General features: G+C 53.6%; 110 protein-coding genes, 5 tRNA genes and 1 pseudogene (2 of these 116 only partly in view). 67 read left to right on the top strand and 49 right to left on the bottom strand.

The features are described from left to right. From msbA to kdsB, 5 genes and pseudogenes are all read left to right on the top strand, one after another. Nucleotides 1-196, top strand: partial view of a lipid A ABC transporter ATP-binding protein/permease MsbA gene (gene msbA, locus GC090_RS13690; RefSeq protein ID WP_033737638.1) — the 3' portion only. 1,553 nt of this gene lie to the left of the window's left edge; the window shows 196 of its 1,749 coding nt (coding positions 1,554-1,749); its start codon lies beyond the left edge, outside the window; its stop codon occupies nt 194-196. Next, nucleotides 193-1,193: pseudogene (gene lpxK, locus GC090_RS13685) on the top strand (tetraacyldisaccharide 4'-kinase). Before msbA ends, lpxK begins: the two are co-directional and overlap by 4 nt. A gap of 21 nt (nt 1,194-1,214) precedes the next feature. Continuing rightward, nucleotides 1,215-2,432, top strand: a complete 1,218-nt coding sequence (locus GC090_RS13680) for a winged helix-turn-helix domain-containing protein (RefSeq protein WP_324020098.1) — start codon at nt 1,215-1,217, stop codon at nt 2,430-2,432. A gap of 84 nt (nt 2,433-2,516) precedes the next feature. Further along, the gene (locus GC090_RS13675; RefSeq protein WP_006118631.1) at nt 2,517-2,699 is read left to right on the top strand and encodes a Trm112 family protein; all 183 of its coding nucleotides are present in this window, start codon (nt 2,517-2,519) and stop codon (nt 2,697-2,699) included. Then, nucleotides 2,696-3,445, top strand: a complete 750-nt coding sequence (kdsB, locus tag GC090_RS13670) for a 3-deoxy-manno-octulosonate cytidylyltransferase (protein ID WP_324020096.1) — start codon at nt 2,696-2,698, stop codon at nt 3,443-3,445. Before GC090_RS13675 ends, kdsB begins: the two co-directional genes overlap by 4 nt. A gap of 99 nt (nt 3,446-3,544) precedes the next feature. Here kdsB and elyC read toward each other — a convergent pair whose 3' ends face one another. Next, nucleotides 3,545-4,330 carry an envelope biogenesis factor ElyC gene (gene elyC, locus GC090_RS13665; RefSeq protein ID WP_006118633.1) on the bottom strand — a complete coding sequence of 262 codons (786 nt, stop codon included), beginning with the start codon at nt 4,328-4,330 and terminating at the stop codon, nt 3,545-3,547. 125 nt (nt 4,331-4,455) lie between these two features. Between elyC and cmoM the strand changes: the two genes are divergently transcribed. The 7 genes from cmoM (at nt 4,456) to GC090_RS13630 (ending at nt 15,124) form a co-directional block, all read left to right on the top strand. Beyond that, entirely contained in the window at nt 4,456-5,247 is a 792-nt protein-coding gene (cmoM, locus tag GC090_RS13660; protein WP_033737633.1) for a tRNA uridine 5-oxyacetic acid(34) methyltransferase CmoM, read from the top strand. Further along, nucleotides 5,244-6,566 (top strand): chromosome partition protein MukF, encoded by a 1,323-nt coding sequence (gene mukF / locus GC090_RS13655; RefSeq protein WP_033737632.1) that lies wholly within the window; start codon nt 5,244-5,246, stop codon nt 6,564-6,566. The genes cmoM and mukF overlap by 4 nt, the downstream gene beginning before the upstream one ends. Next, nucleotides 6,547-7,272, top strand: a complete 726-nt coding sequence (mukE, locus tag GC090_RS13650; protein WP_006118636.1) for a chromosome partition protein MukE — start codon at nt 6,547-6,549, stop codon at nt 7,270-7,272. The genes mukF and mukE overlap by 20 nt, the downstream gene beginning before the upstream one ends. Continuing rightward, nucleotides 7,269-11,735 (top strand): chromosome partition protein MukB, encoded by a 4,467-nt coding sequence (gene mukB / locus GC090_RS13645; protein WP_205949989.1) that lies wholly within the window; start codon nt 7,269-7,271, stop codon nt 11,733-11,735. The genes mukE and mukB overlap by 4 nt, the downstream gene beginning before the upstream one ends. A 169-nt stretch (nt 11,736-11,904) precedes the next feature. Continuing rightward, nucleotides 11,905-13,719, top strand: coding sequence for a L,D-transpeptidase LdtD (ldtD, locus tag GC090_RS13640; RefSeq protein WP_324020093.1), 1,815 nt, complete (start codon nt 11,905-11,907; stop codon nt 13,717-13,719). Between the two features lie 187 nt (nt 13,720-13,906). Then, nucleotides 13,907-14,458, top strand: a complete 552-nt coding sequence (locus tag GC090_RS13635; protein ID WP_033737630.1) for a peptidoglycan L,D-endopeptidase MepK — start codon at nt 13,907-13,909, stop codon at nt 14,456-14,458. 36 nt (nt 14,459-14,494) lie between these two features. Next, nucleotides 14,495-15,124, top strand: coding sequence for an MBL fold metallo-hydrolase (locus tag GC090_RS13630; protein WP_033737629.1), 630 nt, complete (start codon nt 14,495-14,497; stop codon nt 15,122-15,124). Between the two features lie 42 nt (nt 15,125-15,166). Here GC090_RS13630 and GC090_RS13625 read toward each other — a convergent pair whose 3' ends face one another. From GC090_RS13625 to pncB, 4 genes are all read right to left on the bottom strand, one after another. Next, nucleotides 15,167-16,357 (bottom strand): amino acid aminotransferase, encoded by a 1,191-nt coding sequence (locus GC090_RS13625; protein ID WP_033737628.1) that lies wholly within the window; start codon nt 16,355-16,357, stop codon nt 15,167-15,169. A 209-nt stretch (nt 16,358-16,566) separates the two neighbouring features. Further along, entirely contained in the window at nt 16,567-17,745 is a 1,179-nt protein-coding gene (locus tag GC090_RS13620) for a porin (RefSeq protein WP_039341288.1), read from the bottom strand. 300 nt (nt 17,746-18,045) lie between these two features. Continuing rightward, nucleotides 18,046-19,446 carry an asparagine--tRNA ligase gene (asnS, locus tag GC090_RS13615; RefSeq protein ID WP_039341285.1) on the bottom strand — a complete coding sequence of 467 codons (1,401 nt, stop codon included), beginning with the start codon at nt 19,444-19,446 and terminating at the stop codon, nt 18,046-18,048. Between the two features lie 157 nt (nt 19,447-19,603). Further along, a complete protein-coding gene (pncB, locus tag GC090_RS13610; RefSeq protein ID WP_039341282.1) occupies nt 19,604-20,809 on the bottom strand; it encodes a nicotinate phosphoribosyltransferase in 1,206 nt (401 codons plus the stop codon). Nucleotides 20,810-21,050: 241 nt separating this feature from the next. Between pncB and pepN the strand changes: the two genes are divergently transcribed. Further along, the gene (gene pepN / locus GC090_RS13605) at nt 21,051-23,666 is read left to right on the top strand and encodes an aminopeptidase N (protein ID WP_324020090.1); all 2,616 of its coding nucleotides are present in this window, start codon (nt 21,051-21,053) and stop codon (nt 23,664-23,666) included. Nucleotides 23,667-23,698: 32 nt separating this feature from the next. On the opposite strand, the gene ssuB is transcribed toward pepN, so the two are convergent. The 5 genes from ssuB to ssuE are packed head-to-tail and all read right to left on the bottom strand — an operon-like array spanning nt 23,699 to nt 27,965. Further along, a complete protein-coding gene (ssuB, locus tag GC090_RS13600; protein ID WP_058707595.1) occupies nt 23,699-24,487 on the bottom strand; it encodes an aliphatic sulfonates ABC transporter ATP-binding protein in 789 nt (262 codons plus the stop codon). Further along, the gene (ssuC, locus tag GC090_RS13595; protein WP_033737624.1) at nt 24,484-25,275 is read right to left on the bottom strand and encodes an aliphatic sulfonate ABC transporter permease SsuC; all 792 of its coding nucleotides are present in this window, start codon (nt 25,273-25,275) and stop codon (nt 24,484-24,486) included. Before ssuC ends, ssuB begins: the two co-directional genes overlap by 4 nt. Nucleotides 25,276-25,291: 16 nt before the next feature. Then, a complete protein-coding gene (ssuD, locus tag GC090_RS13590) occupies nt 25,292-26,440 on the bottom strand; it encodes an FMNH2-dependent alkanesulfonate monooxygenase (RefSeq protein WP_033737623.1) in 1,149 nt (382 codons plus the stop codon). A 10-nt stretch (nt 26,441-26,450) separates the two neighbouring features. Continuing rightward, nucleotides 26,451-27,404, bottom strand: coding sequence for a sulfonate ABC transporter substrate-binding protein (locus GC090_RS13585; RefSeq protein WP_006118649.1), 954 nt, complete (start codon nt 27,402-27,404; stop codon nt 26,451-26,453). 9 nt (nt 27,405-27,413) lie between these two features. Then, nucleotides 27,414-27,965 (bottom strand): NADPH-dependent FMN reductase, encoded by a 552-nt coding sequence (gene ssuE / locus GC090_RS13580; RefSeq protein WP_039341268.1) that lies wholly within the window; start codon nt 27,963-27,965, stop codon nt 27,414-27,416. Between the two features lie 756 nt (nt 27,966-28,721). Between ssuE and GC090_RS13575 the strand changes: the two genes are divergently transcribed. The 4 genes from GC090_RS13575 (at nt 28,722) to GC090_RS13560 (ending at nt 32,917) form a co-directional block, all read left to right on the top strand. Beyond that, on the top strand, nt 28,722-29,702 hold the full coding sequence (locus tag GC090_RS13575) for a glycosyltransferase family 2 protein (RefSeq protein ID WP_033737620.1): 981 nt from the start codon (nt 28,722-28,724) through the stop codon (nt 29,700-29,702). A gap of 83 nt (nt 29,703-29,785) precedes the next feature. Beyond that, nucleotides 29,786-31,087, top strand: coding sequence for a flippase (locus GC090_RS13570; RefSeq protein WP_039341264.1), 1,302 nt, complete (start codon nt 29,786-29,788; stop codon nt 31,085-31,087). Nucleotides 31,088-31,221: 134 nt separating this feature from the next. Beyond that, entirely contained in the window at nt 31,222-32,232 is a 1,011-nt protein-coding gene (pyrD, locus tag GC090_RS13565; protein ID WP_033737618.1) for a quinone-dependent dihydroorotate dehydrogenase, read from the top strand. Between the two features lie 142 nt (nt 32,233-32,374). Next, nucleotides 32,375-32,917: a cell division protein ZapC gene (locus GC090_RS13560; protein ID WP_006118654.1), complete on the top strand. Its 543-nt coding sequence runs from the start codon at nt 32,375-32,377 to the stop codon at nt 32,915-32,917. Between the two features lies 1 nt (nt 32,918). On the opposite strand, the gene GC090_RS13555 is transcribed toward GC090_RS13560, so the two are convergent. After that, nucleotides 32,919-34,028: a YcbX family protein gene (locus tag GC090_RS13555; RefSeq protein WP_324020086.1), complete on the bottom strand. Its 1,110-nt coding sequence runs from the start codon at nt 34,026-34,028 to the stop codon at nt 32,919-32,921. Nucleotides 34,029-34,136: 108 nt separating this feature from the next. On the opposite strand from GC090_RS13555, the gene rlmKL reads away from it, so the two are divergent. The 6 genes from rlmKL to rmf all read left to right on the top strand — a co-directional run bounded on the left by rlmKL (nt 34,137) and on the right by rmf (nt 42,104). After that, nucleotides 34,137-36,251 carry a bifunctional 23S rRNA (guanine(2069)-N(7))-methyltransferase RlmK/23S rRNA (guanine(2445)-N(2))-methyltransferase RlmL gene (gene rlmKL, locus GC090_RS13550; RefSeq protein WP_289366488.1) on the top strand — a complete coding sequence of 705 codons (2,115 nt, stop codon included), beginning with the start codon at nt 34,137-34,139 and terminating at the stop codon, nt 36,249-36,251. A 5-nt stretch (nt 36,252-36,256) separates the two neighbouring features. After that, nucleotides 36,257-38,182 carry an ABC transporter ATP-binding protein gene (locus GC090_RS13545; RefSeq protein ID WP_324020083.1) on the top strand — a complete coding sequence of 642 codons (1,926 nt, stop codon included), beginning with the start codon at nt 36,257-36,259 and terminating at the stop codon, nt 38,180-38,182. A gap of 16 nt (nt 38,183-38,198) precedes the next feature. After that, nucleotides 38,199-39,467, top strand: a complete 1,269-nt coding sequence (gene pqiA, locus GC090_RS13540) for a membrane integrity-associated transporter subunit PqiA (RefSeq protein WP_324020081.1) — start codon at nt 38,199-38,201, stop codon at nt 39,465-39,467. Next, nucleotides 39,454-41,097 carry an intermembrane transport protein PqiB gene (gene pqiB, locus GC090_RS13535; protein WP_033737613.1) on the top strand — a complete coding sequence of 548 codons (1,644 nt, stop codon included), beginning with the start codon at nt 39,454-39,456 and terminating at the stop codon, nt 41,095-41,097. Before pqiA ends, pqiB begins: the two co-directional genes overlap by 14 nt. Beyond that, the gene (gene pqiC, locus GC090_RS13530; protein ID WP_033737612.1) at nt 41,094-41,678 is read left to right on the top strand and encodes a membrane integrity-associated transporter subunit PqiC; all 585 of its coding nucleotides are present in this window, start codon (nt 41,094-41,096) and stop codon (nt 41,676-41,678) included. The genes pqiB and pqiC overlap by 4 nt, the downstream gene beginning before the upstream one ends. A 258-nt stretch (nt 41,679-41,936) precedes the next feature. Then, a complete protein-coding gene (gene rmf, locus GC090_RS13525; protein ID WP_006118662.1) occupies nt 41,937-42,104 on the top strand; it encodes a ribosome modulation factor in 168 nt (55 codons plus the stop codon). A 69-nt stretch (nt 42,105-42,173) separates the two neighbouring features. Here rmf and fabA read toward each other — a convergent pair whose 3' ends face one another. Both fabA and GC090_RS13515 read right to left on the bottom strand, forming a co-directional pair. Next, complete coding sequence (fabA, locus tag GC090_RS13520) at nt 42,174-42,692, bottom strand: bifunctional 3-hydroxydecanoyl-ACP dehydratase/trans-2-decenoyl-ACP isomerase (RefSeq protein WP_006118663.1); 519 nt, start codon at nt 42,690-42,692, stop codon at nt 42,174-42,176. Nucleotides 42,693-42,760: 68 nt separating this feature from the next. Continuing rightward, complete coding sequence (locus GC090_RS13515) at nt 42,761-44,587, bottom strand: AAA family ATPase (RefSeq protein ID WP_324020078.1); 1,827 nt, start codon at nt 44,585-44,587, stop codon at nt 42,761-42,763. Between the two features lie 95 nt (nt 44,588-44,682). Here GC090_RS13515 and matP point away from each other — a divergent pair, with 95 nt between their 5' ends. After that, the gene (gene matP, locus GC090_RS13510; RefSeq protein WP_146212551.1) at nt 44,683-45,150 is read left to right on the top strand and encodes a macrodomain Ter protein MatP; all 468 of its coding nucleotides are present in this window, start codon (nt 44,683-44,685) and stop codon (nt 45,148-45,150) included. An 82-nt stretch (nt 45,151-45,232) separates the two neighbouring features. Here matP and ompA read toward each other — a convergent pair whose 3' ends face one another. Then, nucleotides 45,233-46,306 (bottom strand): porin OmpA, encoded by a 1,074-nt coding sequence (gene ompA, locus GC090_RS13505; protein ID WP_058707592.1) that lies wholly within the window; start codon nt 46,304-46,306, stop codon nt 45,233-45,235. Nucleotides 46,307-46,657: 351 nt separating this feature from the next. Beyond that, nucleotides 46,658-47,149 carry an SOS-induced cell division inhibitor SulA gene (sulA, locus tag GC090_RS13500; protein ID WP_033737608.1) on the bottom strand — a complete coding sequence of 164 codons (492 nt, stop codon included), beginning with the start codon at nt 47,147-47,149 and terminating at the stop codon, nt 46,658-46,660. A 210-nt stretch (nt 47,150-47,359) separates the two neighbouring features. On the opposite strand from sulA, the gene GC090_RS13495 reads away from it, so the two are divergent. Next, nucleotides 47,360-47,986 (top strand): TfoX/Sxy family DNA transformation protein, encoded by a 627-nt coding sequence (locus GC090_RS13495; RefSeq protein ID WP_058707590.1) that lies wholly within the window; start codon nt 47,360-47,362, stop codon nt 47,984-47,986. On the opposite strand, the gene yccS is transcribed toward GC090_RS13495, so the two are convergent. Further along, on the bottom strand, nt 47,983-50,130 hold the full coding sequence (gene yccS / locus GC090_RS13490; protein WP_006118669.1) for a YccS family putative transporter: 2,148 nt from the start codon (nt 50,128-50,130) through the stop codon (nt 47,983-47,985). The two genes, GC090_RS13495 and yccS, sit on opposite strands and share 4 nt — an antisense overlap. Next, nucleotides 50,111-50,554, bottom strand: a complete 444-nt coding sequence (locus GC090_RS13485; RefSeq protein WP_054634211.1) for a YccF domain-containing protein — start codon at nt 50,552-50,554, stop codon at nt 50,111-50,113. Before GC090_RS13485 ends, yccS begins: the two co-directional genes overlap by 20 nt. A 123-nt stretch (nt 50,555-50,677) precedes the next feature. Here GC090_RS13485 and helD point away from each other — a divergent pair, with 123 nt between their 5' ends. Further along, entirely contained in the window at nt 50,678-52,732 is a 2,055-nt protein-coding gene (gene helD, locus GC090_RS13480) for a DNA helicase IV (protein ID WP_324020076.1), read from the top strand. 1 nt (nt 52,733) lies between these two features. Here helD and mgsA read toward each other — a convergent pair whose 3' ends face one another. Together mgsA and GC090_RS13470 are read right to left on the bottom strand one after the other, a co-directional pair. Next, on the bottom strand, nt 52,734-53,192 hold the full coding sequence (gene mgsA / locus GC090_RS13475; protein WP_039341234.1) for a methylglyoxal synthase: 459 nt from the start codon (nt 53,190-53,192) through the stop codon (nt 52,734-52,736). A gap of 68 nt (nt 53,193-53,260) precedes the next feature. Next, on the bottom strand, nt 53,261-53,899 hold the full coding sequence (locus GC090_RS13470) for a YccT family protein (RefSeq protein WP_006118673.1): 639 nt from the start codon (nt 53,897-53,899) through the stop codon (nt 53,261-53,263). A 167-nt stretch (nt 53,900-54,066) separates the two neighbouring features. Here GC090_RS13470 and GC090_RS13465 point away from each other — a divergent pair, with 167 nt between their 5' ends. Next, nucleotides 54,067-54,480: a CoA-binding protein gene (locus tag GC090_RS13465; RefSeq protein ID WP_033737602.1), complete on the top strand. Its 414-nt coding sequence runs from the start codon at nt 54,067-54,069 to the stop codon at nt 54,478-54,480. Between the two features lie 33 nt (nt 54,481-54,513). Here GC090_RS13465 and hspQ read toward each other — a convergent pair whose 3' ends face one another. Both hspQ and rlmI read right to left on the bottom strand, forming a co-directional pair. Continuing rightward, nucleotides 54,514-54,831: a heat shock protein HspQ gene (hspQ, locus tag GC090_RS13460; protein ID WP_006118675.1), complete on the bottom strand. Its 318-nt coding sequence runs from the start codon at nt 54,829-54,831 to the stop codon at nt 54,514-54,516. 60 nt (nt 54,832-54,891) lie between these two features. Further along, a complete protein-coding gene (gene rlmI, locus GC090_RS13455) occupies nt 54,892-56,082 on the bottom strand; it encodes a 23S rRNA (cytosine(1962)-C(5))-methyltransferase RlmI (protein WP_033737601.1) in 1,191 nt (396 codons plus the stop codon). An 81-nt stretch (nt 56,083-56,163) separates the two neighbouring features. On the opposite strand from rlmI, the gene yccX reads away from it, so the two are divergent. Continuing rightward, complete coding sequence (gene yccX, locus GC090_RS13450; RefSeq protein WP_205950001.1) at nt 56,164-56,442, top strand: acylphosphatase; 279 nt, start codon at nt 56,164-56,166, stop codon at nt 56,440-56,442. Here yccX and tusE read toward each other — a convergent pair whose 3' ends face one another. After that, nucleotides 56,443-56,769: a sulfurtransferase TusE gene (tusE, locus tag GC090_RS13445; RefSeq protein WP_006118678.1), complete on the bottom strand. Its 327-nt coding sequence runs from the start codon at nt 56,767-56,769 to the stop codon at nt 56,443-56,445. A gap of 101 nt (nt 56,770-56,870) precedes the next feature. Beyond that, nucleotides 56,871-57,527 carry an FtsH protease modulator YccA gene (gene yccA, locus GC090_RS13440; protein ID WP_133745120.1) on the bottom strand — a complete coding sequence of 219 codons (657 nt, stop codon included), beginning with the start codon at nt 57,525-57,527 and terminating at the stop codon, nt 56,871-56,873. A 222-nt stretch (nt 57,528-57,749) separates the two neighbouring features. Here yccA and GC090_RS13435 point away from each other — a divergent pair. The 3 genes from GC090_RS13435 (at nt 57,750) to agp (ending at nt 59,865) form a co-directional block, all read left to right on the top strand. Continuing rightward, nucleotides 57,750-57,837 (top strand) — tRNA-Ser (locus GC090_RS13435). Nucleotides 57,838-57,908: 71 nt separating this feature from the next. Next, nucleotides 57,909-57,996: transfer RNA gene (locus GC090_RS13430), tRNA-Ser, on the top strand. Between the two features lie 261 nt (nt 57,997-58,257). Next, complete coding sequence (gene agp, locus GC090_RS13425) at nt 58,258-59,865, top strand: bifunctional glucose-1-phosphatase/inositol phosphatase (RefSeq protein ID WP_324020071.1); 1,608 nt, start codon at nt 58,258-58,260, stop codon at nt 59,863-59,865. A gap of 67 nt (nt 59,866-59,932) precedes the next feature. On the opposite strand, the gene GC090_RS13420 is transcribed toward agp, so the two are convergent. Genes GC090_RS13420 through wrbA form a run of 3 tightly spaced genes read right to left on the bottom strand, consistent with a single transcriptional unit; the run spans nt 59,933 to nt 62,211 of the window. Further along, a complete protein-coding gene (locus GC090_RS13420; protein ID WP_110267822.1) occupies nt 59,933-61,306 on the bottom strand; it encodes an NAD-dependent succinate-semialdehyde dehydrogenase in 1,374 nt (457 codons plus the stop codon). Between the two features lie 54 nt (nt 61,307-61,360). After that, nucleotides 61,361-61,591 (bottom strand): YccJ family protein, encoded by a 231-nt coding sequence (locus GC090_RS13415; protein ID WP_006118682.1) that lies wholly within the window; start codon nt 61,589-61,591, stop codon nt 61,361-61,363. 20 nt (nt 61,592-61,611) lie between these two features. Beyond that, nucleotides 61,612-62,211 (bottom strand): NAD(P)H:quinone oxidoreductase, encoded by a 600-nt coding sequence (wrbA, locus tag GC090_RS13410; protein ID WP_006118683.1) that lies wholly within the window; start codon nt 62,209-62,211, stop codon nt 61,612-61,614. 469 nt (nt 62,212-62,680) lie between these two features. On the opposite strand from wrbA, the gene GC090_RS13405 reads away from it, so the two are divergent. From GC090_RS13405 to GC090_RS13395, 3 genes are all read left to right on the top strand, one after another. After that, nucleotides 62,681-63,586: a DMT family transporter gene (locus GC090_RS13405; protein WP_324020068.1), complete on the top strand. Its 906-nt coding sequence runs from the start codon at nt 62,681-62,683 to the stop codon at nt 63,584-63,586. A gap of 134 nt (nt 63,587-63,720) precedes the next feature. Next, on the top strand, nt 63,721-64,356 hold the full coding sequence (gene rutR / locus GC090_RS13400) for an HTH-type transcriptional regulator RutR (protein WP_033737596.1): 636 nt from the start codon (nt 63,721-63,723) through the stop codon (nt 64,354-64,356). Between the two features lie 47 nt (nt 64,357-64,403). Further along, nucleotides 64,404-65,378, top strand: a complete 975-nt coding sequence (locus tag GC090_RS13395; protein WP_172912329.1) for a metal-dependent hydrolase — start codon at nt 64,404-64,406, stop codon at nt 65,376-65,378. 39 nt (nt 65,379-65,417) lie between these two features. Here the strand turns inward: GC090_RS13395 and cycA are convergent, their stop codons facing one another. After that, nucleotides 65,418-66,812: a D-serine/D-alanine/glycine transporter gene (gene cycA / locus GC090_RS13390; RefSeq protein WP_039341206.1), complete on the bottom strand. Its 1,395-nt coding sequence runs from the start codon at nt 66,810-66,812 to the stop codon at nt 65,418-65,420. Nucleotides 66,813-67,097: 285 nt separating this feature from the next. Here cycA and GC090_RS13385 point away from each other — a divergent pair, with 285 nt between their 5' ends. The 3 genes from GC090_RS13385 (at nt 67,098) to GC090_RS13375 (ending at nt 70,157) form a co-directional block, all read left to right on the top strand. Next, nucleotides 67,098-67,793, top strand: coding sequence for an extensin-like domain-containing protein (locus tag GC090_RS13385; RefSeq protein WP_006118770.1), 696 nt, complete (start codon nt 67,098-67,100; stop codon nt 67,791-67,793). A 908-nt stretch (nt 67,794-68,701) separates the two neighbouring features. Continuing rightward, entirely contained in the window at nt 68,702-69,424 is a 723-nt protein-coding gene (sdiA, locus tag GC090_RS13380) for an autoinducer binding domain-containing protein (protein ID WP_033737592.1), read from the top strand. A gap of 121 nt (nt 69,425-69,545) precedes the next feature. Continuing rightward, complete coding sequence (locus tag GC090_RS13375) at nt 69,546-70,157, top strand: acyl-homoserine-lactone synthase (RefSeq protein ID WP_006118772.1); 612 nt, start codon at nt 69,546-69,548, stop codon at nt 70,155-70,157. Between the two features lie 33 nt (nt 70,158-70,190). On the opposite strand, the gene GC090_RS13370 is transcribed toward GC090_RS13375, so the two are convergent. Continuing rightward, nucleotides 70,191-70,415 (bottom strand): DUF2594 family protein, encoded by a 225-nt coding sequence (locus GC090_RS13370; protein WP_006118773.1) that lies wholly within the window; start codon nt 70,413-70,415, stop codon nt 70,191-70,193. 430 nt (nt 70,416-70,845) lie between these two features. Between GC090_RS13370 and uvrY the strand changes: the two genes are divergently transcribed. The 6 genes from uvrY (at nt 70,846) to GC090_RS13340 (ending at nt 74,424) form a co-directional block, all read left to right on the top strand. After that, nucleotides 70,846-71,505, top strand: a complete 660-nt coding sequence (uvrY, locus tag GC090_RS13365; protein WP_324020065.1) for a UvrY/SirA/GacA family response regulator transcription factor — start codon at nt 70,846-70,848, stop codon at nt 71,503-71,505. Further along, nucleotides 71,498-73,330: an excinuclease ABC subunit UvrC gene (gene uvrC / locus GC090_RS13360; RefSeq protein ID WP_058707584.1), complete on the top strand. Its 1,833-nt coding sequence runs from the start codon at nt 71,498-71,500 to the stop codon at nt 73,328-73,330. Before uvrY ends, uvrC begins: the two co-directional genes overlap by 8 nt. Before the next feature lie 68 nt (nt 73,331-73,398). Next, nucleotides 73,399-73,947 (top strand): CDP-diacylglycerol--glycerol-3-phosphate 3-phosphatidyltransferase, encoded by a 549-nt coding sequence (pgsA, locus tag GC090_RS13355; RefSeq protein WP_006118776.1) that lies wholly within the window; start codon nt 73,399-73,401, stop codon nt 73,945-73,947. Nucleotides 73,948-74,137: 190 nt separating this feature from the next. Beyond that, a tRNA-Gly gene (locus GC090_RS13350) sits at nt 74,138-74,213 on the top strand. 40 nt (nt 74,214-74,253) lie between these two features. After that, a tRNA-Cys gene (locus GC090_RS13345) sits at nt 74,254-74,327 on the top strand. Between the two features lie 10 nt (nt 74,328-74,337). Then, nucleotides 74,338-74,424: transfer RNA gene (locus GC090_RS13340), tRNA-Leu, on the top strand. 300 nt (nt 74,425-74,724) lie between these two features. Here the strand turns inward: GC090_RS13340 and GC090_RS13335 are convergent. Next, nucleotides 74,725-75,063 carry a hypothetical protein gene (locus tag GC090_RS13335; RefSeq protein ID WP_324020062.1) on the bottom strand — a complete coding sequence of 113 codons (339 nt, stop codon included), beginning with the start codon at nt 75,061-75,063 and terminating at the stop codon, nt 74,725-74,727. 571 nt (nt 75,064-75,634) lie between these two features. On the opposite strand from GC090_RS13335, the gene GC090_RS13330 reads away from it, so the two are divergent. Together GC090_RS13330 and GC090_RS13325 are read left to right on the top strand one after the other, a co-directional pair. Next, on the top strand, nt 75,635-75,940 hold the full coding sequence (locus tag GC090_RS13330) for a YrhK family protein (RefSeq protein ID WP_324020060.1): 306 nt from the start codon (nt 75,635-75,637) through the stop codon (nt 75,938-75,940). A 533-nt stretch (nt 75,941-76,473) separates the two neighbouring features. Then, entirely contained in the window at nt 76,474-76,671 is a 198-nt protein-coding gene (locus GC090_RS13325) for a DUF6404 family protein (protein ID WP_006118780.1), read from the top strand. Nucleotides 76,672-76,706: 35 nt separating this feature from the next. Here the strand turns inward: GC090_RS13325 and GC090_RS13320 are convergent, their stop codons facing one another. From GC090_RS13320 to GC090_RS13305, 4 genes are all read right to left on the bottom strand, one after another. Next, nucleotides 76,707-78,212: a SulP family inorganic anion transporter gene (locus GC090_RS13320; protein ID WP_162286212.1), complete on the bottom strand. Its 1,506-nt coding sequence runs from the start codon at nt 78,210-78,212 to the stop codon at nt 76,707-76,709. 133 nt (nt 78,213-78,345) lie between these two features. Then, complete coding sequence (locus GC090_RS13315) at nt 78,346-78,606, bottom strand: biofilm/acid-resistance regulator YmgB/AriR (RefSeq protein ID WP_033737586.1); 261 nt, start codon at nt 78,604-78,606, stop codon at nt 78,346-78,348. 372 nt (nt 78,607-78,978) lie between these two features. Then, nucleotides 78,979-79,386 (bottom strand): PTH2-like family protein, encoded by a 408-nt coding sequence (locus GC090_RS13310; protein ID WP_110267699.1) that lies wholly within the window; start codon nt 79,384-79,386, stop codon nt 78,979-78,981. A gap of 36 nt (nt 79,387-79,422) precedes the next feature. Further along, nucleotides 79,423-80,268, bottom strand: coding sequence for an AraC family transcriptional regulator (locus GC090_RS13305; protein WP_324020056.1), 846 nt, complete (start codon nt 80,266-80,268; stop codon nt 79,423-79,425). Nucleotides 80,269-80,430: 162 nt separating this feature from the next. Here GC090_RS13305 and GC090_RS13300 point away from each other — a divergent pair, with 162 nt between their 5' ends. From GC090_RS13300 to GC090_RS13275, 6 genes are all read left to right on the top strand, one after another. Further along, complete coding sequence (locus tag GC090_RS13300) at nt 80,431-80,859, top strand: MarR family winged helix-turn-helix transcriptional regulator (RefSeq protein ID WP_033737583.1); 429 nt, start codon at nt 80,431-80,433, stop codon at nt 80,857-80,859. Nucleotides 80,860-80,861: 2 nt separating this feature from the next. Then, the gene (locus GC090_RS13295) at nt 80,862-82,541 is read left to right on the top strand and encodes an MFS transporter (RefSeq protein WP_110267697.1); all 1,680 of its coding nucleotides are present in this window, start codon (nt 80,862-80,864) and stop codon (nt 82,539-82,541) included. Nucleotides 82,542-82,543: 2 nt separating this feature from the next. Then, on the top strand, nt 82,544-83,638 hold the full coding sequence (locus tag GC090_RS13290; RefSeq protein ID WP_033737581.1) for an HlyD family secretion protein: 1,095 nt from the start codon (nt 82,544-82,546) through the stop codon (nt 83,636-83,638). Next, entirely contained in the window at nt 83,635-85,053 is a 1,419-nt protein-coding gene (locus GC090_RS13285; protein ID WP_058701402.1) for an efflux transporter outer membrane subunit, read from the top strand. Before GC090_RS13290 ends, GC090_RS13285 begins: the two co-directional genes overlap by 4 nt. A gap of 115 nt (nt 85,054-85,168) precedes the next feature. Continuing rightward, nucleotides 85,169-85,312 (top strand): hypothetical protein, encoded by a 144-nt coding sequence (locus tag GC090_RS13280; RefSeq protein WP_006118788.1) that lies wholly within the window; start codon nt 85,169-85,171, stop codon nt 85,310-85,312. A 32-nt stretch (nt 85,313-85,344) separates the two neighbouring features. Next, nucleotides 85,345-85,518, top strand: a complete 174-nt coding sequence (locus GC090_RS13275; RefSeq protein ID WP_006118789.1) for a hypothetical protein — start codon at nt 85,345-85,347, stop codon at nt 85,516-85,518. Here the strand turns inward: GC090_RS13275 and GC090_RS13270 are convergent. Further along, nucleotides 85,509-86,669, bottom strand: a complete 1,161-nt coding sequence (locus GC090_RS13270; protein ID WP_324020052.1) for a glycoside hydrolase family 1 protein — start codon at nt 86,667-86,669, stop codon at nt 85,509-85,511. The genes GC090_RS13275 and GC090_RS13270 overlap by 10 nt on opposite strands. A 156-nt stretch (nt 86,670-86,825) precedes the next feature. Here GC090_RS13270 and GC090_RS13265 point away from each other — a divergent pair, with 156 nt between their 5' ends. After that, a complete protein-coding gene (locus tag GC090_RS13265) occupies nt 86,826-88,286 on the top strand; it encodes a phospholipase D family protein (RefSeq protein WP_033737579.1) in 1,461 nt (486 codons plus the stop codon). A 32-nt stretch (nt 88,287-88,318) separates the two neighbouring features. Here GC090_RS13265 and mdoC read toward each other — a convergent pair whose 3' ends face one another. Next, a complete protein-coding gene (gene mdoC / locus GC090_RS13260) occupies nt 88,319-89,443 on the bottom strand; it encodes a glucans biosynthesis protein MdoC (protein WP_033737578.1) in 1,125 nt (374 codons plus the stop codon). Nucleotides 89,444-89,723: 280 nt separating this feature from the next. Between mdoC and GC090_RS13255 the strand changes: the two genes are divergently transcribed. The 3 genes from GC090_RS13255 (at nt 89,724) to GC090_RS13245 (ending at nt 94,191) form a co-directional block, all read left to right on the top strand. Beyond that, on the top strand, nt 89,724-91,262 hold the full coding sequence (locus tag GC090_RS13255; RefSeq protein ID WP_172677658.1) for a glucan biosynthesis protein G: 1,539 nt from the start codon (nt 89,724-89,726) through the stop codon (nt 91,260-91,262). After that, nucleotides 91,255-93,807, top strand: coding sequence for a glucans biosynthesis glucosyltransferase MdoH (mdoH, locus tag GC090_RS13250; protein ID WP_039341160.1), 2,553 nt, complete (start codon nt 91,255-91,257; stop codon nt 93,805-93,807). Before GC090_RS13255 ends, mdoH begins: the two co-directional genes overlap by 8 nt. 159 nt (nt 93,808-93,966) lie before the next feature. After that, nucleotides 93,967-94,191 (top strand): YceK/YidQ family lipoprotein, encoded by a 225-nt coding sequence (locus tag GC090_RS13245; protein ID WP_044241856.1) that lies wholly within the window; start codon nt 93,967-93,969, stop codon nt 94,189-94,191. On the opposite strand, the gene GC090_RS13240 is transcribed toward GC090_RS13245, so the two are convergent. The 3 genes from GC090_RS13240 to GC090_RS13230 form a co-directional block, all read right to left on the bottom strand. Beyond that, the gene (locus GC090_RS13240) at nt 94,182-94,583 is read right to left on the bottom strand and encodes a MysB family protein (protein WP_033737574.1); all 402 of its coding nucleotides are present in this window, start codon (nt 94,581-94,583) and stop codon (nt 94,182-94,184) included. The genes GC090_RS13245 and GC090_RS13240 overlap by 10 nt on opposite strands. A gap of 166 nt (nt 94,584-94,749) precedes the next feature. Continuing rightward, a complete protein-coding gene (locus GC090_RS13235) occupies nt 94,750-95,100 on the bottom strand; it encodes a DUF3147 family protein (RefSeq protein WP_033737573.1) in 351 nt (116 codons plus the stop codon). Nucleotides 95,101-95,270: 170 nt separating this feature from the next. Beyond that, on the bottom strand, nt 95,271-96,194 hold the full coding sequence (locus GC090_RS13230; protein ID WP_006118797.1) for a Kdo(2)-lipid IV(A) acyltransferase: 924 nt from the start codon (nt 96,192-96,194) through the stop codon (nt 95,271-95,273). Nucleotides 96,195-96,454: 260 nt separating this feature from the next. Between GC090_RS13230 and GC090_RS13225 the strand changes: the two genes are divergently transcribed. Next, nucleotides 96,455-97,504: an oxygen-dependent tRNA uridine(34) hydroxylase TrhO gene (locus tag GC090_RS13225; RefSeq protein WP_058701398.1), complete on the top strand. Its 1,050-nt coding sequence runs from the start codon at nt 96,455-96,457 to the stop codon at nt 97,502-97,504. A 39-nt stretch (nt 97,505-97,543) separates the two neighbouring features. Here GC090_RS13225 and GC090_RS13220 read toward each other — a convergent pair whose 3' ends face one another. The 8 genes from GC090_RS13220 to GC090_RS13185 form a co-directional block, all read right to left on the bottom strand. Next, nucleotides 97,544-98,119, bottom strand: coding sequence for a YceI family protein (locus GC090_RS13220; RefSeq protein ID WP_162286204.1), 576 nt, complete (start codon nt 98,117-98,119; stop codon nt 97,544-97,546). A 1-nt stretch (nt 98,120) separates the two neighbouring features. Beyond that, complete coding sequence (locus GC090_RS13215) at nt 98,121-98,696, bottom strand: cytochrome b (RefSeq protein WP_058701397.1); 576 nt, start codon at nt 98,694-98,696, stop codon at nt 98,121-98,123. 291 nt (nt 98,697-98,987) lie between these two features. Then, entirely contained in the window at nt 98,988-100,106 is a 1,119-nt protein-coding gene (gene solA, locus GC090_RS13210; protein WP_324020049.1) for an N-methyl-L-tryptophan oxidase, read from the bottom strand. A 96-nt stretch (nt 100,107-100,202) separates the two neighbouring features. Next, nucleotides 100,203-100,457, bottom strand: coding sequence for a biofilm formation regulator BssS (bssS, locus tag GC090_RS13205; RefSeq protein ID WP_006118802.1), 255 nt, complete (start codon nt 100,455-100,457; stop codon nt 100,203-100,205). A gap of 245 nt (nt 100,458-100,702) precedes the next feature. Next, nucleotides 100,703-100,975, bottom strand: a complete 273-nt coding sequence (locus GC090_RS13200; protein WP_006118803.1) for a hypothetical protein — start codon at nt 100,973-100,975, stop codon at nt 100,703-100,705. Between the two features lie 142 nt (nt 100,976-101,117). Next, a complete protein-coding gene (dinI, locus tag GC090_RS13195; RefSeq protein WP_006118805.1) occupies nt 101,118-101,363 on the bottom strand; it encodes a DNA damage-inducible protein I in 246 nt (81 codons plus the stop codon). Between the two features lie 62 nt (nt 101,364-101,425). Continuing rightward, nucleotides 101,426-102,469: a dihydroorotase gene (gene pyrC / locus GC090_RS13190; RefSeq protein WP_006118806.1), complete on the bottom strand. Its 1,044-nt coding sequence runs from the start codon at nt 102,467-102,469 to the stop codon at nt 101,426-101,428. Between the two features lie 157 nt (nt 102,470-102,626). Continuing rightward, entirely contained in the window at nt 102,627-103,190 is a 564-nt protein-coding gene (locus GC090_RS13185) for a lipoprotein (RefSeq protein WP_006118807.1), read from the bottom strand. 408 nt (nt 103,191-103,598) lie between these two features. Between GC090_RS13185 and rimJ the strand changes: the two genes are divergently transcribed. The 5 genes from rimJ to GC090_RS13160 all read left to right on the top strand — a co-directional run bounded on the left by rimJ (nt 103,599) and on the right by GC090_RS13160 (nt 109,630). Then, nucleotides 103,599-104,189, top strand: coding sequence for a ribosomal protein S5-alanine N-acetyltransferase (rimJ, locus tag GC090_RS13180; RefSeq protein WP_033737566.1), 591 nt, complete (start codon nt 103,599-103,601; stop codon nt 104,187-104,189). 15 nt (nt 104,190-104,204) lie between these two features. Continuing rightward, complete coding sequence (locus GC090_RS13175) at nt 104,205-104,849, top strand: YceH family protein (protein ID WP_039341141.1); 645 nt, start codon at nt 104,205-104,207, stop codon at nt 104,847-104,849. Continuing rightward, on the top strand, nt 104,850-105,770 hold the full coding sequence (locus tag GC090_RS13170) for a Gfo/Idh/MocA family protein (RefSeq protein ID WP_039341138.1): 921 nt from the start codon (nt 104,850-104,852) through the stop codon (nt 105,768-105,770). 121 nt (nt 105,771-105,891) lie between these two features. Continuing rightward, entirely contained in the window at nt 105,892-107,430 is a 1,539-nt protein-coding gene (murJ, locus tag GC090_RS13165; RefSeq protein WP_039341137.1) for a murein biosynthesis integral membrane protein MurJ, read from the top strand. 505 nt (nt 107,431-107,935) lie between these two features. After that, on the top strand, nt 107,936-109,630 hold the full coding sequence (locus GC090_RS13160) for a methyl-accepting chemotaxis protein (protein WP_324020045.1): 1,695 nt from the start codon (nt 107,936-107,938) through the stop codon (nt 109,628-109,630). Nucleotides 109,631-109,905: 275 nt separating this feature from the next. Here GC090_RS13160 and GC090_RS13155 read toward each other — a convergent pair whose 3' ends face one another. From GC090_RS13155 to flgA, 3 genes are all read right to left on the bottom strand, one after another. Next, the gene (locus tag GC090_RS13155; RefSeq protein ID WP_006118813.1) at nt 109,906-110,337 is read right to left on the bottom strand and encodes a flagellar protein FlgN; all 432 of its coding nucleotides are present in this window, start codon (nt 110,335-110,337) and stop codon (nt 109,906-109,908) included. A 5-nt stretch (nt 110,338-110,342) separates the two neighbouring features. Next, on the bottom strand, nt 110,343-110,645 hold the full coding sequence (gene flgM, locus GC090_RS13150) for a flagellar biosynthesis anti-sigma factor FlgM (RefSeq protein WP_324020044.1): 303 nt from the start codon (nt 110,643-110,645) through the stop codon (nt 110,343-110,345). 102 nt (nt 110,646-110,747) lie between these two features. Further along, nucleotides 110,748-111,407, bottom strand: a complete 660-nt coding sequence (flgA, locus tag GC090_RS13145) for a flagellar basal body P-ring formation chaperone FlgA (RefSeq protein ID WP_033737561.1) — start codon at nt 111,405-111,407, stop codon at nt 110,748-110,750. Nucleotides 111,408-111,560: 153 nt separating this feature from the next. On the opposite strand from flgA, the gene flgB reads away from it, so the two are divergent. The 6 genes in view from flgB to flgG are tightly spaced (at most 26 nt apart) and all read left to right on the top strand, a layout consistent with a single transcriptional unit that may run on beyond the window. Further along, nucleotides 111,561-111,974 carry a flagellar basal body rod protein FlgB gene (gene flgB, locus GC090_RS13140; RefSeq protein WP_006118815.1) on the top strand — a complete coding sequence of 138 codons (414 nt, stop codon included), beginning with the start codon at nt 111,561-111,563 and terminating at the stop codon, nt 111,972-111,974. 2 nt (nt 111,975-111,976) lie between these two features. Continuing rightward, the gene (flgC, locus tag GC090_RS13135; RefSeq protein ID WP_006118816.1) at nt 111,977-112,381 is read left to right on the top strand and encodes a flagellar basal body rod protein FlgC; all 405 of its coding nucleotides are present in this window, start codon (nt 111,977-111,979) and stop codon (nt 112,379-112,381) included. 12 nt (nt 112,382-112,393) lie between these two features. Beyond that, nucleotides 112,394-113,065, top strand: a complete 672-nt coding sequence (gene flgD / locus GC090_RS13130; RefSeq protein WP_006118817.1) for a flagellar hook assembly protein FlgD — start codon at nt 112,394-112,396, stop codon at nt 113,063-113,065. A 26-nt stretch (nt 113,066-113,091) separates the two neighbouring features. Continuing rightward, the gene (gene flgE / locus GC090_RS13125; protein ID WP_039341129.1) at nt 113,092-114,339 is read left to right on the top strand and encodes a flagellar hook protein FlgE; all 1,248 of its coding nucleotides are present in this window, start codon (nt 113,092-113,094) and stop codon (nt 114,337-114,339) included. A 20-nt stretch (nt 114,340-114,359) separates the two neighbouring features. After that, nucleotides 114,360-115,118, top strand: a complete 759-nt coding sequence (locus GC090_RS13120) for a flagellar basal-body rod protein FlgF (RefSeq protein WP_324020042.1) — start codon at nt 114,360-114,362, stop codon at nt 115,116-115,118. A 17-nt stretch (nt 115,119-115,135) separates the two neighbouring features. Beyond that, on the top strand, nt 115,136-115,343 hold the beginning of the coding sequence (gene flgG / locus GC090_RS13115; RefSeq protein WP_006118820.1) for a flagellar basal-body rod protein FlgG. 575 nt of this gene lie beyond the right edge of the window; only the first 208 of its 783 coding nucleotides appear in the window; it begins with the start codon at nt 115,136-115,138; its stop codon lies off the right edge, out of view.

Below are 115,343 nucleotides of genomic sequence, written 5' to 3'. Positions count from 1 at the left end.
TATCCAGTCTGCCCTGGATGAGCTGCAGAAAAACCGCACCTCACTGGTGATTGCGCATCGCCTTTCTACTATTGAAAAAGCGGATGAAATTGTGGTGGTGGAAGAGGGCAATATCATCGAACGCGGTACGCACGCCGACCTGCTGGCGGAAAAAGGTGCTTATGCTCAACTCCATAAAATGCAGTTCGGCCAATGATTGAGCGCATCTGGAGTGGTCGATCGCCATTATGGTTAGTCCTGTGGCCACTCAGTGTGCTTTATGGCGCCATTACGGCGCTGATCCGCCTCAGTTTCCGGCGTGGCTGGCGTAAAAGCTGGCGTGCGCCCTTGCCTGTTGTCGTGGTGGGGAATCTGACCGCGGGCGGGAATGGTAAAACACCCGTGGTCATCTGGCTGGTTGACGCCCTGCAGCAACGAGGATTACGGGTAGGTGTGATTTCCCGCGGCTACGGGGGAAAGCAGACCGCTATCCGCTGCTTGTCACTGCGGAAACCGCCACCGATCAGGCGGGTGACGAGCCGGTGCTGATTGCGCAGCGCACAGCTGCGCCCGTGGCAGTGGCACCGCGACGCCGTGAGGCGATCGAAGCCCTTCTGCAACATCATTCACTGGATCTCATCGTGACTGATGATGGCCTGCAACATTATGCGCTCCAGCGCGATCGGGAAATTGTGGTGGTGGATGGCGTGCGACGTTTTGGCAACGGCTGGTGGTTACCTGCCGGCCCCATGCGGGAACGGGCATCCCGCCTTAAGACGGTAGACGCGGTGATCGTTAACGGTGGTGAAGCGCAACAGGGTGAAATTGCCATGCAACTGCAGGCGGGGATGGCAACCCATCTGCTCAGCGGTGAACAACGACCGCTCAACACGTTGCACGATGTCGTCGCCATGGCCGGCATTGGTCATCCGCCGCGCTTTTTTCATACCTTAAAACAGCACGGTCTGACGCCCGTTGCGGAGATCGCCTTTGCCGATCATCATGCTTACAGCGAAGAGGAACTGTCGCGTCTGGTCACGCCCGGCCAAACGCTGTTGATGACGGAGAAAGATGCCGTTAAATGCCGCGCATTCGCGCAATCCTCATGGTGGTATCTTCCAGTCGATGCCCATCTGCAGGCTGAGGCAGCGACGCTACTGTTAGACGATATACAACGCCTGTGTGGCACGTATTCATCACGGGAGCCGCACTAATTCCCACTGAGAAGGAAGAGAATGGGCACGCATTCACTTTCACGACAGCAGGCACGTAATATTCAGCTCGCGGCGCAGGGGTTATTGCGTCCGGTGAAACGTCGGGCACGTTTTCAGGATATTTCAGCCTGCATTAGCCGCATGTCGCTGTTGCAAATCGACACCATCAATGTGGTGGCCCGCAGTCCGTATCTTGTCTTATTCAGTCGCTTAGGCGACTACCCGCCCGTCTGGCTGGACGAGTCGCTGGCGCAGGGGGAGATTTTCGAATACTGGGCGCATGAAGCCTGTTTTATTCCCCGCGCAGATTACCGGTTACTGCGGCACCGCATGCTGTCGCCGGAGCGCCTGGGCTGGAAATACAGTGCAGACTGGGCAACGGAACATCAGCAGGAAATCGCTGATCTACTTACCTATATACGCGACAACGGGCCCGTCAGATCGGCTGATTTCGCCAGTGGTAAAAATCATAAGTCAGGATGGTGGGCATGGAAACCCCACAAGCGGCATCTCGAAAACCTGTTCAGTTCAGGGGAGCTAATGGTGTCGGCGCGCCATAATTTTCAGCGCGTCTATGATTTACGCTCACGTGTCATGCCTGACTGGCAGGATGCGCTGCATGCTATCAGTGAGGATGACGCTGTCCGCCTGATGTTAGTGAACAGCGCACGCAGCCTGGGCATTTTTCGCCGTGAGTGGCTGGCAGACTATTACCGGCTAAAGCGCGCGCCCGTTAAAGACTTTGTCTTATGGGCACAGGCGGCCGGCGAAATCATGCCGGTTGAGGTCGACGGCATGGGAGAGATGTGGCTGCATCGGGACGCTCAGGCCGCATTAGCCACGCCGTTGATCGCAACACATACCACGCTGTTATCCCCTTTCGATCCGCTGGTATGGGACAGGAAACGTGCGCTTGCGTTGTTTGACTTTGACTACCGCATTGAATGTTACACGCCTGCGGCCAAACGTAAATATGGATATTTTGTCTTACCGGTGCTGCATCGGGGCCAACTCAAAGTCCGCCTGGATGCACGGATGGTGCGCTCAACAGCCTTGCTGGAAATTAACAACATCTGGCTGGAACCTGACGTCGCGGTAACCGTTTCCTTTCTCAATGACGTGCAACGTGCTATTGAACGCTTCGCCCGTTGGCAGGGGGCCGAAACGGTCTTGCTAAAGAATGCGCCTTCGGCGTTACTGACACACTGGCCAACGCGCTGGCAGCTTAACAATTCCTGAAGCAGCGCGGGTGTGATTTACCCGCTCTCATCAGCGCTGTGATATGCTTTAGTCCTTACGCTCTCGGTCCGAGATGGAGGACATATGGATCACCGTTTACTCGAAATCGTTGCCTGCCCGGTTTGTAATGGCAAATTGTACTTTAACAAAGAACAGCAAGAGCTGATCTGCAAGCCCGACGCGCTGGCTTTCCCTGTGCGTGACGGTATTCCGGTACTGCTGGAAAACGAAGCCCGTACGTTATCGGTTGAAGAGATCCATCCATGAGTTTTATTGCCATCATTCCTGCGCGTTATGCTTCCACCCGTTTACCGGGTAAACCCCTGGTTGATATTCATGGCAAGCCAATGGTGGTGCATGTGATGGAGCGCGCCCGGGAATCGGGTGCCAGCCGTGTGATTGTCGCGACCGATCATCCTGAGGTGACCCGCGCTGTCGAGGCTGCCGGTGGCGAGGTGTGTATGACACGCGCCGATCATCATTCCGGTACGGAACGCCTTGCAGAAGTGATTGAAAAATATCAGTTCGCGGATGACCAGATCATCGTCAATGTTCAGGGCGACGAACCCATGATCCCCGCTGATATCGTCCATCAGGTGGCGACCAATCTGGCTCAGGCTGACGCCGGCATGGCGACGCTGGCGGTGCCGATTACGGATGCGGAAGAGGCGTTCAATCCCAACGCCGTCAAGGTGGTCATGGATGCCAGAGGCTACGCGTTGTATTTTTCACGCGCGACGATTCCCTGGGATCGTGAACGTTATGCGCAGTCCCGGGAACAGATCGGTGACACGCTGCTGCGCCATATCGGCATTTATGCTTATCGTGCCGGGTTTATTCGTCGCTATATCAGCTGGGAACCCTGTCCGCTTGAGCAGATCGAACTGCTGGAGCAGTTGCGCGTGCTGTGGTATGGCGAAAAGATCCACGTTGCGGTGGCAAAAACGATTCCGGGCGTTGGCGTGGATACGCCAGAGGATCTCACCCGGGTCCGCGCCGCGATGCTTCGCTGACCTGTTCCGCTTCTTGTGAGATGACCGTCTGCGCACGCGGCTGAGGCGCCGGGTTCCGGTCCACTCAGCCTGCGCCATGACGGATGTGCGCCTTTGCGTCTATCCATCAGATCGTGCGGCAGAGGGTGAGGCGGATGAGAAGCGTTGCAATGCGCTCCCCAGCGTTTCGTAGATCGCGCGTTCGCTGTGACTCATCCACAGCGGGGAAGGATAAAAACGTTCCCACCAGTTAAGTGGCGAAGTAATCGCCAGCTGATTGGCGGGCGCTGCAATCGGCTTGAGGCCTGCCTGATTGAAAAACCGCATCGCGCGCGGCATATGATTAGCTGAGGTAACCAGCAGGAAAGGGTGGTGCCCGATGAGCGTGCTGACAGCCTGCGCCTCCTGTGCGGTATCTTTTGGCTGATCCAGCAGACGAATGTGCGATGAAGGTACGCCCAGGCTTTCGGCAACCTGTGCGGCGACCCAGGCATTACTTTTGGGATTTTGCCCTGCCGCAGCACCGGTAAAGACCAGGGTAGCATCCGGATGGCGCTGCCACTGACGCACACCTTCTGTCACGCGAGGCAAACTGTTGTTCAGCAGGTTCGAGCTGGGCGCCCAGGCCGGGTTATAGGTATAGCCGCCCCCTAACACCACGATGTAATCGACTTTTTCAGTCCCATTCCACGTCGGGTAATGCGATTCGACGGGCAACAGTAAGCGATCGGCGACCGGCTGTAGGCTTATCAGTAATAACATCAGCCAACTCACTGAGATAAAGATTTTACCGCTTTTCTGCCAGCGGCTGAACCAAAGCAGCAAAATGCCGACAGCCATTAAAAGAAGCAGAAAAGGCAGGGGCAGTAACAGGTTGCCAAATGCCTTTTTCAGCATAAAAAACATGTAAAATCCCTCTTGTTGTCCGAAAAAACAGCAGCCAGAGCAGAAGAAGGGCATGAAAGCTTCATTCTTACGGCACCTGTGACAAAATAGCATACGTTTTACCGCAGCATACCGGAGTCCATGCCATGCAGGATCGTAACTTTGACGATCTCGCGGATAAATTTTCGCAAAATATTTACGGCACCACCAAAGGCCGGGTGCGTCAGGCAATCGTCTGGGATGAGCTTGAAGCCTTGCTTCCCAGCCTGACGTCCTCGTCTCCCTCACTGAACGTGCTGGATGCGGGCGGTGGCATTGGGCAAATTTCAAGTGGACTGGCCGCGCGGGGCCATCAGATTCTGCTGTGCGACCTCTCAGGTGAAATGTTGCGCCGTGCCCAGGAAAATGCGGATGCGCTGGGTGTGAGCCATAACATGCAATTCAAACAAATTAGCGCGCAGCAGGTCGGTGAACATTTGGATAAGCCGGTGGATCTGGTATTGTTTCACGCTGTGCTTGAATGGGTCGCTGAACCGGAAACTGTGCTGAAAGCCCTGTTTGATACATTGCGGCCGGGAGGCGTGCTGTCATTGATGTTTTATAACCTGCATGGGTTAACATTACGCACCCTGACGCTGGGCAATTTTGGTTACCTTCGTACCAACTTAACCAAGCGTAAGAAGCGCACGCTGTCACCGGACTATCCGCGCGATCCTGACGATGTGTCACGCTGGTTACAGGCCTGCGGTTTCCAGATTGAACAGCGTGCCGGGATTCGGGTGTTCAGCGACTATATGAAGCCGCCTAAAGGCGAGCCAAAAAGCGACGACGAAATCATTGAGATGGAGCGGCGTTTTTGCCGTCAGGAACCCTTTTTAAGCTTAGGGCGTTACATCCACGTGACCGCGCGCAAACCCGGGCAGAAGGACGAATTATGAGTGAATTTTCCCAGACGGTACCGGAGCTGGTATCCTGGGCGCGCAAGAACGATTTCTCCCTTGCGCTGCCCGTTGAACGTCTGGCTTTTTTGCTGGCCATCGCCACGCTGAATGGCGAGCGCATGGACGGAGAAATGAGTGAAGGTGACCTGGTCGATGCGTTTCGTCATGTCAGCAAAGCGTTTGAACAAACCAGCGAAACCGTACTGGTGCGGGCCAACAACGCCATCAATGATATGGTACGTCAGCGCCTGTTGAACCGTTTCACCAGTGAATTAACTGAAGGCAATGCAATTTATCGTCTGACGCCGCTGGCCATCGGCATCACGGATTACTATATCCGCCAGCGCGAGTTCTCCACGCTGCGGCTTTCCATGCAGCTTTCCATCGTTGCCGCTGAACTTAAGCGTGCCGCCGACGCGGCGCAGGAGAATGGCGATGAATTTCACTGGCATCGTAACGTATTCGCGCCGCTGAAATACTCCGTAGCCGAAATCTTCGACAGCATTGATATGACGCAACGCCTGATGGATGAGCAGCAGCAGGCGGTGAAAGCGGATATTGCGGAGCTACTGAATAAAGACTGGCGCGCCGCGATTTCAAGCTGTGAAATGTTACTGTCGGAAACTTCCGGTACGCTGCGTGAATTGCAGGATACGCTGGAAGCGGCCGGTGACAAACTCCAGGAAAATCTGCTGCGTATTCAGGATGCGACGCTGGACAGCCCGGATTTGGGCTTCGTCGATAAACTGGTGTTCGATCTGCAAAGTAAACTCGACCGCATCACCAGTTGGGGACAGCAGGCCATTGACCTGTGGATTGGTTATGACCGCCACGTACATAAATTTATCCGCACCGCTATCGACATGGACAAAAACCGTGTTTTTGCCCAGCGCCTGCGCGTATCCGTACAGAACTATTTTGACTCACCCTGGGCGCTGACTTATGCCAATGCCGAACGTCTTTACGATATGCGTGACGATGAGCTGACGCTGCGTAATGACGAAGTGATGGGCGAATTACCTGCTGAACTGGAGTTCGAAGAATTTAATGAAATTCGCGAGCAGCTGGCGGCCATGATCGAAGAAGCCTTAACGATTTATAAAACGCAGCAAAAACCGCTTAACCTCGCCGCCGTCATGCGCGACTATCTGGCCCAGTACCCGCGCGCGCGTCACTTCGACCTTGCGCGCATTGTCGTGGACCAGGCGGTGCGATTAGGTGTAGCGGAAGCCGATTTAGCCGGTTTGCCTGTGGAATGGCAAGCCATTAATGATTACGGAGCCAAGGTGCAGGCACATGTCATCGACAAATATTGAACAAGTGATGCCGGTTAAGCTGGCACAGGCACTGGCAAATCCGATTTTTCCGGCGCTGGACAGCCAGTTACGTGCCGGTCGCCATATTGGCATTGAAGAGCTGGATAACCACGCTTTTCTGATGGATTACCAGCAGTATCTGGAAGAGTTTTACACGCGCTACAACGTTGAGCTGATTCGTGCTCCAGAGGGCTTTTTCTATCTGCGTCCACGCTCAACCACGCTCATTCCCCGTTCCGTGCTTTCCGAACTGGACATGATGGTCGGGAAAATCCTCTGCTATCTGTATCTCAGCCCGGAACGCCTGGCGAATGAAGGCATTTTCACGCAACAGGAACTCTATGATGAACTGCTGTCCCTGGCGGACGAAAGCAAGCTGCTGAAGCTGGTTAACCAGCGTTCAACCGGGTCGGATCTCGATCGGGCTAAGTTACAGGAAAAAATGCGTGCGTCCTTAAGCCGCCTGCGCCGTCTGGGCATGGTGTGGTTTTTTGGCAACGACAGCAGCAAGTTTCGTATTACCGAGTCTGTCTTCCGCTTCGGTGCCGATGTCCGTAGCGGTGATGATGCGCGTGAAGCGCAACTGCGCCTGATCCGCGATGGAGAAGCGATGTTGCTGGACAACACGACGGCAGCCACAGAGGCTGATGACAGTGAAGAGAATGACAGCGATGCGGGTGATATCGCGGAGGAAGAGCAGGCATGATTGAACGCGGCAAATTTCGTTCGCTAACCCTGATCAACTGGAACGGGTTTTTTGCCCGAACCTTTGATCTGGATGAACTGGTCACCACGCTGTCGGGCGGAAACGGGGCAGGTAAGTCCACCACAATGGCGGCCTTTGTCACGGCGCTGATTCCTGACTTAACCCTGCTGCATTTCCGTAACACCACCGAAGCGGGCGCAACCTCAGGCTCACGCGATAAAGGCCTGCACGGTAAACTGCGGGCAGGCGTCTGCTACGCGATGCTGGACGTAGTGAACTCACGCCATCAACGTGTGGTGGTCGGGGTCCGGTTACAGCAGGTGGCAGGACGTGACAAAAAGGTTGATATCAAGCCCTTTAGTATCCATGGCCTGCCCACGGATACGCTGCCCACGGACATGCTCACGGAAATTCTGAACAGCCGTCAGGCGCGCGTGTTACCGCTTAACGAGGTCAAAGAACGCGTCGAGGCGCTGGAAGGTGTCCAGTATCGGCAGTACAGCTCGGTAACGGACTATCACGCGATGATGTTTGATCTGGGGATTGTGCCGCGTCGTCTGCGTACCGCCAGTGACCGCAGTAAGTTTTATCGCCTGATTGAAGCCTCTCTGTACGGCGGTATCTCCAGCGCCATCACCCGTTCTCTGCGCGATTATCTGTTGCCTGAAAACAGTGGCGTGCGTAAAGCGTTCCAGGACATGGAAGCTGCGCTGCGCGAAAACCGTATGACGCTGGAAGCGATCCGCGTAACCCAGTCTGATCGCGATCTGTTTAAGCACCTGATTTCTGAAGCCACCAGCTATGTATCGGCCGACTATATGCGTCATGCCAACGAACGACGCATCCACCTGGATAGCGCACTACAGCTGCGCAATGAACTGTTCACCAGCCGCAAGCAGCTGGCGTCGGAGCAGTATCGCCACGTGGAAATGGCACGAGAGCTGGCTGAACACAGCGGGGCAGAGAACGATCTTGAAATTGATTATCAGGCGGCCAGCGATCACCTGAATCTGGTGCAGACGGCAATGCGCCAGCAGGAAAAAATTACCCGTTATGACAGTGATATCGAGGATCTGACACTTCGCCTGGAAGAACAGAGTGAAGTCGTGGCCGAAGCGCGTGAAATCCAGGAAGAAAATGAAGCCCGTGCTGAAGCGGCCGAACTGGAAGTGGATGAGCTGAAAAGTCAGCTGGCCGATTTTCAGCAGGCGCTGGACGTGCAGCAAACCCGTGCCATTCAGTATCAGCAGGCGTTACAGGCTCTGGAACGTGCGCGTTCGCTGTGTGAATTGCCTGAGCTGAACATTGACAACGCGGCGGAATGGCAGGCCAGCTTCCAGGCCAAAGAAGAAGAAGCAACCGGGCAGTTGTTGCGCCTGGAGCAGAAACTGAGTGTGGCCGAAGCGGCGCACAGTCAGTTTGAACAGGCCTTATCGCTGGTGACCAGCATTGCCGGTGAGGTCAGCCGTAAAGAGGCCTGGCAAGTCGGGCGCGATCTCCTGCGTGATGCCAGCAATCAGCGTCACCACGCCGATCAGCTTGCTTCACTGCGCCTGCGTCTGAGCGAACTTGAACAGCGCCTGCGCGAGCAGCAGGAGGCAGAACGTCTGCTGGCGGAATTCTGCAAGCGTCAGGGGCAGCAATATGAGCCTGATGCGCTGGAAGGATTGCAGCGTGAACTGGAAGCCCAAATCGAGCAGCTGAACAGCAGCGTTGCCGATGCGGGCGAACAGCGTATGTTGATGCGTCAGGAGCTGGAACAGCTCCGTCAGCGCATCGCGACGTTGACCGCGCGTGCGCCGCACTGGCTGGCTGCGCAAGAAATCCTGACGCAGCTCAGCGAGCAAACCGGTCAGGCGCTGGCCAGCAGCCAGGACGTTACGGAATACATGCAGCAGCTGCTGGAGCGGGAACGTGAAACCACCGTTGAACGTGATGAAGTGGCCGCAAGGAAACGTGAAATTGAGCAGCAGATTGAGCGCTTGAGCCAGCCGGGCGGTGCGGAAGATCCGCGACTGAACCAGCTGGCCGAACGCTTTGGCGGTGTGCTGCTGTCTGAGATTTATGACGATGTCACGCTCGACGATGCGCCTTACTTCTCCGCCCTGTACGGCCCGTCACGTCACGCCATTGTGGTGCCCGATCTTTCGCTGGTGCGTGAGCAACTGGATGGCCTGGAAGAGTGCCCGGAAGATCTCTATTTGATCGAGGGCGATCCGCAATCCTTTGATGACAGCGTGTTCAGCGTCGACGAGTTACAAAATGCCGTCGTGGTCAAGGTGGCCGAGCGCCAGTGGCGCTATTCCCGCTTCCCTAAAATCCCGCTTTTCGGCCGGGCGGCACGCGAAAACCAGCTGGAGTTGCTCAATAACGAACGCGATCGTCTGGCGGAACGGTATGCCACCCTGTCGTTTGACGTTCAAAAGACGCAGCGGCTTCATCAGTCATTCAGCCGTTTTATCGGTAGCCATCTGGCGGTCGCCTTTGATGACGATCCCGAAGCGCAGATTCGTCAGCTCGGCGCCCGTCGGGGTGAGCTGGAACGTGCGCTCAACCAGCATGAAAGCAACAATCAGCAGCAACGTCAGCAGTTTGACCTGGCCAAAGAGGGCGTTGCGCAGCTTAACCGCCTGTTGCCGCGCGTGAATCTGTTACTGGACGACACGCTGGCAGACCGTTGTGAAGAGATCCGTGAGCAGGTGGAAGACGCGCAGGAAGCCGCACGCTTCCTCCATCAGCATGGGGCGAAGCTGGCCAAACTTGAACCGATGCTGGCGGTGCTGCAGAGCGATCCGGAACAGCACGACCAGTTGCAGGCAGATTACCAGCATGCACAGCAGCAGCAGCAGCGCGCGCGTCAGCAGGCTTTTGCGCTGACCGAGGTGGTACAGCGTCGCGCCCACTTCAGCTATGACGACTCGGCCAGTATGCTCGGTGGCAACACCGATCTGAGTGATAAGCTGCGCCAGCGTCTGGAGCAGGCGGAAGCGGAGCGCAGCCGCTGCCGTGAGCGCCTGCGTGCCCATCAGTCGCAGCTGACCCAGTATTCTCAGGTGCTGGCATCGCTGAAAAGCGCTTATGACGCCAAACGCGACATGCTGAAAGAGTTGCAGCAGGAGATGCAGGATATCGGTGTGCAGGCCGATGCCAGCGCGGAAGAACGCGCCCGTATCCGCCGTGACGAGCTGTATACCGCGCTCAGTCACAATCGTGCCCGCCGTAACCAGCTGGAGAAACAGCTCACCTTCTGCGAAGCCGAAATGGACAATCTGCAGAAGAAACTGCGCCAGCTTGAGCGCAACTATCATCAGATCCGCGAACAGGTGGTCAGTGCCAAAGCAGGCTGGTGCATGGTGCTGCGTCTGGTGAAGGACAATGGCGTGGAGCGGCGTCTGCATCGTCGGGAACTGGCTTACCTGAGCGCAGATGAGCTGCGTTCAATGTCGGATAAGGCACTCGGTGCACTGCGCCTGGCGGTGGCGGATAACGAACACCTGCGCGATGTGCTGCGCCTGTCGGAAGATCCCAAACGGCCAGAGCGTAAAATTCAGTTCTTTATCGCCGTGTATCAGCATCTGCGCGAACGTATCCGTCAGGACATTATCCGCACCGACGATCCGGTTGAAGCCATCGAACAGATGGAAATCGAGCTGAACCGTCTGACGGAAGAGCTGACCGCCCGCGAGCAAACGCTGGCCATCAGTTCACGCAGCGTGGCGAACATTATTCGCAAAACGATTCAGCGTGAACAGAACCGTATTCGCCAGCTGAACCAGGGGTTACAGACCGTCAGCTTTGGACAGGTACGCAGCGTGCGGCTCAACGTGAACGTGCGGGAAACACACGCGATGCTGCTCGATACCTTGTCCGAAGAGCATGAACAGCATCAGGATCTGTTTAACAGCAACCGACTGACCTTCTCGGAAGCGCTGGCAAAACTGTATCAACGCCTCAATCCACAGATTGATATGGGACAGCGCACGCCACAGACAATTGGTGAAGAACTGCTGGATTACCGTAACTACCTGGAGATGGAAGTCGAGGTGAATCGTGGCTCCGATGGCTGGCTGCGTGCAGAAAGTGGTGCGCTCTCTACCGGTGAAGCGATTGGTACCGGTATGTCGATCCTGGTCATGGTCGTGCAGAGCTGGGAAGAGGAATCACGCCGTCTGCGTGGGAAAGATATCTCACCCTGCCGCTTGCTGTTCCTGGATGAAGCCGCCCGTCTGGATGCGCGTTCAATCGCCACGCTGTTTGAACTCTGTGAGCGCCTGGAGATGCAACTGGTCATCGCTGCACCTGAGAACATCAGTCCTGAGAAGGGCACGACCTACAAACTGATGCGTAAAGTGTTTAACAACACCGAACACGTTCATGTCGTGGGATTACGGGGTTTCGCCGCCGATCCGCTGCCTGCCAAACGCGGCAGTGAAGCCGATTCGGCCAGTGAAACGACGACATAATATTCGTGCGGCAAGGATAGTCAAAAACAGCGCCATTGGTTAATCTGGTAACGGCATTTGTCGCAGGAGGCAAATGCCGTTTTTGTTTGTATACTCAGTCATATGAGTAACAGCCCGATTGCAGCTTTTTCCTCTCAGGCTGCGCGGTAGATTAATGAAGGGGGCAGGGATGTTACTGAATAAAGGCTTAACAATTCATCAGGTTAGTTCATGGCTGGTGCTGGCACTTGCCCTGAGTCCGTGCGTGCCGTCCCAGGCGGCTATCATCGCGGCCATGCCCGGTGTCCATTCGACCCAGGCCACCACCTCTGTTTCTGCCAGTCAGCAAAAAATTCGCCAGGCGTTTGCCAGTGACAGTCAGCCTTTTTACGGTGCTTCACTGGCCGCCCTGTATGCCGCACGAAATATGCAACCGATCTGGCAGGATCATGACGCCGTGCAGAAGTTTCAGCAGCAGCTGGCTGAGGTAGCGTTATCCGGCGTCCAGCCACAATTTACCCGGTGGGTGGAGCGTCTGACCGATCCATCCATTACCGGATTCGCCCGCGATGTGACACTGTCCGATGCTATGCTGGGTTATCTGCAGTTTGTCTCATCGGTTCCCGCACAGGGGGAAACGTGGCTCTACAGTACGGTGCCCTATAAGTTGGCGGTGCCGTCGGTGTCCGTCATTAATGCCTGGCAGAACGCCGTGAATGCGGGGCGGGCAGCGGCCTTTGTGAATTCGCTGGAACCGCAACATCCGCAGTATCCCTTAATGCACAAAGCGTTAATAAACCTGCTTAACGATAAACAGCCGTGGCCGCAAATCAAAAATCGCGACACGGTAAGGCCCGGTCAGGTCAGTGATGATGTACCGGCACTGCGGGAAATCCTGCGGCGCAGCGGTATGTTAAGTGCACAGACGACGGCACCTGCACCGAATGACGATGCGGTTCCTACTGCGCCAGTTACGGTCAGCCACAGTGAACCCGTCGCGGTCAGTCCGTCTGCCGTTGCCGTAAACGCTATTCCGCCGCCACCGCCAGGCGCGCCGGACAACGTACAAGTGGCACCTACGGCGACAAGTGGCGTCAATGTCTATGACGATAATCTGGTTGCAGCGGTAAAACGCTTTCAACAGTGGCAGGGGCTGGACGCGGATGGAGCCATTGGTCCGCGTACACGTGAATGGCTGAATGTGTCACCTCAGCAACGTGCCGCCCTGCTGGCGCTGAACATTCAACGCCTGCGTTTGCTGCCGGATGATATGCACAACGGCATTATGGTCAACATTCCCAATTACTCGTTGAATTATTACAACAACGGCACCAGGGTGCTGACATCGCGGGTGATTGTGGGCCGACCAGACCGTAAAACGCCACTGATGCGCAGCGCGCTCAACAACGTGGTGCTGAATCCGCCCTGGAATGTGCCTACCACGCTGGTGCGCCAGGACATCATTCCAAAAGTGAAACAGGACCCGACGTACCTGTATAAGAATGGATATACCCTGCTGTCGGGCTGGAGTGCGGATGCGGAGGTGATCGATCCCACCATGATCGACTGGAGCATGGTGTCTGCCTCGTCGTTCCCGTACCGAATTCGTCAGGCGCCGGGGCAGACCAATTCACTGGGCCGTTTCAAATTTAATATGCCCAGTTCAGATGCTATCTATTTGCACGACACGCCCAATCATAATCTGTTCCAGCGTGATATTCGCGCACTCAGCTCGGGCTGCGTGCGGGTCAACAAAGCGTCAGAACTGGCGGGCATTCTGCTGCAGGATGTAGGCTGGAATGATGCCCGTATCTCAGGGACGTTAAAACAGGGTGATACGCGCTATGTGCCTATTCGCCATCGGATACCGGTTAACCTGTATTATTTAACCGCCTGGGTCGCGGATGATGGTAAAACGCAGTTTCGTACAGATATTTACAATTATGATAATACTGCCCGTTCCGGGAGTCTGGTGCTGAGTCGCGCGCAGCAGTTGCTCCTCTAACGGTTGATTTTTAACCGTAAGTGCGCATTGCGCGCGGGAAGATGACCTGAGAAAGGCGGTGTCTCCGATGAGGCCCCGCCTTCCAAACTTGCCAGACATGGGTTGACGTGCTACCGCGAGAAAGTTATGTTTCCGCCAGTGCGTTTTTTGCACGTGTCATTGGCTCTGTTCTCAGGTAAAACGCTTCATGTCTACAATTGATTCTGTCCGTCGCAAACTGTTGTTTTGCGGAAGTGCCGCTGCGGGACTGGCTTTGTTGCCGACGTCAGCGATGGCTTCACTCTCTACGTCACGACCGCGCGTCTTAACGCTGAATAACCTTCACACGGGTGAAACCCTCAAAACAGAATTCTTCAACGGTAAAAGTTACGACAAGAGCGAGTTATCGCGTCTTAATCATTTTTTCCGTGACTACCGCGCCAATAAAATCAAAAGTATCGATCCCCACCTTTTCGATCAGCTCTACCGCCTCCAGGCGCTGCTGGAAACGCGTAAGCCCGTTCAGCTGATCTCGGGCTACCGTACTCTGGCCACCAATAATATGCTGCGCGAATCTGGTCCTGGTGTCGCAAAACACAGCTACCACACCAAAGGTCAGGCGATGGATTTCCATATTGAGGGGATTAGTCTGGCGAATGTCCGGAAAGCCGCGTTAAAAATGCGGGCGGGTGGTGTAGGATATTACCCCAGCAGCAACTTTGTACATATTGATACCGGTCCGGTCAGGCACTGGTCGTAACGTCGGCAACGCTGCGGGTGCCGACCATGGAGCGTTATGAATTATCACATTATCCCCGTTACCGCCTTCGCGCAGAACTGTTCGGTTATCTGGTGCGACACCACACGTGAATCTGCGATTGTGGATCCGGGTGGTGACGCCGATACAATCAGGCAAACGCTGGAACAGCTTGATTTAACGCCTGGCCAGATCCTGCTGACGCATGGTCATCTTGATCATGTCGGGGCCGCGGCGGAACTGGCGGCCTGCTGGAACATACCACTGGTAGGCCCGCACAAACAGGATGCGTTCTGGCTTGAGGCATTGCCCACGCAGAGCCAGATGTTTGGACTTGAGTACTGCGCGCCGCTTACGCCCGATCGCTGGCTGGAAGAGGGGGACACTGTTCAGGTTGGTCAGGTTAATCTTGAGGTTCTGCACTGTCCCGGTCATACGCCAGGCCATATCGTGTTTTTTGACCGACAGGGGCGTTTACTGGTTTCCGGTGATGTGATCTTTAACGGTGGTGTAGGACGCACCGACTTTCCGCAGGGTAACCATCAGCATCTGATTGATGCCATCAAAAACAAAGTGTTGCCGCTGGGAGATGATGTGACGTTTTTGCCCGGTCACGGTCCGCTATCCACTTTAGGTCGTGAACGTCTGACGAATCCTTTTCTGCAATAAAAAATGGGCCAGTCAGGCCCATTTTTTTTCATAAGGACAGGATTACAGCACGGCGACAATCGCTTCACACAGGGCAGACATATTATCGGGCGTCATCCCGGCCACGTTCACCCGGCCTGAGTTCACCGCATATACGCCAAACTCTTCACGCAGACGAATGACCTGATCTTTGGTCAGCCCGCTGAACGAGAACATACCGTTCTGCTTAATGATAAAGCTGAAATCCTGCTGCGCCCCTTTTTCCGCCAGCGTATTCACAAACAGCTGACGCATGCGCTGGATACGCTGACGCATATCGGACAACTCCTGCTGCCAGATGGTACGGAGCGCGTCATTTCCCAGGATGGTTGCCACCACTGCCGCACCGTGTGACGGTGGGTTAGAGTAGTTCGCGCGAATCGTGTACTTCACCTGACTGAAGGCAGTATCGGCCGTGGCTGCATCGCTCGCCACCAGCGTAATCGCACCCACGCGTTCATTATACAGACCAAAGTTTTTGGAATAGGAACTGGCCACAATCAGCTCCTGATGGCTGGCCGCAAACAGGCGCAGACCTGCTGCATCTTCTTCCAGCCCACGGGCAAAGCCCTGATAGGCGAAGTCAAACAGCGGCAACCAGCCATTGGCTTTGGAAAGCGCAGCCAGCTGTTGCCACTGCTCTGCTGTCGGATCGATACCGGTTGGGTTATGGCAGCAGCCGTGGAACAGCACCACATCACCGGCTTTAACCTCTTTCAGCGAGGCCAGCATGCTGTCAAAGTCCAGCGTATGGTTGACCGCATCATAATACGAGTATTCACACACCTCGAGACCCGCGGCGTTAAACACGTTTTTATGGTTCGGCCAGCTCGGGTTACTGACCCATACGCGCTTCACCGACGTCTGCGTGGCCAGAAAATCCGCAGCGACACGCAGTGCACCTGTCCCGCCTGGCGTCTGCGCGGAACGTACGCGGCCCGCCGAAATCAGGGCGTTGCCTTTACCAAATAACAATTCCTGAGTGCAGTGTGCGAAATCCGGCAGACCGTCAATGCTCAGGTAATTTTTGCTGGTCTCGTTTTCCAGCAGATATTGCTCTGCTTTTTTAACGCTGGTGAGCACCGGGGTTTTCCCGGTTTCATCTTTATAAACGCCAATACCGAGATTAATTTTATTCGGGCGGTCATCGGCACGAAACAGATCGGCCAGGCCAAGGATAGGATCGGCAGGTGCAGCAGAGATCGATTCAAACATGAGTCGGGTCCAGTAGCGTGAACTTTAGCAAATGAAGCATCAGGTTAACGTCAGCACGACGAAATGCCAACCGTTTGCGATAAAATTCATTGTCCGGTCGGCAGAATTACCGGTACTTATAGGGAGAAGGGGGCCACGTAGCGGCTGCGCTGAATAAAGGCAATAAAAAACGGAGCCGAAGCTCCGTTTTTTGTAATGCATCAACAAACTTAGAACTGGTAAACCACACCCAGGCCGACTACGTCGTCGTTAGGAATGCCCAGTGGGTTGTTTTTGTCCAGCTGGTTGATTTTATAATCAACGTAGGTGGCCATGTTTTTGTTGAAGTAGTAGGTTGCGCCCACATCGAAGTATTTGTACAGGTCAGCATCGCCGATATTTTCGATGTCTTTCGCTTTAGACTGGACATAGGCCAGAGACGGACGCAGACCAAAATCGAACTGATATTGTGCTACCAGTTCAATGATCTGCGCTTTGTTAGCGTAGCCAGCGAATGATGCGTTGGTGAAAGTCTGACCATTGTTTGCAATAAAGTTGCCAGTAGAAGAAGATGAAATTGGTGCGGCATTGCGCATTTCACCATACATGGCAGCTAAGTAGATGTTGTTAGCATCATACTTCAGAGCAGTTGCCCAGCTTTCGGCATGCTTACCGGCACCCTGACCTGTTACGTCAGTAGTGGTAGTGGTGCTGCCATTGTTAGAATAAGTTGTCTGTCCACCAGCAGCCTGAGAATTAGTACGATCGCTGCTGCTATAGGCACCTACAATGCCTACGCCGATTGGCGAGGTGTAAGATGTTGACACACCCCAGCCATCGCCATTCGCTCTGCGATCACTACGGTTTGAGTTCTCATTTTTGCCCTGATACTGAAGCGCAAAGTTCCAGCCATCCACCAGACCAAAGAAATTGGTGTTGCGGTAGGTCAGCAGACCACCACTACGGCCATTCATAAAGTTATCAGAGTTACCTGAGTCACCACCGAAGACTGGCAGCATATCGGTCCAGCCGATTGCATCATAAACCACACCGTAGTTACGGCCGTAGTCGATTGAGCCGGCATCGCCGAATTTCAGACCCGCAAAGCCCAGACGGGTTTTGTTACCGCTCTGCGCGTCAGAACCTTCAGAGTTATTACCCTGGATGTTGTATTCCCACTGACCGTAACCAGTCATCTGGTCATTGATCTTGGTTTCGCCTTTGAAGCCGAAGCGAATATAAGTCTGATCGCCGTCATCACCTGAGTTATCAGAGAACTGGTGACGTGCATCCACTTTACCGTACAGGTCCAGCTTATTGCCGTCTTTGTTATAAACTTCTGCTGCATTGGCTGCGCCAGCGGCGAGCAGAGCAGGGATAACCACTGCCAGAATGTTGCGCTTCATCATTATTTATTACCCTCATTGGAGTTATTTGGACACCTGCCACTGCCGTCAAGAAATCTTTACATGAACCTTGAAAGAAGTTTGGTGTCTCCTGTGTCTGCACGCATCTTTCCATCCCCCATCGGGTAATTCTACTGCGAAAATGCTACAAAAGTCGTAATCTTGTTTCAAATATAAAAAATGTATTTCTAAATGTAAAAATAACGTAACTTTGTGAGTCATATCAAAATTTACAAAAATAAAAAAAGGCCGGCGAAGCCGACCTCTTTATATATATGAATTTCTTATATTAAATGCTGAAAATCAGAAGCTCGCATTACGTGGCGTGCGTGGGAACGGGATAACATCTCTTACATTTTGTACGCCTGTGACATAGGCGATTAAACGTTCGAAACCTAATCCGAATCCGGAATGGGGAACAGTGCCATAGCGACGCAGATCACGATACCACCAGTAATCCTCTTTTTTCAGCCCCATCTCTTCCAGACGCGCATCCAGTACGTCCAGACGCTCTTCACGCTGTGAACCGCCGATAATCTCACCAATGCCAGGCGCTAACACATCCATCGCGGCCACGGTTTTACCGTCTTCGTTAAGGCGCATGTAGAACGCTTTGATGTCTTTCGGGTAGTTTTTCACAACGACAGGCGCTTTGAAGTGTTTCTCCGCCAGGTAACGCTCATGCTCAGAAGACAAATCAATGCCCCAGGAGACAGGGTTCTCAAACGTCTGTCCGCAGTTCATCAGAATCTCGACGGCATCGGTATAGTCGACCTGCGCAAAGTCTGTGGTGACGAAGCGCTCCAGACGAGCGATGGCGTCGTTATCAACGCGCTCGGCAAAGAACGCCATGTCGTCTGCACGTTCTTCCAGGACGGCTTTAAACACATACTTCAGCATGGCTTCCGCCAGATCGGCCGCATCATCCAGGGAGGCGAAGGCTATTTCCGGCTCCAGCATCCAGAATTCGGCGAGATGACGGCTGGTGTTGGAGTTTTCGGCCCGGAAGGTGGGGCCAAAGGTATAAATTTTTGACAGCGCACTGGCGTAGGTTTCGCCGTTGAGCTGGCCGGATACCGTCAGGAAAGCTTCCTTACCAAAGAAGTCTTCTGAAAAGTCGACTTTGCCCTGATCGTCACGCGGCAGGTTTTCCAGATCCAGCGTTGATACGCGGAACATTTCACCCGCACCTTCGGTATCGGAAGCGGTAATCAGCGGCGTAGAAACCCAGAAATAGCCGTTCTCATGGAAGAAACGGTGCAGCGCCTGCGCCAGCGTGTGACGAACACGGGCTACGGCACCAATCAGGTTCGTGCGTGGACGCAGGTGGGCCACTTCACGCAAATACTCAATGCTGTGACGTTTGGCCGCCATAGGATAGCTGTCGGGATCTTCCACCCAGCCTACCACCTCCAGCTTTGTCGCCTGGATTTCAAACGCCTGCCCCTGGCCCGGAGATGCCACAACGGTACCCGTGACAATGACGGAGCAGCCGGTAGTCAGGCGCAGCACTTCGTCCTGGTAATTATTCAGAGAATTATTGACGACGGCCTGAACGGGATTAAAGCAGGAGCCGTCATACACGGCGATAAAGGACAGACCGGCTTTTGAATCTCTTCGGGTACGTACCCAACCACGTACGGTGACTTCACTGTCAACCGCGACGCGACCGTGCAGTACATCCGCTACAGGCACTACGCTCATAAATATCTCTCTATATAGAAGAAGTGTGTGAATGAATTCCCCAGACTGGGGTGTTGCTATGTTACTTGCGAGTCAACAGGAAACAAGCAAAATTCAGGGGGAAGGGCAGATTTATTGCCAGGAAAGCGGGGCGCAGAGCGCCCCAGTCACATAGCGCTTAGCTGGCTTTTTTTACCAGTGGCAGGTCAAAGGCTTTTCTCAAGGCTCTGACGAAGGCTTTATCCTGACAAATGGTTTTGCCCGGACTGTCTGACAGCTTGGCAACCGGCTTCCCGTTACACTGCACCAGCTTAATGACAATATTGAGTGGCGTCACGCCGGGAATATCGCAGGTCAGTCGGGTGCCAATGCCAAACACCACGTGAGTACGCTGACCAAAGTGGCGATAGAGCGCCAGCGCTTTATCCAGATTCAGGTTGTCGGAGAACACCAGGGTTTTACTCTGTGGATCTATGCCCAGTTGCTGATAATGCGCCAGGGCTTTTTCACCCCATTCAACCGGGTCGCCCGAATCATGGCGTAAACCCTGGTAACGGCGGGCGAAGACCGGGCCGAAGTCGCGCAGGAAGGCGTCCATAGCGATGCAGTCCGTTAACGCAATACCCAGTTTGTCATCATATTCATCCAGCCAGGCCTGTAACGCGGCCCGCTGGCTGTTCGCCAGCACCGGACTGATTTGCTGAAAAGCCTGAAACCATTCGTGCGCCTGCGTGCCGACAGGTGTCAGTTCAAGACGGCGGGCCAGATCATAGTTGCTGGTGCCCATCAGCCAGGGAAAGTCCTGCTTCAGCGTACTGACAATGGCTTCCTGCACCGACCGGGAATAGCGGCGACGGGTACCAAAATCCATCAACCGAAAACGTGACATATCGGTATCCGCAATTTGCGTTTTAAACGTCGCCAGTTTCTGGTGCAGAAAGTCCACGGCCTGCTGACTGCCGGTGTGTGGTGTACGATGGCGATGCACCACTTCGCTGATCAAGGCCAACAGGGGAACTTCCCACATGATGACCTCACGCCAGGGCCCCTGAATTCGGATGGCCAGCTTGCCGTTGTGATTTTGCACGTCGACCTGCTGGGGGTCATAGCGAAAATTGCGCAGCCAGTTAAGGTAGTCGTCAGCAAAGAAGGGGAGGTCAGATAACCAGGCATATTCGGCGTCGGTCAGCGCCAGCGTCTGCATGGCACTGATCGCTGCACGGATTTCGTCAGCATAAAAACCCAGTAACTCATCGCTGCGGCAGCGAAACTCCGCCGCTACCGTAACATCATAGTAGCGGTGGAAGACGGCTTGCTGCATATGAAGCTTATACGCGTCAGTATCCAGCAGCGAAGTCAGTATCGGGGAAGCATGTCCTGTCATGGCGCGTTTCGGCATCCTGTTCGGTGGCGCAGAGCCCGGTGTATTAAACGTCACAAAGACGCAAAAGTATAAATCACTAACAGACGGCGATCACAGCATATTTCAGGATAGCGAGTCGAGGCCGAATTGTGTCATTGTTAAGAAAGTGTAGCCATTTTGCCCACGACATGCATTACGCATGGCAAGCTTAACGCATCAGGCTTAGACTTTGACGGGTAAACTATTCATTGCGAGACGAAATATGACGCAGCAGCCAAAAATAAAATATCGCCACGATTACCGGGCTCCCGATTATACCATCACCGATATTGATTTAACCTTTGAACTGGATGAGTCGACCACGCGCGTCACGGCCATCAGTCAGGTTAAACGCCAGGGTGATAACGGGGCTGAATTGCGTCTGGACGGTGAAGATCTGACCCTGATCTCGCTGGAAGTTAATGGCCAGGTCTGGACGGCTTATAAAGAGGAAGAAGGCGCACTGGTACTCAGCCAGTTGCCAGACAGTTTCACGCTGAAAATCGTGAATGACATTCATCCTGACCGCAACAGCGCGCTTGAAGGATTGTACAAGTCAGGTGAGGCACTTTGTACGCAATGTGAAGCCGAAGGCTTCCGTCATATTACCTGGTATCTGGATCGGCCGGATGTGCTGGCGCGTTTCACGACCACCATCATTGCCGATGGCAACCGCTATCCTTTCCTGTTGTCGAACGGCAACCGTATCGACAGTGGTCATGACGAGCAGGGACGTCACTGGGTTAAATGGCAGGATCCGTTCCCGAAGCCCTGCTATCTGTTTGCGCTGGTGGCAGGTGATTTTGACGTGCTGCGCGACAGCTTTACCACGCGTTCGGGGCGTGATGTCGCACTGGAGATCTTTGTTGACAGAGGCAATCTGGACCGCGCCGACTGGGCAATGACCTCGCTGAAAAACAGCATGAAGTGGGATGAAGAGCGCTTTGGCCTGGAGTATGACCTCGACATCTTTATGATTGTCGCGGTGGACTTCTTTAATATGGGCGCGATGGAGAATAAAGGGCTTAACATCTTTAACTCCAAATATGTGCTGGCAAAAGCCGAAACCGCAACCGATAAAGATTACCTGGGGATTGAGGCCGTTATAGGCCATGAATATTTCCACAACTGGACCGGCAACCGCGTCACCTGTCGTGACTGGTTCCAGTTGAGCCTCAAAGAGGGCCTGACCGTCTTCCGCGATCAGGAGTTCAGTTCAGACCTGGGATCGCGCGCCGTTAATCGTATCGATAATGTCCGTATCATGCGCGGCGCGCAGTTTGCTGAGGATGCCAGTCCGATGGCGCACCCGATCCGCCCGGATCAGGTGATCGAAATGAATAATTTCTACACCTTAACCGTGTATGAAAAAGGATCGGAAGTGATCCGCATGATGCATACCTTGCTGGGAGAGGAGAACTTTCAGAAAGGGATGCAACTGTACTTCAAACGGCATGACGGCAGCGCCGCCACCTGCGATGATTTTGTTCAGGCGATGGAAGACGCGTCTGGCGTTGATCTGTCTCAGTTCCGCCGCTGGTACAGCCAGTCAGGTACACCAACCGTCACGGTACGCGACGACTACAATCCGGAACTGGAGCAGTACACGTTGCACGTTACGCAACACACGCCACCGACAGCCGATCAGAAAGAAAAACTGCCGCTACACATCCCGCTGGATATCGAACTGTATGACGGCCAGGGCAAGGTGATTCCGTTGCAGCGCGATGGCCATCCTGTGCATCACGTCCTGAACGTGACGGAAGAGTTCCAGACGTTTACGTTTGATAACGTCTATTTCCAGCCGGTGCCATCACTGCTGCGTGAATTCTCCGCACCTGTGAAACTTGATTATAAGTGGAGCGATGCCCAGCTCACCTTCCTGATGCGCCATGCCAGTAACGATTTTTCCCGCTGGGATGCGGCGCAAAGTCTGCTGGCAACCTATTTACGTCTCAATGTTGCGCGTCATCAGCAGGGGCAGCATTTGTCACTGCCGCTGCACGTTGCCGATGCTTTCCGCACCGTGTTGCTTGACGCAGACAGCGACCCGGCATTGACGGCGCTGATTTTGACGTTGCCGAGTGAGAACGAAATTGCCGAGCTGTTTGAGATTATCGATCCGCAGGCCATTGCGCTGGTGCGCGAAGCGTTGGTCCGTACGCTGGCGCGTGAACTGGCGGATGAATTCTTTGCCGTGTATAACGCCAATCAGCAGGCGGACTATCACGTTGATCATGCGGAAACAGGCAAACGGTCACTGAAAAACATCTGCCTGTATTATCTGGCGTTTGGTGACATGGATCTGGCCGATAAACTGGTTCAGGCACAGTATCAGCGCGCGAATAATATGACCGATTCCCTGGCGGCACTCTCGGCCGCCGTGGCGGCGCAGTTGCCGTGCCGTGACGCCTTACTGGCTGACTATGACGATCGCTGGCATCGCGATGGCCTGGTGATGGACAAATGGTTTATGTTGCAGGCCACCAGCCCGGCGCAGAATGCGTTACTTAACGTGCGCCGGTTGCTGTCGCACCGTTCGTTCAGCATGGGGAACCCCAACCGTATTCGTTCATTGATCGGTGCCTTCGCATCGGGGAACCCCTCGGCCTTCCATGCCGAAGATGGCAGCGGCTATCGCTTCCTGGTCGAGATGTTGACGGATTTAAATACCCGAAATCCGCAGGTTGCGTCGCGCATGATTGAGCCATTGATTCGTCTGAAACGTTACGATACTCGCCGTCAGGCGCTGATGCGCCAGGCGCTGGAGCAGCTACAGGGTCTGGAGAAACTGTCGGGCGATCTGTACGAGAAAATTACCAAGGCGCTTAACGCCTGATAAAAAACGGCGGGCCATGGCCCGCCGTTTCATCAGCGCTGTTGCGCATAGCGCGGCGGGTTATCTGCCGCACTGCGACGCATCACCCGATCCAGCACCTCCGCTTCCAGCTCGGCCAGACGGGCGGAACCCCGCCGCCGGGGACGCGGCAAATCAACCTGCAAATCCAGCCCAATCCGACCTTCCTCAATCAGCAGAACCCGATCCGCCATTGCAACCGCTTCACTGACATCATGGGTGACCAACAGCACCGTAAAATTGTGTTGCTGCCACAGTGATTCAATCAGCTCCTGCATCTCAATTCGGGTTAACGCATCGAGCGCGCCGAGTGGCTCATCCAGGAGGAGCAGACCGGGACGATGAATCAGGGCGCGAGCCAGCGCCACGCGCTGTTTCTGACCGCCAGACAGGGCGGCAGGCCAGTCACTGGCGCGATCGGCCAGCCCAACGGCCGCCAGCGCCTCGTGTGCGGCTTCCCGCCAGGCATTGCCCCGCAGACCAAGTGCCACGTTATCAATCACTTTTTTCCAGGGCAGCAGTCGCGCATCCTGGAACATCAGACGGGTTTCGTCGCGCGCCGTGTGCAATGGCGCAGTGCCGGCCAGTAGCTGACCCTCAGTGCTGTTTTCCAGCCCGGCCAGCAAACGCAGCAGGGTACTTTTGCCGCAGCCGCTGCGGCCCACGACGGCCACAAATTGTCCAGACGGTATGTGCAGGTCGAGGTTATTAAGAATCGTACGCTCGCCATATTTTTTGCTGACGCCCTTTACACCAACCGGCGTACCAGCCGTCAGACGCGCCGGGATAGCGGAGTTAATCATGCAGCTTCCTCCTTATGTTGATAAGCCGGATGCCAGCGTAACCAGACACGTTCCAGCAGTAGCGCACTGACATCGGCCAGTTTCCCCAGCAGGGCATAAAGAATAATGGCGACCATCACCACATCGGTTTGCAGAAATTCACGGGCATTCATGGCCAGGTAGCCAATCCCGGCGTTAGCGGAAATGGTTTCAGCCACAATCAGCGTGAGCCACATTAATCCCAAACCAAAACGCACGCCGACCATGATGCTCGGTAACGCACCCGGCAATATCACCTGGACAAACAGGCTCCAGCCCGATAAGCCATAGCTGCGTGCCATTTCAACCAGCCCCCGATCCACGTTGCGAATGCCGTGATACGTATTCAGATAAATCGGGAACAGTGTGCCCAGCGCCACCAGAAAAATTTTGGCGGTTTCATCGATACCAAACCACAGGATGACCAGCGGGATAAGCGCCAGATGAGGCACGTTACGTAACATTTGTACCGAGGTATCCAGCAGGCGCTCGCCCAGACGTGAGGTGCCGGTAATCAATCCCAGCACTAACCCGATCGAACCGCCGATGCTAAAGCCCAGCAGCGCGCGCCAGCTGCTGATAGCCAGATTCCGCCACAGCTCGCCGCTGGCGGCCAGTTGCCAGAAGGTGGTGACGATCTTCTCCGGTGCCGGCAGGATACGGCTGGAGAGCCAGCCGGTCTGCGACGCAATCTGCCAGACCACGACCAGTAACACCGGTAACAGCCAGGGCACAAGCGCCGCTGAGAAGGATTGACGTAATCGGATCATGGCGATCTCCTCCTCCTCAGGCCCGTGCGGCTTTTTTCTCGGGGGTAAAATCGTTCGCAACTGCTTCACCGTGCGCCTGAACGACCCGAGGTTGAGGCACTTCAGGTATCTTCAGATCCAGATGGGGAAACAGCAGCTCGCCCACGCGATAGGCTTCTTCCAGGTGCGGATAGCCGGAAAGAATAAAGGTTTCAATGCCCAGCGCTTCGTACTCTTTCATTCGCGCCGCTACGGTTGGGGCATCGCCCACCAGCGCGGTACCGGCACCGCTGCGAACCAGCCCAACGCCAGCCCAGAGATTGGGGCTAATCTCCAGTTTGTCACGGCGACCTCCGTGCAGGGCGGCCATGCGTTGCTGCCCAACGGAATCGGTACGCTGGAAGGCGCTTTGCGCTCTGGCAATGGTGGCGTCATCGACGTTAGCAATGAGTTTGTCGGCGGCCTGCCAGGCTTCTTCATTGGTTTCACGGACGATGACATGCAGGCGGATACCAAAACGAACCTGGCGGCCCTGAGCAGCGGCTTTAGCGCGCACCTGTTCAATTTTTTCTTTTACCAGTTCAGGTGGCTCGCCCCAGGTGAGGTACACATCAACCTGTTCAGCGGCCAGATCCTGAGCGGGCTCTGATGACCCGCCAAACCACAGCGGTGGACGAGGCTGCTGCACCGGCTTAAACATCAGGCGCGCCCCGCGCACATGCACATGCTTGCCCTCGTAGTCCACTGTTTCACCTTCCAGCACCCGGCGCCAGACGCGGGTGAACTCGGCCGATTCGGCATAGCGTTCACGATGGTCGAGGAAAACGCCATCACCTGCCAGCTCTTCGGGATCGCCGCCCGTTACCAGATTAAACAGTGCACGTCCGTTAGACAGGCGATCGAGCGTCGCGGCCTGGCGGGCGGCCTGAGTCGGTGAAATCACGCCAGGGCGCAGGGCAACCAGAAAACGCAGGCGCTGAGTGACCGGAATTAATGAGGCGGCCACCAGCCAGGCATCTTCACACGAGCGGCCGGTCGGGATCAGCACGCCACCAAAACCCAGGCGATCGGCTGCCTGCGCGACCTGCTGCAGATACGCATGATCGACCGGGCGCGCACCTTCGGCCGTGCCAAGGTAGTGACCGTCACCATGGGTGGGCAGGAACCAGAATACGGAAACACTCATTTTTCTCTCCTTATTGCGTCACGCTACGGGGATGCCAGATGCGATCGGCAATTGATACTTTCACGGGAATCAGGTGATTGGCATAAAACAGATCGGCGGTTTTCTGTTGTAACGCAACAGTGTGCGCGCTGACCGGACTGACCGGGCTAGGGGGACGATGATCCAGATTACTGGCAATGACCGCCTCAGGCAGGCCAATGGAGGTGGCAAGCAGATGAATGCTCTGGTCACGTTCGCTGCGCGTCAGCGCTTCCGCATCGCTAAAGGTTTTGAGCGTTGCTAAGACAAAGTCATTATGGTTCTGGGCGAATGCGCGCGTCGCAAGGTAGAACGGACCGGTCTGATTGAGTGTGGTACCGTCTTTTAAAACGCGAACGTGCCCCTGAAGCAGCACTGCGGAATAATAGGGATCCCATATCGCCCAGGCATCAACGTTACCCTGCTGGAAGGCAGCGCGGGCATCGGCAGGCGTAAGATAAACCGGCTGTATATCTTTGATTGACAGGCCGGCCTCCTCCAGTGCGCGCAGTAACAGGTTGTGCGAGCTGGAGCCTTTCTGAAAGGCCACTTTTTTGCCCTTCAGGTCGGCCACCGATTTCAGCGGGCTGTCCTGGCTGACCAGAATCACCTCGGCTTTGGGCTTAGGCGGCTCCGAGCCGATATAGAGTAAATCTGCCCCCGCCGCCTGGGCAAAAATGGGCGGAATATCGCCAGTACTGGCAATATCAATACTGTTAACGTTCAGGGCTTCCAGCATTTGCGGCCCGGCTGGAAATTCAACCCACTGTATTTTGGTCTGAGGGAAACGCGTTTCCAGCAACCGGTGAGCTTTTGCCAGCACCATACTGACCGATCCTTTCTGGTAGCCGATACGCACCTGTTCGGGGGCTGGCTCAGCAGCATAAACCTGAGTTCCCGTTATCAACATCCCTGCCAGTAACCACGCGCTTACTATCCGTTTCATACTTAATCCTTATACTGCCCAGGCAACCGGTTGATGACGGCGTGACAACGCCAGTGAGAAAGAATCCACCGCCTCATCCAGGCGGGTGGCCAGAAGGGGATCCAGTTCTGGCTGACGATCGTAATGCGTGATCTGTTTATCTTCGGCATAAACCCCATGAAGCACTTCTTCCGCTTTCAGCGCGTTTAAAACGGGCTTGAGCGCGTAATCCAGCGCCAGCATGTGGCCTGCGCTGCCACCACTGGCAAGCGGCAGCACGACTTTGTGGGCCAGTGCGCGTTCGGGCAACAGGTCCAGTACCGTTTTCAGCGCACCCGAGAAAGACGCCTTGTAAACGGGCGTAGCAATCACCAGACCATCGGCGGCAGACAAGTCCTCACTCAGCGCCAGAATCGCCGGGGAATCAAAGCGGGCGTTAATAAGGTCTTCCGGCTGAAAGTTATGAATATTCCAGGGAATAACTTCCACGCCGCGCGCTTCCAGTTTGTGCTGGCACAGCGCCAGTAACGAGGTGGACCGTGAAGGAAACCGTGGACTGCCTGCCAGGGTAAGCACTCGCATTCACTACTCCTTATAACTGAAAGTTATTGATTATCTGTTGTTGAGAACTCAGGCTTTCATCCTGGCAGAGGCCACGGCAGGGCTTAAATGATTTTTCTGACAATCTAAAGGTGAAAAGCGCAAAAGGAAGATAAGGCGTGGCATCTGGAATCCAGGAGAAAACCGCTACGACAAATCTTAAAAACGGCCTGGTAAGTAACGGGATACATTAATCCGGATGAATGAATTCTCTGTCGCAGATGGATTTCGTACATTTGGTTACTTGAATATCGCAATATTGAAATAAATCCATGAAAGAAAAGAGTGGTCTTTTCTGACTGTGAGTTATCAAAATGGAAAAAGCGAAAAAGATTCGATGTTTCAATGGGGTTTTGTGATGCCGTAAGCCTGAGTTTAAGACGGGTTCCACAAAAGTATCAGATAAACAGGGCCAGCATTTATAAAAATTTTAATGGAATTTCACAACTGGTTACAGGCGGCAGGGCGAAAGTGAAAAGGGGACTGATGTATTTATTAAATGATTTCTCAACAAAGTGACGAAAGGTAAGTGATTAAACTTTAGTTTTTCTTACGATGGTTTTTGCCTGTGCTGCCTCCGCACGATATTGAGGCAGGCATTTTGCGGCATCAGGCATTAAAATAACGCTGCTCAATGTAAGCGCCTGTTATTTTAAATATAACTATTCGCCCTTAGTCAGTGCCTGTCTCAGGCTGGTGGATTTTATTTTTCATTTTCTAACAGCAGAGAAATCATGTATGTCTGACATCCTGTTATCGGTCATTATTCCAACGTACAACGTTGAGAAATATATTGTTGAATGCGTTGACTCCCTGGTAAGTCAAATTCGCGCGCCGAATGAAATTATCATTGTTAACGACAGTTCGACTGACGGGACAGTGGCGTTAATTGAACAGCATTATGCGCACCTGCCCCATGTCAAGGTGATCACGATTCCGAATGGAGGAGCAGGCAATGCGCGTGACAAAGGCGTAGAGGCCGCTAAAGGACAGTTTGTTTTTTTCTGCGATCCTGATGATGTGGTGGTGGACGGCCTTGTCAGCGAACTGGCTCAGGTCATTGAGCATTATCCGGATACGGATTTGTTTTGTTTTAATTCCAGTGCTTACCGTGAAGACAAACCGGAAATCACGTGGCCGAAAGTCAGGCACGGCCTGTTTGGCATTCAGCGCCCGCAGGATGTCCTGTTGGGATTGTTACAAAACGGTTCGTATACTTCCGCCGCCTGGAATTATGTCGTGAAAAAAAGCGTCATCCAGCAGCATCAGTTACGTTTTATCGATCGTGTTCATGAAGACCATAATTTTACGTTATCGGTGTTTATGAAATGCAATCAGGTCTGGGTAAGCCGTCAAACCTATTACAAACAGCGCATCCGTGGCGGCTCACTGACCAACAGTAGCAAAAACCCGACCTTTTTTATTCAACGCTACAATGCATTTATTACAACCTTCAACACATTGTGCCGTTCACTGCATAAAAGTGAATTGAAAAAGGATTTAGAAAAAGCCTACCTGTTTCATTCCTTCCGGTTGATGATTTATTTGTCCCTCTACAACCAGACGCCCGTTCCTGACTATGTGCTTAATGCGATTCGTTATTTCGGGCGCAGAGTTAAAGCCAGCAGTCTGAAAGAGTGGCTGCTGTTCAACAGTCCGGAAACCTTCATTTTATTGCAAAGCCATAAAGTGAAAAAAGAACTCAAACGCGTTCCGTAATTCCGAAAAATGGCAAGTGATATTGTTTGCACCTGAGCGAAATGAGAAGGTGAGGCATGCAATGTGTATAAGGTTGTTGCGACATGGCAAAAGTGCTCGATAAAAGTTTAGTAGTCAATATCTTATCTTTGCTGGCGTACCGGGGAGCTTCTTTCCTGTTTCCGCTGGCGACCTTACCCTACCTGGCGCGCGTGCTGGGTGTCGATCATATGGGGATTCTGGCGTTGGCCATCGCCTGCGTACTTTACTGCAGTACGATTTCTGACTGGGGGTTCAATGTTTTTACGACTAAAGACATTGCCCACCACCGTGATGACAAGGCGCGCGTGACGCAACTCTTCTGGTCAACATTCAATGCCAAACTGATGCTGCTGCTGCTGACCAGCGGCACATTGCTCACGGCGACCTGGTTTAATCCGTCCTGGCATTCATTGTTTTTTATTATTCTGGCTAACTGCACCACATTAGTCGGTTCACTGTTTTCCTTTGGCTGGCTGATGCAGGGTTTTGAGAAGCTGGGTAAAACGGCGATGATCGCCACCTTTGGCAACTTTTGTGCCATCCCGCTGACGTTTTTACTGGTGAAAACACCGGACGATACCTGGCTGGCGGCGCTGATACCGGGCGCGGTATCCATTATTAACGCCATTATTACGCTGAAGTTTGTGCTGGAAATGAAGGTGATTGGCGCGTATCGCTTCGAACCGAAAGAGATCAAACAGCGCATTACCGACAGTGCAGATGTGTTTATCGCCATTGCCGGTGCTAACCTGTTTAACAGCGTAAACGTCGTGATTCTTGCCAGCTTTACCTCCCACTACATGGTGGGGATCTACAACGGTGCGGACAGGCTGCGCAAAGCCGCGAATTCTGTACCGGAGCAGATTGGCAGCGCGTTTTTCCCGCGCGTCAGCCATCTGTTTGGTCGCGATAAAGCGGCTGCGGTTGCTGCCACACGTAAAAGCCTGATGCTGTCTTTTGGCCTCAGTCTGTCTATTGTGATCTTTACCTGGCTGTTTGCCGATCAGGTGGTGTCATTGCTGTTAGGCAAAGACTTCCTGCCGTCAGCCGATGTTCTCCGCGTCTTTGTGCTGTGCTTCCTGTTCGGCAATATCGCCTATCCCGCCGGACTGCAGATTCTGATTCCGCACGGGCTGGCGCGTCAGCGCATGATGGTGATGATGGTCGCGGGCGTCGTCAACGTACCTGTTTGCTGTTTGCTGGCGTGGAAATTTGGCGCGATCGGCGCAGCATGGTCAATGGTGCTGGCGGAAGTGCTGGTCTGTATCGGTATTTTTGGCATTATGGTTCGCCACAATATCTGGCGTGACTATGCGTTTCCGGACAGGATGAATTCGCGCACGGCAAACGATTCCGTTGTGTAAGATCAAATCTGCGTCAAACAGTTTCCTCGCTTAACGCCCCACGATTTACTTTTGCGCCAGAGCACCTTACCATTCTGGCGCACAATTTCCTGTGCACTGATTTCCACCGTCGCTTCCGTCTTCCAGGAGAGTGCATGTTTTACTCAATCGTCCGACCGGCGTTATTCAGGCTCGATCCTGAGCGCGCGCACCATCTCACCTTTCAGCAGTTACGCTTTATGAGCGGCACGCCGCTGGAAGCCCTTATCCGCCAGCGTTTACCCTCGCGCCCCGTGACCTGTATGGGGCTGACGTTTGATAATGCGCTGGGCCTTGCGGCCGGGCTGGATAAAAATGCCGAGTGCATTGATGCGTTTGGCGCAATGGGATTTGGTTTTGTTGAAGTGGGAACGGTCACGCCACGGGCTCAGCCAGGTAACGATAAGCCGCGCATGTTTCGCTTAGTTGAAGCCGAAGGGATTATTAACCGCATGGGATTCAATAATCTCGGCGTGGATAATCTGGTGGAAAATGTCAAAAAATCCCGATTCAAGGGCGTGCTGGGCATCAATATTGGCAAAAATAAAGATACGCCAGTGGAGCAGGGCAAAGACGATTATCTGCTGTGCATGGAGAAAATTTATGCCCATGCCGGTTATATTGCCATCAATATTTCGTCACCGAATACGCCAGGTTTACGTTCTCTGCAATATGGTGAGGCGCTTGACGATCTGCTCAGTTCCATCAAAGCAAAACAAAAAGAACTGGAAAAGCGGCATCTCAAATATGTGCCTGTCGCTGTAAAGATCGCGCCGGATCTTTCTGAAGACGAGTTGATCCAGGTGGCTGACAGTTTAGTTCGCCACCAAATTGATGGCGTCATTGCCACAAATACTACGCTGGATCGTACCCTGGTGAATGGACTGAAATATAGCGAGGAAGCCGGGGGATTAAGTGGACGTCCGGTTCAGTCGCGCAGCACCGCCGTCATTCAGCGTCTGTCACAAGAGCTGCAGGGGCGTTTGCCCATTATTGGCGTGGGCGGAATTGATTCACTGACCGCGGCACGAGAAAAAATCGCTGCCGGCGCCACGCTCGTTCAAATTTATTCTGGTTTTATTTATAAAGGTCCGGGCTTAATTAAAGATATCGTGACCCACATCTAAGAGAATCGCTCTATTAATGCGCCGGGGGGTTTATTTCTCTCTCCGGCTCGTTTATATTTTGTCCTGTTGCACGATTTTTCAGCATTCATTATTCTTCGACAGATATTTTGCCTTTAGCACAGCGGTAAATACAGGGCACACGATGAAAATTAAACCCGATGACAACTGGCGTTGGTATTATGACGCCGAGCACGACCGGATGATGCTCGATCTGGCTGACGGTATGCTTTTTCGTTCCCGCTATGCACGCAAAATGCTGACACCGGATGCTTTCACGGAATCCGGATTTTGTGTTGATGACGCCGCGCTCTATTTCACCTTTGAAGAGAAGTGCCGCCAGAGCCCGTTAAGCAGTAATCAGCGCGCCGAACTGGTGTTAAATGCGCTGGTGGCCGCCCGCTTTCTAAAACCCCTGATGCCCAAAAGCTGGCATTTCTCCGCACATCGCCAGCCAATGCAACCTGCGGTCGGCGAGATGGTTGAGGTTACGCTGGCCGAGAATGGCGAGCAGGCACGTTTGCTGGTGGTTGAAAATGGCGATAACGCCGCGCTCTGCCTGCTGGCGCAGCCCGCGTTAACGCTGGCGGGCAAAGGAATGGTGTTAGGGGATGCGATTAAAGTGATGAACGACCGTCTTCAACCGCATCAGCAGGAAAAAACCACGCGTTATGCACGCGCGGTGTAACTTACTTCACATCAATATCGCCGGCAGGAATACAACTGCAACTCAATATTGTGCCATCCTCACGGATGGCACTCTGTTTTAAGGGCTTCACTTTTCCCGCCACCAGGGTGATTTTGCAACTGCCACACAAACCTGCCCGACACGAGTAGGGAATGCGGAACCCCTGGGCTTCGAGCTGCTCAAGCAAAATTTGCTGGTTATCGCCGCTGAATGTCTGGCCCTGATACGAAATCGTCACCGCATTGGGGAATTGCTGCTGCGGCTTGAGGGTTTCCACAACCTCTCCCGCACCATAGGCGCGTGGCGGCTGGCGTTTGACGACCTTGACGTCATCACCGACACGAATAATCCCGCTGTTTAGCGCAATAAGGTTCAGGCCAAAATCAATGTCACCACTGCCGTCCTGTGCGGTGCGAAAGCCCTGAAGTGTGGCGAGAGGTTGTCCGTCAGGATGTTTCTGGCCATTTTCAACGCTAACCGTAGTGAACACGCAACGACCGCAGGGCTTAGGGACGGCAAAATGTACCTGACCTACCGTAATCTCCGCCCAGTTGTCTTCATCCCAGGCAGGCGCACCGCTGACCACCAGGTTAGGACGAAATTGCTCAACGCGCACGCTGGCCGGACAGCGCTGCTGCAGATCCCGCAGAGAGGCATTATTCACTAACAGATAAGGATAGCCATCGGCAAACCCCAGCGGCACCTCGGTGAAGCGCTTCACGCGGCGTGACGGCTGTGGTCCAGTCCAGCGCAGTTGGACCGGTCTTGGGAAAAAGGCACTCAGCCACTGGTTGATCGCCTCGGGCGCGATACGGGCGGTAAAGGTGTTTCCCCATACCTCTGTTGGCGCTTCCGTTTGCGTAAAATCGGCGAAGCGAATCAGCGACTGACTGCCGTCGGGCGCCTGTAAAAATAATCCCTCAGGGGTGACGGCGGGCGTAAACTGCACCATTTCGGGGAACTGGCGCGCAGTAATAAAAGTGCCATCGGGTTCGGTCACCATAAAAATGCGATCGAAGGTCAATCCGCTGTTGGCAGCCCAGGCATGGGAAACCTGCAACCCCCGCATTGATTTAACAGGATGAATAAACAAGCGGGAAAGCGTAATCATGACAGTCTCCTGAAGCAGGCGCGCAAGACAAAAGAAGCTAACTTTATGACATAGGTCTGCGATTCGCTATAATGCGCAACAATTTTCTCAAGAGTAAAAAGTGACGATATGAATTCTCTGTTTGCCAGCACGGCGCGTGGGCTCGAAGAGCTGTTAAAAAATGAGCTGGACGCGCTGGGCGCGCAGGACCTGCAAGTGGTACAGGGAGGCGTTCACTTCAAAGCTGACGATCGCGTCATGTATCAAAGCCTGATGTGGAGCCGTCTGGCGTCGCGCATTCTGCTTCCGCTGACGGAGGTGGGCGTGTACAGCGATCTCGATCTTTATCTTGGTGTGCAGGGCATTGACTGGCCTGCTACCTTTGGCAGCGATAAAACCTTTGTGGTGCATTTTAACGGAACTAACGAGGCGATCCGTAACAGTCAGTTTGGCGCGTTGCGTGTCAAAGACGCGATTGTTGACAGCTTTACCCGCCGCAATCTGCCACGACCGGATGTGGATCGTGAACAGGCGGATATCCGCATTAACGTCTGGCTCGACGACGATCGCGCCAGCATTGCACTGGACCTCAGCGGCAGCGCATTACACCAGCGTGGTTATCGCCAGCAAACCGGTCAGGCGCCGTTGAAAGAGAACCTGGCCGCAGCCATTGTGATGCGTTCAGGCTGGCAAACGACTACGCCGCTCATCGACCCGATGTGTGGTTCCGGTACGCTGCTGATTGAAGCGGCACTGATGGCCTGCGATCGTGCGCCAGGTTTACTCCGGAGCCAGTGGGGCTTTACGGCCTGGGCCGGCTTTAACGAAAGCCTGTGGCTGGACGTTAAACGCGATGCGCAGGCGCGGGCCCGTGCGGGCACGGCGGCCTGTCAGGCACGTTTTTATGGTTTCGATAATAATGGCCGGGTGCTGGAATGGGCGAAAGCCAACGCCCGCCGCGCAGGCGTTTTCGAGTTGTTCACCTTTGGGCAACAGGACCTGCTGAAGCTGAACAATCCGCTTGAGAACGGCGTAACGGGCACGGTACTGAGTAACCCACCGTACGGTGAGCGTCTGGAAAGCGAGCCTGCGCTTATTGCCCTGCACAGTCAGTTGGGGCGGCTGATGAAGCAGCATTTTGCGGGCTGGAACTTATCGCTGTTCAGCGCCTCACCCGAGCTGCTCAGTTGCCTGCAACTGCGCGCCGATCGACAGTTCAAGGCGAAAAACGGACCACTGGACTGCGTACAGAAGAATTATCAGTTATCTGCCGCCAGTGGTGAGCGCGCCAACCAGATTGCCGAAGATTACGCTAACCGCTTGCGTAAAAACCTGAAGAAGCTCGATAAATGGGCGCGCCAGGAAGGGATTGAGTGCTATCGCATTTATGATGCCGATCTGCCTGACTACAACGTGGCGGTGGATCGCTATGCGGACTGGGTAGTGGTACAGGAATATGCGCCACCGAAAACTATCGACGCAAATAAAGCCCGTCAGCGCCTGTTCGATGTTATCAGCGCGACGCTCAGCGTGCTGGAGCTGCCGTCCAGCCGCCTCATCCTGAAAACCCGCGAACGCCAAAAGGGCAAAGCGCAGTATCAGAAACTGAGCGAGAAGGGCGATTATTTCGAGGTGCAGGAATTCAATGCCCGCTTCCTGGTGAATCTGACCGATTACCTGGACACCGGGTTGTTCCTCGATCACCGTATCGCGCGCAAAATGCTGGGCCAGATGAGCCAGGGCAAAGATTTCCTGAATTTGTTTGCCTACACCGGCACCGCCAGCGTCCATGCGGGGCTGGGCGGCGCGCGTTCTACGACCACAGTGGATATGTCGCGCACCTATCTGGAATGGGCGGAACGGAACCTGCGGCTGAATGGCCTGACAGGCCGTCAGCATCGCTTATTGCATGCGGACTGCCTGAGCTGGCTGAATGAAACTGATGAAAATTTCGATCTGATCTTTATCGATCCGCCTACGTTCTCAAACTCTAAACGTATGGAAGAGAGTTTCGATGTGCAGCGCGACCATATGATGCTGATGCGCAATCTGAAGCGTCTGCTGCGCAAAGGCGGCACCATCATGTTCTCGAATAACAAACGTGGTTTCAAAATGGATCTGGACGGCCTTAAGGCATTAGGCCTTCAGGCGCAGGACATCACACAGAAAACCCTGTCACAGGATTTTGCGCGTAATCGCCAAATTCACAACTGCTGGCTGATTACACATGCCGGTAAGGAATAAGCTACATGTCATTAATTAGTATCCACGGCGCTTATCTCTCCTTCAGCGATGCGCCGCTGTTAGATAACACCGAGCTGCACATCGAAGAGAATGAGCGCGTGTGTCTGGTTGGTCGTAACGGTGCGGGTAAATCCACATTGATGAAAATCATCAACGGCGAGCAACCGCTGGATGATGGCCGCATCATTTATGAGACCGATCTGGTCGTCGCACGTCTGCAACAGGATCCGCCGCGAAATATTACCGGCTCGGTTTACGACTTTGTGGCAGAAGGCGTACAGGAACAGGCGGAGCATCTGAAAGCCTACCACGCGATTTCCCATCAGGTCATGGAGGATCCGAGCGACAGGAACCTCAATGAGATGGCACGCTTGCAGGGCATTCTGGATCACCACAATCTGTGGCAACTGGAAAGTCGCATCAATGATGTGTTGCAGCAGATTGGCCTGTCGCCGGATACGGAGCTGTCGTCGTTATCGGGCGGCTGGTTACGTAAAGCCGCGCTCGGACGCGCGCTGGTCAGTAATCCACGCGTACTGATGCTGGATGAGCCAACGAACCACCTGGATATTGAAACGATTGACTGGCTGGAAACCTTCCTGAAAAGTTTCAGCGGCAGCATCGTGTTTATCTCTCATGACCGTTCGTTTATTCGCAATATGGCCACCCGTATCGTGGATCTGGATCGTGGCAAACTGGTTTCGTGGCCGGGTAACTACGACGCCTATCTGGAAGGCAAAGAAGAAGCCTTGCGCGTTGAAGAAATGCAAAACGCCGAGTTTGATCGCAAGCTGGCACAGGAAGAAGTGTGGATACGTCAGGGGATTAAGGCGCGCCGTACCCGTAATGAAGGCCGCGTCCGCGCGTTAAAAGCCCTGCGTCGCGAGCGCTCAGAGCGCCGTGAGGTGATGGGTAAAGCCAATATGCAGGTCGGCGAAGCGTCCCGTTCCGGCAAAATTGTCTTTGAGCTGGAGAATGTCGATTACGCGGTAGACGGCAAGCAACTGGTCAACGATTTCTCGGCGCAGGTTCAGCGCGGCGACAAGATTGCCCTGATTGGCCCAAATGGCTGTGGCAAAACCACCTTACTGCGCCTGATGCTGCAACAGCTTAAGGCCGACCATGGCCGCGTGCATTCAGGCACCAAGCTTGAAGTGGCCTATTTCGATCAGCATCGTGCAGAACTCGATCCCGACAAAACGGTGATGGATAACCTCGCCGAAGGGAAGCAGGAAGTGCTGGTGAACGGTAAGCCCCGCCATGTGCTGGGTTATCTGCAGGACTTCCTGTTCCATCCCAAGCGGGCGATGACACCTGTCAGAGCGCTGTCCGGTGGGGAACGTAACCGCCTGCTGCTGGCGCGTTTGTTTCTGCGCCCAAGTAACCTGATGATCCTCGATGAACCGACCAACGACCTTGATGTGGAAACACTGGAACTGTTGGAAGAGCTTATCGACGGCTATCAGGGCACCGTGCTGCTGGTCAGCCACGATCGCCAGTTTGTGGATAACACCGTGACGGAGTGCTGGATCTTTGAAGGCAATGGTGAGATTGGCACCTTCGTCGGGGGTTATCACGATGCCCAACAGCAGCGTGCGGCCTATAAGCAGCAAAAAACGCAGGTGACCGCGAAAGCGAAAGAGGCAAATCGTGCCGCTCAGTCTGCTGAACCGAAAAATGAATCTGCCAAACGCAGCGCGAACAAACTAAGCTATAACCTGACGCGTGAGCTGGAGCAGTTACCGCAAAAACTGGAACAGTTAGAGGCGCGTATCGGCGAACTGCAGGCAAGCATGAGCCACCCGGATTTCTTCAGCCAGCCGCACGATAAAACGCAGCCGGTGCTGGATGAACTGGCTCAGGTGGAAGCGGAGCTGGAAACCGCGTTTGCGCGTTGGGAAGAACTGGAATCAATGAAAAACGGCGGCTAGCGATAAGGGTCAGGGAATGTGTTCTGCAGACAAAACCAGTGCGTGGATGCTTTGTCCACAATGCGACCTGATGGTCAAACTGCCGGATATCCCTGTTGGCAGCCGCGCGTCATGCCCGCGCTGCCACACGTCCCTGACAGTCAACTGGTCAGAGCCACGCAAACGTCCCACCGGCTATGCGCTGGCGGCACTGTTTATGTTAGTCCTGGCCAATCTGTTCCCGTTTATCACCATGAAAGTGGCTGGGCTCTCCAGCCAGATTAGCCTGATGCAAATTCCTGGTGTGATGGTGGCCGATGACTATGCCAGCCTGGCCACCCTGTTTCTGCTGTTTGTTCAGGCGATTCCGGCGTTTTGCATGGTCACGCTGGTTCTGCTGGTGAACCAGGTCAAGATGCCTCTTAGCCTGAAACTGGGGCTGGCGCGTATTCTGTTTCATATGCGGAGCTGGGGCATGGCCGAAATTTTTATGGCCGGTGTGCTGGTAAGTTTTGTGAAGCTCATGGCCTATGGCGAAATCAGCCTTGAAACCAGTTTCTGGCCCTGGTGTCTGTTTTGTCTTTTACAACTGCGGGCGTTTCAGTGCCTGGACCGTCGCTGGCTCTGGCTGCAAATTGAGCCACCGCCGCCTTTGCCGCATGCGCCACAGCCCGGCATTAGCGGACTCAGGCAGGGGCTGCGCTCCTGTCCTTGCTGTACGGCAATCTTGCCCGTGGCGCAGCAGGAATGCCCCCGTTGTGGCGTAGTCGCCCATGCCCGACGTAAGCACAGCCTGCAGTGGACCATGGCACTGCTGATCACCTCCATTATGCTCTACGTGCCGGCCAATCTGCTGCCCATCATGATTACGGAAACCCTGGGCTCCGCGATGCCGTCCAACATCATGGCTGGCGTCATTTTGCTGTGGGGCGATGGCTCTTATCCGGTCGCGCTGGTGATTTTCATCGCCAGTATTATGGTGCCGTCTCTGAAAATGCTGGCGATTGGCTGGCTGTGCTGGGATGCCAGTGGGCGAGGGCAGCGCGACAGCCACAAAATGCACCGGATTTATGAAGTCGTTGAGTTTGTGGGGCGCTGGTCAATGATTGACGTCTTTGTGATTGCCGTGCTCTCTGCGCTGGTGCGCATGGGGCAATTAATGAAAATTTATCCGGCATGGGGAGCGGTGTTGTTTGCGTTGGTGGTGATTCTGACCATGATTGCGGCAATGACGTTTGACCCGCGCTTAACCTGGGATCGTGCTGGTGAGAAAAACATGAAGGAGCCGCATCTTGACGGAAAATAATCACGGTTATGCCAAAGTGGACCAGATTAAGCGCTGGTCACCGGTATGGATCGTCCCTATTGTCACGTTATTAATAGGCGGCTGGATTCTGTTTTATCACTTCAGCCATCAGGGGCCCGAAGTGACCCTGATCACCGAGAGTGCAGAAGGGATCGAAGCGGGCAAAACCACGATTAAAAGTCGCAGCGTGAACGTTGGCGTGGTGGAAAGTGCGGTGCTGACAGACGATCTTCATCATGTGGAAATTAAAGCCCGACTGAATGCCGGTATGGAAAAACTGTTGCACAGCGACAGCGTCTTCTGGGTAGTTAAACCGCAGGTGGGCCGTGAAGGGATCACCGGTCTGGGCACGTTACTTTCCGGGGCCTATATTGAGCTGCAGCCCGGCACCAAAAAAGCGCCTCTGGAGCAGTACACCCTGATGGATTCACCGCCGCTTGCCCCGCCGGATGCCAAAGGTATCCGGATTACGCTCGACAGTAATAAAGCAGGTCAACTGAATCCGGGCGATCCGGTTCTGTTCCGCGGTTTCCGTGTCGGCACCGTTGAAACCAGCACGTTCGACACGGATAAACGCCTGATGACCTATCAGCTGTTTATCGCCGCGCCTTACGATCGCCTGGTGACGACCAATGTGCGCTTCTGGAAAGACAGCGGCATCGCGGTCGATATGTCGGCCTCAGGGATGCGCGTCGAAATGGGATCCCTGACCACGCTGTTTAGCGGCGGAGTGAGTTTTGACGTCCCGGACGGGTGGGATTTAGGCAAAGCGGCGCAGAATCAGGCTGAATATCATTTGTTCGACGATCAACGCAGTATTCAGGATTCGCTGTACACCAATCATATCGACTATCTGATGTTCTTCTCGGATTCGATTCGTGGCTTGCAGGTGGGCGCGCCGGTTGAATTCCGCGGCATTCGTCTGGGTACCGTTGCCGAAGTGCCGTTCATGAATGCGGGCACCGCTCAGGCGTTAAATAATGATTATCGCGTGCCGGTGTTGATTCGTATTGAACCCGATCGCTTTATTAACCGTTTAGGGCAAAACTTCGATCTTGAGCAGCATTTGCAGGATGGTAAGAAACGTGGCCTGCGCGCAACGTTGAAAACGGGCAATTTGCTGTCCGGTGCGCTGTATGTGGATATCGACTTCTATAATAACGCACCGCCGTATACCGGTCCGGATAAAGTCGCGGGATACGAAGTGATTCCAACAGTAAGCGGCGGCCTCAGTCAGATCCAGCAAAAACTGATGGCGGCGCTGGATAAGATTAACAGTTTACCGCTGAACAACATGGTGACGGAAGCCACGGGCACACTGAAAGAGAGCCAGAAGACGCTCAGGGATCTGCAGCGTACTATTGATAACATCAATGTGGTGACCAGCAGTCCGGCGATGAAGACCTTGCCAGAAGAAACGCAGCAGACGCTTCGTGAGCTGAACCGTAGCATGAAAGGGTTACAGCCAGGCTCCCCGGCTTACAGCAAGCTGGTGGGCGATATGCAACGGCTTGATCAGGTGCTGCGTGAACTTCAGCCCGTGTTAAAAACGTTAAATGCGAAAAGTAATGCGTTAGTGTTTGAGGCCAAACCGGGACAGGATCCCCAGCCAAAGAGGGCGAAACAATGAAAAAAGGATTAATGCTTTTTGCCGCTCTCGCACTGAGTGCCTGTAGCAGTACGGTCAATACTACCTATTATCAGCTGCCCTCGGGGGCAGCCTCAATGCAGGTGATAAGCAGCGAGGCGAATGCGCAGCCGACATTATGGGTGCAGCAAATTACGGTCCCCGACTATCTGGCGGGCAATGGGCTGGTCTATCAGACCAGCGACGTAAAATATGTCATTGCCGCTAATAATCTGTGGGCCAGCCCGCTCGATCAGCAATTGCAACAAACGTTGATCACTAATCTGACGAAAGCGTTACCCGGCCGTCTTGTTACCCAGACGCTTATCGGTCAGGAGCACGATACGCTGAGCGTAACGGTGAATGATTTCCAGGGCCGTTATGATGGCAAGGCGGTTATCAGCGGTCAGTGGACACTGGAACATCAGGGGCGCTTCACAAAGCAGGCTTTTAATCTGGTGCTACCGCAGCGGGAAGATGGCTATGATTCGCTGGTTAAAACGCTGGCACAGGGCTGGCAGCAAATCGCACAGCAGATTGCACGCGGTGCAACCACGGCAGAGTCAACCGCAACAGGGCTTTAGTTAACGTGTTGTTTCAGCACATATAATTTTTCTGACGTTTTCCAGGCTTTCTTTATAAATCATACGGATATCGTCACAGTTTCATAGGGTGAAACAGAAAGTATATGTCTGGAGCAGGTCATATTTGTGACACTGGCGTGAATATTGCGCATTGATCTTTTCATACAGAGCGAGTAAAACAGAAGGGTGGCTGAACATTAATTCGCCACCTTTTTCTTTCCACCAGATTCCACAGACCTTACATGAGGGACACGGAGTATGAAGAGACAGAAACGAGACCGCCTTGAGCGCGCCCATTCACGTGGTTATCAAGCTGGCATTACAGGACGCTCTAAAGAGATGTGTCCGTATCAAATGATAGACGCTAAGTCTCACTGGTTGGGAGGTTGGCGACAAGCCATGGAGGACAGGTCGGCTGCGGCTTAGCCGGATGTCACTGAAAAGGGATATAACCTCCGCACTGTGCGGAGGTTTTCGTTTCTGTGGAATGAAACGTCAGAATGCAGCGGTATCTTTGAACAGGCCAACTTTCAGATCGCTGGCTGTATAGATCAAATTCCCGTCAACAAACACTTCACCATCTGCCACGCCCATAACCAGTTTACGGTTAATCACGCGTTTAAAGTGAATGCGGTAGGTGACTTTTTTCGCGTCTGGCAGAACCTGACCGGTGAATTTAACTTCACCCACGCCCAGCGCGCGGCCTTTTCCTTCGCCACCCAGCCAGCCGAGATAGAAGCCAACCAGCTGCCACATCGCATCCAGGCCCAGACAGCCAGGCATCACCGGATCACCAATGAAATGGCAGCCAAAGAACCACAGATCTGGATTGATATCCAGTTCAGCTTCCACGAAGCCTTTATCATATTTCCCGCCGTCCTCGGTCATTTTGACCACGCGGTCCATCATCAGCATATTGCCGGAAGGGAGTGGCGGACCATTTTCGCCGAACAGTTCACCGCGACCAGACAGGATCAGGTCTTCTTTGGTATAGGATTCGCGTTTATCTACCATGTTCTTATTAAGCCTTCTTTTAGTGAATCACGAATATTAGCGAACAGTTGTACACTGAGCAAATGAGATTAACGGTGGTTGAACCAGTTAAGCCATCTCAACGGCCATGCCCGAGGGGTGGGCTCAGGCTGATTCATCTGACTGATGCGCTCCTGAATCGTACGCAGCAGGCATTCGCCTTCGCCGTCTTCCGTGTTCCAGACTTTTCCGGTCAGTAAGGGCAACGCTTCATCAGCCGTATCGATTGCCCAGATATGGAAACGACCGGCTTCGACCGCACTCACAACCTGCTGATTCAGACTCAGGTGGCGCACATTGCAGGCAGGAATAATCACACCTTGCTGACCCGTGAGCTCACGCTGATGGCAGATGTCGAAGAAGCCTTCAATTTTCTCATTCAGGCCACCGACCGGCTGGACATTACCAAACTGATCGACCGAGCCCGTGACCGCAATTTGCTGATTTAGCGGTGTATCGGCAAGGGCACTGATCAGAGCACACAGTTCTGCCAGCGACGCGCTGTCGCCGTCAACTTCCGAATAGGATTGTTCAAACACCAGCGAAGCAGAAAAAGGCAGTTGATGATCTAACTCCAGCTCCGCAATAAGATAGGCCTGCATAATCATCATGCCTTTAGCATGAATATTGCCGCCCAGCTCCGCTTTGCGTTCGACGTCGGTAAATTCTCCGTCGCCAGGATGAACCACGCAGGTGATACGGCAGGGATCGCCCCAGGCCCGCGGGTGACCGGGATATTCCACGACGGAAAGACCGTTGATCTGGCCCACCACTTCGCCTTCCGTTTCGACCAAGATCTGGCGCAGCAAAATCTCATCACGCATGCGTTCATTCAGATAATTTTCGCGCCACAGACGTGCTTCCAGCGCGTCACGCAAGGCTTCAGCGTTTAGTGTTTCACCCATCAACGCGGTCTCACGCAGCTGACGCAGCAGCCAACGTGGACAAAGGGGATAGGTTTCCTGATCGCCACTATAGCGAACGCCTTCTTTGATGAGCTCAGGCCAAAAGTCCTCATCTGGCGCAGCGATATCAGCCTGTGCGGCCAAATCTACTGTCCAGCGGCACCATGCCAGCACATCATCTTCATCCACAATTTGAAGGTTTTCTTCAAATTCAGTGTAAATCGCCATCTCATGCGCTTCGGCATCCAGCTCCTGAAAATCAGCGAGCGTATCGCGTTCGCCACAGAGCACCAGATTTAACTTCAGCGGAAGCGGCGGGACAGAGACAGGCAAAGGGCGGCGCTCATCCTGCGACAGCCATTCGAGGTAGCCTTGCTCAATGCTTCTTTTAAGCCGCAGCCAGAGCAGGGGCTGAGCGAGGAGCGCACGGAGTGAAAGCACCAGCGTTCCGCCATTGGCACGATGGATCAGACCAGGTTCCAGCTGAATACGATCTTTATGTACCCGGACACAGCCAAACAGCTGCTCCTGCTCAATCCAGTCGGCAAAATGCACACCACCCTGGCTGGTAAAAGGACGCTGACTGTCAGTGGGCGGCTGCAACGTGACGTTGTCGGCCAGGATATGATAATCCCCGCCCGCCAGGGACGAAGCGGTGCCCATTACGCGCTGTGCCGCACTGGCGATCAGCGAGAGATAATCGCGGTTTTCCTGGCTGCGAACGAGCAGCAAAGGAAAACCCTGACTCTGATGGTGCAAGTGGGCCAGCGCATTCAGCAATCGGGGCTGCACCGTTGCTAAAGCATCGGTTTCTTCATCAGCAATTCGGGAGAAAACGGATTGATATTGCGCGCTATCCGGCTGTAAGGTTTGCCACGTGAGTTGAGTGCTGGTCAAAATAATCGCATTTGTCTGTTTTGAGAAAAGCGAGATTATACAGGATTCACTGTGCTTAAGCACTGCGGAGTTCAATCAGAAGTTGTGACACTGACAGCATGTTTTTCGTTGCTGCATCCAGTAAAAAAGCTGTTATTCTTAGTTCGTTACGTGATCACGATGAGATTCCGATGAAATACCAGCAGCTCGAAAATCTTGAATGTGGATGGAAGTGGAAATACCTGGTGAAAAAACATCGGGAAGGTGAACTGATCACGCGTCACCTTGAACTCAGCGCGGCACAGGCGGCAGTCGATAAGCTGTTAATGATGGAGAATAATCCCGTCGACGTTAACGACTGGATTAGCCAACACATTCATCCCGAACTGGACAACCGGCTTAAACAAACGATCCGTGCGCGGCGAAAACGGCATTTCAATGCCGAGCATCAGCACACACGAAAAAAATCCATCGATCTGGAATATCTGGTCTGGCAGCGGCTGGCCGGCCTGGCGCAACGGCGCAACTGCACCCTGTCTGAAACGATTGTGCAGCTAATTGAAGATGCCGAACGCAAAGAAAAGTACGCCAGCCAGATGTCGACGCTGAAGCAGGATTTGCAGGCTATACTGGGCAAGTCGGATACTGACAACGGGTAGTTTACGGAGCAATATTCAGGCCTGCTCCGGATTAAAGGACAAAAAAAACCCCGCATGCGCGGGGTTTTTTATCACGTATAACTTAAGCCTGAGGCTGAGTTACCACGTCTTTGATACCTTTAACGTCGATTTCTACACGACGGTCTGGCGCCAGGCAGTCGATCAGGGCTTTACGGCCTTTCACGCTGTCACAGGTGTTGCCAGTCACTGGGTTAGATTCACCCATGCCGCGAGCAGAGATCTTGTTAGCAGGGATACCTTTAGATACCAGGTAATCTACTACAGACTGAGCACGTTTCTCAGACAGTTTCTGGTTGTACTGCTCTGAACCGATGCGATCGGTGAAGCCCAGAACAACGACTGAACCGTCTTTAGGATCCATTGAGCTCAGCTGGCTGTACAGCTGATCCAGAGCCTGCTGACCTTCTGGCTTCAGCGTTGACTTGTTGAAGGTGAACAGAACGTCTGATTTCAGAGTAAAGCGCTTAGTCTGAACAACTGGCGCTGGAGCTGGAGCTGGAGCCGGAGCTGGCGCAGCAACATCATCCTGACCGAAACGGTAAGAAACACCCAGGCTCAGCATGCCGTTGTCTGGACGAGCACCAACGGTCTGTGCGTCACCGATGTTGTTCACCCACTGGTAATCCAGACGGGTTGCCCAGTTTTTGGTCAGAGCATACTCAACACCAACCGCTGCCAGTGGAGAAACACCGGTGTCGTGGTCGCTGATGCGGTTGCCAGTGGCTACGTTCTGCTGAGTTGAGTCAGCGCGCCATACCATACCACCCAGGCGGGTATAAACGTCGAGATCGTCAGCGATTGGGTAGCTCAGTTTAGCAGCCAGTTGGATGCCCTGTGCTTTGAAAGCGCCGTTAGTGACGTTGCCTTTGTTAGGCATACGGCCTAACCAGTCATAACCCAGCTCGAAACCCAGGTATGGGTTAGCCTGGTAACCGGCGAATGCGCCAGCACCCAGTTGGCTTTCGTGAGTTGGGCCGTCGTTATTTTGGTAACCGTTACCGTAGTAACCAGTGTCGTGATACTGAGACCAGCCCAGTTTAGCACCGGTGTACCAGGTGTTATCTTTAGGGGCGGCCTGCGCTACGGTAGCGAAGCCAGCCAGTGCCACTGCAATTGCGATAGCTGTCTTTTTCATTTTGCGCCTCGTTATCATCCAAATAGGCAATGAGCATAAAGGTTGCTCTTGGTTTAATCCTTCGCCGGGTCAAAACGCTCGCTTATGACTCTACCGCAAAAAACGGAGGTTATTGAGCACCCTGGCGAGATAAAGTCTACAACGAGATTGGAAACTTACAAGTGTGATGTGAGGCACTTATGTAAAAAAACAGTGTTTTATACATAAATTCTAACAATTTAGGGTGAACTTCTGTGATGGGGGTAACCCGCAAAATGGGGGCTAAGCCATTGTCATTACTGGCAGGAGCAGAATCAGTGTCTTAGCCCAACGCGAGAGAAAAAATTTCTTGAGATAAATCTCATTTTTTACTTAATGAAACAAATCAGACTGAATTTTTAGCCGACTTTCTGGTCTGACTGGCGTTTTGGGGGACTCACCCGAGCGCAGGATGAGTCCTAACGCTTCACCTTCAGCCGCAGCGAGCTCCAGTTCCCGACGCTCATCTTCATCCAGATCGTAGGGAATCCAGGCTAAAACGACACTGTAATTTCCCGTACGCAGGGCCTTAATCATGGCCTCGACGGCGTTGTAACGTTCAGCGTCGGCGATATGCATACTTTTCTCCAGGGGCAAGCCTGCTTCCTGCATCCAGACCCGACTCAACTTATGCGCAGGTGTTAACCAAAGCTGCCAGCGGGATTGCTGGCTCAGTTGCTGAAGCAACGGTAACAGCAGCATCTGCATCATTCCCGGTTTTTCGCTATAGCGCAATTCAGTAATCCAGCCGCTCTGAGAAGCGGGGTCAGAAGGCGAAGCGTAACGGTGAGTCGGGCATACATTACGGGGATGTTGGGTGCGCATAAATTAATCACTCAGCAGTTGACTGTATGGATATACAGTAATGACATCCTGGATAAAGATCAACCTGAATTTCTGAAAATGCCTCGCAAAATTCGCATAATGTTGACGCCAAAGTGATTTATTCATTGAACCTGCAACTGAATTTTCTTATCTTCTAACCGACTGAATAGTAACGTTTTTAACAGGTTTTTGTTACAAGGAGGTGATGATATGAAGAAAGAACAGCGGGTCGTTTTGCGATCAAAACAACAACTGGCGCCTTTAGGTAATGTCGAATCCCGTACTCAGTTTGGCGGTTACGCCTTAGCTGTTGAGCGCGTCGTGTTTGCCTTGATAAAAGACGATCAGCTTTATCTGCGCGCCAGCGAAGCCCTGCGGGAATATGTGGCTAAACGGCCCTTGGAGCCGCTTATTTTTCGCAAACGCGGTATGCCGGTCAGCCTGAATTATTTCAGGGTCGATGAAAATTTATGGTGTGACCCGGCGCATCTGGTTGCGCTCTCAGCGGCCTCACTACAGACCGCCCGTCGGGAACAGGATGACCGACAAGGCCGGGTGCGTTTAAAAGATCTGCCTAATGTCAGCTTACGGCTGGAAATGATGTTGCATGAGATAGGCATTTGCAGCGTTAAACACCTGCACGAGGTCGGCGCCAGGGCGTGCTGGTTAAAACTAAAACGTTATAACCAGCACCTCGGTTTCAAAACCTTGCTGGCGCTTCAGGGTGCTATTTCGGGCCATCATGAAGCCGCTCTCCCGCCAACGGTTAAAGCGGAGCTGGGTGAATGGTACCAGGCTGCGCTCAAAACAGTGGAAGAGGCGAAGAAAGGGCCTTAGTGAGAACCTAAAGCACGCCGCAGGCGAGCGATTTCCGGCAGCAAGGCAACCAGTAACCCCAGTTGCTGCAGTACCAGCGGCGTAGGCGAATCAGACCCGGCGGTAAACCGGGTAAGGCGTTGTTCCAGTTCCCGACGCATTTCCTCAGCCCGGCTGTCACTGACGATGTCGGTTTGCAGCACATCTTCGACATAGCACACCGTGTCGTCGAGAAGTGCCAGCAGCGCTGGATCAGTGACTTTATCGCGGTGCGCCCCCAGCGCGGAGATATAGCTGAGCAACGAGTGGTTCAGGCAAAGTAGCTGAAAGGCCGATTCCCGCAGCTTAGGGTTGGTACGGGTTTCACTGCTCATATTCGACACGACGGAGGCCAGTTCCGCGTCAGCATTGTGTGCATCGCGGCGGGCAATACGGTAAGCGAGGCGATTATCTTTGCCCTGATGGTATTGTTCCATAATGGCATCCAGATAACGGCAATTGGCATTGAGTGTGCGCGTCGCCACCGCCGGAAGCTGGCGAAAACGCCAGTCTGGCCAGATAAAGGTGACGGCCAGCCAGGCCAGCGCACAGCCCAGTAACGTGTCCACTACCCGGGGCAGGGCCACCTCAAAGCCTTCGCCTAACAAATTAAAACAGAACAACACCAGCAGAGTAATGAACAAGGTTGCATGAGCATACTGCACCTGACGAAACGCAAAGAACATGACGCCCGTGACCACAATCAAGACCAGTTGGCCTTCAATGGAAGGGACCAGCCAGAGCAGGGGCAGTCCAAGCGCAATGCCCGCGAGCGTGCCGCCAATGCGTAGCGCCAGTCGGCGTTGGGTTGCGCTATAGTTAGGCTGGCAAACAAACAGACTGGTCAGCAGGATCCAGTAGCCGCGCTCCAGCCCGGTAATCTGAATAAATCCGTATCCCACACACATCACAATCGACATGCGTACGGCGTGGCGAAACAGGGCAGAGGCCGGACTCAGGTGAAGGCTGAGGCGCAGTTTAATATCACTCCAGCCACTCAGTTCTTCGCGTGACAGCAGGTTGTCGCTGTGCTGCGGATCAACTGCCTGCGCCTGCTCGGTTTCGATTGAGGCCAGTTGTGCATCGATGGCCTGCAGGTTGCGAAGCAGCCAAAGCAGTGCACCGGTATGGGCGGCATCCGGCTCGCTCTGTGCCAGCCGGTGAATCGCATTTTCCAGACGTTCAAAAACACGCTCAAAGCGGCCATCATGTTCCCAGCGTTCGCGTAGCAGAATCGCCCGGGCAAGCTGGCGACAGGCCTGTGCCTGCATATTCAGTAAACGCTGAAAGCGAAACAGGATCTCGTTGTAACGCCAGTCGCCACGCAGAAGATGGTATTGCAGATGCGAAGAGCTGGCGCGTTCATGGATATCCTGAGCCACGAAGTAATAGTGCAGGCTGCGTCGGGTACCGCGTGAGCCTCTGTCACCTCGTAAACGGCTTTGCAAGGTGGTCTTGGTCAGATTGAGCTGTGCAACAAGCTGGCTGTTTACCATCGCGGCTTTAACAAATGCAGCATCATCCTGTTCACCCGCGTCAGGATCAAACAGATTGGCTTTGGCATCCAGATAGTGGGCCAGCTGTGAAAAACTGGCTGCCAGTTGTTCCTGCACCGGACGAACCGGAAACATTAAATGGCCCAGCAGCGTCAGCAGGTTATACCACAGAGCCCCAACCAACAGCAGCATGGGCTGCATATACCATTGTGAGAACAACCCAATGCCCAGCATGGTGTAAACGGCAATCAGTAAGGCGCCAAATGCAATGGTGGCATAGCGCTGTCCCAGCGCGCCTAACAAAATGAATCCCCATGTTGAACCTGCCAGGCCGATAATAAATACCAACGGATGCGGGAACAGCAGCTCTACTGAAACCGAAGCGATGCAAAAACAAAGTAAGGTAATCAGCAGGTTTTTAAGCCGCCCGGCCAGCCTGTCATCCAGATCGGCCAGCGCGGCGGCAACCACGCCGAGGGTTAACGGAATCGTCCACTCAATTTGCTGCAGTATCCAGGGCACAGCCGCACATCCTGATAAGGCAAACAGAATGCGCAGCAGATAACGCCAGGTGCTGTTAAAAAGATACTTTCGCCACCCGGACAGCATACTAATAGCGGCGGCGGGCATTGGCATCACGCGCGGCACGCGCCTCTTCCACAGAGACGACCCGACGTCCTACCGGCCAGAGTGCAATGGCGGCAATCTTGAAATTGGCGAGGCCCACCGGAATACCAATAATGCTGATGCATTGCACGATGCCGACAGAAATGTGCGACAGGCATAACCACCAACCGAAAAAGATAAACCAGAAAATGTTCAGAAACGTGCCGCCGGTGTTCATGATAGGGCTTTTATTCTCCGGGCGCAGAACGTCAACATGGACCGCTTCATTGCCAAACGGCAGAAATGACAGCTTAGTGATCTCCCAGCAGGAGCGCGTTAAGGGCAGGGTAAAGATCAGGACGATACTGATGAGCGTGGCGAATAACCAACTCAGCGTGGTGAAAAATCCACCCAGGACAAAATTAAGAATATTTAAAACAGTACGCATAACAGGCTTTTCCTTTTGCACTCCGCAATCTGTGCCGCCAAGTTTAGCGTGTTTTAAGGCTGGAGCGTCAAGAGTCTGACAGGTAAACTCCGATTACTCTCTATCTCGGTCGTTGGTGTCGGCGTGGAACTTAAAGCAACATCCATGGGCAAACGGCTTGCCCAGCATCCTTATCATCGTGTTCGCCTGTTATCCGCGGGCGTTGAGGTCAGCGGCGACAAACACGAATATTTGATCCCCTTCAATCAGTTGTCCGACATCACCTGTAAACGGGGAATGGTGTGGGGTGAACTGGAATTCTTACTGGCGGACAACAAGGTTGTGCGTTTGCACGGTACTGAATGGCAGGAGACGCAGCGTTTTTTCCACTACCTCATGCAGTCGTGGCAAAGCTGGAGTCAGGAAATGAGTGAAGTATGCGCCGCGGTTTTACAGGCGCTGCGCGACGACATTCAGGGATTCAGCGAACAGGAGCGTTGGCTGAAGCGCAGCGAACTTCAGGCGATCAAAGATAAGATCCGCAAACAGTTTGACGCGTTACCTTTGCCGCTTTCCCGCATTGAGCAGTTTGATTCCTGCCGTGAAAACTGGGCATTTTGCCAATACTGGCTGCAGCAGGGCGAGACGGCGATGACGCAGCGCAATCGTGACTGGACGGCCGCCATGTTGACCCGCTACCGGGATTTTTTCGCCACGGTGGAATCCACTCCGCTGAACGAGTCACAGGCAGAAGCGGTGGTTAACGGCGAAGACGCTGTGCTGGTGCTGGCGGGCGCTGGCAGCGGCAAAACGTCAGTATTAGTGGCCCGCGCGGGGTGGCTGTTACAGCGCAGACTGGCCGCTGCCGATCAGATTTTGTTGCTGGCATTTGGTCGTCATGCGGCGGAAGAGATGAATGACCGTATTCAAAGCCGCTTAGGGGCCGGGGATATCCAGGCGCGTACGTTTCATGCGCTGGCCCTGCATATCATTCGGCAAGGAAGTCATAAACAGCCGGTCATCAGTAAACTCGAAAGCGATCCCGACGCGCGTCGGACATGGCTGATCGACCACTGGCGTCAGCAGTGTAATGAAAAAAAAGCTCAGGCGAATGGCTGGCGGCAATGGTTGCGTGATGAACTGGAGTGGGAGGTCAGCGAAGGCCCTTTCTGGCAGGATGATCGTTTAGCACAGCGCCTGGCGTCTCGTCTTGAACGCTGGCTTGGCCTGATGCGGATGCATGGCGGCGCACAGGCCGCCATGATTGAGGATGTACCTGACGCGCTGCGCGACGTATTCAGTAAGCGGATTAAATTGATGGCACCCCTTCTGAAGGCCTGGAAAAGTGCGCTTAAGGACGAGGGCGCAGTCGACTTCTCCGGGCTGATTCATCAGGCCATCGCGATCCTCGAAAAGGGCCGCTTTGTCAGCCCCTGGAAGCATATTCTGGTTGACGAATTTCAGGATATCTCGCCACAACGCGCGGCTTTACTCAGCGCGCTGCGTCAGCAAAACACACGCACGACATTGTTTGCGGTGGGCGATGACTGGCAGGCAATTTACCGGTTCAGCGGCGCAGAGATGAGTCTGACAACGGCATTCCATCACTATTTTGGTGAGGGCGATCGTTGTGTGCTGGATACGACCTATCGTTTCAATGATCGTATTGGTGAAGTGGCGAATCGGTTTATCCAGCAAAATCCGCATCAACTGCGTAAGCCCTTAAACAGTCTGACGAAAGGGAATAAAAAGTCGATTGCTTTGCTCCCGCACGATCAGCTTGAGGCACTTCTTAACAAGCTAAGCGGTTATGTTAAAGCGGATGAGCGCGTACTGCTGTTGGCTCGCTATCACTATTTGCGTCCTGAACTGCTGGATAAGGCAAAAACCCGCTGGCCAAAAATGCGTATCGATTTTATGACCATTCATGCCAGTAAAGGTCAGCAGGCCGATTACGTCATTGTGCTGGGTCTGCAGCAAGGCAAAGAAGGGTTTCCCGCGCCGCAGCGTGAGTCCATTATGGAGCAGGGGCTGCTGCCGCAGCCCGAAGACTTCCCCGATGCAGAGGAGCGCCGGCTGGCGTATGTTGCCCTGACGCGCGCGCGGCAACAGGTCTGGTTGCTGTTCGATAAACAACAACCCTCAGTCTTCGTCGATGCGTTCCGGGCACTGGATGTACCCGTATTACGTAAAGCCTGAATCAGTTCAGGCGTTCGGCAAGGTAGCGTGCGTAATCCGGGATTCGCACGTCCACTGTCTGCGAAAAAAGCGGTGACTGAATAATAAAATCGGCCGTTGCCCGATTGGTGGCGACCGGAATATTCCACACTGTCGCCAGACGAAGCAGGGCCTTAACATCAGGATCGTGGGGCACGGCATTAAGCGGATCCCAGAAAAACATCAGCGCATCTATTTTGCCTTCGGCAATGAGCGCACCGACCTGTTGATCGCCGCCCATCGGGCCACTGAGCATCGCGTTCACGTTCAGACCGGTGTGACGGTTGATGAGATTACCGGTCGTCCCGGTTGCGTAAAGAATATGGGGTTCAAGTGCGGATTGGTTTCGTGTAACCCAGTCCAGCAGAGAAGCTTTGCAATGGTCATGGGCGACCAGCGCGATATGTTTTTGTTGACCAAGCGTTCGTACGGTGTAGTCCATAACAGCATCCTGATGCCAGTGAGCCCAACAGCCCGTTGCCGCAGTTTACCTTGTACGCTTTCTGTCTATCAACTTGCCCGCAGCATTTTGACCAGATTGATAAATTGCTGGCGGGTTGCTTCATCAAAACGTTCAAACCAGCGCTGAATTGAAGGCGTTGTGCTCTGAACGGACCAGGCGAGGTCCGCCGTCAGTTGGGCAGAAGGAGAGGGCGCGGTAAGATTCGCGAATTGCGGCACAGAGGCCGCCAGGCCCATGCGATTATACTTAACCATGGCTTTTTCGATGTCCACGCCCGGGCTGGTGGGCAGCCGATCGCGCACGCTGAATATTTCTTTGCCCTTCTCGTCCACCAGCCTGAAGGCCAGCGTTCGGTCGAAGTTATGTCGCTCGCGTGCACTGGTCAGCGGTGGCAGGCGAATCGTGATGGTTTTTGCCGCCGCAGTGAATGCCACGATCATGGGCACGGACTGGTAGCCCGGTAGCGCCGTCTTACGCGGATCTGCCGGTTGTTCTACCCGAAATAAAAATTGATGTTGACCCCGTTCAAGCTCCAGGCTGTCGGCCCCTTTCAAGAGAGAGCCTGAAATCTTACGCCCGTCCAGTACCATTAGCGTAATCTGCGGATCAAGTTTTAACGTAATTGCAGAACAGGACGCCGAAACGAGGAGGGCAATAAACCCCGTTACAGCCATTGAAAGCTTCATTTCGACTCCGGTCAAAAGTGGGTGGATGTAGCAATTTTTTACATTATGGCATTAAGTTTACAATTATACATATATATTCGAGCGAAGCGGCACAATATGTCTTTACGCCAGGAGCGAACTCTGTAACGCCTCATCTACACTAAAGATTAAAGTGAAAGGAGATGGACATGAATGATCAGACTATTCGTGACGTACTGACCCGGACAAAACGCATCGCGTTGGTGGGGGCGAGTGATCGTCCGGAACGCCCCAGTTATGGCGTAATGAAGTATCTGCTTGATCAAGGCTATGAGGTTATTCCGGTGAGTCCGAAGCTGGCAGGCAAAACCCTGTTAGGGCAGACAGCCTATGGATCGCTGGCAGAGGTGCCGGGAAAAATCGATATGGTGGATGTGTTCCGCAATTCAGAGGCAGCATGGGAAGTGGCTCAGGAAGCCATCGCTGCCGGAGCCGATTCGCTCTGGTTACAAATTGGGGTAATCAATGAGCAGGCCGCCGTGCTGGCCCAGGATGCGGGAATGACGGTGATTATGGATCGTTGCCCCAAAATTGAGATCCCGAGACTGGGGCTGGGACACTAATATCAGGCGCGGCAACACCGTTGCCGCCCGCTGTTAATGGCGCAGATGAGGAGCCTGAAGCTGTTTACGTACCGAGGCGGCCAGTTCATCCATTGAGGGCTGCTCAGGATGTTCCGGGCTGGTTTCACCGGCCAACTGAATTTCAGCCACATAGGTATGAACCTGACTGCCTTGTTCATCTTCCATCACCACATGATACCAGGGCGCACTGCGCATGGTATCGGCGGCACCAATTTCATCCAGGTGCGGCTCATCTAACGCGTATTCAGGATCGACATCGACAATGACACCCAGCACGCCGGAGAGGCGATGACGAACCTGCTGACCAATACCAAATTTACTGGCAATCATGATGACCTCCGAAAAAAACTGTCTTGCCTGTTATATGGGGGCAGGGACAGTCATTTCAAGTCACATGACGCGGCAGGCGAAGCCTTTCAGGTAAAGTCCTTCAGGATAGGTTGCAATCACGGGATGATCGGCCGCCTGGCGGAACTGTTCAACAAACTGCACGTCACGGCCGGCATCCAGTGCGGCATCTGCGATGATTTTCTGGAAAAGGTCGGTAGCCATTAAGCCCGAACAGGAGAAGGTCATCAATATTCCGCCGGGATTCAGTAACTGAATGGCCAGCATGTTAATGTCTTTATAGCCCCGGCAGGCTCCCATGAGCTGGCTTTTATTCTCCACGAACTTAGGCGGATCCATAATGATGAGATCAAATTTTTCACCCTCATCACGGTAGCGGCGCAGCAGTTTAAAGACATCATCGCGCTGAAATTTAGCACGCGCGAGATCCAGCTTATTCAGCTCAACGTTTTGTCGTGCAACATCCAGCGCGTCCTGAGACGTATCTACGCTGATAACTTCCTGACAACCGCCGATTAGCGCTGATACGGCAAAGCCACCGGTGTAGGAGAAACAGTTAAGCACGCGAGCATCTTTGGCATAGCGCCGTGTGGCATAACGGCTGTCGCGCTGGTCAAGGTAATAGCCTGTTTTATGCCCACCCTGAATATCCACCAGCAGTTTCATATCGTGTTCGGTGATCGGCAAGAGTGCGGGAGGATACTCACCGGTAACGGTGCCCTGCGCCAGTTCCAGCCCTTCTTTTTTACGGACAGCGACATCAGATCGATCGTAGATAGCACAATCCGGAAAGCACTGCTGCAGCGCTGAAATGATAGCGGGGCGTTGGTATTCTGCGCCGGCGGATAATAACTGCAGCACCAGAAAGCGTCCGAAACGGTCAATAGTCACGCCAGGCAGACCATCCGACTCGCCAGCGATCAGGCGATAGCTGTCCAGCCCATCGCGCTCAGCCAGCCATTCACGCCAGACCAGCGCGTGCTGAAAACGCCGCACGAAAAAGGCGATATCAATGGATTCGTCCTGCTGCCAGCTCCAGACGCGGGCGCGAATCTGTGACTGCGGTGAATAGGCGGCGCGAGCCAGCCATTTGCCATTACTGTCACAGACATCAATGGTTTCACCTTGTTGCGCTTTGCCTTCCAGACGAGCAACGGCCCCAGAGAAAACCCAGGGATGGCGACGGAGCAGGGACTTTTCACGTCCCTTCGCGAGAATCAATCGAACGGTCATATTTGCTATGCTTACCTGAAAAAATGAGGCGCTATTGTCCAGTGGATAACGGCAAATTGCAACGAAAGGCAGGAGAAGGCCATGGCGAAGGTCTGTTACAAAGCCTGGGTACAGGGCACGGTGCAGGGCGTGGGTTTCCGTTACAGCACCCAGGCGAAAGCAAATACACTTAACGTGCAGGGTTACGCACGGAACCTTGAAGATGGTCGTGTGGAAGTCCTGGCCTGCGGCGATACCGAACAGGTCAATGCATTACTCGACTGGTTAAAAGCGGGCGGGCCGCGCACAGCCCGTGTAGAAAAGGTCCTGGTGGAGCCGCATCATGCCGCTGACATGCCGCACGGCTTCACCACGGGTTGATTACAGGCATTTTGCCGGTTTTGGCAGACCGGCAATTTTGGTTGCCTGCTTAGCAGGGCCCTCGGGGAAAAGGCGAAACAGGTAACGGCTGTTTCCTTTTTCTTCGCCATACTTTTTTGCCATCGCCTTCACCAGCATTCTTACGGCGGGGGAAGTATTAAATTCCAGATAAAAGTCGCGCACGAAGCGCACGACTTCCCAATGGGCATCTGTCATGGTGATGGCTTCTTCTGCCGCAATCTGCAGCGCCAGGCCTTCGCTCCAGTCCTGATGGTTTTTCAGATAACCTTCGGCATCGACAGCAATTTCGTCACCGTTGTAATTCATAGTGCATCCTCAGATTCGTTCGGGCTGCAGTTTACCAAACTGGCCTCACAGAAAAAGCAAAAACCCCGCCTGAGCGGGGTTTTCAGTTTACATGCAGTGCGTTAGTTACTGCGTGAGAAACCCAGGATGCTTAACAGGCTCACGAAGATGTTATAGAGGGAAACATACAGGCTGACCGTTGCACGAATATAGTTGGTTTCGCCGCCATGAATGATGTTGCTGGTTTCCCACAAAATAGCCCCCGCCGAGAACAGAATGAACAGGGCGCTAATCGCCAGTTGCAGCGCTGGCAAGTGCAGGAACAGGTTCGCCACCACGGCGACCAGTAACACGACAAAGCCCGCCATCATCATGCCGCCAAGGAAGGACATATCCCGTCCTGTCGTCAGCACATAGGCAGAGCAGCAGAAAAACACCAGTGCCGTTCCGCCGAGCGCCAGGGCGATCACGTCACCCATCCCTGCGGCCAGATAGGTGCTCAGGATAGGACCCAGACAGTAGCCCAGGAAGCCCGTAAATGCGAAAGCAGCTAAAATTCCCGCCGGGCTGTCAGCCAGACGGTAGGTCAGGAACATCAGACCATAGAAGCCCACCAGCATCAGGATCAAACCCGGGGCGGGCAGGGCCAGCAGTGTACTCGCTGTTGCGGTCAGCGCGGAAAAGGCGAGGGTCAGGCCCAGCAGAAAATAGGTGTTACGCAGGACCTTGTGCGTACTCAGTAATGACTGTCGCGATGATGATGAAACTATTCTGTCCATGTTGCGCTCCTGTAAGGCAGAACACCAAATATGCGTTGAGAATACGCAGCGCGATAAAGCGGGAAAAGAGGTTTTACCCTTCTTTACGCGAAAAAAACGCTAATTCTTTGAGCACACTGGCGATTTTGACAACGAATAACGCTTTTTTGACTGTTTTTCAGGCGAACGGATTATCACAGGCTTTACATCTCCATAGGGGATGTTTATAGTGCGCGTCATTGCGGAGGGGTGGCCGAGCGGCTTAAGGCAGCGGTCTTGAAAACCGCCGATGGGAAACCATCCGAGAGTTCGAATCTCTCCTCCTCCGCCACTTCATCTCTTTAAGAGTGAAGTGGCAAGACAGCGTTATCGCATCTTGCCTTTGCAGTAGTATGACAACCCGGAGGGATGGCCGAGCGGCTTAAGGCAGCGGTCTTGAAAACCGCCGATGGGAAACCATCCGAGAGTTCGAATCTCTCTTCCTCCGCCACATTCACAGGCCAGCACAGCGTGCTGGCCTGTTTCGTTTTACGTGCCTGACACATTTCTTCATTATTATCCCTGCCTTTTCAGTAAACTGGACTGTTTTTACCCGCGTCCGGTATCTCTGCTATAGTCCAGTAATTGTTTTTACTGTCACCTGGCGCTTTTCAGGGGCAAGCTGAGTTACACTATCCGTCACATCGCTCTATGGCGAGCTAATCGGTTGATAGCCAGAGTGTTTTTTTACTGAATGAATGGAATAGGCACAATGATCAAGAAACTGAGTCTTTGCGCATTGTCGGTACTCGCTGCATTACCGATCGGGACGCTGGCCCACGCCGCGGATAACGAGATGCAGCTCCAGCAGGTACTGATGTTTAGCCGCCATAATCTGCGTGCGCCGCTTGCGGATAACGGTAGCGTACTGGCACAGTCCACCAAAAAAAGCTGGCCAGAGTGGGAAGTGCCCGGCGGGCAACTGACCACCAAAGGTGGCGTGCTGGAAGTCTATATGGGTAACTACACGCGCCAGTGGCTTGCGCAGCAGGGCCTGGTGAAGAACGGCGCCTGTCCGGACAGCAACAGTGTGTTTGTCTACGCAAACAGCCTGCAACGTACCGTAGCGACGGCCCAGTTTTTTGTAAATGGTGCCTTCCCGGGCTGTGATATTACGGTGACCCATCAGGATGAAATGGGCAGCATGGATCCGGTATTTAATCCCGTGATCACCGACGGCAATGAAGAATTCATCAAAAAAGCGCTGGCGGACATGACTGCCGCTAATGAGAAGCTGGCCCTGAAGCCAGCGTATCAGCGTCTGGACAAAATTGTCGACTACAAGTCTTCTCCGGCCTGTAATAACAAAAAGCAGTGCGATCTGAGCAGTGGGCAAAATACCTTTATTGTTGAAAACGGCAAAGAGCCTGGCGTGAACGGACCGCTGAAAGTGGGGAATTCCCTTATGGATGCCTTTACGCTGCAATATTACGAAGGCTTCCCGCTGGATCAGGTTGCCTGGGGGCAAATTAAAACCCCTGAGCAGTGGCAGTCACTGTCAGCGATCAAAAACGGTTATCAGGACACGCTGTTTACCACACCAGATGTGGCACGCAACGTCGCGGCTCCGCTGGTGGACTATATCCGCAGCCAGCTCATCGATCAGGATAAAGCTGACTCACCCAAAGTGACCCTGATGGTAGGGCATGACTCCAACATAGCGTCATTGTTGAGCGCCTTACAGGTCAAACCTTATGATCTGCCAGAGACCTATGAGAAAACGCCCATCGGTGGACAGGTGGTGTTTGAACGCTGGCATGATGCCAAAAACAACAAAGACCTGCTGAAGATGGAATACGTGTATCAGACCGCCGATCAGTTGCGCGATGCCCAGGTGTTAAGTCTGAAAACGCCACCGAAGCGCGTCACCCTGCAACTGGCGGGTTGTCCGACTGACGCGAACGGTTACTGCAGCTGGGAGCAGTTTACCCAGGTGCTGAACAGCGCGCTGCAGGGAACCGCGTTGCAACCGGCGGCGGCAGAGCAGCCAGCGGCCAGTGCCAACGCGGGCGGGGCGAATCCTGCGGAGTCAAAAGCTGACAATAAAGCCAGCGCCGATAAGGCGACGGCTGATAGCGCTGCTGCCCAGAAAGCGGCTGACGATAAGGTAAAGGCGGACAAAGCGGCTGACGAGAAAGCGAAAGCTGATAAAGCAGCCGCGGATAAAGCCGCTGCGCAAAAGGCGGCGGATGAGAAGGCCAGCGCTGATAAGGCTGCTGCCCAGAAAGCGGCGGATGACAAAGCCAAAGCGGAAAACGCCGCCAACGCGCAAAATAAAACGGATAACAGTCCTGCGAAGCAGCCCGCTGCAGCCAACTAATAGCTTTCGGTCACTGAAAACAAAAAACCCCGTTAAGACGGGGTTTTTTTTACGCTTCAGGCTGCGCTTATCCGGCCACAACCACCAGTTTCTGGTTCGCAAACTCTTTGATACCCAGATCGGAAAGTTCGCGTCCGTAGCCAGAACGCTTCACACCGCCGAAAGGCAGCTCCGCAGAGGTGTCGCTCTGCGAGTTGATGAACACCATGCCCGTTTCAATGGCGGAGGCCAGCTTACGGCCACGCGCAATATCGCGTGTCCACACGGAACCGCCCAGCCCATAGTGTGAATCATTGGCCAGGGCCACCGCCTCGTCATCATTGGCGACCACATAAACCTGCGCCACCGGGCCAAAAAACTCCTGAAAATAGGCAGGGTTATCGCGGGTGATATGGGTAAGCAGCGTGGGCTGGTAATAGCACCCTACGCCCGCCACCGCTTTACCACCTGTGACCAGCTTAGCGCCGTTTGCGACGGCTTCATCAACCTGTTTAACCAGACGATCGCGCGCATCAGCCGACGAAAGCGGTCCCAGAGTGGTTTTCTCATCCAGCGGATCGCCCAACACCGCTGCGTTAAGCGCCGCACTGAATTTATCGATAAAGGTATCCGCAATCTTCTCGTTCAGAATAAAACGCTTGGCTGCTGTACAGACCTGACCGCAGTTGCTCAGCCGCGCCTGCACGCCCTGACGAACGGCTTCATCCAGATCGGCATCCTCCGTGACCACAAAGACGTCATTGCCGCCCAACTCCAGCGTGGATTTTTTCAAATGCTTACCGGCCTGTTCAGCAACGGCGCTTCCCGCCCGTTCGGATCCTGTCAGAGCCACGCCCTGTACCCGGTCATCGGCAATCAGTTCCGCAACCTGATCGGTAGAGATAAACAGGTTGGTCCAGGCACCCTCAGGCGCGCCCGCTTCCTTCACCAGCTTTTCGAAGACATCGGCACAATGCGGCACGATGTTGGCGTGTTTAGCCAGTACCGGATTACCCAGTGCCAGATTTGGTGCCAGCACGCGCATCAGTTGGTAGTAGGGGAAGTTCCACGGTTCGACCGCAACCAGCACACCAATGGGATGATACTCAACCCAGGCATCGCCCAACTCACTTTCATAAGGTTGTGGCTTCAGGATGCGTTCTGCATGCTCAGCGTAATAGCGGGCGATTTGCGCGCAGATTTTGACTTCGCCACGGCTTTGGCCAATCAGCTTGCCCATCTCTTTACTGGCAATAGTCGCCAGTTCTTCCGCACGGTCATCAATCAGATCAGCCAGTTTTTTCAATACCTGAAGTCGTGGCTGAATAGCGCCTTTACTCCAGTCAGAGTGGAACAGCCGATCCGCCGTTTCCAGCGCTTGCGTCACGGCCGCGCTGTCATGGGAAGGCCAGCTTTTCATTAACTGATTGTTTGCCGGGTTGATGCTTTGATAGGAAGACATAGAATTCTCCGTGGTCAACGATAAAAAAAGGGCGGGGCCAGGCCCGCCATGCCGTCAGACGTTCTTTCGCTCAACCGTTTTGTCGTCCCACGTGAGGACGTCCTGATCGGTTTTTTCAAACGCGCGGATTAATACGTCATCGCTTCCCTGTTGACGCCAGATCTCTTCCGCCAGGCGCTCGTCATAGTTTGCGACTTCAAAAATGGCCTCGGCAATTTCGGGCGAGGTGTGACGCAAACTGGCCCATTCACCTACGTGATGTGCTTTTGACTGATTCGTCGACATACTGATCTCCTTCTGAAAGGTTAGTCCTTAAGTTTTGCTGCCAGCCCGGCAACGTGTTCGCCCTGGAAACGGGCAATAATCAATTCTTCCTGGGTTGGCTGACGTGAACCGTCACCACCGGCCAGCGTAGTGGCACCATAAGGCGTACCGCCGCGGACCTCAGAAATGTCAAACATCTCTTTGGTACCATAGCCGATAGGCACGATGACCATGCCGTGGTGGGCGAGGGTGGTCCAGACAGACGTAATGGTTTGTTCCTGTCCTCCTCCGGTACCGGTGGAGGTAAAGACGCTGGCAATTTTGCCGTAGAGCGCGCCAGAGGCCCACAGGCCGCCTGTCCGGTCCCAGAATGTTCGCATCTGCCCTGACATGTTGCCGAAACGGGTAGGGGTGCCCACGATGATGGCATCGTAGTCAGGCAGTATCTCTGGCGTCGCTTCAGGCGCGGATTGCTGAGTTTTACCACCAACTTCCGCAAAGCGTTGTGCATCCATGGTTTCAGGGACGCGCATCACATCTACCTGGGCGCCAGGCACCTTACGTGCGCCTTCCGCGACAGCGTTCGCCATGGTTTCAACGTGTCCATACATTGAATAGTAAAGCACCAGAATCTTAGCCATTGATCTCTCCGGGAGTTAGTCAACACATCGAAAAGTATAGAAGAGCTTTACCTGACTGTGAGAAATCACCGGTCAGACAGTCAGCGTAACGACACTGAAAATACTGAGAATGGTTTTTTTTAAGGATTAATCATCGTCTTTTAAGTCAATTCTTAGCGTAGAGTCTGTTTCTAAATGTAATTTTCAGCGATCCAGAGACCTAAAAGGTGGAATGTCACACAGGCTTTCACGCACATATCCTTCGATGAACATCAAGCCGCCTCACGTGAAGCGATGTGGCTCTGGACGTTCATGTATCAGAAGATCGCAAACCGGTGCAGGTATGTTCACCTGTTATCGCTCCAGCCCAGACCGTGTCAGGCGACGGGGTGCCGCCTGATGCGAGGCGACAGTCACGCGGCAGCAAACGGAATTGCATTCGCCCGGAGCACTGATCACAATAGCGCCTGAAAACAGATACAGGTGAATTATGTCGGATACGACTCGCAAACTGACCGTCGGTATTACGCGTCAGGAACTGGTCCTTATTTTTATTACAGTAATCTGGGGGGGAACGTTTCTGGTCGTGCATCAGGCGATGCATTATTCAGGCCCGTTCTACTTTGTCGGTTTACGCTTTGCTACCGCTGCGCTGTTACTGGCGTTTTTTTTCCGCCGCTATCTTGCTGCTGTCTGTTGGCGCGAAGTCAAAGCGGGCACGATGATCGGCCTCACGATTGCGGGGGGCTACGGCTTACAAACCTGGGGCATGCAGACGATATCCAGCAGTCAGTCAGCGTTTCTCACCGCGCTTTATGTTCCCGTGGTGCCGCTGTTGCAGTGGCTGTTTCTGCGCCGTCCGCCAAAACTGATGGCGTGGTTGGGTATTTCACTGGCGTTCTGCGGATTGATTCTGGTCGCGGGGCCGCAGGATGGCCGAATTGCGCTGAATCAAGGGGAGGCCGCGACGTTACTCAGCACGCTGGCTATTGCCGGAGAAATCATTCTTATCAGTCGTTATGCCGGTCAGGTTGATGTGCGTCGGGTGACCTTCATTCAACTGACTGTCGCTTCACTGTGTGCCTTCTGCTTTATGATCCCGAATGGTGAATCCGTGCCTGCGTTATCGACCCCGCTGTTAGTCAGCGCGGTCGGGCTCGGCGCAGCCAGTGCGCTGATACAGGTAACAATGAACTGGGCTCAACGCAGCGTATCACCGACACGCGCCACGGTCATTTATGCCGGTGAACCGGTCTGGGCGGGTGTGGTGGGGCGTTTAGCAGGCGAGCGTCTGCCGGCCGCTGCTATTCTTGGCGGTATCCTGATTGTCTGCGGGGTCATTGTCAGCGAGTTGCGCTGGAAACGTAGCATGCCATCGGCCTCTTCCGATGAATAGTGGCGCGAGAATAAGTGCTTATGGCCCTGTCAGTGTGGCCCTTTCTCTGCGCCGTATATCACAGCTGTCGGCACGTTACCGCCTGAAAACAGTCTGTTGCCGTGATGCGTAACGGTAACGTGAAGGAGAAACGTATGAAAAAGGCTACGCCCGGGCCAACGCGTCGTGCGGTCGCCGTTGCAGCGAAACGTGCGGCAATTTTGCAGGCTGCCCTGACCTGTTTTTCCCAGTTTGGTATTCACGGGACGCGGCTGGAGAAAGTCGCGGAGCAGGCTGGCGTCTCCAAAACCAACTTGCTGTACTACTATCCCTCTAAAGAAGCGCTTTATATTGCCGTATTAAAAGAGATCCTGGATGTCTGGCTGGCACCGCTACGTGCCCTGACTTACGAGCAGGAGCCGTTGCGCGCCGTGCGTCAGTATATTCGCCTTAAGCTGGAGGTTTCTCGCGATTATCCACAGGCATCAAAGTTGTTTTGCCTGGAAATGCTGCAGGGTGCGCCCTTGCTGAAAGGTGAACTGGCCGGCGATCTGAAGACGTTGATGGACGACAAAACAGCGATAATTGAGCGCTGGATAGCTGAAGGACGGCTGGCGGCGATTGCGCCTCAGCATCTGATCTTTATGCTGTGGGCGACGACACAGCATTATGCTGACTTTGCCAGCCAGGTCGAAGCGATCACGGGAAATCAGCTCAGCAATCCTGTTTTCTTCGAGGAAACGGTGGAGAACGTTCAGCGCATTATTATTGAAGGCATTCGCGTTCGTTAATAAAACGCGATCAAACTCAGCCCTGTAACAGACAAGGGAGTGGCGTGATGGATTCTGTTTCACAATGTGTTCTGGGCGCATCCGTGGCGCTGGCTGTGATGGGGCGGCGCGTACCTGCCTGGCAAGCCGCGGCGGTAGGCGCAATCAGTGGCACATTGCCCGATCTGGATGTGTTTATCGACCACGGTGATGCTATCCGCAACATGACGCTGCACCGGACTGAAAGCCATGCCTTACTCTATCTGACGTTGTGTTCACCGTTGCTCGCCGCGCTGGTCGCGCGGCTGTTCAAATCCGGCGTGACATGGATCGCCTGGTGGCCTGCTATTTGGCTGGCGCTGATCACGCATCCCCTTCTTGATTTGATGACAGTCTATGGCACTCAGCTTGGGCTGCCTCTCACCGATCATCCTTATGCGATTGGCAGCATGTACATCGTCGATCCGCTTTATACGTTGCCGCTTATCATCGGGCTCTGTGTCGCTTTGTGGCGGCGTAACAGACGGGGATTACGCTGGAATCACGCGGGGCTGGCACTCAGTACCGGCTACCTCGCCTGGAGTATAGTCATTCAGCAGGTGGCTGATGAACACATTAAACACTCACTCGAACAGCAGGGGGTGGCGACTGACAAGGTGTTGGTCACCCCAACGGCATTCAATACGCTGGTCTGGCGCAGCGTCATCATCACGCCTGACCGCTATGGCGAGGCTTACTGGTCTTTGCTGTCGCCTGCTCGTCCTGTCACGGTAACGTGGCGGCCGCGTCATCCTGAGCTATTCGTCCCGTTTAAAGGAAACTGGCTGGCAGAACGTGTTGCCTGGTTCAGCCATGGCTTTTATGCCATGGATGAGCGCGACGGGCAGGTCACCATTGCAGATTTGCGCATGGGAGAAGGGAGCCATTACACGTTTACGTTTGGTTTGGGCACGGCGGAAAGCCCTGATTTGCAGCCACAGCGCCTGCCGTCTGGTGAACGGGCCCTGCGCCGCGGCGTCAGTCGTATACTTGAGCGGTTATAAAAAAGCCCGACGTGCGTCGGGCTTTTTTCAGTCTCTATATCAACGACGCGTGCGTCGACGCAGTTGCCAGCCTGCGGCGAGCAGGATAAACCACAACGGCGTGACCATGAGTGCCTGTCGCGTGTCTTCCTGCAGTGTTAGCAGCACCAGTATAAAGACAAAAAACGCCATACATGCCCAGCACATGAATTTGCCTAAAGGCATTTTAAATGTCGAGGCGGCATGACGTTCCGGAAATTTTTTGCGATATGCAAGGTAACTGCACAGAATAATGGTCCACACAAACATAAACAGAATGGCAGACACGGTGGTCACCAGCGTAAAGACCGTCATCACATTCGGGATCAGGTAAATCAGAGCCACACCACACAGCAGGCAGAAGCAGGAAAAGAACAAGCCGGTCGTGGGCACCGCGCGTGACGATAAACGACCAAAAGCACGGCTGGCAACGCCCTGCTGCGACAGACCATACAGCATGCGGCTGGTGGAGAAAATACCGCTGTTGGCTGAGGATGCCGCCGACGTCAGGACCACGAAGTTAACAATGCTGGCCGCAGCTGGCAGGCCAATGAGCACGAACATTTCCACAAACGGACTGCGATCGGCCATCACTTCGGTCCACGGGGTAACGGACATAATCACCAGCAGCGCCAGAACATAGAACATAATGACGCGCAGCGGAATGGCATTAATGGCCCGCGGTAAAACCCTGTGCGGGTCATGCGTTTCGGCCGCCGCTGTACCCACCAGCTCGATACCGACAAACGCAAAGACGGCGATCTGGAATCCGGCAAAAAATCCGCTCAGTCCTTTCGGGAAAAGCCCCCCGTGATCCCAGATATTACTCAGTGCAGCGGTGCCACCACCCGGCGACGGGTAATGAATGGACACCAACACAATGCCGGTAATGATCAGCGCGACAATCGCCACGATCTTGATGATGGCAAACCAGAACTCCATCTCGCCAAATAATTTCACCGTGGCAATGTTTAAGGCCAGGAAAACAAAAACACATAGCAGTGCGCTCATCCAGATCGAAAAGCCGGGAAACCAGAGCTGGAAGTAGGCGCTTATAGCCACCACGTCGGCAATGCCGGTAACAACCCAACAGAACCAGTATGTCCAGCCGGTGAAGTAGCCGGCCCAGGGACCCAGTAAGTCAGCCGCAAAGTCGCTAAAGGATTTATACTCAAGATTCGACAGCAGTAATTCGCCCATTGCCCGCATGACAAAAAACAGCATGAAGCCGATGATCATGTAAACGAAAATGATCGAAGGTCCTGCCAGACTAATTGTTTTACCCGATCCCATGAACAAACCGGTGCCAATCGCACCGCCAATAGCGATGAGCTGGATGTGTCGGTTATGAAGATTACGTCGCAGCGTGTCATCGCCCTGTGAGCTCGCCTGCGTTTGAGTAGATTGATCAACCATGAAAGTGTCTTTCCTGTCTTGATGTTGTGTCAGCTCTGGTGGCTGTTGAGAATACCGGATTGCCGGGAGCAATTTGGCATAAGATAGTGGAAGTGTTAATGAAAACGGTAATTGTTTTTTAACAATATCGGACAACGCTGGCATTAAAACGGCGCTTTCACTTAACGTTGGCGATTTTTACGTCAGATTAAGTAATATTTCATCACCCTGTGTCATCTTTTAAGCGTATCCTGCCGTGTGCTTCTACACTACCTCCGTACAGCTTCTTTCAGCTACAGAGGTTCTATGCGCACACTTGTTCTGCTTATCATCATGACCGGAGTGGGGTGGATGAGTTTGCCATGGTTAAAACAGCACCTTCCTGCGCAATTTAATCCCTTTACGCCACTCTCTGTAACGGATCCGCCGGGCTGGATGACGCGATTAAAACTCAAAAGACTGCAAACTGATCCCGCCGCCTGTCTTGACGTGATGCAGCGTGCACAGCAGGCCGGCGTTGTACGTTTCAGTCAACGGCCGGCGGTGACAGGGGCCTGCCCGTTGTCCGGCCCCCTCAGGCTGCAAAATTTTGGGCCCGTCTCGCTCAGCAGCAGTTTCCTCGCCAGTTGCCCAATGGCTGTTGCGGCTACAATGTACGTGGCTTACAGCCGCGAGCAAATGTTACTTCTGTCTGGCAGTGATCTGACCCGAATTGAACATGTCGGAAGTTATGCCTGCCGCAACATCTATCATCAGGCCACCGGACGGCTGAGTGAACATGCCAGCGCGGATGCCTGGGATATTACCGCCTACCAGCTTGCTAACGGCGAGCGGTTGGTGCCAGGAAAAAACTGGCAACAACCTGGCCAGAAATCACTATTACTTCATGCATTATGGCGATCGGGTTGTAACTTTTTTGGTAATGCGCTTGGGCCTGATTATAATCGCGCGCATGCTACACATTTTCATCTGGGCATGCGGGGGGCGGGTTATTGCAGGTGAGGTTAACCTTTACTTTCACCGTAAAACTGTGTCGTGGGTTTAATATTATTTTCTTCTGTTCTGCTTTTTTACTGTTTTAAAAAGGGTGTCACATCTGCTTATTTTTTCTCATGGCGTCAGTGTTATTTAAATCATTCACCCGGTGTTATCACCGTTCATTGCCTGCTAAATGACCAAATTGAGAGAGTATACTGCATTATTATTACCTGACTGGGTGAATGATGCCGTTTTAACAGGGCGATAAATTTGAGTTATCTGTACATAAATAAAGGAGGATGACAGTGTCGTTAAATAATTATTTTTCTCTTTTCAGATGCGTTATTTATTAAATAAGTTATCTGTACAAGCCCGCACCAGGCCAAAATGACAGCGGTCACCGGTCTGCGCCATCCGCCAGGCGTCTTGCCTGTAAAGACGGACAGTGCCGTTATGCAGGCCGTTCAACAGGCCTTGTAAGGCCGTCTGCCCTACGACGCAGAGCCATAAGCCATCTTTTGTAGGACCAAAAGATCCGGGTAAAACGCGTACCAGAAAAGGGGTACTTTCCCTGCCTGACTGCAGAAAACATGCGGTGGTGATTGCCTGAAAAAGACATCGTGTTTTACAAGATATGATCTGCGTTTTTTTTCAGCATAATAGGTTGCCGGGCGCAACTTATCGAGTGAGATTTGTTGATCATGGCTATGTTAAATGATTGAAAAAATATAAGAAAAATCTTATTATTTCCTCTGTTGCACTCGCCTGAGTTATCCCGAAGCGTTTGCTTACCCTGTATTTTTATCCTTTTCTCTGCAGGTCGTTGTCGCCACAATGAAAATAATGCTTTTTATGACGTCGCAACAAAGAGTAAATTAATTACATAACGTGTTAATCAGAAATACCCGGCAAGTTGTTGAATTTGAGGCAATATGATAGGTGAAGATTATTTTTCCTGGCGTGAAAATGTCGAACAGCACTTTCAGGTATTAACGGCAGCTCCGCAATTAAAGGGGCTTTTACAGGATTATATCCAGTCACTGGGCTTCGATTTTTTCGCTTTTTTTATCCAGCATCGCGTTCCTTTTACGCGTCCGCGAGTTTATTTGCATGATACTTACCCCGAAGCGTGGATTAAACGTTATAAGGAACGGAATTATTATGCCATTGACCCCGTGTTGCAGCGCTGCCTGCGTGCTGGAAAAGGGGTGGAATGGACACCTGAACTCTTTTGCTCGGCGAAGGAAATGTGGCAAGAAGCGGGTAATTTTGGGCTGCTGAGCGGATTTTCTTGTTCTGCAATGGCGTCAAATCGAGCCGTTGGTATATTATCTATAGGTTCGCATCGTCCCTTTATTACTGACTGTCGGCAAGTGGAGCTGGAGGTAAAGTTGCACTTCCTCGCCGAGCAAAGCTTGTGCTTACTTGAACGCCTCAATGATGAAGCGCTGATGGTTCAGGGAAATGATTTCAGCCAGCGTGAGCTGGAAATTTTGAAATGGACCGCAGAGGGAAAAACCTCTCAGGAAATTTCACTTATTTTGTCGATTTCTGAACACACCGTAAATTTTTACCAAAAAAATATGAAAAAACGTTTTAATGTTTCCAATAAAACGCAGATTGCCTGCTATGCCGCAGCAATTGGTGTGATTTAAAAGAAAAGCAACTGCCAACTTTAGTAGTTCCTTACCTGAAGGGACTTCTCTACCCTGCGCGGGTGCGCTTTTGGCAGGCGCAAAGAAATCATTGCAAACATGGGGATGTCAGAGGCGCATGATGAAAATAGTTCAAACGCAGTTAAAGGATATGCCATCCTCTTTGCTTGCCGAACTTGGCAGCTACCGTTACAGCGTGTTTGCGCGGGGTGAAGGCTGGTCGATTCCACCGCGTCTGAGTACACCAGGGCAAGAATATGACCGGTATGACCGCTCTGATGTGACCTGGTTAATCGCCTGGAGCGTGCGAAGCGGCATTAGCGGCTGCGCCCGCCTGATGCCCTGGACGGAACCCGAGCAAACGGAAGGCATTGTTTTGCCGTTCGATCATGAAAAGGTCTGGGAAATGTCCCGCTTCTCTGCACGACTGGAAGTGGATCCTGAGCTACCGCTCAATATTCTGTGGCATGCGGTACAGCTGGCGGAGCTGAACGGCATTGAATGCATTATCAGTTCGGCTACGCCGATGCTGGAAAAAATGTTTGAAGAACATCAGGTCGTCTATGAACCTCTGACGCCGGGTTTAATTCTCTCAGAGGATAATCTCTTTGCCATCCGTATCCCCGTCAGTCAACCTGCGCTGGCAGAGAAATACCGTGGTACGCGGCGTTTCAGCCCGGAAGAGGTGCTGCCTTCACTCGGCGTGTCCGTTAACTGGCATTCGAACGGTTAGCGCGCTGCCCCCGGGCGGGGGCAGCACAAGCCATTACTGGCGATAAGCCGCTTTGATTTGTTTAATGGTGTTACTGAACACGTCTGCCTGCGGCTTTTCGCCCAGTGTTTTCACATAACGTTCCATATTAATGATTACTTTTCCGGCATCAGCCTGGCCCATCCCTTTCAGGATCAAAGTAATCATCATCTTAAGGCAAGCCACTTCATCAGATAATTTTTGCGTTTCCTGCGAGGTAGCGAAATCTTCATCGCTCATGAATTTCTCCTTGGTGATTAACATCGTCTCTACAATCTTTACGCGCAGCAATCGGTGAGTATATCACACGAAAGACCACTTGCTGTTAGCGTGGGCAACGCAGGCTGTTTAACCATGTCAGTTCAGTCATATTAATTAATCACGGATGTGAATAGTAGCTGACGAGAGCGTCGCAGTTTGGTAAAAATCTCATAAATACAATATCGTCTGATTGTTGTAACTGTTTGATAAAACATTTTTTTTACATTATACAGGCTGTCATGTCTGTTCCTGCAGGCGTAAACAAGAACAGAGCCAGGTTGCATGAAGATAAAACACTGACGCGATCTGACCTGCCACTTTGTATCTGTGCTTTTAATGCAAAAACAGGTATGATTGCCGCTTGCAATCGTTAAATGCTACCTCTTTATTAGCTGCGGAGTGCTTCGCGTTGATCACTGTCCTTCTTGTCGATGACCATGAGCTGGTACGTGCCGGCATCCGCCGTATTCTTGAAGATATCAAAGGTCTGGTGATCGCTGGCGAAGCGTGTTGTGGCGAAGATGCAGTTAAGTGGTGTCGGGCTAATCAGGTTGACGTCATCTTAATGGACATGAATATGCCGGGTATCGGTGGGCTGGAAGCCACGCGCAAAATCGTGCGCTACAACCCGGATATCAAAATTATTATGCTGACGATTCACACTGAAAACCCGCTGCCTGCCAAAGTGATGCAGGCCGGTGCGGCAGGTTATCTGAGTAAAGGTGCCGCGCCGCAGGAAGTGGTGAACGCGATTCGTTCGGTTAAGGCCGGCCAACGCTACATTGCCTCGGACATTGCTCAGCAAATGGCGTTAAGCCAGATTGAGCCGCAAAAAGCCGAATCTCTCTTCAGCTGTTTGTCGGAAAGGGAATTGCAGATTATGCTGATGATCACCAAAGGACAAAAGGTGACGGAAATTTCCGAGCAGCTGAATCTCAGTCCTAAAACCGTTAACAGCTACCGCTACAGAATGTTCAGTAAGCTGAATATCAGTGGCGACGTAGAGTTAACGCATCTGGCCATCAGACATGGCCTGTTCAATGCGGAGCCGTTAATCAGTAGTGAGTGACCTCTTTAATCCCAAAAATTTTCTCAGTACGGTCACCAGCGAGCCAGGTGTTTACCGGATGTACGATGTGTCCGGAACGGTTATCTATGTCGGCAAAGCGAAAGATCTGAAAAAGCGACTGACAAGCTACTTTCGCACCCAGGTGGGTAGCCGAAAAACCGAAGCGCTGGTAAGTAACATCCATCACATTGATGTCACCGTAACCCACACTGAAACCGAAGCGTTGTTGCTTGAGCATAATTACATCAAGCTTTATCAACCGCGCTATAACGTTCTGTTGCGTGACGATAAATCCTACCCCTACATTTTTCTGAGTGGCGACACACACCCGCGTCTTGCAATGCACCGGGGCGCTAAGCACGCCAAAGGGGAGTATTTCGGTCCGTTTCCTAATGGTTATGCGGTAAGAGAAACGCTGGCGTTGCTGCAAAAGGTCTTTCCGATACGGCAATGTGAAAACAGCGTTTACCGCAACCGCACGCGCCCCTGTTTGCAGTACCAGATTGGCCGCTGTCTTGGCCCTTGCGTGGCAGGGTTGGTCAGTGAGGAGGAATACGCCCAGCAGACAGATTACGTCAGACTGTTTTTAGCAGGCAAAGACGATCAGGTGCTGAATCTGCTGGTGACGCGCATGGAAGAAGCCAGTCAGTCACTGCGCTTCGAAGACGCGGCCCGGCTGCGCGATCAGATTCAGGCCGTCAGACGCATTACCGAGAAGCAGTTTGTCTCTAATCAGGGCGACGATCTGGATGTGATTGGCGTTGCCTATGACGCCGGAATGGCATGTTTGCACGTTCTGTTTATCCGCCAGGGGAAAGTACTGGGAAGCCGAAGCTATTTTCCCAAAGTGCCCGCGGATACGGACCTGGCTGAAGTCGTCCAGACCTTCGTCGGACAGTTCTATTTGCAGGGCAGCGAAATGCGCACCTTGCCCAGCGAGATTTTACTCGATTTCACTTTGCCCGAACGTGAGTTGCTAGCAGACTCATTGACAGAATTAGCCGGTCGACGGGTAAACATTCAAAGTAAACCCCGCGGCGATCGCGCGCGTTACCTCAAGCTGGCTCGGACCAATGCCGGTTCGGCATTAAAAACGCGTCTGTCGCAGCATTCCACGATTCATCAGCGCCTCACCGCGTTGGCCGAATTTCTCAAACTGGAGAAGATTGGCCGCATGGAGTGTTTTGACATCAGTCATACCATGGGTGAACAAACCATCGCTTCCTGCGTCGTGTTTGATCAAAACGGCCCGCTTCGCGCTGACTACCGCCGTTATAACATTACCGGCATCACACCCGGCGATGACTATGCGGCCATGAATCAGGTGCTACGCCGACGTTATGGCAAAGCGATTGAAGAAGAAAAAATTCCCGATGTGATCCTGATAGATGGGGGCAAAGGTCAGCTGGCACAGGCAAAACAGGTGTTTGCAGAGCTGGACGTGCCCTGGGATAAATCCCGCCCCATTTTGCTGGGCGTTGCAAAGGGGACCGATCGTAAAGCCGGTCTGGAAACCTTATTTTTCGAGCCAGAAGGCGAGGGCGTTTCTCTGTCACCCGATGCGCCAGCGCTTCATGTCATTCAGCATATTCGTGATGACGCTCACAATCATGCAATTTCAGGGCACCGTAAAAAACGGGCCAAAGTCAAAAACACCAGCGCACTGGAAAGTATCGAGGGCGTGGGACCAAAACGGCGACAGCAGTTGCTCAAGTACATGGGCGGCCTGCAACCGTTGATGAATGCGTCGGTCGAGGAGATCGCCAATGTGCCCGGTATATCGCATGCGCTGGCGGAAAAAATCTACTACTCGTTGAAACACTAGCATTGAAACAGGGGGGGCAATGTAGGAACATACGTTAAACACCACCCAATCCAGACAGTTACCAGCATATGCAATTTAACATTCCGACCTGTCTTACCCTGTTTCGCGTCGTTCTTATTCCGTTCTTTGTGCTGGCTTTCTATCTGCCTTTCCACTGGGCGCCCTTTGTTACCGCGTTGATTTTCGTTGTTGCCGCCGTGACCGACTGGTTCGATGGCTTCCTGGCTCGCCGCTGGAAGCAGACAACCCGCTTTGGTGCGTTTCTCGATCCGGTGGCGGATAAGGTGATGGTGGCCATTGCTTTGGTACTGGTTGCGGAATATTTCCATGCCTGGTGGATCACGCTGCCCGCTGCCACGATGATCGCCCGTGAAATTATTATTTCAGCCCTGCGTGAGTGGATGGCAGAGATAGGTAAACGGAGCAGCGTTGCGGTTTCCTGGATCGGTAAAGTGAAAACCACCGCGCAGATGTTTTCGCTTTTTGCTCTGCTGTGGCGTCCGGACAGTATGGTGGTCGGTGTTGGCGTGGTCGCGCTGTACATTGCCGCGGTGCTGACGTTCTGGTCCATGTTCCAGTATTTAAGCGCTGCCAGAGGCGATTTGCTCGAACCGTGATCGATGCGATTCAAAAAGCAGCAAACGGACGCAATGTGGGGATAATTTTATTGACTCACCGCGTCATCTCAGTAGAATGCATCGCATCGAACGGCAGCACAGCTGCAGAAGCTAAGAAAAATCAGTAAGTTCGATAAAGCGTAGTAAAGTCTGACCCTTCAGCAGCGAGTTATCTGAACGGTAAGATGATGCGGGAATAGCTCAGTTGGTAGAGCACGACCTTGCCAAGGTCGGGGTCGCGAGTTCGAGTCTCGTTTCCCGCTCCAAATTCGCTGGCCAGGCAATCCTGGCGGCAAATCGGTTTTAGGCGCGTTGGCAGAGTGGCTATGCAGCGGATTGCAAATCCGTGTACCTCGGTTCGACTCCGGGACGCGCCTCCAGTTATACCTCGCCCGGGTGGTGAAATCGGTAGACACAAGGGATTTAAAATCCCTCGATCGTAAGGTCGTGCGGGTTCAAGTCCCGCCCCGGGCACCATATTGAAACACCCATAAAATCAAGTCGTAGCAATGTCGTTTAAGCCGCCTCTTTGGGCGGTTTTTTGTTTTTATAAGCCCTTCCTGCTATGTCATTTCTGATTCTGGTCTCAGGCTCCTGTTAAACCCCTTTCTCCCTTTGCCGTTTGTCTCCTCCTGTGCTGACCTGACGCTGTTTTTTATAACATGCCACGTCTGGCAATCCAGCAAATGCATCAAGATGACGTCTGCACGATGAGTGGAAACAAGCCCGGTAGACTGAGAAAGAGACACTTTACGGGTACAGGCAGCATGATATCGATTACCGAAAGCGCTCGTCCTGAATGTGGGTGACAGTAGCAAAACCAGTAACAGTTTTGACTATGCTCTCTATCCCCGTTTTGACAGATATGACGGTGACAGACGGCATTGCCTGGTATTTTCGCCTTTGGCTACGGGCAGTCCTGTCACGCATCATTGCCGTTTCTCGATCAAAACGGAATGGATTACCTTTGACCAATACATTCAAGGCCAAAATAAACGCGAGGAAAAGGAGGCAGATTGAGAAGGCTGCGGATTTTAAGCGGTTCAATCCGTTCATTAAAAAAGCCTGCGTTACACAGGCAGAAATCGTTACAAGGGAAAATCCAGTTGTCAGCATGCGCTGACCCGGCAAGCATACAGTGAATGGGGTTTTTAGATACAAGTGAATAACTTTTAATCAGTAAAAGGCACGATGTGTATGTTGCAGTCATAAAAAAGCCCACTCGGATGTGGGCATAGCAAAATTGGCTATTAATGTAAGGTTCTAACAATTACTTCCTTACTATCGGCAATCCCGCGCCAGGCTTTAGCCGCTGTAAAAAATAAACCTTTATATTGCCGACAGTCTTTGGTGCGAAAGGCGGGCAACGTGCTCTGTTCTTATCCCGTTGACTGACTTTTACAGCGTGTCGCTATTCTTTTGCGAGATTGATCGTGCTGGCAGAAGCGGCAGAGTCAGATTCAGACCAGGTGTCCCTGAGACTTGATGGTGCCTTTAAGCGCTTATCCGTCGTTTGAGCAATGGCAGTGTGTTCCCTGACAATCAACATAAAAATGGCGTGAAGATGTTTTGGCAGGCGTTAAACGATATGTTCTTATGGTCGGATACGACTTTTTCCCCCGCGGCGGGGTTACTGTGGCGGACAGGCTGAGGCCAGCAGGTTACCTTTCTTCTCTGTGTACTAATCTTGTCTGCAGTCATTTCATTATTCAGAAAAGGGCAAGCCGTGCCGGGAAACAAAGCAGAAATCACTGTGGGTTCAGATCATATCATCATCGCTCGACGTTACCGCGCTCTTGGCGCGCTCAACGATCTCTTTATCGCAGTATGGTTCCTGACGGGCAGCATCCTGTTTTTCTTCGACTCGCTGATGACAGGTGGAACATGGTTATTTGTCGTGGGGAGCCTTCAGTTATTACTTCGCCCGGCAATCACCCTGGCAGAACTGGTACACGTAAAGCGCATCGATCAACATCCACAAAAACCTCAGTAGTCCTTTACCCCAGTATCACGGACAGCTAAACGCATTCAGCCTGCCTGATATATGAACGACTCAGGCAGGCTAAATGAAAGGTGAGGCGATTTCAGGAGATCACCAGGTGCGGGCGGGCGGTGGTGGCGGTTGCTGCCCGGTTGCAGGCGGCGGTGGTGCAACGGTGCCTGCCGGTGGTGGGGCCAGTGCCTGACCCGGGGGTGGCGGCGGAGGCGGCGGCGGGCGATGATCGTGTGGCGGTGGGGGTGGCGCGCAGCCGGGGCCCGGTGGTGGCGGTGCGCACGCGGTCAATGTTGAGGCAGCGACAACAGCAGCGAAAAAAGTCAGACGACGATTCATGCTATTTCCCTTGTGAAATTAACAGTAAGCTAATTGTAGTTAGCTGTTACTAAACATAACGGGGGTAAAGCAGAAAAGCGAAGCGATTACGCCCTCTATCCGTTTTTTGAGATACTTCTCATCTCGCGCGTTTAATCCGGTTTTTTGTTTCAACGCCAGCTAAAGTAGCGCATCACAAAAGAGGAGTGGCGTTTATGAATGGCATTTTGAAATTCGTCCGCGGCTGGCTGATTTTTTCAGTGTTATGGGGCGTCTTCATGTGGTTTATGTCATGGCAGGCGCAGGGCAAAGAAATTGGCCTGGCTGTTTTGATGAGTCTTTATGCTGGCCTGTTATACCAGGCATTAATAACGATGGTCGCGCGCTATCGGGCACGGCGACAGCAGGCGTAAGAGGGGCCTGCTGCGTGCCGCAGCAGGCCAGTGTCTCAGCTCAGATTACCGCTCAGGCGGCGATGAAAATCGCTGCTGCGCATATCCAGCCCTTCAATGGTGACGCTGGCACCATGACGCTGATAACGGTATTCGATACCATCCAGTGCAGCGACGGTGGAGGCATCCCATATCTGTGCGTGCGTTAAATCAATGGTGACAGATTTAGGGTCATGTGCGTAATCGAAGTGCTCAAACAAATCGTTGCTGCTGGCAAAAAACAGCGGTCCGCGAACATCGTAGCGCACAGACTGTCCGTCCTCACTCAACGTTCTTTCCGCATGAATCACATGCGCGACGCGCCGGGCAAACAACATCATTGCCACCACTACCCCCGCCAGCACCCCCAGCGCCAGGTTACTGGTTAACACGGTAATACCTACCGTTAACAGCATGACCAGCGTTTCTGACCAGGGCATCCGTTTCAGCGTCGCGGGCTGCAAACTGTGCCAGTTGACCGTCTTGACGGCGACAATCATCATGATGCCGGCCAGCACCACCATCGGGATCTGCGCCATGATGTGGCTCAGGCCCGTCACCAGCAGTAACAGCACGAGGGCGGCGGCAACCGTTGAAACCCGGCTACGTGCTTTACCCAGTTCCACGTTGACAATGGTCTGTCCGATCATGGCGCATCCGGCGATACCACCGTAAAAACCGGCCAAAATATTACCTATACCCAGCCCCCAGGATTCGCGACGTTTGCTGGACGGCGTATCTGTAAGGTCATCCACCAGCTTGGCGGTCAGTAGCGATTCCATTAGTCCTACAAACGCCACGCTCAGCGCGGTGGGCCAGACGATGGATAAGGTCTGCCAGTTGAGCGGAACGGTCAGTGCCGTAAAGTCTGGCAGACCTGCGCTCATGGGGCCTTCATCACCCACCGTCGGGACGCGATAGCCCATCGCCAGCGCCACGGCGGTCACGACCACGATGGCCACTAAGGGAGAGGGCACACTTTTCAGCACGCGGGGCAGGAGCAGCACGATGGCCAGCGTCACGGCGAAGAGTGCCCACACCAGCGGCGATTGTCCCCAGACATGCGGGACCTGAGCAAAGAAAATTAAAACGCCAAGCGCATTCACAAAGCCGATCATGACCGAACGGGGAATATAACGCATCGCACGTGACATACCTGTCACGCCGAACAGAATCTGAATGATCCCGGCCATTACAACGGCAGGAAGAATATAGGCCACGCCATGCACATGGACCATAGGCCCAATCACCAGCGCAACCGAACCCGCTGCGGCGGTTACCATGGCAGGGCGGCCGCCAAGCAAAGACAGCGTCAGGCAGAGTACGACAGAGGCCACCAGGCTGACCTTCGGATCGACACCGGCGATGACCGAAAACGAGATCACTTCCGGAATAAGCGCCAGCGCCGTGATCACGCCGGCCAGGCATTCTCGCGTCAGCAGTGCAGGCGAGCGTAAGACGCGGCCGACACTGACATCGTTTTCCACAACGGCTGTTGTGGCGACATCATGTTGTTGATTCATAGTGTAAACAGGCTCTTTTATTTTAAGCTTGCGCGAAAGGCAAGGAAGACAGGATTTGGTGAAGGGCGAATGTTACCGACAGCTCAGAGAAGAAGCCAGAAAAAGCGAAATGACTCCATCCATGGAGAAAGGATTATACCGTCAGGTCGTCTGGCGTTTTATACACCACCATCTCAAGCAGATGACGATAAACGTCCAGTGAGACTTCGTCGCGCTCCAGCTCGAGGCGATGAATCAATTTAGAAATAATGGCTTTATTATTGACGGCCATACCTGACTGTAAGATTTCCGCGACAACGAGACCAAGAATCTCCATATCGCTGTCGGGTTTAGTCGCCGCAGCGGTGAAGTAATCCGCGATCTCTTTATCCGTTTGGGGCAGTGTGTTTTGCATGTGTCAGCCTTTGAAAAAGTCGGCTACCCGGTAGAGTGCGCGACAAACAGACCTAAAAGCCATCGCATAAAAATACAATGGCGCCAAACTCAACAAGCAGGTCATCAAAATCAAAAAAGAAACCTCTGAGGGTGGAAATCCATTACACCTTCAGAGGCGACGCAGATGCATCATTCGTTACAGAGTCGTGATCACAACTCGTTGTATGTAAAGTTATACAATTAAAGTTTATTTGTACAAGTAGATTATTAAGCATAAAATGCTAATCCTTAACAATTAGGATGTTAAGAATTTTGTTTGTCGCTTTCCTGTACAGGAAATGTGTACAAGCGGGCCAGGCCGACGGGAAAGCAGCGTGCTTTCCCGGGAGGGTTAACTAAACAGGTTGAGTTTTGCAGTGAGTTTGCGAACCGCTTTTTTGTCGCCCACTATCGCCATCCCAAGCAGGCGCCATTCCGGGGCGGGCAGCGTCTTCATCGTGTCACTGAAGGCCTGGTAGTCGGTGGTTGACTGACCCTGCTCGGGAAAGACCACAATGTCACAGTCTGTCTGTTCACTCTGGTGCCACACGGTGCTGAGTTGTGCACTATCGGCCCCCAGGACAGGAATGCCAACGGGGATGAGCCCCGGATAGCGCTGCGTTGTCGCATCTTCCAGGTCTTCACCGACCAGACTGGGATGACGTTTTCCCAGCGTCAGAGCGATAACGGCGGCAGCATTGGTGGCTTTGCCGGCCGGTAACGCACTGTTCAAAATCATGACACATCGTAAGTCGCTCATTATCTTCTCCTGACACAAAATGCCATTGTGGCAAGGCTAGTGATCAGCGTCTGGAAGATTTGTGCACAGTTGCTGGTAACGTGCAGGCGTCAGCTGGCAGGCGCGTTTAAACCAGCGCCCCAGATGACTCTGGTCTGCAAAGCCAAGATCGGCAGCCACCTCAGCGGGTAAATGGCCCATAGCCAGCCGTCGGCGTGCCTGACTGAGCCGCCACTGTATCAACCAGGCGTGGGGCGGCAGGCCCCACTGCTGCTGGAACAGGCGGGAAAGCCGAAAACGATCCACGTTCAGCGCCTGTGCCATCTGGGCAATGCCGGGGTTATCGACGTGGTAAGCAATAAGCCAGTCTCGTGCCTGATGGGCCAGTGTCGGTGCCACATCCGGCCGCGTATTGCGCCAGACAGGCAAGTGACGAAGATGGCGGAATAGCCGCTCCAGCGCCGCATCTTTGATTAACTGCGGGTGATTGTGCCAGAGCGCGTCGAAGGCGTGCCAGACCGCCCAGGAGAGCCATTTCTCATCCTGAAGCGTGGTGGCAAAACGCAGTTCACTGCCGGGCGCACTGTCCAGACAGCCAGGTGCAAACTGCTGGTGCAGATGATGAGGTGACAGATAGAGCATGCGGTAGGTAAAGCCCTGTGCATCAATGGCATCGCCATCGTGAAGCTCTTCAGGTTCCAACATAAAGACCGTGCCCGGTCGGCTCCGATGACGTTTCTGACGGGAGTGGAACTGCTGCACGCCTTGCTCCGTCACGCCAATTAAGTAACTGTCATGCCAGTGAGGATCGTAAGCATGTCCGGTAAAATGCGCCCGTATCGCTTCGATGCCGCTACGCGCGTCGCGGCGCAGATCGACCCAGTTATGGGTGGAGGTGTTCACGCTTTTGTCCTCCCCGAGGTGTTGACAGCAGGATCATGACTGGACATTTTGACGTTGTTATCCAGTATTTAACAGTACAGATGCTTTTCTTTCGCATTTTGCTTTGCGTATAATAACTTAATCAATTAATTAGAACTCTAATCATTAGGCAGCTACTTATAAATGTCATCTAACCGTACCTTTACCCACCTGCTGCACCTGACCGCCCATGCCTGGCGCCTGGCCGTTGACCGCCATCTTAAAGACAGCGGTCTGAGCACCAGTAGCTGGATGGCGATAGGGCTTATCGCCAGTGAACCTCAACGCCTCACGCAAACCGAACTGGCGCAGTTAATGGGCCTGGAAGATGCGAGTATGGTGCCGTTGGTGGATCGCCTGGTGAAACAGGACCTGTTATCCCGGGTCCAGCCCGCCGAAGATCGCCGCAAGCGTCATCTGGTGCTGACCGAGAAGGGCAATGAAGCGTTCGCAAAAGTAAAGACGCAGGCCGATGCGCTGCGCACGCAACTGCTGGCGGATATTGATCCTCAGGAAATCGCCCTGGTAGAGCGCGTTTTACAAACGCTGCTGACCCGAATGGGAAGTATGTAAGTATGGCCCGGCGCAATCCCTACGCTGCGCGTGAATGGTTGCCTCATGAAAAACCCATGCTGCCGGGCTCGCCTTCGACGCCAATCCATTCCCCACCCAAGCGTGTTGCCTTTGGGCTGATAGGGTTGCTGATCTCGCTGACCGGCGCGTTAAGTAATGCGCTGGTTACGGCTAATCTGACCAATCTGCAAGGCACCTTCGCGGCTTATTCCAACGAAATTGCCTGGCTGCCCGCGGTGTATGTGATGGGGAACATCTCCATCAACCTGCTGTTGGTAAAATTTCGCCAGCAGTTTGGTTTACGCGTATTTACCGAAGCGTTTTTGGTGCTGTACGTCCTGGTCGCCTTTTTCCATCTGTTTGCCAACGATCTGAGTTCAGCGATTATCGTGCGCACGGCCCATGGCATGGTCGGTGCGGCGCTAAGCTCGCTGGGCATTTATTACCAGGTTCAGGCCTGGCCTGCCAGGCATCGCTTAAAAGCGCTGGTCATTGGTCTCACCGCCTCACAGCTCGCTATTCCGCTGGCGCGCCTGTTCTCCAGTGAGTTGCTACAACTGGACGAGTGGCGAGGGCTGTATCTGTTTGAGCTGGGGTTAGCGCTGATTGCATTAGGGGCGGTGCTGGTGGTTAAGCTGCCGCCGGGCGATCGTATTAAAGCTTTTGAAAAGATGGATTTCCTGACGTTTATCCTGCTGGCTCCGGGCATGGCGTTGCTGTGTGGCGTGCTGTCGCTGGGCCGTATTGAGTGGTGGTTCAGTACGCCCTGGCTGGGGATCTGTTCAGCCCTGGCGCTGGTGCTGATCGTCAGTGCCTTTGTGATTGAGCACAATCGCCGCAATCCACTCATTAACACGCGCTGGCTCAGCAGTGGAATGATCGTGCGTTTAGGCATTGTGATGATCATGATTCGCATCGTACTGGCAGAGCAGAATACGGGGGCAGTCGGCTTCCTGCAGCAGATTGGATTACAGAATGATCAAATGCACGGCCTGGCGCTTGCCATCATGGCCGGTGTGGTGGCGGGCATTGCCGCCAGCGCGCTGACTATCAAGCCTACCCATCTTAACTGGCCGATCGTCGCATCGCTGGTCGTCATGATTATCGCCTCACTGATGGATGCGCAATCCAGCCCGGTCACGCGCGCGAACAATATGTACCTGAGTCAGTTTCTGCTGGGGTTCGGCAGTGCCTTTTTCATGGCGCCGGCCATGCTGATGGGAATTGGCAGCGTCGTCACGCAGCCTAAAAATCTGGTCAGTTTCGTGGTCCTGTTCGGCATGAGCCAAAACCTGGGCGGTTTAATCGGATCCGCGATTCTGGGAACCTTTCAGGTCTGGCGTGAAAAATATCACTCCAGCCTGCTCGGCGATCAATTATCGTTACTGGATCCCAACGTCAGCGATCGGCTTACGCAATATGGTGGGCTCTTTAGCAGCCAGATTGGCGATAGCGCATTATTGAGTGCCCAAAGCACCAGCCAGCTTCAGTCCGTCGCCACCCTGCAGGCGAACGTCCTGGCCTACAACGACACCTATCTGCTGACCGCAACTCTGGCGCTGGTTACGCTGATGTGGGTGTTATGGCGTTTAACACGTCGACGCTACCTTGACTGGCGACAGGCCAAATTTCATCTGGCAGAGCAGCGTCAGCTCGCCGCCGCACAAGAACGAACGGAGTAAGTATGAGTCAGCAGGATGAACTTCAGGCAGCAGAACGCGATCGGGCGAATCGTCGTCGTATTCTCTCCATCGCCCTGGGGAGCGGCATTGCGGTCATTGGTGTGCTGGTTATTCTGTATGCCTGGCAGCTATGGCCTTTTACCAGTCCGGTCCAGAGCACGGAAAACGCCTATGTACGCGGCCAGGTCACCTTTATCAGCCCGCAGGTGAGCGGATATCTGACTGCTGTGAACGTGGCCGATCTGCAGCCGGTCAAAAAAGGTCAGGTGCTGATGACGATTGACGATCGTATTTATCGCCAGCGAGTGCATCAGGCGCAGGCACAACTGGCCATGAAGCAGGCCGCTCTGAGCAACAATCAACAGCAGCGTCTTAGCGCGCAGGCCACGATCCAGAGCAACAAAGCCGCTCTGGAAAACGCCAGAGCGCAGGCGGTGAAAAGTGGCCTGGATCTGAAGCGGGTAGAGAATCTGGCCGCGGATGGTTCGCTCTCCGTGCGTGAGCGGGATGCCGCACGCGCAGCGAACGCGCAGGGGCTGGCTCAGCTTCATCAGGCAGAAGCCCAGGTTGCAGTCGCTCAGCAAAATCTGCAAACGGTGATCGTAAACCGGGCGTCGCTGGAGGCGGACGTTGCCAGTGCGCAGGCGGCGCTGGAGCTGGCTGAAATCGACCTGGCAAACACCCGTATCATATCACCCGATGCGGGTCAGTTAGGGCAGTTATCGGTGCGTAAAGGCGCCTATGTGACGGCCGGGACGCGCCTGACCTCCGTGGTGCCTGCACATAAGTGGATCATCGCAAACTATAAAGAAACCCAGCTTGCGCATATCCGCGTGGGGTTGCCGGTGACGATTCGTGTCGATGCGCTGGATGGTAAACGTTTCGACGGTCGCGTTGCCGATATCTCGCCAGCGGCAGGCTCAGAATTCAGCGCTATCTCACCGGATAACGCGACCGGTAACTTTGTGAAAATCGCCCAGCGTATTCCCGTACGCATTGACGTCGCGCCGGAGGTGCAGCAACAGTTACGGCCCGGCATGTCAGTCGAGGTCAGTATTGATACGGCGGCCTCACCAGTCAGTGAGACCGCACCATGAAGGGCGCTCGGTTAGTGGCAGGCATGCTGGCCGCCCTGTTAGCAGGGTGCAGCACCCAGGTTGAGAAAGCCCCGGCCTCGTTACCCATTCCGTCACAATGGCGCGAACAGGTTGGGCCTTCCGCGCCGCCAGAGGCGGCCTGGTGGCAGGCGTTTGGCGATCGGGATCTGAACCGACTGGTGGAGCAGGCATTACAGCATAATCCCGATATTTTGATAGCCCGTTCGCGGGTGGATCAATATCGTGCGCAACTGCGTGGCGCTGAGGGCGATAACTTTCCCACGCTCAGTGGCGGGGTTGCGGCAACGCGTCAACGTGCCCTGTCGGCTGTGACCGGGCAGCCTTATGAAACCTCCGTTTTTCAGGGGCAGCTTCAGGCCAGTTACAATGTCGATTTGTGGGGCGCACGGGCCGATACGATTGATGCCACCCGCGCCACGCTGGAGGCGCAGCAGGCGGCCGCGTCGGCCGCAGAACTGACCATCGCCAGTTCCGTTGCATCGGGTTATATGACGCTCTGCGCGCTGGATGAACAACTGCGCGTGACCGAAGCGACGCTGGCCATACGGCGTAACTCGCTCCGACTGGCGCAGCGTCAGTTTGAAACAGGTTATACGTCCCGGCTGGAGTGGATGCAGGCCTCATCGGAGTATCAGTCCGCGCAAGCCCAGGTGCCGCAGTTACAGCATCAGATTGCTCAGCAGGAAAACGCGCTCAGTATTTTAGTCGGCATGAACCCTCGGGAGGTGGCCCGTCACCGCGACTTTACTGTCCTGATGCCACAGACGATACCGGGCATTTTGCCGTCAGCCTTACTGAATCGTCGCCCGGATATCGTCCAGGCGCAGCGCCAGCTGCTGGCCGCCGATGCCAGCCTGGCTGCGTCAAAGGCGAAGTTACTGCCGGGAATTAATCTGACAGCGTCGGGCACGTTACAGCGTTCCGTTTTGCATCAGCTGGTGGACGATCCGTTCCGCCTCTGGAGCGTAGGGGGCAGTATTCTGGCACCGTTGCTGAACCGTGAAGCATTGACCGCCCAGGTCGATGTCGCTATGGCTTCTCGCAATCAGGCACTTTACACCTATGAGAAAGTGGTAAGAAACGCGTTCTCCGAAGTCAATAACGCGCTGGATGCCATTCGCCAGGGTGAAGCACAGCGTGAAGCGCTCCAGAAGCAAGAGCAGTTTGTCGCCGAGGCACTGCGTATTGCAACGAATCGCTATCAAAATGGCTATGCTTCTTATCTGGACGAACTGGATGCGCAACGCACCCTGTTTGCCACGCAGCTAAATCTGGTAACGGTAAAGAATAATCTGTTGCAGGCCCAAATCGCGTTATACAGTGCACTCGGCGGGGGCTGGTCGGGCGAAAACCAGAGTGGGGCACGGCATCAGGCTGACGCCAGGGGGCCGTAATCGTCGCCCATCAGTTTGCCAGCGGTCTGTTTTGTAAAATCACGGCTAACGCGACGGGTTTGTTTTACACTGTCGCGCACTATCGCCCCATTATGCCGTTTTGACCAGGAAGAGCATGTTCTTACCCCACCCACCAGAAGAGCATGAGGAACCCGTGGCTCAGCCGCTTGCCGATGCGCACTTCGCGATTGTGGTGCTTGCAGTGACGTCGGTAACGCTTATAATTTTCGTTCTGATCGTCACGCTTTGGATGAGCTAGTGTTTATCAACCGGACCTGAAAGGAGTGAGGGATGGAATCGCGCGATGATAAACTGATTGCGATTATTGGGCTGCTGACGGCTTGCCTGATTGGTGTCACCTTTCTGTTTCTGATGACATGGTTTAACGACAGCCGTCTTACCACGCCCGTCGACCATGTCGATGCACAAACCTGCTATCCTAAACCGCCGACCGGTCAACGCTGAACGCGCTGACTGAGTTTAATCTGCTGGCTTCGTAGTACCAGTGCCAGATTCTCGTGTACCGTTCGGTTGCCGTTCGGATCGGCCAGCCCTAACAGTGAGCCTGGCGACCGTCTGTCATCGGCCCAGGCCGGATACTCAACCACCGGGTACAGAGAAATCCCTTCCATCGCGATACCCTGATCCAGCGCGACCATAACATTTTCACTGACTTCCTGCAGCCAAGGGGCCCGTGCCTCGCCTTCTGCGCCCGTCTCAGCGATTAACATGGGGCGCTGATAGCGTTGCCAGTACTGGGCCAGTAACAGGTGGAGTGGGGCCCGTACGGGATCGTCCCTGTCCATGGGCTGATCGGGAAAATACCAGTGGTTATCGGGGTAATAATTCAGACCCAGAATATCCAGATACTCTTCGCGCCCGCCCAGTTCCTTATCAAGGCGACCGGCCAGCATATCCCAGGCCTCAAACTGAGCCTGATGTTGGGCATCGGCCCCGGGTTTACTGTCGGGGTTATCAGGATGATGGGCAATCTGTACCAGCGGATCGGTAAGGACAAATCGCGCCGCGGGAATCACGTCGCGAATCGCCTGTATCGCCGCCAGAGAGGCACGGACCAGTTGCCGTTTTAACTCTTTTCCGCGCTGACTGACGTGAGGATTAAACCAGGCCACCTCCGCACCCGCCCAGGACCAGAACGATATTTGGTTAATCGGGGTAAAAAAGGGCTGTTCGATTCCCCGATCGCGCAGCAATGTCGCCATCGCACGGGCATAACGTTCAAAATGATCGACAAAGCTGGCTTTCCAGATAGTGAGATGGTCCGGATAGCCAAAATGGGCCAGCTCCCAGATGACCTGCAACTGTTGATCCCGCGCCGCATCGACCATGGGTAAAAAGCTACGCCAGTCGTACTGGCCTGGCGTTTTCTCAATCAGATGCCAGCGCGCACCGTCACGTGCGGTCAACAGATGCAAATCGACCAGCGCGGCATAGTCTTTTCTGAACAACATATCGTGGCCACTGCTGATCACCATATCCAGGCGCTTACCTGGCGTGCGGCAGGCGGTAGAGCAGGGAAAACTGCCCTGAAAAAAGCTTTGAAACAGACGGGGTTGATGGTGTACGTGATCGTCAGTGATAGGCTGGTTGCGCATATTCCTCTCCTGCCGGACAAATGTCGGTCACAGATCGTTGGAGTAAGTCTAGACTAAAAAACATTGCCTTCAGTCTTGCTGCTGAGCAACCGCGACTGGCATCCCGTGCCGCGCGAAGGAATAATAATAAATGACCGTAAGATTCAGGGACTCTCCATGACCGAAGCGTTTAATCTTCCCCAGCCTGCACCGAGCCAGAGTTGGCTTGAGCAACGGCTTGTTCCGCCCGGGCTGCGTCATCCGGGGCTAAGCGGTATTCATCCGCTGAGTGACGGGCTGGATGCCTTTGCTGCCCGTTACCTGCTGATGGAAAAAGCGACAAAGACGCTGGATATTCAATACTATATCTGGCAAAACGACATGTCTGGTCGGCTCCTGTTCAGCGCCATGCTGGATGCAGCCAATCGCGGCGTGAAAGTCCGGCTCCTGCTCGATGATAACAATACGCCAGGGCTGGACGATACGCTGGCGCAGCTTAATCATCATCCAAATATTACCGTCAGACTGTTCAACCCCTTTTCCTTTCGCACGTTGCGCGCCTTGGGTTACCTCACTGATTTTGCACGCCTCAATCGTCGTATGCACAATAAAAGCTTTACCGCCGATGGCATCACCACGGTGGTGGGTGGGCGCAACATTGGCGATGAATACTTTGGGACAGGTAACGAACCGCTGTTTGCCGATCTCGACGTGCTGGCAATTGGAACCGTGGTCAAGGAAGTGGCGGAGGATTTTGAACGCTACTGGCACAGTAAACCGGTTTCCCCTTTGGACGATGTGCTGGAACAGGACGTGACGGCACATCCTGAGGTCGTTCTGCCTCCCGAATGGCGTGAGAACGAGGGCGTTCAGCACTATCTGAAGCGACTGAGCCATTCGCCACTGATTCAGCAACTGACGCAGGACAGCTTACCGTTTGTCTGGGCAAAAGCCCGGCTGTTGAGTGACGATCCGCGCAAGGGGCTGGGTAAAGCCCGTCGCAAATCGCTTCTGCCCCAGCGCATGCTGGAGGTCATCGGTTCACCCCAGCGTCAGTTTGATATCATTTCCGCCTACTTTGTTCCCACCCGCGCGGGCGTGGCGCAGTTATTGTCGCTAAAGCGTAAAGGCGTGAAAATTGCGATTCTGACGAACTCTCTGGCAGCGAACGATGTTTCTGTTGTGCATGCCGGTTATGCCAAGTGGCGCAAAAAGCTCCTGCGTCATGGCATCGCGCTGTATGAGTTAAAGCCGCAGGCGGGCGTAAACGATGCGCCGCACGATCGCGGGTTAACCGGGAATTCTGGCTCAAGCCTGCATGCGAAAACCTTCTCGGTAGACGAAGCCATCCTTTTTATTGGCTCGTTTAACTTTGATCCGCGTTCCGCCGTGTTGAACACGGAGATGGGACTGGTGATCGAAAGTGAAACCCTGGCCACGGAAACCCACCGGCGCTTTAGTGAATCCATGCGTGACAGAGCCTGGACATTGCAACTGGATAAGTGGGGCCGGGTAAACTGGCTGGAATATCCGGGCGAAGCGCAGCAGGTTGTGCATAAGCATGAGCCCGGCTGTAGCTGGTGGCAACGTCTGCAGGTCCGGCTGGTCTGGCGGCTGCCTATTGAGTGGCTACTGTAATAAAAAAGGCGACCCGGATGGTCGCCTTTACCTTAACGCTTTTGCGGTTTACCGGAGAACAGAAAGCGCAGCAGAGGAATGCGCAGGTGCAACTCATACAAAATGAAGGAGGCACCAAACACCATTAAGAGGCCCAGAAAAAAGCCAAACGTGTTGTTGTGCAGATGCGGCGTCATAAAAATTCCGTACAGCAGGGTCAAAGGGTGATGCACCAGGTAAATGAACAGGGAGGCATTGACCAGGTACATGATCTGAGGAGAGTGAGAATTCAGCCATTTATGACCCAGACTGTAACAAACGTTCAGCATGCAAAGCCCCATCATGCTGCTGATCAGCGCGTCGGTTTCATACAGCCAGCCTTCGCCACTGTTCAGCCGTTGGTTTGCAATGTAGGCGACCAGCATTACGACGGCCCCGACGTACAGCAGCGGGTTTGCCCGGACAAACAGCGTTTTCAGCGCCTGATGTTTCCAGCTGAGGGCACCCAGCATAAAAAACGGCAGGAAGAACAGACACTGCATAACGGCAAAGTTAAACAGCGCATCGCCCAACAGGGAAGGGTGGGCATAAAAAATCGCCCGCCGTACTGCTCCCCAGAGCACGGCCCACAATAACAGCCCCAGAGCCAGCTTTGTCCAGCCGACACGTTGGTAGTCAATATTGCGCTGCTGATCGCGTAGCCAGCGGAAGGTGAGCATGCCCAGTGTGGTAAGCAGCACCAGCACCAGCAAAAACCACAGGTGCGAGATCAACTCCCACATCAGCGTATTGTACTTGTCATACAGCGATAAATTGTTCCAGTTCGACAGCTTTGGTGTCCAGGCTTTCAGCATAAAGAACTGCGGCAGCGTGATCAGCGGAACCGCGGTGAGCATCGGAATCCCGACGCGCTCTAAGCGGACTTTCAGAAAGCGCTGAGGCTGATAGCGCAGATAGAGCATATAAGAGAAGTAGCCCGAGATAACAAAGAACACCTGCATACGAAACGAATGAATAAAATCATTGAGGGTAGTGAGCCACAGTGAGGCATCGTGGCTGTTGACGGCCCATGACTGAGACGAATAGATCAGGGAGACGTGAAACGGCACGCCTAACAACATCAAACAGGCCCGAATGGAGTCGAGAAAATATTCACGCTCAGGTTTTTTTGTACTCATAAAGTTCCAGTTCGTTAGTACGTTTTAGGCGGTTTCGCCCTGAAACCGTTTTATGTTGGAGGGAAATTCTAGCTGGAGATAACAGAGTATACTATCAGTTGAATCTCAGTTGAGCCCGTAACGTTTAATTGTCCTAAAATCACCTCGCGAGTAGATGATTATCGGGAACATTGTTGTGCATATGCTGTCGGAAAGCCGAATTATCCATTAAGATAAGCGGGTTTGTATTAAGCACACGAAAGGGGGGGATGTGCTGACTAATGTAAAAAATAATGTGGGGCTGACGAAAATGCGCTGGATTGGCGCAGCGGTCCTGCTGGCTTTGTATGCCAACAACAGTTGGGCGTTTAACTTTGATGATGTCGCGAAACAAGCGAAAGAGTTGTCTGGAAAAAGCTTTGAAGCGCCAAAAAGTAATTTACCCTCTCAGTTTCGTGACATGAAATTTGCTGATTATCAGCAGATTCAGTTCAACCACGATAAAGCGTATTGGGGCAAACTGCGTACGCCGTTTAAGCTCGAGTTTTACCATCAGGGCATGTACTTTGATTTGCCGGTGAAGATCAATGAAATCACCGCCAATACCGTACGTGAGATCAAATACAATCCTGACTATTTCAACTTTGGCAACGTGAAGCACGATGCTGATGCGGTTAAAAACCTTGGCTTTGCCGGTTTTAAAGTCCTGTATCCGTTGAACAGCAAGAATAAGAAAGATGACGAAATCGCCAGCTTCCTGGGGGCCAGTTATTTTCGTGTGATTGGTGCAGGCCAGGTTTATGGTCTGTCTGCCCGTGGTCTGGCGATTGATACCGCGCTGCCGTCAGGTGAAGAGTTCCCGCGTTTCAAAGAGTTCTGGATTGAACGTCCAAAACCCCAGGACAAGCAGTTAGTGATTTATGCGCTGCTGGATTCTCCACGTGCCACCGGTGCCTACCGGTTCACGATTCACCCAGGCCAGGAGACTACCGTCGATGTTAAGACGCAGGTCTATTTGCGTGACAAGGTTGGTAAACTGGGCATCGCGCCGTTAACCAGCATGTTCCTGTTTGGCCGCAATCAGCCATCGACGGTCTCGAATTTCCGCCCTGAACTGCATGATTCGGACGGTTTGTCGATCCACAGCGGCAATGGTGAATGGATCTGGCGTCCACTCAACAACCCGCGCCATCTGGCGGTCAGCACCTACACGATTGAAAATCCGAAAGGCTTCGGGCTGCTGCAGCGCGGACGTGATTTCAATAATTATCAGGATCTGGACGATCGTTACGATCTGCGCCCAAGCGGCTGGGTTGAGCCATTAGGCGAGTGGGGCAAAGGCCATGTTGAGCTGGTGGAAATCCCCACCGCTGACGAAACCAACGATAACATCGTGGCGTTCTGGACACCGGAAAATCTGCCGGAACCCGGCAAAGCCATGGACTTTGACTACCGTCTGCACTTTGGCCGTAATGAAAACAAGCTGCATTCAGATGATGTTGCCTGGGTCAAAGATACGCTGCGCTCGGCGGGCGACGTGAAGCAGTCAAACCTGGTTCGTCAACCGGATGGCACCGTGGCCTTCACCATCGATTTCGTAGGGAAAGACATGAGTGAAATGCCGGCCGACAGCCAGGTTGCGCCTCAGGTCAGCGTAGGTAAAAACGGGGAAGTGGTGGAACAGAGCGTTCGCTACAATCCGGTTACCAAAGGCTGGCGCCTGGTTCTGCGTATCCGGGTTAAAGATAACAAGCAGGCGACTGAAATGCGTGCCGCGCTGGTAAGCGGTGACAAAACATTGACGGAAACCTGGAGCTATCAGTTACCTGCCAATGAATAATCTGACTTTTACACCTCAACGCTATGTAGAAGCCCTGCCGCTGGATGCGGCAGGAAAAGCGCGTCTGGCGGCGTCTTTACAGAATGTCCAGACGTTCCATCAACTGCACGAATCGCTGGGTCAGGATGTGGCCGCCAGCGATCGTCCTGACGATGCACCGCTGAAGTCCGTTTCATCACGTGTTGAAATGGCCTGGCCTGATTCCCTCGCGGGTGGTGCACAGCTAGGCAAAGACTATCTGGAACGTACCACCCTGAAAGCGATGCCAAAGGTGAAGCGTTCACTGATGTTTCCGGAAGCCTGGCGCACTAACCCGCTGGCACGTGCCTGGGACTCATTACGGGGTCATAAGGCGGTTCCGCGTTATGCCACGGCGGAAGAGCAGCGCGCAGAAGAAAAATGGCGCCATGTCGGTTCTGTTCGCCGCTATATCCTCCTGATTCTTACGGTGTTTCAAACCGTGGTGGCAACGTGGTACATGAAGACCATTCTGCCTTACCAGGGCTGGACGCTGCTGGATCCGATGGACATGATCAACCAGAACTGGCAGCAGTCTGTCATGCAGATTCTGCCTTATGTGTTGCAGACGGGGATTTTGTTCCTGTTTGCGATTCTGTTCTGCTGGGTGTCGGCGGGCTTCTGGACAGCACTGATGGGCTTTTTACAACTGCTGATCGGTCGGGATAAATACAGCATCTCTTACTCGACAGTCGGGGATGAGGCGCTGAATCCAGAGCACCGTACCGCGCTGATCATGCCCATCTGTAATGAAGATGTGGGCCGTGTGTTCGCAGGCTTGCGCGCCACCTGGGAATCCGTTGTGCGTACAGGCAACGCTGAGCACTTCGATGTCTATATCCTGAGTGACAGCTACGATGCCGATATTGCTATTGCTGAGCAAAAGGCCTGGATGGAGCTGGTGCGTGATGTCGGTGGGGCAGGAAAGATCTTCTACCGCCGTCGCCGTCGTCGTGTGAAGCGTAAGAGCGGCAACATTGATGACTTCTGTCGTCGCTGGGGCAGCAACTATAGCTACATGGTCGTACTGGATGCGGACAGCGTCATGAGCGGGGAATGTCTGACCGGTCTGGTGCGCATGATGGAGGCGAACCCGAATGCCGGGATCATTCAGTCGTCACCAAAAGCGTCCGGAATGGACACGCTGTATGCGCGCTGCCAGCAGTTTGCGACGCGTGTTTATGGGCCGTTGTTTACCGCGGGTCTGCATTTCTGGCAGTTAGGGGAATCGCATTACTGGGGCCATAACGCCATCATCCGTGTGAAACCGTTTATTGAGCACTGTGCGCTGGCACCGCTGCCTGGTGAAGGGTCTTTTGCGGGATCCATTTTGTCTCACGACTTTGTGGAAGCGGCACTGATGCGCCGTGCGGGTTGGGGCGTATGGATTGCCTATGATCTGCCTGGCTCGTACGAGGAATTGCCGCCGAATCTGCTGGATGAGCTTAAACGCGATCGCCGCTGGTGTCATGGTAACCTGATGAACTTCCGGCTGTTCCTCGTTAAAGGGATGCATCCGGTCCACCGTGCGGTCTTCCTGACGGGCGTGATGTCATACCTTTCAGCCCCGCTGTGGTTTATGTTCCTGGCGCTGTCCACCGCCCTACAGGTGGTCCACACGCTGATGGAACCGACCTACTTCCTGCAGCCTCGACAGCTGTTCCCGGTCTGGCCGCAATGGCGTCCTGAACTGGCGATTGCGCTGTTCTCCACCACGCTGGTGCTGCTGTTCCTGCCGAAGCTGCTGAGTGTGGTGCTGATCTGGTGTAAAGGCGCGAAACCTTACGGTGGCGCACTGCGTCTGTTTGTGTCGCTGCTGCTGGAAATGCTGTTCTCGGTTCTGCTGGCACCGGTGCGCATGCTGTTCCACACCGTATTTGTGGTCAGCGCGTTCCTGGGCTGGGAAGTCGTCTGGAATTCACCGCAGCGTGATGATGATGCAACGCCCTGGAGCGAGGCCTTTAAACGTCATGGCTCGCAGATGGCATTGGGTATCGTATGGGCAGCCGGAATGGGCTGGCTGGATCTCAACTTCCTGTGGTGGCTGGCGCCTATTGTCTTCTCACTGATTCTGTCACCGTTTGTCTCAGTGATGTCGAGCCGTTCGGGGCTGGGCCTGAAGACCAAGAAGGCGAAGCTGTTCCTGATTCCGGAAGAGTATGATCCGCCAAAAGAGCTGATCGATACTGACCGTTACGTCGAGCTGAACCGCCAGCGCGTCCTGAAAAACGGCTTTATGCACGCGTTGTTTAACCCGGCGTTTAACGCACTGGCGACAGCGCTGGCGACCTCACGGCACAAGCACAGCCAGTTGTTAGATCATGCGCGCGATCGGCGGGTTGATCAGGCACTGAGCGATGCGCCCGAGAAGCTGGGTCGTGAACAACGTTTGCAGCTGATCAGCGATCCGGTGGTACTGGCGCGCGTTCACACCCGTTTGTGGGAAAGTGGCGAGAAATACCATCAGTGGGTAGAGAGTTATCAAAAACTTTCGCTCAATCCTGACGCGCTTCCGCATCAGGCATAATGAAAAAAGCGGCAGAGATGCCGCTTTTTTTTTGCCCCTGGCCCGACACAGACAGCAACATTATTTTGCAGTTTTACGTAAACAGGATGGTAACGCCACCTGAGTCGTGATTAAAATGACGGCTGTCTAACCTGAGTCGCTATTTTGAATAAACTCGTTATGTTAACGCTGCTGTCCCTCGCTATCGTTACGCTGAGCGGCTGTGGCAGTATTATCAGCCGTACCGTGCCCGGACAGGGACACGGTAACCAGTTTTATCCCGGCGTAAAGTGGGACGTCAGGGAGGGGGCATGGCGGATTATCACCATTCTCGACCTGCCGTTATCACTGATCGTCGATACGTTGCTTATTCCGGTTGACGCCAGCCATGGACCTTACACGTAACCGCGATCGGAATCGCTGTTATCGTCTTCCCACTCTTCGGCGGCAGCCTTACCTTCTTCACTGTCCAGTGGAGGCTCAAGCTGAAATTCGCCATCGTCCCATTCATGCAGCGTGTTTTCCGCTAACCACTCCTGACGCAACTCAATCTCATCGAAGTCACCGTCAAAAATTGCCTGAGCGGCTTCACCACTGCGAATCGGTAAACATTCGCCTGAATCCCCTTCGTCTTCGAAGAACTCTGCCTGCCACATGATATCGCCATCCTGCATAACATATTTTTGCAGACCGAACTGATTGATAGCTGCATCATCTTGCTCAAGGTCTGGATGGTTGGCGAGAAACTCTTCACGCGCAGCGTCAATCGCTTCTTCCAGTGTAGTGAACATACTCATGCTTCTCTCCTTGCCTGATTAACGTGATTTCAGTGAAGGATAGACCAAAATCGCAGGAGAGAAAGTCAGTACGTCAGAGGGCGAATATGTCTGACGGTTCGGCAGGCAAAATGATGTGATGAAATCAGGCGGTACATCGTGCTGGCTTGTCTCGCAGAGAAGGCCATCATAGCAGTTCGATGCCCCAGCGTTTCAGCAGAACGGCCCAGAGAACGAATACGATAAGCGTCAGGACGCAGCTCAGTCCCAGGGTAAGCCAGAAGCCTGTACGCTGATACAAAAAAGGAAACAGGATAAACATGGGCAAGGTCGGCACCACATACCAGAAGGTGTACCAGGCGTGGGCGGCAATTTTGGCCTGCGTTTGTCCTTCCAGTTTCATCCAGACAAGCACCAGAATCGTGACCAGTGGCAGCGCCGCAAGCAGGCCGCCAAGACGATCGCTGCGTTTTGCCGCTTCCGAGATCACCACCACCATCAGGGCCGTTATTGCATATTTTGAAAGTAGCCAGAGCATCGTTTTCTCCTGTTCAACCGCAACGCATTATCCAGCTTAACATGAAGGGCATGCCCGACGGTGGAATGGGGGCAGGGCGAGGTCGTACCGCCAGGTCGGGTGCAGAACAAACGGTTTACCACCCCGTAAGGGAAAAGCGCTGCCCGCATCGGTGTCGGGCAGCGGTGAGGTTAATAGCGCGAGGGTTCGCCTTCAGGGCGGGTTTTAAAGCGGCGATGCAGCCACATGTACTGCTCAGGTGCCAGCAGTACGCCTTCTTCCACCACTTTATTCATGCGCGCGGCGGTGTCTTCTTCGCTGGTCAGCGGAAAATCAGCGCTGACATCAGGCAAAATGATCAACTCGTAACCGCGTCCTTCCGGCAGACGGCGCGGCACAAACGGGATAACCGCCGGTTTTCCGGTACGCATTAACATATGTGTCCCTACGGTGGTGGCGGCTTTGTCGACGCCAAAGAAGGGGACGAACACGCTGCTGCGGGGACCATAATCATGATCGGGCGCATACCAGATGATATCCCCACGTTTTAAGGCCCGGATCATGCCTTTCAGGTCCTTACGGTCCAGCATGCCTTTATTGGAGCGCATACGACCGCGGGTTTGTAACCAGTCGATCAATTTATTGTCATTCGGCCGGTAAACGCCAATACCGGGATTATGAATGCCAAACATACGCGCGCCAATTTCCAGCGTCAGGAAATGCATACCGATAAGTAACACGCCGCGCTGGGTATCATGGGCCTGCTGAATATGTTCCAGACCGGAAGGTGTGTGCCATTTATGAATCCGCCAGTCGGGCCAGAACCACGCCATGCCGGTTTCAATCAGACCCATGCCAACAGATTCAAAATTATGCTTAATCATGGCTTCACGATCGTTGGTCGGCATATCCGGAAAGCTCAGCTCCAGGTTGCGGCGAGCAATGGCCACACGTCGCTTCATAAACCGCATAGCGATACGGCCAATACCGCTACCCAGCGCGTAGAGCAGGGGATAAGGTAACAGGACCAAAATATAGAGAAAAATGATACCCAACCAGGTCAACCAATAGCGGGGATGAAAAAGTGCACGTGAAAATTGAGGCAATTGGGTCATCTTGAATACTGTTATCCTGCGTCGTGCACCTGCGGTGCTGTTATTCGTCAGTTGCGGTTATTGTGCCATTTTTTTTCCCGCGGCTGAAATGTTAGAGCATTTCTCCGGGTGTTGCAGAAGATGAAAATGAGGGCACAACACCATCGCGCAACGAAATTTACCGTTTTACCTATCAATTTTTCTTATACGCTTCGCATTTTTTTCATTTCAGGTATCATGTGCGCGCTAAATTTCTTCTATTGATAACAGGAACGAACACCATGCCAGTGTTACACAACCTTGTTTCCAATAAAGAGCTGAAGGCGCGCATGTTGGCCGAAACCGAACCGCGCACCACAGTCTCTTTTTACAAGTACTTCACCATTGCCGATCCCAAAGCCTTTCGCGATGCGCTCTATGTCGGGTTAACCGCATTAAAGGTGTTTGGTCGCATCTACGTTGCCCATGAGGGCATCAATGCGCAGATCAGCGTGCCAGCCAGCCAGTACGAGGCTATGAAAGCCTTTTTGTACGGCTTTGATCCCGCGCTGGACAATCTGCGCATGAATATTGCGCTGGATGATGATGGCAAGTCGTTTTGGGTGCTGCGCCTGAAAGTGCGCGATCGCATTGTGGCTGACGGGATTGAGGACGACAGCTTTGATGCCAGTAATGTCGGCAACTACCTGAAAGCGGCCGAAGTTAACGCCATGCTTGACGATCCTGATGCGGTCTTTGTCGATATGCGCAATCATTATGAGTATGAAGTCGGGCGTTTCGATAACGCATTAGAGGTGCCTGCCGACACGTTCCGCGATCAGCTGCCCATGGCCGTGGATATGCTCAAAGACAAGAAAGACAAAAAAATCGTGATGTACTGCACCGGAGGGATTCGCTGTGAAAAAGCCAGCGCCTGGATGCGACACAACGGTTTTCAGGATGTTTATCATGTCGAGGGTGGGATTATTGAATATGCTCGTCGGGCGCGGGAACAAAATTTACCGGTGCGTTTTAAAGGTAAAAACTTTGTTTTTGATGAACGCATGGGCGAGCGTATATCAGATGATGTTCTGGCGCATTGTCATCAGTGTGGTGAGCCCTGCGATACGCACGTCAACTGCGTCAATGATGGTTGTCACTTACTGTTTATACAGTGCGAAAGTTGTGCCGAGAAGTATGAGCACTGCTGTAGCCCGTTGTGCCAGGAAGAAGCCCGTCTGTCGCCCGAAGAACAGCGTGCCCGTCGGGCGGGACGTGAGAATGGCAATAAAATCTTTAACAAGTCGCGTGGCTTGCTGAATATGACCATTCCGGCACCGACGCGGAAATAACCGACCCCGCCTGAAGGCCGACTTCAGGCGGGTGTTTTGTTACTGACGGACGCCTTCAACAGAGATAATTAACTCGACGTTCTGCGAGGCAGGGCCCAGGTCATGGGTGATATTAAAGTCTTTCAGCGCAATCTCGCCTTCAGCTTCAAAACCGGCACGATAACCGCCCCACGGATCTTTTCCTTCGCCCATCATTTTGGCTTCCAGCGTCACCGGTTTTGTCACGCCATTCAGCGTTAAATCCCCGGTGACCGCCAGTTTGTCACCGTCTTTTTTCACGGAAGTCGATTTGAACGTCGCGGTGGGATGTTTCGCCACGTTCAGAAATTCAGGGCCACGAATATGTTTGTCACGCTCGGCGTGGTTGGTATCCACGCTGTTGGTTTTAATCGTGACATCGACTTTATCGGCGGTGGGATTGTCTGCATCGAAGGTGAATGAGCCATCAAAATCTTTAAACGTCCCATACAGCCAGCTGTAGCCCAGATGCTGAATACGGAACTGAACAAAGGCGTGCTGGCCTTCTTTATCGATTTTGTAATCGGCGGCATTAGCGGTCAGTGATCCCAGCAGCAGGGCAGTAGCGGTAACAGCCAGAAGCGTTTTTTTGAACATATCATTTTTCCTTTTCAGAGGGAGAGTGGATGCGCCGTCCCAGCATCCTTTTCAGGGTGATATCGCGGTCAATAAAGTGATGTTTTAACGCGGCAAGACCGTGCAACACCGACAGCACCACGATGCTCCAGGCCAGCCACAGATGAATATTTCCTGCTAAATCCGCCTGTTCACCCGCTCCACTGAATAACGCCGGTAACGAGAACCAACCGAAAACAGACACGGGTTTGCCATCCGCAGTCGAGATCAGATAGCCACTCAGCAGAAGGGCAATAAGCAGGCTGTAAAGCAGCCAGTGCACGAACACTGCCGCGAAGCGCACCGCAGGAGAATAGCTACGCAGCGGTTCAGGGGGCGGCGAAAGCACACGCCATACCAGTCGGATGACCAGCGCCAGCATTAATAACACGCCGATGCTTTTATGAATGTCAGGCGCGTTATGGTACCAGCTGTCGTAATAGCTCAGGCCAACCATCCACAGGCCCAGCGCGAACATGGCGTAAATAACCACGGCCATTGACCAGTGCAGAAAAATCGTGAGTAAACCGTAACGGGTGGAGGAATTTGTCAGCGACATTGTGCTACAGCATCAAAGGAATACGTGGAAACAAGAATCTACAGAATGAAATACAAAATCAATGATGCTTACTTTTCTATAAATTTATTGGTGCTGGTGCAATGGGTTTGGTGAACCGATTTGACTAAGCGCAGGATTATTGAATAAACGCACTTATCTGGCGGCGGCATGACGTGACTGATGGAGAAAACATCTCTGAAACACCTGGCTGGCAGAAGAAAAAGCGGTAAAACGGGCTGGCGTGTAAATCTGTGTCAATGCGGCGCGGTGCACTGCACGCGCGCCGTACGGTCAGGCATGAAAACGCGATAAATGGAAAGGGGTAAGATCGAAACTGAACGGTTTGTTCTGTGCAAACTGACTGGCGAGGTCACCCAACACGCTGGCAAATTTAAAACCATGTCCGCTTAAACCGGTGATGATCAGACGATTCGGTTCGCCCGGAAGCGTATCAATGATGAAATCCTCATCAGGACTCACGTCATAGCTACAGGCTTCACCGTGCAGGCAAACCCCAACGCCCGGTAAAAACTGACGGAGAAACCGGAAGGCTTCACTGCCATCGGCGGAAAGGCTGCCGAACGGCTTGCGGTCTTCAGGTGTTGTCATTAGCTGACCACCATCATGACGACCGACTTTTAAGGCATTGTTGTCCGCCGGGAAACCATAATACTGACTGCCATCCGGCATTTCGCAGGTGAAGCCAGGAAACGCATTGTTTTCACTGTAGCGGCCATCAGCCTGATACCAGGCAAACACTTTACGCGTAGGGGCGATGGGCAAATCGGGGACCAGTTTACTCACCCAGGTGCCCGCACTGACCAACAGTTTGCGCCCGCGGTAAAGGCCATCGAGCGTGGTAACCTGTTGCAATTCGCCGTCACGCCGGATCTGAGTAACCGGGCAGTTAAACAACTGCGCGCAGCCCTGTTTTTCTGCCAGCTGTATCCAGCTTCGAACCGCCTGTTCACTTTTTAAAAAGCCAGAGTTTGGTTCGAAAACGCCCAGATATCCGTCAGGAACCGCCAGCTGTGGCCAGCGCTTGCGCACGTCAGCCGCCTGCAGCACCTCGACAGGGAGCTGCCAGGTTTGGGCGCTGCTTACGACGTTTTGAATAAATTCAGACTGGACAGGCGCAAGATTCAGGACACCGCAACGATGCATAATGCGCTCGCCCGCCTGCTTTTCCAGTTCATCCCACAACGTTTGCGCACGCAATACCAGCGGTACATAGCGTTCGCCCTCGCCATAGGCATGACGAATCAAACGGCTTTCTCCGTGATGAGCACCCTGATGATGGGGAGGATGTGCGCTGTCAATCATCAGCACGGAAAGGCCAGCCTGGGTCGCATAATAGCCAGCCGCTGCACCCACTGAACCGCTACCGACCACAATGAGATCGTAAATCATGAAAATGGAACTCCTGAAAGGGTTACATAATCAATAGCATACCAGAAAGTCCATGAAAAAAGGCACCCGGGTGGGTGCCTCGCTGATGCAGCAGTATTAATGCTTCTTTCGTAGTCGTTCTACTTGCTCGGCAGATTCAATCTTAGCGATACCCGCTTCGAGAATAGAGATAAATTGCCTGGCTACATCTGTCGTCAGCCAGTAGGTCGGGCCGACGTCCGCGTCTTCTTCAGTTTGATCCTGCGACGAAAGGGAGTGCAGACGGATCATCATCGCATCATAGCTGTCAACAGTACTGATATCCCAGCCCACCAGAGGATGGGTCTGAATTACATCTTTCCGACTGTCCATTATAACCTCCTTATTACTCGTTAAACGAAGTGCATGATGAGGTTCAATGCGGCTTTTAATTTCCACTGCGAAACAATTATAACAGCAAAATGGCGATTCACTGATTAAAACGTATCATGGAAAGCCTGAATGCAGAATGATTATCTCTAAAACAGTCAGGCTGAGAAGATATAATACCTGAATACCGGGCGTGCAATTGTCCTAATTGAACAATAAAAAAGGCTTATTAAGGTCGTTAAACAGGGTTAAAGAGGGGAAGTTTCAACGCCTGCTGAACCGCTACGTTTTTGTAATGTCTCTGCAAGGCGCGCAAACTGCTGCTGCAATTGCTCATCATGGTTTTGATTTTGCGCTTCAAGCGAAAGATTATGCACCAGCAACTGACTGGCCCGGTCATCAAGACAGAAAATCAGGCTGGAAAAGGCGTTTTCCAGCACCGTCAAGCGGCGTTGCTGTTCACCGATGAGCGTCAGCAGCTCGCCAAAGGTCATGGCTTCTTCGGGTTTATCTGTAGTCATGGGATGAAACTCCTTTTATGCATGATCAGCGCCAGCATAGGGCATTGGTCATTCGGAGTCCAGATGGGCGAGCGGTTAGTCAGGCATAAATGAAGATAAAAAAACCGGGTGGCGAAACCCGGTAAAAACAGCACAGTGGCGGTTAATCGGTAATGAACCAGTCGTCAGCGCTTTCCCACGTTTGCTGCAGGATTTCACTGATTTGCTCACGCGTGTCTTTGTCACCGCCCATTACACTCAGCTGATTCGCCGTGGCGTAACGCACTTTGACCTGATTGGTGAATTGCGGAAATTGTTCATCGATCCGGCGCGACAGCTCCTGGCTCAGGGCTTCCATCGCACCAGCGGGAAGAGGTTGGGTTTTGGCAACGGTAATTTCAACACGCATAAAAGCCTCCGTATAAGATACTGTATATAATTACAGTATAAATATAGCGGAGGCAAGCGAAATTATTTTATACGCCAGTTGAGGGTTTCCCCGGCCAGGAAAGGCACCAGCGTATGAGAGCCCATTGCAATGCTTTCTTCTACCGTCCATGGCTCACGCACCAGCGTAAGGGTGCCTTCGTTCAGCGGCAGGCCATAGAAACGCGGACCATTTTCAGAACAAAATGCCTCAAAATGCTGCAGGGCATTGAGCTCTTCAAATACGGTGGCGTACGCGGGCAGGGAGGTAGGGGCGTTGAACACACCCGCACAGCCGCAGCTGCTCTCTTTCAGATGGCGCAAATGAGGCGCGGTGTCGGTACCCAGAAAGAAACGGGGATGACCGGAGGCGACAATCCTGCGCAGCGCCTGCTGATGCGTATTGCGTTTCAGGATCGGCAGACAGTACAGGTGAGGGCGGATACCCCCGACCAGCATATGGTTGCGGTTGAACATCAGATGCTGCGGCGTAATCGTTGCCGCCAGGTTTTCATTGGCGCTTTCCACATAGTCAGCTGCATCTTTGGTCGTGATGTGTTCCATCACCACTTTCAGCGCGGGGAACTGTTTGCGTAGCGGTTCCATCACCGTTTCAATAAAGCGGGCTTCGCGGTCAAAAATATCGATGTGCGAGTCCGTCACTTCACCGTGCACCAGCAGCGGCATTCCCAGCGTTTGCATCCGCTCCAGCACTGAGGCAATCGAAGCAATATTGGTGACACCATGGCTTGAATTGGTCGTGGCATGAGCGGGATACAGTTTGGCGGCCGTGAACAATCCCGACTGAAAACCGCGGGCCAGCTCATCGGCCTCTAACGAGTCGGTCAGGTAGCAGGTCATCAGGGGGGTAAAAGCGTGCCCATCAGGTAAGGCAGCCAGAATGCGATTGCGATAAGCTTCGCCCGCCGCGACGCTGACTACCGGCGGAACCAGATTGGGCATGACGATAGCACGACCATTGACTGCGCTGGTATAGGGCAGCACAGTGTTGAGCATATCATCATCACGAAGATGGATATGCCAGTCATCTGGACGGCGGATAGTAAGTTGCTGAGGGTGTGCGGTCATGAATGCGGCTCCGGCAAGTAGAATAAACGAAAGGCGTGTTTAGGCCGGGTTATAAGCATAAGGACTCAGGCAACCGTTTGCACCTGTTTTTCTTTTTTAAAAAAAATCCGCGCCTGAAGGCGCGGATAAGATGACGGTAAAGCTGCCTGTCAGGCGGTTAGTCGGTGAAGGGGATGACCAGTTCACCAGGCTTCACTTCCAGCCCTTTCGCGAATTTTTTCGCCAGCGATTCCGCTTTACTGCGATCGGCGCTCAGCACGTAGGCCGGGTGCTGATCAAAGTAGCTTTTTAACGACTGATTCAGATAAGGCGTCAGGGTTTTCATAATAGAGGCCATTTTCTCGGGCTGAACCTGCGCATCGACGATTTCCATATCGCGCAAATATATGGCTCCTTGCTGCTGATCAAACACTGGCTGCGCACGCATTTTGAGCTGCATATCGGCCTGTTGCGGACCAAAGAGTGAGGAGACATTAATTTTGGCATCGCCCGATAAGGTGACTTTGCCTGGCACGTCCCGACCAATCTGGCTATTCAGGTTAGTTAACACAATATGGGCATTGACCAGACCTGATACGCCAATGTCTTTTTCGAAGTTATTATGTTTTTGCAGGGCCTGATTGACTTCCTGTTCGCTAATTGTGTATTGCGTTAACTGATTACAGCCACTCAGTAAAACCGCTAAAAACAGGGCAACCAGCCCGTGAAAAACCGTCTTCATACTTCCCTCGTTTAACTGAAAAACTCGCTCGTGGCATAGCCTGCCTGAATGCAAACCGTCTGTCATCAGGAATGGGATGATATGGATTTGCCGAAAATGCCTTCCGGAAGAAAGTGTCCCGATTTTCCGCTGTTAAAACGGGCGGCTTGCGGCACCCACGGCTTCTTACGCGGCGGGGCAGTGACAGCGCACAGGGTTAAGAAACCGATGTGGTTACCGAACCAGTTTTCTGGAGCGGAGATATGAGCAGGTCTTTTGACGCGCCTGCGCTGCCCGGTGGGCCGGACGATAATTCAGCGACCTGGCTGTTGTGGTATGCGTAACGTTTTACCGCAGACCTGACGGCGGTTATAGTGAAAGTTATCAATGACTGGCATTTCCTTCCCGCCATGGACTTCAGGAGAGATGATGTTTGGCTATCGTTCTGCCGCACCAAGGGTGCGACTCACGACCGAGCGGCTGGTGGTAAGACTGGTTCATGAACGCGATGCATGGCGTTTAGCCGACTATTACGCGGAAAACCGTGACTTCCTTAAACCCTGGGAGCCGGTGCGTGATGACAGCCACTGTTATCCCTCTGGCTGGCAAGCCCGGCTGGGCCTGATCGCTGATATGCATAAACAGGGCTCGGCGTTCTATTTTATTTTAATGGACAGCAATGAAACGGAAGTGCGTGGCGTGGCGAATTTTAGCAATGTCCTGCGCGGTGCTTTTCATGCCTGCTATCTTGGCTATTCGCTTGGCGAGAAGTGGCAAGGGCAGGGCCTGATGTTTGAAGCGCTGCAGTCGGCGATTCGCTATATGCAGCGCCAGCAATATATCCACCGCATCATGGCAAACTACATGCCACATAACCAGCGCAGTGGTGACCTGCTGGCCCGCCTGGGATTCGAAAAAGAGGGCTATGCTAAAAACTACCTGATGATTAACGGTCAGTGGCAGGATCATGTCCTGACTGCGCTGACCAGCAAGGAATGGACACCCAATCGTCGTGGGTAAAATGAGGAGTTCGCAATGAAGATGACCTTGTCGGCGCATGCGTTGCGCGTGCTGGGTTGCCTGCTGGAAAAGCAAATCACCACACCGGAACAGTATCCTCTTTCATTAAATGGCGTGCTTACCGCCTGTAATCAAAAATCTAATCGCGAGCCCGTGATGACGCTGAGCGAAAGCGACGTGCAGGATCAGCTCGATCACCTGATTAAAAAGCATCTGGTGACCGCCAACAGCGGGTTCGGCCAGCGCGTGGTGAAATACGAGCAACGCTTCTGCAATTCCGCCTTCGGTAATTTACAGCTCAGTAGCGCAGAAGTCGCCGTTCTCACATTGCTGTTCCTGCGTGGCGCGCAAACCCCTGGTGAACTGCGGACCCGGAGTGGGCGTTTGCATGAGTTTGCCGACGTCAGCGACGTTGAACAGACGCTGGACACGTTGATGTCGCGCGCTGAGGGGCCCATGGTCATGCGACTGGCGCGGGAGCCGGGTAAACGTGAAAGCCGTTTTATGCACATGTTTGCTGATGAGGCCGAACTCGGGGCGCTGGAGCAACACCCAGCCACGGCGGACGATGTCGCGCTGCGGGATCGGATTGAGGCGCTTGAGCAACAGGTTGCCGATCTTCAGGCACAACTGGCGCAATTACTGGAAAGAGAACAATAAATGACGATTCGCATTGGTGTTGTTGGGTTGGGCGGTATTGCGCAAAAGGCCTGGTTGCCTGTGTTATCGCAGGCAAATAACTGGCAGTTAGTCGGTGCATTTTCGCCGAATCAGGCCAACGCCCGCATCGTCTGTGACCGCTACCGTATCACCTGCTTCCCTTCACTGACCGATCTGGCTGCCGCCTGTGACGCCGTATTTGTGCACAGCAGTACGGCCAGCCATTACGACGTGGTCAAAGCACTGCTTCAGGCTGGCAAGGATGTCTGTGTCGACAAACCGCTGGCAGAAACCCTGAATCAGGCAGAGGCGCTGGTCGCGCTGGCCGAAAAGAAACAACGAAAGCTAATGGTGGCGTTTAACCGGCGTTTCGCGCCCTGCTATCAGCAACTGAAAACACAAATGCACTCCGCCGCTGCGCTGCGTATCGAAAAACACCGCAGCGACAGCGTGGGTCCACAGGATCTGCGCTTTACACTGTTAGATGATTACCTGCATGTCGTTGATACGGCTCTGTGGCTGGCAGGAGGCCGTGCGCTGCCCCGTCAGGGCCATATTGCGACCAATGAACAGGGACAGATGCTTTACGCCGAGCACCATTTCAATGCGGGTGGATTGCAGGTAACCACCAGTATGCACCGTCGGGCAGGCAGCCAGCGCGAACGTATCAGCGCCATCTGTGATGGCAAATGCATTGATATTCATGACATGCGCGACTGGCAGGAAGAGTGCGGTGCAGGCGTAGTGATCACGCCACCTGCCGCCTGGCAGAGCCACCTGGCTCAGCGCGGATTTGTGGGCGTGGCAGAACATTTTGTTCACTGCATCGAAACTCAGACAAAGCCGGAAACGAGTGGTGAGCAGGCGCTCCTGGCGCAACGTATCGTCGAATCCATGTGGCGTGACGCGGAACGGGAATAACGCCTTGTAACACTCAGTGCTGGTCATTTCACGCGATCGCAGTAGACTATCGCCCGACGTGTGACAGGACCCGTGCTAAGTCACTCATTTTGCCGATTCTTTTCAGGATGCCCCGTCAATTATGAATTTGTTGAAATCGCTGGCAGCGGTCAGTTCAATGACCCTGTTTTCCCGCGTGCTGGGTTTTGCCCGGGATGCCATCGTGGCACGGGTGTTTGGTGCCGGCATGGCGACCGATGCGTTCTTTGTTGCGTTTAAACTACCTAATCTTCTGCGGCGTATTTTTGCTGAAGGGGCCTTCTCGCAGGCATTTGTTCCTATTCTTGCCGAGTATAAAAGTAAGCAGGGCGAAGAGGCTACGCGGCTTTTTGTGTCCTACGTTTCCGGTCTGCTGACCCTGGCGCTGGCGCTCGTGACCGTCGCAGGCATGGTTGCCGCTCCCTGGGTCATCCTGGTGACGGCACCGGGTTTCGCCGATACAGCTGATAAATTTGCCCTGACCAGCGCGCTGCTGCGCGTCACTTTCCCCTACATTCTCCTGATTTCGCTGGCTTCGCTGGCTGGGGCCATATTAAACACCTGGAACCGTTTTTCGGTGCCGGCGTTTGCCCCCACGCTGCTGAATATCAGCATGATCGGCTTTGCGCTGTTCGCCGCACCGCACTTCCATCCGCCCATCATGGCGCTGGCGTGGGCGGTGGTGGTCGGCGGGCTGCTGCAACTGGGCTATCAATTACCGCATCTGAAAAAGCTGGGCATGCTGGTCCTGCCGCGGATCAACCTGCGTGATGCTGGCGTGTGGCGCGTGATGCGCCAGATGGGGCCGGCAATTCTTGGGGTTTCAGTGAGTCAGATCTCATTGATCATCAATACGATTTTTGCCTCGTTCCTGGTTTCGGGCTCTGTCTCATGGATGTATTACGCTGACCGCCTGATGGAGTTTCCGTCCGGCGTGTTAGGCGTGGCGCTGGGCACGATTTTATTGCCTTCTCTGGCAAAAAGTTTCGCCAGTGGTCACCATGAAGAGTATTCGCGTTTAATGGACTGGGGCCTGCGTTTGTGCTTTTTACTGGCGTTGCCCAGTGCGGTGGCGCTGGGTATGTTATCCGGTCCACTGACTGTCGCGCTGTTCCAGTACGGAAAATTTACTGCCTTTGATGCCGCTATGACACAGCGTGCGCTGATTGCCTACTCGGTGGGATTGATGGGACTGATCGTCGTTAAAGTCCTGGCGCCGGGCTTTTATTCCCGTCAGGACATTAAAACGCCGGTAAAAATTGCGATTATTACGCTGATCGCGACCCAGCTAATGAATCTGGCCTTTATTGGCCCGCTGAAGCACGCCGGACTGTCACTCTCCATTGGTCTGGGTGCCTGCCTCAATGCTGGGTTGCTCTACTGGCAACTGCGTAAAAAGAAAATCTTTCAACCTCAGCCTGGCTGGGTCGGTTTTCTGATTCGCTTACTGGTGGCGGTAATCGTCATGGCGGCCGCGCTGTCAGGCATGCTGTACTGGATGCCGGACTGGGAGCAGGGCAACATGCTATGGCGCCTGTTGCGGCTGGCTCTTGTCTGTGCGGTAGGCGGCGGCGCTTATTTCCTGGCCCTGGGCATGATGGGCTTCCGACTGCGGGATTATGCCCGCCGAACCGCCGTCTGACCATGAAACCCTCCAACGGTTAATGCCGTAATCCAGGCCGTAATGAATAACATTACGGCCTTTTTGTCATAAACCTGCGCAGTGCAGGCCGGACTAACAAGGGATTCTGTGCCAGACCAGTCATTTCATCACGCCCGGCGATGCCACGAACCTCTGTCATCCCTTTTGCTGGCCTGGAACAGCTATCGCAGCAGACCTGTAGGCATCTTCAGGTGAATAATCCGTTCAGCGGGTTGCCAAAGAGACGATACCCAATAATGGATGGGGGCACGCCGTTACTGACTCATCATGCGCAAGACGTTAATACGGCGCGTCGAAAAGCCTGTTTACAGCGTATCGTCATAAAAAATTCATGTTTTTTTCATTGCTATTTAGCGTCTGACATCGCTTCGGGCGGTAAGTCCATAATGTTGTAAGAAACTGATTCAAAAGTCCGTTTTGGCGTAAATCCTGTCCTCTTCCTGCCGATGAGTACCTTTAGTCCATCATTGAGAGGAAGATCAAAATGCATACCCGCGCTCATGAAAACGCGATGCCAGGTTTCTGGTACAACCTCAATCTTATTCCCTTATTCAGCCTGATTTTTGGCGGAATCTTATTTCTGTTCGTGTGCAGTAGCACGATATCCGCCTGGTTTCTGACGCAGGGGCAACATTCCCTTGACGTATCAACGGATGAAATTTCGGTAAGGCAGGGATTACTCGACAGCTCAACGCATATGCGCTCTGCCAGGCTCAATATTATTCAGGCCGGCGCAGCGGCACGTATTGCCGACACGGATAACTACGCCGCTTTCCTCAGCGCCACAGAGGGCAGCATTAAAAAGGCAGAAAATGGGCTGAATATTTACCTTAACCGTCCGGTCAGGACGCCAGTCGGCATCGAACTCGATAAACAACTGCAGGCGCGATTTAAGGATTATCTGCAAAAAGGGTTGATGCCGATGATTGAGGCAGCCAAACAGAACAGTTTTGAAGAGATCATTTCGGATGAAACGGCGGCTGACAAACTCGACAAAGCGTATAAAGACGTGTTGATGAAAGCCATTCAGATGCGCAATCAGCGCTCGATGGACATTAAACAGCAGGCGGTTGAACAGGTTAAAACAGGCTATATCACGATGTTAGTGGCCTTTATCGCATCCGTAGTGATTGTGCTACTGGCTTTTGCTCTGCTGAGAAAAGTGGTAATTAAGCCTTTAAGACAGTCACTTCACCGTATCGATCTGATTGCCCACGGCGATTTGACCGTACCACCCTCGGCCTGCGGTCGTAACGAGCCGGGTATGTTACTGTCGAACCTGCAACGTATGCAGTCATCGCTTGCCCAAACTGTCGGCGCTGTCCGCGATGGGGCCATTGCTATCTTTCAGAGCGCGGGGGAAATTGCCTCCGGCAACACCGATCTCTCCTCCCGAACGGAACAGCAGGCCGCGTCGCTGGAACAGACGGCTGCCAGTATGGAACAACTGACCGCGACGGTGAAACAGAATGCCGACAATGCGCATCACGCCTGCCAGCTGGCGTCCGATGCGTCCGAAAAAGCCCAGTCGGGTGGAGAGATTGTTAATCGCGTCGTCAAAACCATGGACGATATCTCCGGCAGTTCGAAAAAGATCGCTGAAATTACCAGCGTCATTAACAGCATCGCCTTTCAGACGAATATTCTGGCATTGAATGCCGCGGTCGAAGCCGCGCGGGCAGGGGAGCAGGGGCGCGGATTTGCGGTGGTCGCCAGCGAAGTGCGCAGCCTTGCTCAGCGCAGCGCGCAGGCTGCAAAAGAAATCGAAGGGCTTATCGCCACTTCTGTCGGACTGGTTAACAACGGCACGGAACTGGTCAGCGATGCCGGTACCACCATGATGAAAACGGTAGACGCATTCCAGCGTGTGAATGACATCATTTCTGAAATTGCCGTCTCTTCAGACGAGCAGAACCGAGGCATTCAGCAGGTCAGCCACGCGATTACAGAAATGGATGCAGTAACCCAGCAAAATGCGTCACTGGTTGAAGAGGCTTCAGCCGCTGCGGCCTCCCTTGAGGATCAGGCAGATAAACTGACGAAAGCCGTGGCCGTCTTTAAACTTGAACGAGCCCCGTTAACACCGTCTGACGCCCCCACTGTAGTCGTTGCTCCCGCCGTTCCTGCTTTTGCAGCAGCGGCACCGAAGAAAGGTCATGACAACTGGGAAGCGTTTTAAGACGAATGCCTGCCAGATCGTGGCAGGCTAAATCGGCGTCCGCTTCTTATCAGAACAGGCAGTATGCGCAGGGATGCGCTGGAGCAGAGACGTTATCCGGGATGCCGGAGGTGCAGGATGTATAGCGCGTTGGACGCTGCATCTGTTGGGCGAAAGGGACAGATATTCTGCATAACAGACCCGCCGCCCTGTGACGACAGCATGAAAAAATCCGTCATCCACGCGTGATGACGGATTCTTCAAAAATGGACAGCGTGATCACCAGACTGACGTTATCAGATTTTACGGCTCAGTGTCGCCTGGCCCTGACCTTTTCCATCCGGTCCGTAGAACGCTTGCGTCTGATGCGGCTTAAGCACGTCTAACGCATCATGCGTGAAGGTAATCTGGTGCTGTAACAGGATGCCGTTGTGCGTGTTGGCACGGTGTAACCGACGTGTATGCTGCTGAATACCTTCCCAGCGGCGCGCCATGTCACTCTGACCACGATAAGGTGCAGATGTCCCCAGACTTTTCTCGTTGCTACGGCGCATCTCATCCAGATAGTTCAGCGTCGTCAGCAGCGCGCTTTTATCTTCGGTAATGCGCTGCAAATTGTTGCTGTCAATCATTCCGGACGACAACTGTTGTTCTTCTTCATCCAGAACGGTCGCCAGAGACACCAGCACTTCCTGCATCTTATCTAATGTGGTCAGCAAATTACTCATGGGGATTATTTACCCTCTAAATACGCCTTAGTGTCGGCAATCAGCGCATCGGCGATCTTGCCGGTATCCATCTTCAACTCGCCATTACGAATAGCGGTTTTCAATTGTTCAACGCGTTGGACGTTAATGTCCTGGCTGCCTGGCTTCATCAGCTGCGCCTGGGCGCTGCTCAGGCTCACCTGAGCGGCGGCTGGCGTGGTCGCTGTTGCGCTGTCACTCTGGCGCACACGCGCAGTTTGCGGCTCGCTGTTGTCACGTGTCTGCACGGTGCTGGCGGGCTTTAACGGTTGTGTTCTTTCGATGCTCATATTCGGGCTCCTGTAAGGTCAGGGGGTCTGCCACCTGAATCATAATAGCGTAATCGCTTTGCTGATTCTTCTATCGGCAAATAAACAGGCTTCTTTAATGTTTTATAGTGTTATAAGAATTTTCCCATCATCACTGACCCGACCGCTCACAACCTGACCGTTCCCCATACGTACACGAACCCATTGCGCGATAGTGCCATTGCTTAAGGCTTTCCCCTCGCCGCTGGCATCAAATCCGTCGCCACTGGCAACCACCATGACATCCTGACCTGCTTTTACACGCCACGGCTGGCGCAGCATCGACTGACTCACCGGCTGTCCCGGCTGAATGTCACGCAGCACCACAGAATCGGCGACGGTCTCATCGTTAAGCAGGGTGCGCGGCGGCAGCGTATCCAGACGTCCCTCTTCGATACGGAAATCGTCTTTGCTCACGGTTGCGCCGCGGGCGATTAAATTTTTCGCCACCAGATAACGGCCAGTGACCTGAACCTGGACCTGAATATAACGTCGATTTTCTCCGCAGTTGGCTGCCACGCTCATATTGCCCCACGGGCGGCTGTTGCCGGGCAGCGTAAATTGCGGCGTATCACATAAGGGCCACTGTGCCTGTGGCGTGCGAATGACGACGTTCATGCCCGTGGCATGCTCAGGATCACGGGCTTTAAAAAACTGGTTCAGTTGGGCGCTGAAATCGCCTGCCATGACGGGTAAGGCAAACAGGGCCAGCAGGCTGGCTAACAGGGCTGGATATCCACGCATGTGCTTTTCCTCACTGATGATGGCAATGAGTGTACGCGTTTGAAAAAAAACTCAAGAGTTAAAATAGCGACGATTTGAGGCGTTATTCAGACGATGGCTCTTGCTTTTTCCCAATTATGCTGCCAGCTCGAAATTCTCATTTGCGGAGGAAGCATGCTCGACAAACTCGATGCGGCGCTACATTTCGGTACCGAAGCCCTCAACCTGCGAGCTCAACGTCAGGAGATTCTGGCATCCAACATTGCCAACGCCGACACCCCAGGCTATCAGGCCAGGGATATCGACTTTGCCAGCGAGCTGAATCGGGCAATGGCGAATGGACGTGCTGAAGGCAGTAGCCTGGCGCTCAAAGTTACCTCGTCGCGTCACATCGAAGCGCAGACGAACACGGCACCGTCGATGGATTTGCTGTATCGCATTCCGGATCAGCCATCTGCGGACGGTAACACCGTCGATATGGACCGCGAACGTACTCAGTTCGCGGATAACAGCCTGAAATATCAAACCGATCTCACACTTATCAGTAGCCAAATCAAAGGCATGATGAGCGTGTTACAAGGGCAATAATCATGGCATTGCTGAATATTTTTGACATTGCCGGCTCAGCGATGACCGCGCAATCACAGCGATTAAACGTCAGTGCCAGTAACCTGGCAAACGCCGACAGCGTGACCGGCCCGGACGGGCAGCCTTATGTGGCAAAGCAGGTCGTTTTTCAGACCGATGCTGCGCCGGGTGCGGCCACCGGTGGCGTAAAAGTGGCGCAGGTTGTTGATGATCCTACGCCCGCGAAACTGGTGTATGACCCGGGTAACCCGATGGCGGATGCCAAAGGCTACGTGAAGATGCCTAACGTGGATGTGGTAGCGGAAACGGTCAACACCATGTCGGCATCACGCAGCTACCAGGCGAACGTCGAGGTGCTGAATACCGTGAAGTCGATGATGATGAAAACGCTGACCCTGGGTCAGTAACGGAGAAAAATAATGACTATCGCGGTAGGCGTTAATGAAAAGCTGGACCCCACGGTCCTTAGCTCATCCAGCACCGGCACAAGTAACAGCGCCCAGGATCTGCAAAACCAGTTCCTGACCATGCTGGTGACGCAGCTGCAAAACCAGGATCCCACCAATCCGATGGATAACAGTCAGCTGACAACACAGCTGGCACAGATCAACACCCTGAGCGGTATTGAAAAACTGAACACCACACTGGGATCGATTTCGGGTCAGATCAGCACCAGCCAGTCACTGCAAAGTTCGACGCTGATTGGTCATGGCGTGATGGTGAATGGTTCACAGATTCTGGTCGGTAAAGGCACGACAACGCCGTTTGGCGTGGAGCTGACTAACGCAGCCACCACCGCCACGGCGACAATTACCGATGCACAGGGCAATGTGGTCAGCACCCAGGACCTGGGCGCACTGACCGCCGGCGTTCACACGTTCTCGTGGGACGGCAAATTACCGGATGGCAGCGTCGCGCCAGATGGAAAATACAAAGTTGCGATTGCTGCCAGTAACAGCAGCGGTCAACAGGTGGCTCAGCCACTTAACTATGCCTACGTCAATGGCGTAAGCACAGCGGGTAATACCGCAAAACTGGATCTCGGCACCATGGGCTCCGCCACCCTTGACGACGTACGTCAGATTCTCTGATTCACCTGTAGACAGGAGAGATTTAAATGTCATTTTCACAAGCGGTCAGCGGTCTCGGCGCTGCCTCAAGTAACCTGGACGTTATCGGTAACAACATCGCTAACTCCGCCACAGCGGGCTTTAAGTCCAGCACCATCGCGTTTGCCGACATGTTTGCCGGTTCAAACGTGGGTCTGGGGACTAAAGTCGCTGCCGTGATCCAGAACTTCAACGATGGTTCTACCACCACCACCAGCCGTGGGCTGGATGTGGCACTGAGCGGTAACGGTTTTTTCCGTTTGACCAACTCGGCGGGTGCGGTGTCCTATTCACGTAATGGCCAGTTCACTCTGGACCAGAACCGTAACCTGGTGAATACCCAGGGCCTGAACGTAACCGGTTACCCGGCTTCAGGCGTGCCTCCGACTATTCAGACGGGTGCGAACCCGGTTGCGCTGAAAATTCCTACCACGCAGATGCCTGCTAATGCCACTACCACGGCAAACCAGGTGGCGAAACTGAACTCGACTTCAGCGGTATTAGACGACACCAAGTTTTCTGCCACCGATCCGACGACGTACAGCGCGAAGAACACCATCACTATGTACGATACGCAGGGTAATGCGCACTCGCTTGACCTGTATTTCGTTAAGACCGCAGACAACACCTGGAAAATTCACGGCATTGACTCCACTGCGGGTTCAAACGTAGGGAATTACCAGATGAGCTATAACGCCAACGGTCAGCTGACTGGCGTATCTTCACTGGATGCAAACGGCAACGTGGTGGCAGGCTCAACAACAGCCAGCACCGCGACCGTCACGATTCCTGGCGTAAATGGCGCGAACGGCACGACTGTCGCGTTAAACTTTGTGGGCAGTCTGCAGCAAAATACCGGGGCGACCACCTTTGGTAACGCCACGCAAAACGGTTATGCGCCTGGCGATTTGACCAGCTATGCCATCAACAACGACGGCACCATCACCGGCAGTTACTCAAACCAACGTACGCAGTTACTGGGACAGATCGTCCTGGCCAGTTTCTCTAACCCCGAAGGCCTGAAATCGCAGGGCGATAACGTCTGGGCGGAAACCAATGCGTCTGGTCAGGCAGCGGTTGGCCTGGCAAACACCGGCACCTTTGGTTCACTGACCGCGGGCGCGCTGGAGTCCTCGAACGTCGATATGAGTAAAGAGCTGGTCAATATGATCGTCGCGCAACGCAACTACCAGGCGAACGCGCAGACCATCAAAACGCAGGATCAGATCCTTAACACTCTGGTCAACTTACGTTAATTCGCTAACGGGATTGCTCTATGGATCACGCGATATATACCGCGATGGGCGCGGCCAGTCAGACACTGGATCAGCAGGCGGTTACCGCCAGCAACCTCGCCAACGCCTCAACGCCCGGTTTCCGGGCGCAGCTGAACGCGTTGCGTGCTGTACCGGTCACTGGTTGGTCACTGCCCACGCGCACGTTGGTCACGGCATCTACGCCGGGTGCCGACATGAGTCAGGGGGCCATGGATTACACCCAGCGCCCACTGGACGTGGCAATGCAGCAGGATGGCTGGCTGGCTGTACGCACCGCCGACGGCAGCGAAGCCTATACCCGCAACGGCAACATGCAAATTCGTTCGGACGGTACGCTGACGGTGCAGGGCAATCCCGTAATGGGCGAAGGTGGTCCGATTGTGATCCCTCAAGGTTCTGAGATCACCATCGCGGCTGATGGCTCTATTACCGGGCTGAACGCTGGCGACTCACCCAATGCGACTGTACAACTGGGCCGTCTGAAGCTCGTCCAGGCAACCGGTAAAGAGTTAGAGCGTGGGGACGATGGCATGTTCCGTCCCACCGCCGCGACGCAGGGGACACGTGGCGCAGCCCTGCAGGCCGATCCGACTATGCAGGTCATGCCGGGTGTGCTTGAGGGCAGTAACGTGAAGCCGGTGGAAACGATGGTCGATATGATCGCCAATGCCCGCCGTTTCGAGATGCAGATGAAGGTCATTAACAACGTTGACCAAAACGAACAGAAAGCCAACCAGTTGCTCAGCATCGGCAGCTAAGGCGCGAGGATAAATACATGATTCGTTCTTTATGGATCGCCAAAACCGGTCTTGATGCACAGCAGATGAACATGGACGTGATCGCCAACAACCTGGCCAACGTCAGTACTAACGGGTTTAAGCGCTCACGTGCCGTGTTTGAAGATCTGATGTACCAGACCATGCGTCAGCCGGGCACGCAGTCATCTGAGCAGACGACGCTGCCGTCAGGTTTGCAAATCGGTA

It is taken from the genome of Pantoea sp. JZ29 (genome assembly GCF_035190385.1).
Taxonomy (GTDB): domain Bacteria; phylum Pseudomonadota; class Gammaproteobacteria; order Enterobacterales; family Enterobacteriaceae; genus Pantoea; species Pantoea stewartii.
Note: the sequence above shows the minus strand (reverse complement) of the source record. Positions and strands in the feature narration are given on the sequence as shown.

Coding starts and splice junctions, on each gene's coding strand:
- GC090_RS13160 (WP_324020045.1), top strand. CDS start 107,936: ATGCATACCCGCGCTCATGAAAACGCGATGCCAGGTTTCTGGTACAAC.
- GC090_RS13270 (WP_324020052.1), bottom strand. CDS start 86,669: ATGCGCAACCAGCCTATCACTGACGATCACGTACACCATCAACCCCGT.
- GC090_RS13405 (WP_324020068.1), top strand. CDS start 62,681: ATGTCGGATACGACTCGCAAACTGACCGTCGGTATTACGCGTCAGGAA.
- GC090_RS13395 (WP_172912329.1), top strand. CDS start 64,404: ATGGATTCTGTTTCACAATGTGTTCTGGGCGCATCCGTGGCGCTGGCT.
- GC090_RS13310 (WP_110267699.1), bottom strand. CDS start 79,386: ATGAGCGACTTACGATGTGTCATGATTTTGAACAGTGCGTTACCGGCC.
- mukF (WP_033737632.1), top strand. CDS start 5,244: ATGAGTGAATTTTCCCAGACGGTACCGGAGCTGGTATCCTGGGCGCGC.
- hspQ (WP_006118675.1), bottom strand. CDS start 54,831: ATGATTGCCAGTAAATTTGGTATTGGTCAGCAGGTTCGTCATCGCCTC.
- GC090_RS13325 (WP_006118780.1), top strand. CDS start 76,474: ATGAATGGCATTTTGAAATTCGTCCGCGGCTGGCTGATTTTTTCAGTG.
- GC090_RS13220 (WP_162286204.1), bottom strand. CDS start 98,119: ATGTTCAAAAAAACGCTTCTGGCTGTTACCGCTACTGCCCTGCTGCTG.
- GC090_RS13175 (WP_039341141.1), top strand. CDS start 104,205: ATGAAGATGACCTTGTCGGCGCATGCGTTGCGCGTGCTGGGTTGCCTG.
- yccX (WP_205950001.1), top strand. CDS start 56,164: ATGGCGAAGGTCTGTTACAAAGCCTGGGTACAGGGCACGGTGCAGGGC.
- GC090_RS13570 (WP_039341264.1), top strand. CDS start 29,786: ATGGCAAAAGTGCTCGATAAAAGTTTAGTAGTCAATATCTTATCTTTG.
- GC090_RS13280 (WP_006118788.1), top strand. CDS start 85,169: ATGTTCTTACCCCACCCACCAGAAGAGCATGAGGAACCCGTGGCTCAG.
- mukB (WP_205949989.1), top strand. CDS start 7,269: ATGATTGAACGCGGCAAATTTCGTTCGCTAACCCTGATCAACTGGAAC.
- GC090_RS13235 (WP_033737573.1), bottom strand. CDS start 95,100: ATGCTCTGGCTACTTTCAAAATATGCAATAACGGCCCTGATGGTGGTG.
- pncB (WP_039341282.1), bottom strand. CDS start 20,809: ATGACAGGACATGCTTCCCCGATACTGACTTCGCTGCTGGATACTGAC.
- GC090_RS13155 (WP_006118813.1), bottom strand. CDS start 110,337: ATGAGTAATTTGCTGACCACATTAGATAAGATGCAGGAAGTGCTGGTG.
- pepN (WP_324020090.1), top strand. CDS start 21,051: ATGACGCAGCAGCCAAAAATAAAATATCGCCACGATTACCGGGCTCCC.
- fabA (WP_006118663.1), bottom strand. CDS start 42,692: ATGGTAGATAAACGCGAATCCTATACCAAAGAAGACCTGATCCTGTCT.
- GC090_RS13275 (WP_006118789.1), top strand. CDS start 85,345: ATGGAATCGCGCGATGATAAACTGATTGCGATTATTGGGCTGCTGACG.
- GC090_RS13560 (WP_006118654.1), top strand. CDS start 32,375: ATGAAAATTAAACCCGATGACAACTGGCGTTGGTATTATGACGCCGAG.
- pyrD (WP_033737618.1), top strand. CDS start 31,222: ATGTTTTACTCAATCGTCCGACCGGCGTTATTCAGGCTCGATCCTGAG.
- GC090_RS13575 (WP_033737620.1), top strand. CDS start 28,722: ATGTCTGACATCCTGTTATCGGTCATTATTCCAACGTACAACGTTGAG.
- pgsA (WP_006118776.1), top strand. CDS start 73,399: ATGCAATTTAACATTCCGACCTGTCTTACCCTGTTTCGCGTCGTTCTT.
- flgE (WP_039341129.1), top strand. CDS start 113,092: ATGTCATTTTCACAAGCGGTCAGCGGTCTCGGCGCTGCCTCAAGTAAC.
- matP (WP_146212551.1), top strand. CDS start 44,683: ATGAAATACCAGCAGCTCGAAAATCTTGAATGTGGATGGAAGTGGAAA.
- cmoM (WP_033737633.1), top strand. CDS start 4,456: ATGCAGGATCGTAACTTTGACGATCTCGCGGATAAATTTTCGCAAAAT.
- ssuC (WP_033737624.1), bottom strand. CDS start 25,275: ATGATCCGATTACGTCAATCCTTCTCAGCGGCGCTTGTGCCCTGGCTG.
- elyC (WP_006118633.1), bottom strand. CDS start 4,330: ATGTTTTTTATGCTGAAAAAGGCATTTGGCAACCTGTTACTGCCCCTG.
- ssuE (WP_039341268.1), bottom strand. CDS start 27,965: ATGCGAGTGCTTACCCTGGCAGGCAGTCCACGGTTTCCTTCACGGTCC.
- rlmKL (WP_289366488.1), top strand. CDS start 34,137: ATGAATTCTCTGTTTGCCAGCACGGCGCGTGGGCTCGAAGAGCTGTTA.
- wrbA (WP_006118683.1), bottom strand. CDS start 62,211: ATGGCTAAGATTCTGGTGCTTTACTATTCAATGTATGGACACGTTGAA.
- flgM (WP_324020044.1), bottom strand. CDS start 110,645: ATGAGCATCGAAAGAACACAACCGTTAAAGCCCGCCAGCACCGTGCAG.
- ssuD (WP_033737623.1), bottom strand. CDS start 26,440: ATGAGTGTTTCCGTATTCTGGTTCCTGCCCACCCATGGTGACGGTCAC.
- GC090_RS13585 (WP_006118649.1), bottom strand. CDS start 27,404: ATGAAACGGATAGTAAGCGCGTGGTTACTGGCAGGGATGTTGATAACG.
- GC090_RS13120 (WP_324020042.1), top strand. CDS start 114,360: ATGGATCACGCGATATATACCGCGATGGGCGCGGCCAGTCAGACACTG.
- kdsB (WP_324020096.1), top strand. CDS start 2,696: ATGAGTTTTATTGCCATCATTCCTGCGCGTTATGCTTCCACCCGTTTA.
- yccA (WP_133745120.1), bottom strand. CDS start 57,527: ATGGACAGAATAGTTTCATCATCATCGCGACAGTCATTACTGAGTACG.
- flgD (WP_006118817.1), top strand. CDS start 112,394: ATGACTATCGCGGTAGGCGTTAATGAAAAGCTGGACCCCACGGTCCTT.
- GC090_RS13680 (WP_324020098.1), top strand. CDS start 1,215: ATGGGCACGCATTCACTTTCACGACAGCAGGCACGTAATATTCAGCTC.
- ompA (WP_058707592.1), bottom strand. CDS start 46,306: ATGAAAAAGACAGCTATCGCAATTGCAGTGGCACTGGCTGGCTTCGCT.
- GC090_RS13375 (WP_006118772.1), top strand. CDS start 69,546: ATGAAAATAGTTCAAACGCAGTTAAAGGATATGCCATCCTCTTTGCTT.
- GC090_RS13170 (WP_039341138.1), top strand. CDS start 104,850: ATGACGATTCGCATTGGTGTTGTTGGGTTGGGCGGTATTGCGCAAAAG.
- mdoH (WP_039341160.1), top strand. CDS start 91,255: ATGAATAATCTGACTTTTACACCTCAACGCTATGTAGAAGCCCTGCCG.
- pyrC (WP_006118806.1), bottom strand. CDS start 102,469: ATGACCGCACACCCTCAGCAACTTACTATCCGCCGTCCAGATGACTGG.
- GC090_RS13635 (WP_033737630.1), top strand. CDS start 13,907: ATGTCTACAATTGATTCTGTCCGTCGCAAACTGTTGTTTTGCGGAAGT.
- GC090_RS13675 (WP_006118631.1), top strand. CDS start 2,517: ATGGATCACCGTTTACTCGAAATCGTTGCCTGCCCGGTTTGTAATGGC.
- GC090_RS13620 (WP_039341288.1), bottom strand. CDS start 17,745: ATGATGAAGCGCAACATTCTGGCAGTGGTTATCCCTGCTCTGCTCGCC.
- ssuB (WP_058707595.1), bottom strand. CDS start 24,487: ATGATTAACTCCGCTATCCCGGCGCGTCTGACGGCTGGTACGCCGGTT.
- GC090_RS13285 (WP_058701402.1), top strand. CDS start 83,635: ATGAAGGGCGCTCGGTTAGTGGCAGGCATGCTGGCCGCCCTGTTAGCA.
- murJ (WP_039341137.1), top strand. CDS start 105,892: ATGAATTTGTTGAAATCGCTGGCAGCGGTCAGTTCAATGACCCTGTTT.
- GC090_RS13420 (WP_110267822.1), bottom strand. CDS start 61,306: ATGTCTTCCTATCAAAGCATCAACCCGGCAAACAATCAGTTAATGAAA.
- GC090_RS13295 (WP_110267697.1), top strand. CDS start 80,862: ATGGCCCGGCGCAATCCCTACGCTGCGCGTGAATGGTTGCCTCATGAA.
- flgC (WP_006118816.1), top strand. CDS start 111,977: ATGGCATTGCTGAATATTTTTGACATTGCCGGCTCAGCGATGACCGCG.
- asnS (WP_039341285.1), bottom strand. CDS start 19,446: ATGAGCGTAGTGCCTGTAGCGGATGTACTGCACGGTCGCGTCGCGGTT.
- cycA (WP_039341206.1), bottom strand. CDS start 66,812: ATGGTTGATCAATCTACTCAAACGCAGGCGAGCTCACAGGGCGATGAC.
- flgA (WP_033737561.1), bottom strand. CDS start 111,407: ATGCGTGGATATCCAGCCCTGTTAGCCAGCCTGCTGGCCCTGTTTGCC.
- GC090_RS13185 (WP_006118807.1), bottom strand. CDS start 103,190: ATGAAGACGGTTTTTCACGGGCTGGTTGCCCTGTTTTTAGCGGTTTTA.
- sdiA (WP_033737592.1), top strand. CDS start 68,702: ATGATAGGTGAAGATTATTTTTCCTGGCGTGAAAATGTCGAACAGCAC.
- GC090_RS13385 (WP_006118770.1), top strand. CDS start 67,098: ATGCGCACACTTGTTCTGCTTATCATCATGACCGGAGTGGGGTGGATG.
- rlmI (WP_033737601.1), bottom strand. CDS start 56,082: ATGACCGTTCGATTGATTCTCGCGAAGGGACGTGAAAAGTCCCTGCTC.
- GC090_RS13465 (WP_033737602.1), top strand. CDS start 54,067: ATGAATGATCAGACTATTCGTGACGTACTGACCCGGACAAAACGCATC.
- GC090_RS13320 (WP_162286212.1), bottom strand. CDS start 78,212: ATGAATCAACAACATGATGTCGCCACAACAGCCGTTGTGGAAAACGAT.
- GC090_RS13630 (WP_033737629.1), top strand. CDS start 14,495: ATGAATTATCACATTATCCCCGTTACCGCCTTCGCGCAGAACTGTTCG.
- tusE (WP_006118678.1), bottom strand. CDS start 56,769: ATGAATTACAACGGTGACGAAATTGCTGTCGATGCCGAAGGTTATCTG.
- GC090_RS13555 (WP_324020086.1), bottom strand. CDS start 34,028: ATGATTACGCTTTCCCGCTTGTTTATTCATCCTGTTAAATCAATGCGG.
- GC090_RS13230 (WP_006118797.1), bottom strand. CDS start 96,194: ATGACCCAATTGCCTCAATTTTCACGTGCACTTTTTCATCCCCGCTAT.
- GC090_RS13545 (WP_324020083.1), top strand. CDS start 36,257: ATGTCATTAATTAGTATCCACGGCGCTTATCTCTCCTTCAGCGATGCG.
- pqiA (WP_324020081.1), top strand. CDS start 38,199: ATGTGTTCTGCAGACAAAACCAGTGCGTGGATGCTTTGTCCACAATGC.
- pqiC (WP_033737612.1), top strand. CDS start 41,094: ATGAAAAAAGGATTAATGCTTTTTGCCGCTCTCGCACTGAGTGCCTGT.
- flgB (WP_006118815.1), top strand. CDS start 111,561: ATGCTCGACAAACTCGATGCGGCGCTACATTTCGGTACCGAAGCCCTC.
- sulA (WP_033737608.1), bottom strand. CDS start 47,149: ATGCGCACCCAACATCCCCGTAATGTATGCCCGACTCACCGTTACGCT.
- ldtD (WP_324020093.1), top strand. CDS start 11,905: ATGTTACTGAATAAAGGCTTAACAATTCATCAGGTTAGTTCATGGCTG.
- GC090_RS13265 (WP_033737579.1), top strand. CDS start 86,826: ATGACCGAAGCGTTTAATCTTCCCCAGCCTGCACCGAGCCAGAGTTGG.
- bssS (WP_006118802.1), bottom strand. CDS start 100,457: ATGGACAGTCGGAAAGATGTAATTCAGACCCATCCTCTGGTGGGCTGG.
- yccS (WP_006118669.1), bottom strand. CDS start 50,130: ATGCCCGCCGCCGCTATTAGTATGCTGTCCGGGTGGCGAAAGTATCTT.
- GC090_RS13245 (WP_044241856.1), top strand. CDS start 93,967: ATGTTAACGCTGCTGTCCCTCGCTATCGTTACGCTGAGCGGCTGTGGC.
- GC090_RS13495 (WP_058707590.1), top strand. CDS start 47,360: ATGAAGAAAGAACAGCGGGTCGTTTTGCGATCAAAACAACAACTGGCG.
- mdoC (WP_033737578.1), bottom strand. CDS start 89,443: ATGAGTACAAAAAAACCTGAGCGTGAATATTTTCTCGACTCCATTCGG.
- GC090_RS13225 (WP_058701398.1), top strand. CDS start 96,455: ATGCCAGTGTTACACAACCTTGTTTCCAATAAAGAGCTGAAGGCGCGC.
- rutR (WP_033737596.1), top strand. CDS start 63,721: ATGAAAAAGGCTACGCCCGGGCCAACGCGTCGTGCGGTCGCCGTTGCA.
- GC090_RS13290 (WP_033737581.1), top strand. CDS start 82,544: ATGAGTCAGCAGGATGAACTTCAGGCAGCAGAACGCGATCGGGCGAAT.
- GC090_RS13200 (WP_006118803.1), bottom strand. CDS start 100,975: ATGACTACAGATAAACCCGAAGAAGCCATGACCTTTGGCGAGCTGCTG.
- rmf (WP_006118662.1), top strand. CDS start 41,937: ATGAAGAGACAGAAACGAGACCGCCTTGAGCGCGCCCATTCACGTGGT.
- GC090_RS13415 (WP_006118682.1), bottom strand. CDS start 61,591: ATGTCGACGAATCAGTCAAAAGCACATCACGTAGGTGAATGGGCCAGT.
- mgsA (WP_039341234.1), bottom strand. CDS start 53,192: ATGGACTACACCGTACGAACGCTTGGTCAACAAAAACATATCGCGCTG.
- GC090_RS13315 (WP_033737586.1), bottom strand. CDS start 78,606: ATGCAAAACACACTGCCCCAAACGGATAAAGAGATCGCGGATTACTTC.
- mukE (WP_006118636.1), top strand. CDS start 6,547: ATGTCATCGACAAATATTGAACAAGTGATGCCGGTTAAGCTGGCACAG.
- GC090_RS13335 (WP_324020062.1), bottom strand. CDS start 75,063: ATGCTGACAACTGGATTTTCCCTTGTAACGATTTCTGCCTGTGTAACG.
- GC090_RS13485 (WP_054634211.1), bottom strand. CDS start 50,554: ATGCGTACTGTTTTAAATATTCTTAATTTTGTCCTGGGTGGATTTTTC.
- GC090_RS13370 (WP_006118773.1), bottom strand. CDS start 70,415: ATGAGCGATGAAGATTTCGCTACCTCGCAGGAAACGCAAAAATTATCT.
- GC090_RS13215 (WP_058701397.1), bottom strand. CDS start 98,696: ATGTCGCTGACAAATTCCTCCACCCGTTACGGTTTACTCACGATTTTT.
- GC090_RS13240 (WP_033737574.1), bottom strand. CDS start 94,583: ATGAGTATGTTCACTACACTGGAAGAAGCGATTGACGCTGCGCGTGAA.
- rimJ (WP_033737566.1), top strand. CDS start 103,599: ATGTTTGGCTATCGTTCTGCCGCACCAAGGGTGCGACTCACGACCGAG.
- dinI (WP_006118805.1), bottom strand. CDS start 101,363: ATGCGTGTTGAAATTACCGTTGCCAAAACCCAACCTCTTCCCGCTGGT.
- agp (WP_324020071.1), top strand. CDS start 58,258: ATGATCAAGAAACTGAGTCTTTGCGCATTGTCGGTACTCGCTGCATTA.
- GC090_RS13300 (WP_033737583.1), top strand. CDS start 80,431: ATGTCATCTAACCGTACCTTTACCCACCTGCTGCACCTGACCGCCCAT.
- solA (WP_324020049.1), bottom strand. CDS start 100,106: ATGATTTACGATCTCATTGTGGTCGGTAGCGGTTCAGTGGGTGCAGCG.
- GC090_RS13625 (WP_033737628.1), bottom strand. CDS start 16,357: ATGTTTGAATCGATCTCTGCTGCACCTGCCGATCCTATCCTTGGCCTG.
- GC090_RS13470 (WP_006118673.1), bottom strand. CDS start 53,899: ATGAAGCTTTCAATGGCTGTAACGGGGTTTATTGCCCTCCTCGTTTCG.